Here is a 115,343-nt window from a genome sequence, read left to right as displayed (position 1 = left end):
AAAATCACCATCAATCGTCCGGAAGTGCGCAATGCTTTCCGTCCGCAAACCGTTAAAGAAATGATCACCGCTTTTGCCGATGCTCGTTTTGACGAAAAAATTGGTGTTATCGTGTTGACCGGTGAAGGTGAAAAAGCCTTCTGTTCCGGCGGTGACCAGAAAGTACGTGGCGATTACGGCGGCTATAAAGACGACAGCGGTGTGCATCATCTCAATGTTTTGGATTTCCAACGTGATATTCGTACTTGCCCAAAACCGGTGGTGGCGATGGTAGCAGGTTATGCCATTGGTGGTGGCCACGTGTTACACATGATGTGTGATCTTACCATCTCCGCAGACAACGCCATTTACGGCCAAACCGGCCCGAAAGTAGGTTCTTTTGATGGCGGTTGGGGCGCAAGCTACATGGCGCGTATCGTTGGTCAGAAAAAAGCGCGCGAAATTTGGTTCTTATGCCGTCAATATAATGCACAAGAAGCATTAGATATGGGCTTAGTGAACACAGTAGTGCCTTACGCTGAGTTAGAAAAAGAAACCGTACGTTGGTGCCGTGAAATGCTACGCAACAGCCCGATTGCCTTGCGTTGCTTGAAAGCCGCATTAAATGCAGACTGCGACGGTCAATCTGGTCTTCAAGAACTTGCCGGCAACGCTACCATGTTGTTCTACATGACGGAAGAAGGGCAAGAAGGTCGCAACGCCTTCAATGAAAAACGCGCGCCAGACTTCGGTAAGTTTAAGCGCAATCCTTAAAATAAAAAGTGCGGTCGTTTTTTAAAATGTTTTTTAAATCGACCGCACTTTTGTTATTTCGCACACAGCAATTTCTTCTCTGTAATTGATATAGGTAAAGACAATGGATTTCGGTTTAACAGAAACAATGATTAAAAAAATCGGTTGGCATTTGCGCCATTTCCCTCATGTTGAAATGGCGATTTTGTTTGGCTCGCGCGGGAAGGGAAATTTTCGTGAAGACTCGGACATTGATTTAGCCTTAAAAGGCGATGGCATTACTGATGAAATGTTACACGACATTCAGCAAACCCTGTCGCAAACTACCATTCCGTGTAAATTCGATTTAGTCATTCATGACAAGATTACCGATCCGGCTTTACTGGAACATATTCAGCGGGTTGGCAAAATTTTCTATGAAAAGAAAAATTGCGCTATTCAACATCGTCGCTATCAACTTTTCCGTTATTCCATTCCGGTGGATTCGCAACTGATTTTGCGTAATCGCTTTTTGAAAAAGCGCGAAGGTCTTTTGGTGAAAGTGTGCTGTGGGCAAAATGAAGGTTGGGGCGAAATTGCGCCGTTGCCGGGATTTAGCCATGAAACCTTAGACGAAGCTCAAGCCCAAGCCATCGAATGGCTGGAAAAATGGGATCAATCCCGCAGTTGCAACGTGAAATTGGATTTAACGGCAGATTTATATCCTTCTGTGGCGTTCGGGCTCAGTTGCGCATTGATGGAAATGAAAGGTCGCTTGGACGATGAAGGCAATTATCGGACCGCGCCTTTATGTTATGGCGACCCGGATGAGCTTTATGAACCGCTGGATCAAATGCAGGGTGAAAAAGTAGCGAAGGTGAAAGTAGGCATGTATGAAGCCAATCGTGATGGTCTCATTGCCGATATGCTGTTAGAAGCCATTCCGGATTTGCAATTACGGCTAGATGCTAATCGCAGTTGGACGCCTGCTAAAGCGCAAATGTTCGCCAAATATGTGAAACCTGAGCATCGTGCGCGCATTCAATTTATTGAAGAACCTTGCAAAACCCGTGAGGAAAGCCGCCAATTTGCGGCAGAAACCGGCATTAACATTGCCTGGGATGAAAGTGTACGTGAACCTTATTTTCGTGTGGAAAAAGAACCGCACTTAGCGGCGATTGTGATTAAACCGACCTTGGTGGGATCTATTGAACGTTGTGCTGAGTTGATTGCACAGGCGCATGCATTAGGTATTAAAGCGGTTATTAGTTCCAGTATTGAAAGCAGTTTCGGTTTAACCCAACTGGCACGCATGGCGCAACAATATACGCCAAATGTCACACCGGGATTAGACACTCTCGATTTAATGGATTATCAAGTCGTCAGAACCTGGCCGGGGTCTGAGTTACCTGTCGTTGGCTTGGATTCGGAATTCGTGACCGAAGTCATTTTAGATTAAAAGTGCGGTCGTTTTTTCTGATGTTTTTTATAGCGGCGTTTTTACAGATTAGACCAGCCGAAAGCGAAAAAACATTATAATGCGCGCAATAAAAAGGAATGTGATATGTCATCAAAATACAACATTTTGCTGTTAAATGGCCCGAACTTGAATATGTTGGGGATGCGTGAACCAACCCACTACGGACATTTATCCTTGGGCATGATAGAGGCCAAAATGCATCAATTGGCCGGGCCGCAAGGCGTTGAATTAACGTGTTTTCAGTCCAATAGCGAAGAAAAGCTTATTGAACGAATTCATCAGAGTTTTGAAAAAGTCGATTTTATCATTATTAATCCCGCCGCTTATACCCACACCAGTGTGGCGTTGCGTGATGCCTTATTAGCCGTAGCAATTCCGTTTGTGGAAGTGCATTTATCCAATATTCACAAACGTGAACCGTTTCGTCATCATTCCTATTTTAGCGATGTGGCGGAAGGGGTGATTTGTGGTTGTGGCGCGCAAGGTTACGAGTTTGCTTTGCAATTCGCTCTGAATTATCTGGCAGAGAAGCGAAATTTAGTGAAAATTGACGAAAAATAGCAGAATTTTATCGCCAAAATGATTATTTTCAGGTAATCTCTCGGGCGAAATTTTGAACTTAATCCGTACCGCACTTTTAGTAGAGAAAAAGTGCGGTTAAAATTTGAATCTTTTAGGAAACAATTATGGACATTCGTAAAATTAAAAAATTGATCGAACTTGTAGAAGAATCCGGCATTATGGAACTTGAAATTTCCGAAGGGGAAGAATCTGTTCGCATTAACCGCGGTTCTCCGGCGTCTGTTCAATACACCGTACCAATGGCAGCACCCGCACCGGTTGCCAGTGCTTCTGCACCAGCAGCTGTTCCAACTGCAGCCCCAGCAGCAACTGTTGCCGCACCGGTGGCTGAAGATGTCTCCGGTCATAAAATCCGTTCTCCGATGGTAGGTACGTTCTACCGTAGCCCAAGTCCAGAAGCTAAAGCTTTCGTTGAAGTAGGACAAAGCGTAAAAGTGGGTGATGCACTTTGTATCGTTGAAGCGATGAAAATGATGAACCGCATTGAAGCGGACAAAGCAGGTGTGGTTAAAGCTATTCTGGTAAATGATGGTGATCCTGTTGAATTCGACGAGCCGTTAATTGTTATCGAATAATTAACATCTAAACCATAATTTAAGCAAAGAATGGATTTATTATGTTAGAAAAAGTTGTTATTGCCAATCGCGGTGAAATTGCACTGCGAATTTTGCGCGCCTGCAAAGAATTGGGCATTAAAACCGTTGCGGTGCATTCTACCGCCGACCGTGAATTGAAACACGTTTTGCTTGCCGATGAAACTGTGTGTATCGGCCCTGCTCAATCTGCTAAAAGTTACTTAAATATTCCTGCCATTATTGCTGCTGCGGAAGTGACTGGTGCCGATGCGATTCACCCCGGATATGGCTTTCTTTCCGAAAACGCTGATTTTGCCGAGCAAGTTGAAAGCTCAGGTTTTATCTTTATCGGTCCTACCGCGGATGTGATTCGTTTGATGGGTGACAAAGTGTCTGCCATTAACGCCATGAAAAAAGCCGGTGTGCCTTGTGTACCAGGTTCTGATGGTCCTTTAACATCCGACATTACTAGAAACAAAGAAATTGCTAAACGTATCGGCTATCCGATCATTATCAAAGCCTCCGGTGGCGGTGGCGGTCGTGGTATGCGCGTAGTACGTAGCGAAGACGCTTTGGAAGAATCCATCGCAATGACAAAAGCAGAAGCCAAAGCTGCGTTTAATAACGACATGGTTTACATGGAAAAATATTTAGAAAATCCACGCCATGTAGAAATCCAAGTATTAGCCGACACTCATGGTAATGCCGTTTATCTTGCTGAACGCGATTGCTCCATGCAACGCCGCCACCAAAAAGTAGTGGAAGAGGCACCAGCGCCGGGTATTACCGAAGAAGTTCGTCGAGACATCGGTTCCCGTTGTGCCAAGGCTTGCGTGGAAATCGGTTATCGTGGTGCGGGTACATTTGAATTTTTATATGAAAATGGCGAGTTCTATTTCATTGAAATGAATACCCGTATTCAAGTGGAACATCCTGTGACTGAAATGATTACCGGTGTGGATTTGGTTAAGGAGCAACTACGCATTGCCGCAGGCTTACCGATTTCTTTCAAACAGGAAGATATTAAAGTAAAAGGTCATGCGATTGAATGTCGTATCAATGCGGAAGATCCAAAAACCTTCTTGCCTTCACCGGGCAAAGTTGATCATTTGCATTCTCCGGGCGGCTTAGGTGTGCGCTGGGATTCACATATTTATGCAGGCTATAGCGTTCCGCCACATTATGATTCCATGATTGCTAAGCTCATTACTTACGGTGACACACGTGACGTAGCGATTCGTCGTATGCAAAATGCGCTGGCCGAAACGATTATTGACGGCATTAAAACCAATATTCCATTACACGAGTTGATCCTTGAAGATGAGAATTTCCAAAAAGGTGGCACAAATATTCACTATTTGGAGAAAAAATTAGGTATGCATGAATAGGTTACAGGTTTATCCCCTAACTTAAAGTTTAATAAAGTGCGGTCAAAATTCTAGCTGTTTTTTACTGCACTTTATTGATTTTAATAAATGTGTTTTGTTTATTGTGCTAATCTGTTAGAATTAGCAGTTCAACTTAAAAAGTTTAAGTAGTTATAAATAAAAATTTAGTGGATTATGAATTAAATATTAGACTATAACTTTAATTTCTAAGGAGTTTCTTATGGGTAATTTTAAATATTCAATCTCAAAATTAAGTCTTATTGTATTAACCTCATTGACCGTTGCGGCTTGTGGTAGTGGTGGAAATGGAGGAAATCCTTCTCCAGGCCAACCACAGCAGCCGCAACCACAGCAGCCGCAACCACAGCAGCCGCAACCACAGCAGCCGCAACCACAGCAGCCGCAACCACAGCAGCCACAACCACCAGAATTAAATAATCCGTCTGATGGACGTTTGTCTGGAAATGGGTATAAAGTTCCTAAAAATAATTCTTTAGATACTCCGTTTCCTATTCAACCTGATGGTGATATAAATCACTTAAAGGTAGACAATAAGTCTATAGAAATTATTCCAACTAGTAAGAATATCGGTGAGTTTATTAGTGATCAGGAAAGAATTGTCGGTAGTAGTGAAAATACTCGTTGGGGTTTTATTTATGGAGATAATGGAACAGAAAATAACTACTTATTTGCTATTGGCAAAAATGCAACAGCAGTAATGCCAAGTGGAACAGCTCATTATGTTGGTCGAGCAGCACATCTTTCTGCTAAGAATAGTTATCATAATACGAGTGGGAAAGTGGATATTAACGTTAATTTTGATTCTAAAACTTTAGAGGGAAAAATAACACCTGATTCAGGTAAGGCTAATCTTGGTGCAGAAGCTGAAATAAAATTATCTGCGAATATTGTAGGTAATACTTTTGAAGGCGAGGCTAATGGTACGCAGGTTAATGGTGGTTTTTATGGTAGTAGTGCATCTGAATTAATTGGTACTTACAAAAATGTTGAAGAGAAGTATATGGGTTCATTTGGTGCCCAGAAACAAAATTAATGATGTCTATTGATATTTTGTGTAGTAAAAAAGTGAGCATTAAGCTCACTTTTTTTATCCGTTTGGTTAATCTTCCATATATCCTAAACTGCGTAAGGCGCGCTCATCATCTGCCCAACCGGATTTTACTTTCACCCAAAGCTCTAGATGGACTTTGTTATCAAATAAGCGTTCCATGTCTAGGCGGGCTTCGGTGCCGATTTTTTTCAGTTTTTCACCTTTGCGCCCAATCACAATTTTTTTCTGGCCATCACGTTCTACTAAAATTAAGCCGTTAATTTCGTAAGTACCACGTTCGTTGACTTTAAATTGTTCAATTTCAACAGTAACAGAATAAGGCAATTCTTCGCCCATAAAACGCATGAGCTTTTCACGGATAATTTCCGAGGCGATAAAACGTTGTGAACGATCGGTGACATAATCTTCCGGAAAATGGTGAACACCGGGACGCAAAGATTTTCGTACGATTTTTTCAATAGCGTCTAAATTATTCCCTTTCTCGGCAGAAATCGGCACAATGTCGGCAAAATTGAATTTTTGGGTAATTTCGGTGATGAATGGTAGCAAGTCATCTTTGTTTTTGATGTTATCGATTTTATTGATGACAAGCACCACCGGTACTTTAGTTTTGCGAAGTTTGTTTAACACCATTTCATCGTCATCGTTCCAATGTGTACCATCCACCACGAAAATCACTAAATCTACATCAGTAATCGCACTGCTGGCGGCTCGGTTCATTAGACGGTTGATGGCACGTTTTTCTTCAATATGAAGCCCCGGTGTGTCTACATAAATCTCTTGGTATGCCCCTTCCGTTTTTATACCGACAATACGGTGACGGGTAGTTTGTGCTTTGCGCGATGTGATGGAGATTTTTTGTCCGAGGATTTTATTGAGTAACGTTGATTTCCCTACATTCGGGCGACCTACGATAGCAATAAAGCCGCAATAGGTTTCGGTTTGCTGTTCTGTCATTTGATTTTCAACTCTTGAAGAATTTGTTCTGCCGCAGCCTGTTCCGCTTTACGTCGGCTGGAGCCTTTCCCGATAAAAGTGCGGTCATTATTTTGAATGGAACATTCCACAGTAAATAATTGGTTATGAGCTTCCCCTTGAATATTCACAATATTATAGGTTGGCACCGGCAGGCGATTGCCTTGTAAATATTCTTGCAAACGGGTTTTGGCATCTTTTTGATTATCACCCGGTTGGATATCTTTTAATAATGGTTGATACCAACGGGTGACGATTTCAGTGGCATTGATAAGGCTACTATCTAAAGAAATAGCGCCAATAATGGCCTCTACACAATCTGCTAAAATGGATTCACGACGAAAACCACCGCTTTTTAATTCGCCCTGGCCAAGGGAAAGATAATCGCCCAGTTGAAAATCACGCGCTAAAATTGCCAATGTCGGCTCACGGACCAAGGTTGCCCGCATTCGACTGAGCTCGCCTTCATTACACTTTGGGAATTGATGAAATAAGGCTTCGGCAATCGTTAAATTTAAAATTGCGTCGCCTAAAAATTCTAAACGTTCGTTATGTTTATGTCCCGCACTGCGGTGGGTAAGAGCTTGTTTAAGAAGCCCTGTATCTTGAAATTGGTAGTCAATTTTTCGTTGTAAACGATCTAAATTATCTGTTCGCATATCATTGAATCTTTTGGAACAAACGTTCGGTACGAACACCTGTTGGCCATTCGTCCTGTTCTTTCTTTAAGCTAAGCCAAATGTAAGAGGCTTTGCCTACAATATTTTGTTCTGGGACGAAACCCCAGAAACGGCTGTCCTCACTGTTGTTGCGGTTGTCACCCATAACAAAATAGTGTTTTTCCGGTACAACCCATTCGGTGACATAATTGTCTTGTTTATCATAGGCTTTGTAACGGAAGCCTTCGTATCGACTTTCCGGTGCCCAATGGATGTGGTGCGTTACATCACCGCTTTCAATTGTTTCTAATGGCGACGGACCATAGACTATTTTACCGCTGTAATCACGCCCTAAAATAAAGCGAAAGTTTTCATTCGGTTGTGGTTGGGTGTAGCTAAATTCTTTGGTCTCACAGCCAGTTAAGCATTCTTTTCCGTCTTTCCCATAAACAAGGGTTAAGTGGCGATTCACATCATTATAGATCACACGATCGCCGGGTAGCCCGATAACCCGTTTAATATAATCTTTGCTCGGCTCTTCCGGTGCTTTGAAAACGATAATATCGCCCCGTTTCGGTTGATTAACCTTGATGAGGGTATTTTGAAAGACAGGATCTTTAATGCCGTAATCGAATTTATTTACCAAAATAAAATCGCCGATGCGCAAGGTAGGCTCCATGGATGAAGATGGAATCTGGAATGGCTCAAAAACAAAAGAGCGAATCACTAAGACGAATGCCAACACCGGAAATAAAGAGGAAATAAATTCGGAACTTTCGGAAATCGGTTCGATTTTGTTTTTTTCTTCATCTGTTAATGTCTTGCCACTACGTTGTTCCAAACGGGCAATTTGTCTGGCGCGTTTCGGTAACACCCCAAAGCGCAAATAACACCAAACGGCACCGGAAAGTGCGGTGAAAATAATGAGCAAAATTGAAAAGGTATTAGGCAGTTGAAAATGATCCAATACTTTCCACAAACCATATCCGACAGCGATTAAAATAATCGTAAATAAGTTCGACATGAATACTTTCCTTACTTGTCTTTTCCTACGTGTAAGATGGCTAAGAACGCTTCCTGCGGCACTTCAACATTGCCGAGTTGTTTCATTCGTTTTTTACCTTCTTTTTGTTTTTGTAACAATTTCTTCTTACGGCTTACGTCACCGCCATAGCATTTTGCTAACACGTTTTTACGCAATTGTTTCACGGTAGAACGGGCGATAATGTGGTTGCCGATCGCGGCTTGAATAGCAATATCAAATTGTTGGCGAGGAATCAGCTCGCGCATTTTTTCCACCAATTCACGGCCACGATACGGTGCGTTGTCTTTGTGTACAATTAACGCAAGGGCATCCACACGTTCGCCGTTAATCATAATATCCACGCGTACCATATCCGCTGCTTGGAAACGTTTGAAACCGTAATCTAAAGAAGCATAACCGCGAGAAGTGGATTTGAGGCGATCGAAGAAGTCCAACACCACTTCGCCCATTGGAATTTCATAGGTCAACGCCACCTGGTTGCCGTGATACACCATGTGGGTTTGTACCCCGCGCTTTTCTACACAAAGAGTGATCACGTTGCCCAAATAGGGTTGCGGTAACAACATGTTACATTCCGCAATTGGCTCACGAATTTCTGCGATATTGTTTAACGGTGGTAGTTTCGATGGGCTATCTACATAGACAACCTCACCATTGGTCAGTTCGACTTCATAAACTACCGTCGGTGCAGTAGTAATTAAATCTAAATCATATTCACGTTCTAACCGTTCCTGAATAATTTCCATGTGCAACAACCCAAGGAAACCACAGCGGAAACCAAAACCAAGCGCGGTGGAATTTTCCGGTTCATAGAACAAGGAGGCGTCATTTAGACTTAATTTACCGAGCGCGTCACGGAAGGCTTCGTAATCATCGGAGCTAATTGGAAAAAGTCCCGCATAAACTTGCGGTTTAACTTTTTTAAAGCCCGGTAATACAGAGCTTGCCGGATTATTGTGCTGAGTTAAGGTATCCCCCACAGGTGCACCCAAAATATCTTTAATGGCACAGACAACCCAACCTACTTCGCCACAGTTTAATACCGTAGTATCCACTTGTTTCGGGGTAAAAATCCCCAAACGATCCACGTTATAAGATTGACCGGTGGACATCACTTTAATTTTGTCGCCTTTGCGCAATGTACCGTTTTTAATACGCACCAAAGATACCACGCCCAAATAGTTATCGAACCAGGAATCGATGATTAAGGCTTGTAACGGTGCATTCGGATCACCTTCCGGTGCTGGGATTTTTGCCACGATTTCTTCTAGCACATCGTCAATGCCCAAGCCGGTTTTAGCAGAGCAGCGTACAGCATCAATAGCGTCGATACCCACGATATCTTCAATTTCTTCTGCCACGCGTTCAGGTTCGGCTGCGGGTAAGTCGATTTTGTTTAAAATTGGCACGACTTCCAAGTTCATTTCAATAGCGGTATAACAGTTCGCCAAGGTTTGCGCTTCTACACCTTGTCCGGCATCCACCACTAATAACGCACCTTCACAAGCAGCAAGGGAACGAGACACTTCATAGGAAAAGTCAACATGTCCCGGTGTATCGATAAAGTTAAGTTGATAGGTTTCGCCATCTTTGGCTCTATAATTCAGGGTTACGCTTTGCGCTTTAATGGTAATTCCACGCTCACGTTCCAGATCCATGGAATCTAACACTTGTTCTGCCATTTCACGGTCGGATAAGCCTCCACAAGTTTGAATTAAACGATCCGATAAGGTGGATTTACCATGGTCAATATGGGCAATAATAGAAAAATTGCGAATATTCTTCATAAATAGATAGTTTTTGCTCATTAAAAATCATTAAATTTAACTGGTGGATTGTACCTGAAAAGCACGGGAATCGCTAGAAAAGAAAAGGAAAAGTGCGGTCGTTTTTTCCAACGTTTTATAAAAAAACAAAACCCCGAATTACTTCGGGGTTTCTTTTTTTATTCAACTTGAAATTATAGGCTTTCAGTGAAAGTACGGGTAATAACGTCGCGTTGTTGTTCCGGTGTTAAAGAGTTGAAACGCACAGCGTAACCGGAAACACGGATAGTTAATTGCGGATATTTTTCCGGATGTAACACAGCATCTTCCAATGTTTCACGACGTAATACGTTCACGTTTAAATGTTGACCGCCTTCAACTTTAACAGTCGGTGCAACATCAACAGGCAATTCGCGATATTCGATTTGACCTAATTCGCTTACTGCTACGATTTGATCTTCCGCATAATCACCTTTTGCACATAAACAACGTGCTTCACCTTTTTCGCTGTCCAACAACCAGAAAGAGTTAAGTAGATTGTCGTTAGCTGCTTGGGTAATTTGAATACCTTTAATCATAAATGCCTCCTAAATTTGGCGCTTTTGTATATTAATTAAACTGCGAGGATTTTATCAAAAATTTTGAAGTTTTCAAATAAATTTGACATAGAACCAAACTCTTTTTTTAATTAATTTGAGGTATTTGATTTTAATCAATGATATTCTGAAGTTTAGTTTGTTAATTTAATAATATAGATACATTTTCGTTACCATTGAGAAATAAATGGGGGTAACTTATGACTATGAATTTTGCCCTAGGTTCTTTATAATTTCCTCAATTCAAAATTGATTGGGATCCCATGATGAAAACTTGGACAGATGTTATCGGACAAGAAAAACAGCAACCTTATTTTCAGCAGGTTTTGCAGCGTGTACACGCGGAACGGGATGCGGGCAAAGTCATTTATCCGCCGGCTCATGATGTGTTTAATGCCTTTAAATTGACGGAATTTGATCAAGTAAAAGTGGTGATTTTAGGACAAGATCCTTACCACGGGCCGAATCAGGCGCATGGTTTGTCCTTTTCCGTCAAACCGGGCGTGAAGCCACCACCATCGTTGCTTAATATGTATAAAGAACTTTCCACTGATATCGCCGATTTTCAAATTCCAAATCACGGTTACTTAGTGGAATGGGCGCAGCAAGGCGTGTTATTGCTCAATGCAGTGTTAACCGTACAGCAAGGTTTGGCTCATTCTCACGCCGGTTGGGGCTGGGAAATTTTCACCGACAAAGTCATTGAAGCATTGAATCAACATCGGGAAAATTTGGTGTTTTTATTGTGGGGTAGTCCGGCACAAAAGAAAGGACAATTTATTGATCGTCAGAAGCACTGTGTTTTAACATCGGTGCATCCATCGCCTTTATCGGCACATCGAGGCTTCTTCGGTTGTCGTCATTTTTCTAAAGCAAATGCGTACTTACAACAACATCATATTGAGCCGATTGATTGGCAATTAAGCGCAATTTAGCTTTATTTTACTGATTAGGAAATTTTTATGTTAGCTATTATTTCTCCTGCGAAGACATTGGATTTTGAAAACGCAGCACCTAAAAAACTCCCGAATTTTCAACCGCACTTTTTGAAGCAGAGCCAACAGCTTATTGACATTTGCCGCGAACTTACTCCGGTAGAAATTGCATCGTTAATGTCTATCAGCGACAAACTTGCAGGCTTGAACGCGGCGCGCTTTGCCCAATGGCAACACACACATAATGAACAAAATGCCAAAGCTGCCGTTTATGCGTTTAAAGGGGATGTTTACACAGGCTTGGACATTGAATCGCTAAGTGATGATGACGTGTTATTTGCTCACCAACATTTACGCATTTTGTCCGGGTTATATGGATTGTTGACGCCTCTTGATCTTATTCAGCCTTACCGTTTGGAAATGGGCACAAAATTGGCTAATCCTAAAGGTAAAGACTTGTATGCTTTCTGGCAGGGTGTGATTACCCCTGTTTTGCAACAAGCGATTGATGAACAAAATGGCGTTTTAATTAATTTAGCCTCTGATGAATATTACAAATCGGTGCAAGAGCAAAAGTTAAAGGCGCAGATCATCAAACCGATCTTCTTAGATAATAAAAACGGACACTATAAAGTGATTAGTTTTTATGCCAAAAAAGCCCGTGGATTAATGTGTCGCTACTTAATTCAAAATCGGGTTAGCGAAGTGGAGCAGTTGAAAGCATTTGATTTCGGCGGCTATTGGTTTGATAGCGCCTCTTCTACAAAAACGGAATTTGTCTTTAAACGGGGTTTGGTGGACGCATGAAAAAAACACTCGTCATTTTGACCGCACTTTTTTTGTCGGCTTGCGTCAGTCAGCCACAGCTTAATGCACCGACAAGCGTAACACATAATAAGAAAACCTATCATTTGGCAACAGAGCAGGATCTTGGCTCGGTCGTGCGTTATTTTTACGTGTTACCGGGCGAAAATACACAGAATTGGCAAAGTGCGGTGGAAATTTTGTTAGATCGTAATAAACAAAATCGCACCTTGCAGGAACGCATGGATTGGCGTAAACAAGTTTATACCAATAGTGGTGTGAAAAATTTCAAGTTATATGACAAGAAAGACACCTTGTATTCCTACGTGATTTATGAACCCACCGCGGGAAATAAAAATTGGCAGGTGGATGTCGCAAAGGGCATGAATGTGCCGTATTGCGGATTTGTGCAATATCAATATTCTGTAAAGATCCCGAAAAAGCATAAATTCACTAACATGAGCAATAAGAAAGTGCTTAGCCATTTGAAAAAATATCTGATTGATAAAGAAATCAACAAGCTCGGCAAGGCAGATTGGGCGTTAGGATGTAAACATTAATGGTAGAATCTGTCGCTTATTCCGTACAGGTAAAAAAAGCCTCTCATTTCGCCATTATTACCGCGTTTAGCTTAATCATTGTGAAAGGCGTTGCGTGGTGGCAAACCGGTTCGGTGAGTATGTTGGCCTCTATCACCGATTCCATGTTGGACTTATTGGCTTCTTTTATGAGTATGTTGATTTTGCGGTTTGCATTGATGCCTGCCGATCACAACCACTCTTTTGGTCATGGCAAGGCGGAATCGCTCGCCTCATTAGTGCAGAGTGCGTTTATTTCTGGATCGGCCATTTTCCTGCTACTTCAGGGTATTCATCGTTTTAATTCTCCGCAAGTACTAAGCAATACCGCACTTGGCATGGCGGTAACGGTGTTTTCAATTTTTGCTACCTTATTATTGGTGTGGTATCAGGGGCGCGTGATCAAAGCAACGGACAGCCCGGCGATTAAAGCGGATCGGCTGCACTATCAAACCGACTTGTTGATGAATGTAGCCATTTTGATTTCGTTAGGTTTGAGTGCCAACGGCATTTTATTAGCGGACGCCATTTTTGCGATTTTAATTTCCCTTTATATTTTATTGAATGCCGCTAAAATGCTGTTTGAATCCGTGCAATTGTTACTTGATCAAATGTTGCCGGAAGATGAGATCGCCTTGCTCAGTACTGTGTTAAATAACGAAATTGCCAAAGATCCACGGATTGTCAGTTTTCACGCCTTACGAACTCGTCGTTCCGGTGCTATTCGTTTTATTCAATTCCATTTGGAATTAGCCAATGAGCTTTCTTTTGTTGAAGCTCATGACATCACTGAACATTTGGAAGATTGCCTGCGCAAGACTTTTCCTCGTAGTGATATTGTGATTCACCCCGAACCTACATTTGTTGTGCAACAAGAAATGCAGTCAGGCAAAAAAGTGATATAATTCGCTCATTTTCTAAAATCAATCGTCTTAAATTTTAAACTTTATAGGGATAACTCATGATTAAAAAAATTGCAGTGCTAACCAGTGGCGGTGACGCCCCGGGAATGAATGCGGCAATCCGTGCAGTAGTGCGTGCGGGCTTGTCGGAAGGATTGGAAGTTTATGGTATCTATGATGGCTATCATGGCTTGTATCACAATAAAATCAAACAATTAACCCGCTATAGTGTGTCCGATATTATTAACCGTGGCGGTACATTCTTAGGTTCTGCACGTTTCCCGGAATTTAAAAATCCTGAGGTACGTGCCAAATGTGCCGATATTTTACGTTCTTACGGCATTGACGCTTTAGTGGTTATCGGCGGGGACGGTTCTTACATGGGGGCAAAATTGCTTACCGAAGAGCACGGTTTCCCTTGCGTGGGGATTCCCGGCACTATTGATAATGACGTTGCAGGCACCGATTACACCATCGGCTACCAAACCGCCTTGCAAACTGCCGTGGAAGCCATTGACCGCTTACGCGATACCTCAAGCTCCCACCAACGTATTTCTATCGTTGAAATCATGGGGCGGCATTGTAGCGACCTCACCATTTCTTCCGGCATTGCCGGCGGTTGTGAATACATCGTGGCCTCGGAAGTGGAATTCAACCGTGAAGAACTTATTCGTCAAATCGAACGTAGTATCATCAAAGGCAAACGTCATGCCATCATTGCCATCACCGAATTAATTTGTGATGTTAATGAGTTAGCAAAAGAAATTGAAGCACGTGTTCATCATGAAACTCGTGCAACCATCTTAGGTCACATTCAACGTGGCGGCTCACCTTGTGCCTTCGACCGAATTCTAGGTTCCCGCATGGGTGTATATGCTATCGACTTGTTACTTCAAGGCAAAGGTGGATACTGTGTAGGTATCCAAAACGAACAATTGGTTCACCACGATATCATCGATGCCATCAATAATATGCATCGCGAATTTAAGGCAGATTGGTTAAAAATGTTCAAACGTTTAGACTAAGTCATCCTTTCTCAAAGTAAAAAGTGCGGTCAAAATTCATTGTGTTTTTTGACCGCACTTTTTTATTGTTCCAAGTAGGCTTTTAAACCCTAAACGTCATTTAGTCTCTCCGTTTCAATAATATCAACACTTCATAATGTGAGGTATGCGGGAACATATCGAACAATTGGATTTTTTCCAGTTGATAATGGGTCAGAGATTGCAAGTCTTTGCCCATGGTTTCAGCGTTACAGCTGGAATACAGGATAAAGTGCGGTTGCATTTCATTGAGATATTCGGCGAGTGATTTGCCTATGCCACGACGGGGTGGGTTAACAATAACCAAATCCGGCTTGTCCGCTTGGTTTAAGGCAAAGTTGGCGACATCTAGGGATTGAAAATTCATCTGTTCGTGTAAACCTAATTCTTCGGCGGATTGCGTAGCGGCCGCAATCGCGGAAGCGGAGATTTCAATGCCGGTGAGATGAATTTTTTGGTTTGAATTCTTAGTTTGCAACACCTTCAAACAATGTAAACCAAAACCACCGACACCACAGAATAAATCCCAAAGCCGACGGATAGGCAAGTCTTTAATCCATTGTTGCGCTGTGCCGTATAAGCCTTTAGCAACCGATGGATTCGTTTGAAAGAAGCCTTGTGGGCGAATAAAAAGCGGAATGTTATTAAACCTTTCGAGTAAGGTGTGTTGTTCCGTCAGGAAAATTTCTTTTGAACCTTCCAAAATCGCGGCATTTTGCGGTTGAATATTGACGCTGATGACGGCAAGTTGCGGTAATTTTTTGCGCAATTCGGACAATTCCCGTTGAATCAACGGCAGTTTGTTTTCCGAACGTAACACAAAGCGTAGCATGAGTTGGTGACTGTGTTGACTTTCCGTGAGCAGAATATGTTTTAATTCGCCTTTTTGTTTTGCCACGTTGTACGGTACAAGACCGGCACGGGCAATGAAATCTTTGAGAATGGGAAAGAGGGCTTGGAAACGTTGCGGATAGAGTGGACAATCACACAAATCCACCGCACTTTTCGGATCTAGTGGATTCGGCAAGATGCCGAGAATCGGGCGTTCTACTGCGCCACTTACCACCATTTTCGCTTTGTTGCGAAATTGGTCGATAGGAGATTGGAAGGGGGCAAACCAAGTTAAATAGGATTCATCCAAACCGCGCAGTTGCTGTTGCAAGTGCGCGGTTTTTTGTTCTAGTTGAGTGGCGTAAGGCGTTTCGAACCACTGACAGGAGCGGCAGTCACCCCGTTGGTAATGTTCGCAATGAATCATGCTAGCGCATATCCTAATCTTTGGTCGCCAACCATTGCTGTTGAAGTGCGGTCAGTTTTTTACGATTTTCTAACCAACGTGGAGCACATTCCAGTTCCGACCAAGTAAGGTTTTTGTGTTTGAATAGGCTTTGTAGGCGCTGTTGGCGTAATAAAAAGTACGGTTGTTTTTCCAAGAGTTTTAAGTTATCCAATACCTGAATCACACCGTCCCGTTCGTTACAAAGCAACAATAAATCACAGCCGGCATTTAAGGCTTGTTCGCAGCGTGCCACAAAATCCCCCATGAATCCCGCTCCTTTCATGCCGAGATCGTCAGAGAAAATGGCGCCGCTGAAATTTAGTTGATGGCGTAAGACGTTCTGTAACCAATATTTGGAGCCGCTCGCCGGTTGGCTGTCGCATTGCGAATAAATCACATGTGCCGGCATAATGGCTTGCAACAGATTTTGTTCGATAAGTTGTTGGAACGGCCGAATATCCTGATTGAAAATGTCTTCTTGGCTTCGTTCGTCATAGGGCGTTTCCAAATGAGAATCAGCAATCACATGCCCATGCCCCGGAAAGTGTTTTCCTGTTGCCGCCATGCCGGCTTGGTGCATACCGCGAATGAAATTAGCCGCCAAATCCACCGCACTTTTTACTTCGCAACCAAAACTGCGATCGCCGATGGCTTTGCATTGGTGTCCTAGATCCAACACGGGGGCAAAGCTCAAATCAATATCAAGTGCGGTCATTTCTGCCGCCATTTGCCAGCCGGCTTCAAATGCCATTTCTTGTTGTTGAATAGAGTCTTTAATCAGCGCAGAAAATGCCTGCATGGCAGGTAATTGGGTGAACCCTTCGCGGAAACGCTGTACCCGACCGCCTTCTTGATCCACGGTAATCAGCAACGGTTTTTTGACTTTTTGTCGCACGGATTGAATTAACGCTTGCAATTGAGCGCGATCATGAAAGTTTCGGCTGAATAAAATTAACCCCGCAACCAAGGGGTGTTCAAGCAGTTCAATTTCTTCCTGCTCAAGGGTTAAACCGGCTAAATCAATGAGTAAGGTGGACATAGGGTGTTAGTTCAAACGTAAATATAAACGGTAGTTCACGCTATCGGCACTTGGGCGAGTTAGCGTTAATGTTTGTTTTTGTTTCGGTTGCAATGATAAAGTGTGCCAAGTCGGTTGTTCTTGTAAAAGCGTGGTAACCCCGTTTTTATCATACCAAAACAGGCTATAAGCCAAATTTAAAGGTTGCTCGGTTTTATTTTTTACCCACGCGCTATCGGTATCTACTCCCGCATCGGCAACTGCTGTTACAGGCGCTTCAATATTTAGGATCGGGCTTTGCGTCCCTAATAAATTCGGCACTTTCGCGCTGCATGCGGTTAAAAGTGCGGTCACAAAAAAGATAGAAATAGACTTTTTCATTATTTATCCAACATCTTGCCGAGAGGTTCGCCACCTACAAGGTGCATATGTAAATGGAACACTTCTTGTCCGCCGTGTTTGTTGCAGTTGACAATCAAACGATAACCGTCTTGCGCAATGCCTTCTTGTGCGGCGAGTTTGGCGGCAACGGTAAACAGGCGACCTAATGTTACTTCATCTTGTTCGGTCACATCATTTACGGTTGGAATGAGCTTGTTCGGGATGATTAAAATATGGGTTTTCGCTTGTGGTGAAATATCACGAAAGGCGGTAACAAGTTCATCTTGATAGACGATGTTGGCGGGAATTTCTTTACGAATGATTTTGCTGAAAATGGTTTCTTCTGTCATGGGGTTCTCCTTAAAAAACATTGTATTTTGTGACCGCACTTTTTAGCAGAAAACAGTTTAAATAGCAATTTATGCATGAATGTTTGGGATATTTCTCCCTTAAAGGTGTTACTCCTATCTAATTATTGACAAAGAACAAAGTTCTTTCCTGAAAACCAAGAAATATTTTTACTTTGCTATGGAAAGAAAATATAATTAACAAAAATTATAAATTTTCAAATTTTTTTAAGGTTTTTGCTGCTATGCAGTGTAGTACCTGTTGTAAGTTAACGTATTTACGAGTCAAAAGTTATAAAAAGGGGGATTTTGAAATGGATACCGAAACTTCCAAAACAACTTGTATGGTCTCTCCAGCAGAAATGAGCCAAATCGGTGAAGATGTAGGGGTATATAAAGCATCTAAAAGACAGATTTTATCATTTTTCTCGGCGATTCCGGCGGGCGCGTTTATTGCTTTAGCGTTTGTTTTTTATACCACGACACAAACGGGGAATGTAGGTGCTTCGTGGGGCTTAACCAAGTTGGTCGGCGGGATTGTGTTCTCGCTGGGTGTGATTATGGTTGTTGTCTGTGGTTCTGAGTTATTTACATCTTCCACGATGACAACGGTAGCACGGGCCAGTGGCCGAATTAGTACTTTTCAAATGCTGCGAAATTGGGTAGTGGTTTACTGTGGTAATTTCGTCGGCGCGATTTTTATTGTTCTCGTTATTTGGTTTTCAGGTCAGACAATGACTGCCAATGGGCAGTGGGGTCTTACCATATTAAATACTGCGCAACATAAGATTCACCATATGTGGTTTGAAGCTTTTTGTTTGGGTATCTTGTGTAACATTATGGTGTGTATTGCCATTTGGATGACTTACGCAGGAAAAACATTGACAGATAAAGCATTCATTATGATTTTGCCGATTGCTTTGTTTGTTGCATCAGGGTTTGAGCACAGTGTGGCGAATATGTTTATGATCCCAATGGGTATCGTTACTGCACACTTTAGCTCACCGGAATTTTGGCAAGCAATTAATATCGATCCTCAACAATTCGCGGATTTAGATCTTTATCATTTTGTGGTGAAAAATTTAATCCCAGTGACGTTGGGGAACATTGTTGGTGGTGGTTGTTGTATTGCATTGATCCTGTGGTCAATTAACCGACCTCATTAATCGGTTTGTCTTAGGGAAGGAAACTAGAGTCGTTCGTTTCCTTCCTAAAAAAGGTTTATTCTATCAATAATCTAAAAGAGGAATGTTATGACTCAATTAACAGAAGCTCAACAAAAGGCTTGGGAAGGTTTTGTCGGTGGAGATTGGCAAAATGAAGTTAACGTACGCGACTTTATCCAAAAAAACTATACGCCGTATGAAGGAGATGAATCTTTCTTAGCTGATGCAACGCCAGCAACAACAGCGTTGTGGGATAAAGTAATGGAAGGCATCAAAATCGAAAATAAAACGCATGAGCCGTTAGATTTTGATACTGATAACCCGTCAACCATCACTTCTCACAAACCAGGCTATATTAACAAAGAATTAGAAAAAATCGTTGGTCTTCAAACCGATGCTCCATTAAAACGTGCCATTATGCCATTCGGCGGTATCAAAATGGTTAAAGGCTCTTGCGAAGTTTACGGTCGTCAATTAGATCCAGAAGTAGAACATATTTTCACCGAATATCGTAAAACCCATAACCAAGGTGTGTTTGATGTTTATACACCGGATATCCTTCGTTGCCGTAAATCAGGCGTGTTAACCGGTTTACCGGATGCTTACGGTCGTGGTCGTATTATCGGTGATTATCGTCGTTTAGCCGTTTATGGTATCGACTATTTAATGGCTGATAAGAAAAAACAATTCAATTCATTACAAGCAAAATTAGAACGTGGTGAAGACATTCAAGCGACTATTCAATTACGTGAAGAAATTGCCGAACAACATCGTGCATTAGGCAAAATTAAAGAAATGGCGGCTTCTTACGGTTACGATGTATCCAACCCGGCTACTAATGCACACGAAGCCGTTCAATGGACTTATTTCGCTTATTTAGCGGCTGTGAAATCACAAAACGGTGCGGCGATGTCCTTCGGTCGTATTTCTTCCTTCTTAGATATTTATATTGAACGTGATTTGAAAAACGGCAAAATTACCGAACAAGAAGCACAAGAATTAATCGACCACTTAGTGATGAAACTTCGTATGGTACGTTTCTTACGTACACCTGAATACGATCAATTGTTCTCCGGTGACCCAATGTGGGCAACCGAAACTCTAGGTGGTATGGGATTAGATGGACGTACATTAGTCACCAAAAACAGCTTCCGTATTTTACACACCCTATATACCATGGGGCCATCTCCGGAACCAAACTTAACCATTCTTTGGTCTGAAAAATTACCTGAAGCATTCAAACGTTTCTGTGCTAAAGTGTCTATTGATACTTCTTCCGTACAATACGAAAACGATGATTTAATGCGTCCGGATTTCAACAGCGATGACTATGCGATTGCTTGTTGTGTATCCCCAATGGTGGTGGGTAAACAAATGCAATTCTTTGGTGCGCGTGCGAACTTGGCGAAAACCTTGTTATACGCAATCAACGGCGGTATCGATGAGAAAAACGGTATGCAAGTAGGTCCGAAAACCGAGCCAATCAAAGATGAAGTACTTGATTTCGATACTGTGATGACCCGCATGGACAGCTTCATGGATTGGTTAGCAACACAATATGTGACCGCATTGAATATCATCCACTTCATGCATGATAAATATGCTTATGAAGCAGCATTGATGGCATTCCATGATCGTGATGTTTATCGCACTATGGCTTGCGGTATCGCAGGGCTTTCTGTTGCTGCCGACTCTTTAGCTGCAATCAAATATGCGAAAGTGAAACCAATTCGTGGCGACATCAAAGATAAAGATGGTAATGTTGTGGCCTCTAACGTGGCAACTGACTTCGAAATCGAAGGCGAATATCCGCAATTTGGTAACAACGACCCTCGCGTAGATGACATCGCTTGTGACCTAGTTGAACGTTTCATGAAGAAAATTCAAACTCACAAAACTTATCGCAACGCGACTCCGACACAATCTGTGCTTACTATTACTTCTAACGTGGTATATGGTAAGAAAACAGGTAATACACCGGACGGTCGTCGTGCAGGAGCGCCATTTGGACCAGGTGCAAACCCAATGCACGGTCGTGACCAAAAAGGTGCGGTAGCCTCCTTAACGTCTGTGGCTAAATTACCATTTGCTTACGCGAAGGACGGTATTTCTTATACCTTCTCTATCGTGCCAAATGCGTTAGGTAAAGAGTACGAAGCACAAAAACGTAACTTGGCAGGTTTAATGGATGGTTACTTCCACCATGAAGCGGAAGTAGAAGGCGGTCAACACTTGAACGTCAACGTCATGAACCGTGAAATGTTGTTAGACGCTATGGAAAATCCGGAAAAATATCCACAATTAACCATTCGTGTCTCCGGTTATGCCGTACGTTTTAACTCATTAACCAAAGAGCAACAACAAGACGTTATCACCCGTACATTTACTCAAACTATGTAATTGAGCGATATAAAATGTGTTAATATTCAGCCGCTTACCGAAAGGTGAGCGGTCTGATTTTTTTTCTAATATTCAGGAAAGTAAAATGATTAACGTAATTGCCCAATTTTCAGTGAAAAGCGAGAAGATTCCCCAATTTTTAGCAAAATGCCAAGAATTAATTAAACATACCCGCCAAGAAGCCGGTTGTGTTTCCTATGAATTACAAAAAAACACCGAACAGGCAAACCATTATGTTTTTCTTGAACAATGGAAAAGCAAGGCGGATTTAGAACAACATTTTACCACTCCGCATTTTACCTCCATCGTTCCCGCATTAATTGAATATTGCGAACAGTCTTCTGTGGTGCAAATGTTCCAAAAAGCGGAATAAAACGTTGAGAAAAATAACCGCACTTTTTTAGCTATTCATGACGAATTATTGAGGAATACATGTCAGTTGTAGGAAGAATCCACTCTTATGAATCTTGCGGCACCGTTGATGGGCCGGGCATTCGTTTTATTCTGTTTTTGCAAGGCTGTTTAATGCGTTGCAAGTATTGCCATAACCGCGATACTTGGGATGTACACGGTGGCAAAGAAGTCACTGTGGAAGAATTAATGAAAGAAGTGGTGAGTTATCGTCATTTTATGAATGCCTCCGGCGGTGGCGTGACGGCTTCCGGCGGTGAGGCAATTTTGCAGGCGGAATTTGTGCGCGATTGGTTCCGTGCCTGTAAAAAAGAAGGCATCAGCACCTGTTTGGATACCAACGGTTTTGTACGTCATTATGATCATGTTATTGATGAACTCATAGATGTTACTGACCTAGTGTTGTTAGATTTAAAAGAACTCAACGACCAAGTACATCAAATTCTTATTGGCGTTCCTAATAAGCGTCCCCTTGAATTTGCCAAATACCTACAAAAACGCAACCAACGTGTATGGGTTCGCTATGTAGTGGTGCCAGGTTATACAGATTCTGATAATGACATACATTTATTGGGTAAATTTATTGAAGGTATGACCAATATTGAAAGAGTAGATCTGTTGCCATATCACCGCTTAGGTGTGCATAAATGGACGGCCATGGGCGAGAAATACGAGTTGGAAGACGTAAAACCACCGACAAAAGAATCCTTAGAGCACATTAAGACTATTCTTGAAAGTTACGGTCACATTGTGAAATATTAATCTGAACAACGATTGTCTAAGCTAAAAAACTCTGATGGCGCGCGTTTCCTAACGCGTGCCTTTTTATTTTTTATATCAATGTATTACAAGCATTGTCTAGAAAGTATGCGTTATTAAGTGAAATCTCATAAAGTGTAGTTAAAAAAACACTTAAAAAATGACTGCACTTTCCTCAAAAAATAAACCTTTTTCTTTCGTTTACGCTACCTTAAAAGCGCACTACAATAGCCACTTAGCCCCTCTGTTTTATAAGGAATCCCATGCGCTACATTCTCATCGCATTATTTTTATGGAGCAGTTCTTTCGTCGCCGGTAAATACACTTACAGCATGTTGGATCCGGTGTTGATGGTGCAATTGCGCTTATTAATTGCAACTTTGATTGTATTGCCAATGTTTATGCGCGTTTGGAAACGTGTGCCAAAAGAAGTACGTCCGCAAGTGTGGTGGCTGGGATTTTTGAATTACCCTGCGATTTTTTTGTTGCAATTTATTGGCTTAAGTCATACTTCCGCATCCAGCGCGTCAACCATGCTGGGGTTGGAGCCTTTCTTGGTGGTACTTATTGGGCATTTTTTTTGGGGCGACAAAGCCCAAACCCATCACTGGATTTTTGGTTTGATCGCATTTCTCGGAGTGGTCATGTTGATTTATGGCGGCGAGGAAACGGGTAATATCAGCCTGCTCGGGTGTGGCTTAGTACTGCTTGCCGGCGTGGTATTTGCTTCGTGCTTGCGTTGGACGCAAAAAGTTATCGTACAATTAACCGCCCAAGTTTATACCACAAGTAGCATTGTGTTTGGCACGATAACCTGCATTCCTTTCACCCTTTGGCTTACCGAAAGCTGGCCAATTCATTGGAATTGGCAAGGTGTTGCAGGTTTGCTTTATATTGGTATCGGTTGCAGTTGGTTGGCGTATTATTTGTGGAACAAGGGGATTAATAGTGTGGATTCCAACCTAGCGGGGATTTTGGTTTCTCTAGAACCGGTATTCGCTATTATTTTGGCAGTATTATTATTGGGCGAAAACATTAGCCCATTGTCTTGGCTGGGAATTTTAGCGGTAATCGCCACCACATTAATTTCGAGTGTTTATCCGCGTTTGATTCGACGTGCAAGCTAACAAAAAACACAAGAAAAACCGACCGCACTTAATGCTTGAATATCAAAGTGCGGTCGGTTTTTTTGTTATTTTTATTGTACCAACATCAATCCTATGCAACCTTTATCGGCTAACATTAAGTCGGAAGCGCCGAAAGTGAACGGGTAATTGTTGGATGAGGTGTTTTCAAATTTTACTAAAATGGACACTTTGCCGTTGATTAACACACTGTCCTTCCAACCGATTTCACTTGCTTCTAAGGCCTTGCCATTGACAGATTCAACAATAAATTTAGCCCCCCGAATGGCAAAACCTACAGGTGAGGATGCGCTTAATGTCCAACGTTCCACACTGCCTAATTTTGCGGAAACATCCAAACGGCGCGGGTCTAAACGGTTTTTGTTGATGGTGGCGTTGCCGACATCAATATGAAAAGCACGTTCTTGTTGAACTTTGGTCGATAATAGGCTCGGTGCGTCGGTATTAAATTGCCACGTTTGTTCTTTTTTCTCAAAAGCACCAGCGAGACCTTCCGGGCGTAATTCCAAAATGGTGTTATCAATTAATTCACCATCAGAACCAAAGAAGTGACTGATGTTATCTAAAATGCCCCGTTTTGTGCCGGTGATTAGGCTGACGTTTTCGCCATCGTTTAAGTCCACCAAAATTTCTACACGCTCACTTGGGGCAAGCATGACCACATTGCGTTTTTGGCCTTGCGGCAAGAAACCAAGATCTTGTGCGATAAGGGTAAATTCCCGCTCATCATCGAAACGCAATTCATAGGTGCGGGAAAGAGAAGCATTGAGTACGCGCAATCGTACTAACCCGCGAGGCACAGTGAGATAAGGCGCTTCTTGGCCATTCACGAACAAGCGTTCACCAATAAAACGGCCTTGATGTTGTTGGAACAGTTGTGTGCCTTCGGTGTTCAACTGCATGTCTTGGAGAATCAAGGGAATGTCGTCTACGCCGTATTTTTGCGGTAGACCGAGTTTAGTGCTTTCTTTGTCTTCAATCATCCATAATCCGAGCAATCCGCGATAGGTTTGATAGGCAGAATTGGCAAGGGTACAAGCGTGATACCAACAGGTGGATGGCGCTTGGGTGATGGGAATGATTGGTGCCCAAGTTTCGTCTTTTTGCAAATTTTTGGCGATGCCACCTATGAGTTCGCCGGAGGCCTGTAACCCTTGAATGTTCATAGCAACAAATTGTGGCAAGTTATTTTTCCAGTTAAGTTTGGCAAAATCATCTTTTTTAATTTTAATGGTCGGGCCTAAATATACCCCATTAAACCCCCAAACCTCAGTACGTTTGCCCGGCAATAGCGATGCTTGCGTATTTTGTAAATTGAGGAAAATCGGTTTCCCCCGTCGCGTTTCAAACAACGGCGGAATCGTCAACGTGGGACGAGTTGCTGCTAACAAGGGGGCCGGCACACTGAAAAGTGCGGTAGAAAATAAAGTTGTTTTTAACAGCTGACGACGGGAACAGTTTTTCATTTAAGCCTGCTTATTCTCTGAGCATTGCGTTTGAGCGATTTCTTGATCTAACTCGTTAATGCGTTTTTGCATCAGATCGTGGCAATATTCCGCCAGTTCGCGCACATTGTCACGGGTATAGCCTGATACATCAATCGGTTCCAACATTTCACAAATAACTTTACCGTTATCCCAACGATTTAAATCGATTTTATTGTGTGTTGTGGAGCAAACCACAGGTACAATCGGCACGCCTGCGGCAATGGCAGCATGAAAGGCACCAGTTTTAAACGGTAACAAACCACGTCCGCGGCTACGGGTACCTTCAGGGAACATCCAAATGGACAAGTTATCTTCATTAATGCGACGAGCGAGTTCGGTCATGGTGTTATGCGCTTTGGAACGATTATCGCGATCTAAGAAAATGTTACCGGTTGCCCAATATAAAATGCCGAAAAATGGCACCCAAATCAGGCTTTTTTTGCCTACGCTGACGGTGCGTGGCATAACCATGTAGGAAATAGTGACCATGTCGTAGTTGTTTTGATGGTTACCGATATAAATACAACGTCCAATCTGATTGACGTTAGCAGGGTAGCGGTGTTCGACTTTTAAACCGAATAATGGATGCAGGCGTCCGAACCAACGGGCAAAAATGCCTACGTTACTTGGGTTGCGGAAACGGATGAAAGAATAGACTGTGCCTAAAACACAAATCAGAATACAGCAAATAGTAACAATAAAAATTCTGGCAATTTTTAACATGATAAAGCCTCTTGAAAATTTGCCTAAGTATAGCTAAATTAATGGAATATGTGTATTAATAACTAGTAAATATGATAGTCTAGTTAAAAATTTTTAATGATATTCTTATGCAAAAAACGTATTTTATTGCGGATTTACATCTCACCGAAAATCGACTGCACTTAACGCAACTTTTCCGTCAATTTATGTTGGAACAAGCACCGCAAGCAGAAAAACTCTATATTTTGGGCGATTTATTTGATTTTTGGATTGGTGATGATGAGAAATCCGAACTTATCAGTGAAGTACAAGAACTGATAAAAAATCTGACAGAACAAGGCGTGCAATGTTATTTCCAACATGGAAACCGTGATTTCTTAATTGGTCAGACATTCGCCCAGGCTTGCGGTTTGACGATTTTACCGACATATCAAGTGATTGATTTATACGGGGAGCCAACGTTGTTGTGTCATGGTGATACTTTGTGTGTGGACGATGTAAAATATCAACAGTATCGCAAAAAAGTCCATCAAAAATGGCGGCAGTGGTTATTTTTACATTTGCCGTTAAAAGTGCGGTTAAAAATCGCCGAGAAAATTCGGACGAAAAGCCGACAGGATAAACAATATAAACCGACAGAAATTATGGATGTTAATGCAGATTTTGTATTGCAAACCTTCCATAAATTTAATGTCACGCAAATGATTCACGGACATACCCATCGACAAAAACGCCACGAAATTCCACCGCACTTTACCCGCATTGTGTTAGGCGATTGGGGTGAGACATCTTCTATTTTGGAAGTGAGCCCGAATGCGATTCAATTTATTAATGATAATTTAAGGAGAGAAAATGGCTGATCCACATATTAAATCCCCTATGGATGTTTGGGATTATGCAACGGTGATTCTATATCGTTCAGGTTTCTGTTTGGCGGCACCGATGTTGTTTATATTACCCTGGTATCCGGAAACGGCGCAAATCGGGCTATTAATTGCGGCGACATTGTGTGCTTCCTGCGTGCATTTATATATGAAAAATTTCCGTTTTATTTTTCAATTCGCGATGTGGCTTGGTCTATTGTGTCAAATTTTGGGCTTTCCTCTGTTGGCGTTGGGCGCGGCATTTTTAGTGTTGGGCGGATTGAGTTACAAGGAATATTTTTGTTTCCGTGTATTTGCATTGAATTTGCAACCGATTTTTTTCGTACTATTGTGGTTTAGTTGGGTTTTTCATATCGTTTGGCTTAGTACATTATTATCTTTTATTACAGGTATTCTTATTTTAGTTTTAAGCATCCAAAAATGGCGTATGCCGTTACACTTTGATATTGGCGATAAAACGAAATATCAAGTTTGATGAAAACTGGTAATTTATTCATCATTTGATATTTAATAGGATGGGTATAGAATAAATTATCGGTGATTATTAGGGTGTGTGTTATGAATAATGTTCAAAAGAAATATTTTATTGGTCTAACGCATTTTTTAGGTAATGTGTTGGGGCCTAAATATGAAGTCGTTTTTCATTCCATTGACAAGAATAAGGCCTCAATGGAGGCTATCGCTAATAGTCATGTGAGTGGTCGGACATTATCTTCTCCGCTCAGCTCTTTTGCATCTAGTATGCTGCAGGAAAAAGTGTATTTAGATAAGGATTTTATCTTTAATTATAAGGCGGTGGCCGATTCCGATAAGATGATTCGCGGTTCTACATTTTTTATTAAAAACGGCGATAAGTTAGAAGGTATTTTGTGTATTAACCACGATACTTCCGAGCTGGTAGAGACAATGTCAAAATTAATTTCGCTGGAGAATCTAGGTAGTTTTGTGAATGTGTTAGGTATCGATCCTGCATTAAATAATAGTGAAGAATCAGAAATTACCAGTAAAGAAAAATTAGAACATTCTATTGAGGAAATTTTATCGGAATATATTGATTTAATGTCATTAGATACCGATAAGAATTTAACCTTAAGACAAAAAGAATATTCAATTAAGGTGTTATTTGATAAAGGTATTTTTAATATAAAGGGGGCTATTCCTATAGTAGCGAAATTTTTAAAAATGTCTGTGCCAAGTGTTTATCGGCATTTGAAATTAATTAAAAATAAAGAATAGAAAAATTGACATCCTAAAGTGCGGTTAGAATGTCAATTTTTTTTAACCTACCACAACCGGCAAATAACCCAGCTTAATTAAAAATGGGATGCTGACGATAATGATTCCGAAAATAGAAACCAAAAGAAGTAGGCCTGAACCACCAGGTACCCGATATGATAAATTCGGATGTTGTTGTCGTGTTTTCCATACCAGTGCAGCCGGTAAAACCACTGCATAGAATGCAAACATTTGCCCTGCATAACCTAATGCTAGAATGAATCCCTCTGGGTAGAAAAAGGCGAAAAGCAATGGTGGAAGGAAGGTTAAGAAACCCAAAAATAGTCTATTGGCATTGATGTTGAAGGCGCGTTTTAATAAATCCTCAATACATTCAAGCAAACCAAGCGCTACACCTAAGAATGAGGTGATTAAGGCTAAAGCCGAAAATATTTTTACAACAGTGGCTATCATACTACTTCCGGTGATGACTCGTACCGCCTCAACCAATCCATTTAATGTTGGGTCGTTATTTAAAATTTCTAGGAAACGAGTTTGGCTAAGTACGCCATGGGTAGAAAATTGCCAAAGAAGATAGCCAATTAAGGTGATGGCCGATCCTACTATAATGGATATTCTTAACGCTTTTACGTCGCCTTCCAAATACTTATTTAAACAAGGTATGGAGCCGTGGAAACCAAATGCGGTGAAAAACACCGGGCTGGCAGAAATGAGTAGGGTGTTGTTAATTGGCATTGCCATTAAATTATCTACTTTAATTTCCGGAATCATTAGCCCTAATACAATGAGCAATGCAGCAATCATGGTGAAGAATAAAATGCGATTAAAACCATCAACAATTTTTGTTCCGATAACCACAAATATGCCAAAGAAAAGAGTAAACGCTAAAATAGAACCTTTCATTTTGAGTTCCGGCGTAGCGAAATCCGGTAAGGTTGAGGCGAGGATGCCACCACCTCCGGTGACATAAGCAGAGAGCAAGGCAAATAGGAAAACCATCAATACGGTTGTTGCCACAATACGTCCCGTTTTGCCAAAGTACTGGGCCGCGAGAGTTCCTATTCCGGCATCGTATTCTGCCGTTTGATATACCTCAACGAAAAGTAGCGCGCTGTAAGTCAGTAATACCCATAAAGCACAAAGTAAGATCACTGTAAATGTGAAACCAATACCCGCCGAAGTCAGTGGCATGGCAAGCATCCCTGCGCCGATCATCGTGCCTGAAGTAATCAGCGTACTGCCTAATGTTTTGTTCATGAGTTTTCTCCTTTCTTATTCAGGTAGAAAGGCTAGTCACTTCCTTATTTGACAATACATCGAACAACAATGTCTCATTAGAATGTTTTCGCATTTTCCTCATTAAATATTATCCGAGTACAAAAAGCCCTTACTCTGTTTTCGAAGTAAGGGCCTTTATGATTATTTCTGTTCAAAGCGTGCAGTGAAGAAACGAAGCTGTTTCGGTTCATACACGAAACGAAGACCTTTAATGTCTTGTTTATGTTTGAATAGATGGATAATACCGTCTGCCACTAAATCCATGTGGGTATAAGTATAAACACGACGAGGAATAGTGATACGCACGGTTTCCAATTTTGGATGGTGGTTTTCGCCAGTTTTGATATCACGACCAGCTGAAATAATACCCCGTTCCATTGTGCGTACACCGCATTCAACATAGATTGCTGCAGCTAATGCTTGTGCAGGGAAGTCTTCTTCTTGTTTCAAATGTGGACAGAAACGACGAGCATCTAAGAACACTGCATGACCACCGACTGGTTCAACAATCGGTACACCGGCGGCTTTTAATTTTTCACCGAGGTAACGGACTTGTTTAACTCGATGTTCAATGTACTCTTCCTGTGTAGCTTCTTTCAAACCAATGGCCATCGCTTCCATATCACGACCAGCCATACCACCGTAAGACGGCATACCTTCAAATACCACGACTAACTCTTTGGCTTTCATGAATAATTCTTCATCATTCATACACAAGAAACCACCGATATTGGTTAAGCAGTCTTTTTTACCACTCATGGTACAGCCATCAGCGTAGCTGAACATTTCGTGTACGATGGATTTAATGGAACGATCTTTATAGCCTTCTTCTTGCTCTTTAATGAAGTAAGCATTTTCTATACAACGGGTGGCATCATAGAACACTTTGATGCCATGTTTGGCAGTGAGTTCGCGCACGGCTTTCATGTTGGCGATGGAAACAGGTTGACCTCCGGCGAGGTTTACTGTGACAGCCAAACACACATAAGCAATGTTTTCAGCCCCTTTTTCATTAATAAGATTTTCTAATTTTTTAACATCGATATCACCTTTAAATGGAATATCTAATGACGCATCGTGCGCCTCATCACGAATAATGTCATAGAAAATACCGCCATTGGCTTCTTGGTGATAACGGGTGGTGGTGAAGTACATATTACCCGGTACATATTGCCCCGGTTTAATTGCAATGCGGGAAAGAATGTTCTCCGCACCACGGCCTTGGTGGGTCGGTACAATATGTTTGAATCCGAATAATTCTTGAACGGTTTCTTGTAGATGATAGAAGTTTCGACTACCTGCATATGCCTCGTCACCTAACATCATACCTGCCCATTGACGGTCACTCATCGCATTGGTACCACTGTCAGTTAAGAGATCGATATACACGTCTTTTGAGTCAAGTAAGAAGGTATTATAACCTGCTTCTTTCATGGCTTTTTCACGTTCTGCTTTCGGTAAAATGGAAACCGGTTCAACACTTTTGATTCGGAACGGCTCAGCTGGATAGTATGTCATAATGTGTCTCCTATATTATGATGAGTTTTAAAGTCCATGTTTTTTCATAACTCGTTTCTCAAACATCTATCATCGAGTTGTAGCTATACTAATAGAAATTTTTCTCAATAACTGTGAACACTGTCACAAATAATAAAAAATTATTAAAATTTATTTATTTTTTGTTAAATAATAAATTTTTATCCGGTTATGTGTGATTTATGAACAAAATTGCTATTTAATGAAGAGGAAGTAATGAAAAGAGACAAAAAATAGACCCGCTCAAGTGGCGGGCCTAATATAATGTGTTGTGAAATATGAACGCGTTTTTATTTCACGCGAGAAACGTATTCGCCGGAACGGGTATCCACGCGAATCATTTCACCGATTTGTACGAATAATGGCACTTTCACCACTGCACCAGTGCTTAACGTTGCCGGTTTACCACCGGTACCAGCGGTATCACCTTTAAGACCCGGATCGGTATCAACGATTTCTAACTCAACGAAGTTTGGTGGTGTCACAGTAATTGGCGCTCCATTCCATAAGGTAACGATACAATCTGCTTGGTCTAATAACCATTTTTCCGCATCGCCTACGGCTTTAGCGTCAGCAGAATATTGTTCAAATGTTTCCGGATGCATGAAATACCAGAAGGCATCGTCTTTGTATGAATAAGTTAAGTTAAGATCCATAACATCAGCGGCTTCAACAGAAGTACCGGATTTGAAGTTTACATCCAATACTTTGCCGGAAATTAATTTACGAATACGGGTGCGGGTGAACGCTTGACCTTTGCCGGGTTTAACGAACTCATTTTCAACGATCACGCAAGGCTCGCCGTCTTGCATAAATTTTAGACCTGGTTTGAAATCACTGGTAGTATATGTAGCCATATTATCCTCAAGAAAAAAGATTGTTTTTTTAAAAGTGGCTATTCTACATCAAAACATCCCGATTAGAGAAGAACAAAGTTGGTTAGAACATCTCGCAAACGGAATTTCAGACCCGAAAATTTTATTGCAACACCTCGAACTCCCTTTCGAACCATTCAAACAAGACATTGAAGCGCGAAAATTATTTGCTATGCGAGTGCCCATGCCTTTCGTAGAAAAAATGGAAAAGGGCAATCCGCGTGATCCCTTATTTTTACAAGTCATGTCTTCCGCCGATGAATTTTTGCAGGCTGAAGGGTTCTCAAAAGATCCTTTGGAAGAGCAAGATGACAAAAATGTGGTGTCTAACATTTTGCATAAATACCATAACCGTTTGTTATTTATGGTAAAAGGTGGGTGTGCAGTGAATTGCCGTTATTGTTTTCGTCGCCATTTTCCTTATGAAGAAAATAAGGGGACGAAGCAAAATTGGCAAACGGCATTGCAATATATCGCCCAACATCCTGAAATTGAAGAAGTGATTTTTTCCGGTGGCGATCCGTTGATGGCAAAAGATCATGAGCTTGACTGGCTGATAAAACACTTGGAAAACATACCGCACTTAAAACGACTACGCATTCATTCCCGTCTGCCGGTGGTCATTCCGCAGCGGATTACCGATGCTCTTTGTGCGATATTGGCTGAAACGCGTCTGCAAAAAATCTTAGTGACCCATGTCAATCATGCCAATGAAATTGATGAGGATTTTTCTCATGCCATGGATAGATTAAAGAATTGCGGTGTCGTATTATTAAACCAATCGGTTTTACTGAAAGATGTGAATGACGATGCCTACATTCTGAAAGCATTGAGTGACCGTTTATTTTCAGTGGGAATTTTGCCTTATTATTTGCATTTGCTGGATAAGGTGGAAGGTGCGGCGCATTTTTATCTTGATGATGCGCAAGCTCTAAGTATCTACAAACAACTACAACGTATTACCTCCGGTTATTTGGTGCCGAAATTAGCCCGTGAAATTGGTGGGGAACCGAATAAAACCCTCTATACAGCATGATTCCGATACCAAAAAAGTAAAAGATGCTTTAGAATAAGCAGGATTTTTTACTTATAAAATTGTGGCGTAACGGATTCGGTCGGTGTGGTTTTCATAACATGAAAAAACACTTGCAAAAGTGACCGCACTTTACGTCGCATTATGTTATTTAATTAGAGGTATATCGTGGATTCTGAACAAAGAAACCCTGAAAAAGAACATAATCCGGCACAAAATGAATTGGATTTAGGCTTTAGTCAAATGGAACCTATCACCCCGAAAAAAGTGATTAAACCGGAACCTTCTTTATTTGAAAAAGCCAAAGGGCTGTTTGCCAAGAAAGAACAAAAGAATATAGAAACTCAGTTTGCGACTCGCAAAGAACCTGTATTCGGTAGTTCCGGTGCTGTTGGAGACACCACCATGACAAGCGAAAACCAAACTGAAAATACCACGATCGATAATAACTTCAGCACCACGCATAGCGAAGTACACGAAGTTGAGACGTCAGCTGTGGAAAACTCGTCTGAAACTCTCACAGAGGAAACAACGAAAGCTGTTGAACCATCACAGTCTGATATCTCAGACTTTAAAGAAAAACCAAAAGCCGGTTTAAAAAATCCGGAAAACTGGGCAATTTTAAGTATCTTGCAACAAAAACACCGTCGTCTTTTTGTTGCAATTTTTGCTGTGGTTATTTTGTTGATTTTTATCCTATGGATGAAACCAAGTTCTGACACTGTGCAATCTTATGAGCGACAAAGCAATAACGATGTACCAATTCAATTCCAACAGTTAGATCAATCTCAAAACGTTGAGTCAACCGTGTTGGATAATCCTACACCGCCAGCACAACCGGAAGAAACGGCGACACAACCGGCTGAAGGAAATACCGGTGTGGAAACTCAAAATACAACCAATACGGCACAACAAGCCGAACCGCAAACGCCTCCAGCAATGGAACAACCTACCGCAGCAGAAAATAAACCGACTGAAGTTAAACCAACAACAGAAGGAACAGCATCTGTTGAGCCTAGTAAACCGCAAGAAGTTGTTAAACCGCAGGAGACCGTCAAAAAATCTGAACCGGTAAAAGCTGAAAAAGCTAAGACAGAGAAAACGTTAAAAACTGAGAATGCAGCCAAAGCGCAACAAGGTAAAAAACAACAAAGTAAGGAGCAACAGGCAAAAACTGAGAAACAGGTAGTCGATATCTTAGAGGGACGTTCTTCCGGCAGCAAACCTGCACCTACTGGTAGTAAAACCTTAACTGTGCCGCAAGGTGTCACGTTGATGCAAGTATTCCGTGATAATAAGCTGCCGATTGCCGATGTCAATGCTATGACTAAAGCCCATGGCGCGGGTAATGCATTAAGCCGTTTTAAACCGGGGGATAAAGTTCAGGTATCGCTGAATTCTCAAGGTCGGGTAAGCGAAATGCGTTTATCTAACGGTAGTCGTTTTGTTCGCCAGTCTGATGGTAGTTATCAATTTAAAAAATAATCCATAAAATTCAATAAGCGTAGCATCAAACTACGCTTATTCCGTTTAGAAGAGTAATTATTATGTTAAGAGCGAGCTTTGTAGTATTAGCCCTAGTTGGGCTAGCTGCTTGTACCGGCAAATCGGCAATGCAGGAAAAAACGGTAAAACCGCAACCACAAGTTTTACAAAAAGCCACTCAGAAAGGTTCTGCGAAGGAATATGTTTGCAAAGGCGATAATGTCATTCGTATTGTTCGTCACACCACAAGAAATAAAAAAGGTAGGCTAAATTCGATTAGCTTAACGTTTAACAATGTTACCCACAAACTCTCACCGACTATCGCCGAGAACGGACGCAATTATTCTAATATTCATTGGGTTTGGTTAGAGCGTAAAGAGTTTTCTACATTAAAAACCAGCGTTGGAGAAGTGTTGGCGGAACAATGTGTTCCTCGCTAATACAACGCGCTAAAAACACATAATTTTTTCACCGCACTTTTCATTGTTATCATTGAAAGTGCGGTGATTTTTTTTCGGTGTTTTTATTAATAAAAAAGCGTTTGGTTTGGTCCAAACGCTCCCTATAAAAACGCTAAAAATTATAACCGCTCTTTTTCTCCACTGAAGTCGTGCAGCAGATTTTCGGTGAGTTTGCTTAAAATCCCTGTCATTAATACAAAATCCGCATCGAAACGTTGCGCATAATCTTCTTTCAGTATATCGTCATTTTTTTCTCGAATTTGATCGGCAAATTTCAGACGTTTTAAACTGCAATCTTCGTTCAACACAAAACTCAAATGCTCTTCCCATTCCAGCGCTAGTTTAGTGACATATTTGGAATTGACTAAAGAGAGAATTTCATCGCTGTCGAGGGCTTGTTGTTTGCAACGAATCACGCCGTTATTGACATCACGCAATTCAGCTTCTTCTAAAGAAACCAACCATTGCGGAATACTTTCTTTGGCCACCCATTCTTGCATCACTAAACTTGGCTCGTTGGCGAAGGTGAGGGGGACCACCGGCAGTGATCCGAGTGATTTACGAAGCAATGCCAACGCCTCTTCTGCCCGTTTGGCCGAAGTGGCATCTACATAAATCAGATTGTTTTCCGCGTCAATCCAAAGGGCGGTTTGTTGATATTTGCTGAAGGCACGAGGCAATAGTGTGGCAACCACATCATCTTTTAGGGTTTGTTTTTCCACCTTTTTCAGTTTGCGATTTTCCGCTTGTTCCAGTTTTTCTACGCGGGCATCCAATTCTCGTTTAATCACATGCGCCGGTAGGATTTTTTCTTCTTTTTGGGTCAGCAGTAAAACCTGTTTGCCAACAGTGAAGTAAAGCAATTCGCTGCCTTTTAACGGTGTTGACCAACCGAATTTACTCATCTCCGATTGATTGCAAGGATGGTATTGATTATTTTCTAGTGCATCAGAAAGGGTTTTCTCCGACCAATCCAAGGACTTCGTGAGACGGTAAATCATGGCGTTTTTAAACCAAAACATAGTAGATCCTTATTCTTCGATTCAGGTAAAATGTGCGCTATTGTAACTTATCTCAAGGTGAAATATGCAACATAAATTTATAACCTTTGTCGGTGGTGGCAACATGGCACAAGCCATTGTGTTTGGTTTGCTGAAACGTGGTTATCCGGCGGAAAACATCACAGTTTGCGATCCGAATGAAGAAAAACAGCGTTTATTTGCCTCAAAAGGCGTGCGGGTTGCTACGGATAATGTCGCGGCAGTGAGTTCGGCGGAGGTGGTGTTGTTGGCGGTGAAGCCGCAAGTATTGGCAGAGGTTTGCGTGCCTTTAAGTGCGGTGGATTTTTCCGATAAATTTGTGATTTCTATTGCCGCAGGGGTTTCACTGGCTCGATTGACCGCACTTTTACCGACAGCAACGTCTATTGTACGTGTGATGCCGAATACGCCGGCCTTAGTAGGTGAGGGCATGGCCGGTTTGTTTGCTGCAAAAAACACCTCGGAAAACGACCGCACTTTTGCGCAGGATCTATTGTCCGCGGTGGGCAAAACCCTTTGGGTTGATTCGGAAGAGAAAATGCACGCGGTCACTGCGGCTTCCGGGAGTAGCCCGGCCTATTTTTTCCAATTTTCAGAAGCCATGCAACAAGGCTTGATTGAAATGGGGTTATCCACTGAAAACGCGCGAGAATTGGTGCAGCAGGCAATGTTAGGCTCGGCCAAAATGGTAGTGGAAAATCCGCAGGTGGATTTAGCAACATTGCGCCAAAATGTAACGTCCAAAGGCGGAACGACGGCGGCGGCACTGAATGTATTTAATCAACGTCAATTTAATGACATCGTGCAACAGGCAATGCAGGCTTGCGTAGCACGCTCTAAAGAAATGGAAACCTTATTCTAATGTCTGTTCGTCCTTTTACTTGGCTTGCCTTAAGCTTTTTCGGTTATTACTGCGCGTATGGCGTATTCATGCCATTTTTCCCTGTTTGGTTGAAATCTCAACACTACGGCGAGGAGTTGATTGGCATGGTGTTGGCAAGTGCTTATGTGTTCCGTTTTGTAGGCGGTTTGTTTTTCTCCGGTTTGATTAAACGGGCATCGCAATTGATCAACTCGCTACGCTTATTAGCCTTGGCCAGTGCGTTGATTATGGCAGGATTAAGTTTTGCCGCTGGGAGTTTTTGGCTGTTATTCAGTGCGATCGGTTTATTTGCCATGGTAAACTCCGCCGGTATGCCGATTACGGATTCTTTGGCGAGCACTTGGCAACGCCAGATTCAGTTGGATTACGGCAAGGCGCGCTTAATCGGCTCCATGGCTTTTGTCGTCGGCGTGACGTTATTCGGTAATGTGATCGGCTTTTTCGGCGAGCAAAATATAGTCTGGATTTTGACCGCACTTTTATTGGTGTATTCAATGATGCAGTGCGTGACGCCCACTATTCTGCCGCAAGATGAGCGATCGGAACAGGCAACAGCTGAAGTGCGTTATTGGGATTTATTGAAAAATAACACCACGTTGCGCGTGCTGATCGCTTCTTCATTAATTCAAGGTTCTCATGCCGCGTATTATGTATATAGCGTGTTGTATTGGACAAGCCTTGGCATTCCTGTGTCGCAAACCAGTTTGCTATGGGGCGTGGCAGTGGTCGCCGAAATTTTATTATTCTTCTTTTCCCGTCGTTTATTACAAAATTGGAAAGTCACCACCATTTTCTATTTGGCGACGTTCGCCTGCATTGTGCGTTGGCTTGGATTGGCTACCGCTAATACGATTTGGTTGATTGCAATTTTACAATTTCTGCATAGCTTAACTTATGCTGTGGCGCACTATGGCATGGTGCGTTACATCACCACACAGCCACAAGCGCATATTTCCAAGTTACAGGCTTTATATAATGGTTTTTCCAACAGTGCTATGGTGGCGATTTTGACTGCACTTTCCGGCGTGATTTATCCGTATTCTCCTGCGTTTACCTTTATTCTTATGGCGATGGTTGTCGCACCGGCATTTGTGGTTACGCCGCGTAAAGTGGACGCTTTTTTGCTTAAACAGGGGTAAATATGAATAATTTGGCGCTGATGGACTTGTTCATTAATGAATATTGGATAGAAAAAGGTTTGTCACCCAACACTGTGCAATCTTATCGCTTAGATTTGACCGCACTTTGCGATTGGCTGGAGGCACATAAGTTATCCTTGTTGACACTGGATGCGGTAGATTTACAAACCTTTCTTGGTGAGCGTTTGCAACAAGGATACAAAGCCACCAGCACAGCCCGTTTGCTGAGTGCTATGCGGAAATTATTTCAGTATTTGTATAAGGAAAAATATCGCACTGACGACCCCAGTGCGGTGCTGAGTTCGCCTAAATTGCCAAGCCGTTTGCCGAAATATTTAACCGAACAACAGGTAACAGACTTGTTGAATGTACAAAGTTTGGAGCAACCTGTGGAACTGCGTGATAAGGCGATGTTAGAGCTGTTGTATGCCACAGGGTTGCGGGTAACGGAGTTGGTGACACTGGGAACCGATAGTATTAATTTGAATCAATGTGTGGTGCGGGTGATTGGCAAAGGCAACAAAGAGCGCATTGTGCCAATGGGTGAAGAAGCTACCCACTGGATTAAACAATATATTTTATTTGCCCGCCCGATTTTATTGGACGGACAAAGTTCCGACGTGCTATTTCCGAGCCGTCGCGGTACGCAAATGACACGGCAGACTTTTTGGCATCGGATTAAACATTATGCGGTGCTGGCGGAAATTGACAGCGATATGTTGTCGCCACACGTTTTGCGTCATGCTTTTGCTACGCATTTGGTGAATCACGGCGCGGATTTGCGTGTGGTTCAAATGCTACTGGGGCATAGCGATTTATCCACTACGCAAATTTATACTCATGTAGCGAAAGAACGCCTGAAACGTTTGCATGAACGCTATCATCCGCGCGGCTAATTTTATGTGAATGAATCGAGTGTTTTTTAATCAATTATGCGCTTTTATCGTGCATTTCCTCGACGGAAAGCCTTTGTCCCGTTATAATTCATCGTCTTATTTTCCATTAATAACGTGTTCGGTGTGAGCATTCGCCGAGTGCATCAATTTGAGGTAACATCATAATGTCATTAAATATTGAAACGACTCAAGGTTTAGAGCGTCGTGTATCCATCACCGTTCCGGCTGAAACTGTTGAACAAGCTGTGCGCGAAGAATTAAAACGTGTAGCAAAAAACGCACGTGTTGACGGTTTCCGTAAAGGTAAAGTCCCTCCGCAAATTATTGAAAAACGCTTCGGCGCTTCCGTTCGTCAAGATATTTTAGGCGATTTATTACAAAAACATTTCTTCCAAGCGGTTATCGAAAACAAAGTTAACCTAGCAGGTCGCCCAAGTTTTACCGTTGAACAATTTGAAGACGGCAAAGAATTAAAATTCAGCGCAACTTTTGAAGTTTATCCTGAAGTTGAATTAAAAGGTTTAGAAAATATCAAAGTTGAAAAACCGGTTGTTGAAATCTCCGAAGCAGATGTTGACAAGATGGTTGAAGTGCTACGCAAACAACAAGCAACTTGGTCTGAAGTTCAAGAAGCCGCAAAAGCGGAAGATCGCGTTACCATCGATTTCGTGGGTTCTGTTGACGGCGAAGAATTTGAAGGCGGCAAAGCAGAAGATTTCGTTTTATTCATGGGCCAAGGCCGCATGATTCCGGGCTTTGAAGATGGTATCGTTGGTCACAAAGCCGGTGACAAATTCACTATTGATGTGACTTTCCCTGAAGAATATCATTCTGAAAAATTGAAAGGTAAAGCGGCTAAATTTGATATCACCTTGAAAAAAGTAGAAGTGATGGTATTACCGGAATTAACCGATGAATTTGTTGCTAAATTTGGTCCTAACACCAAATCTGTAGCGGATTTACGTGCTGAAATTCGTAAAAATATGCAACGTGAATTGAAAAATGCGTTGACTACCCGCGTGAAAACTCAAGTTATCGACGGTTTAGTAGAACAAAACCCAATTGATGTACCAAGCGCAGCGGTTGAACAAGAAATTGAAGTATTGCGTCAACAAGCGGCACAACGTTTTGGCGGCAATGCACAACAAGCTGCACAATTACCACGTGAATTGTTTGAAGACCAAGCAAAACGTCGCGTATTGGTTGGTTTATTATTAGCGCAAGTTATCGCTTCTAACGAATTAAAAGCCGATGAAGAACGTGCGAAAGCCATGATCGAAGATATCGCTTCTGCTTACGAACAACCGGCTGAAGTGGTTGAATACTACAGCAAAAATAAAGAATTAATGAATAACATTCGTAACGTTGTATTGGAAGAGCAAGCAGTTGATGCAGTATTGGCGAAAGCACAAGTTACCGAAAAAGCGGCAACTTTCGATGAGATCATGAATCCACAAGCTTAATCATTCTCCGCTAAGTGCGGTTAATATTTTAAGTGTTTTTTAGTTGAATACCTCGATGAAAGTCGGGGTATTTTTTTGTCTTGTGCATTTTTTCATTAGCTTTTTGATAGGCAATAAAAAAGGATATCTGCAGATACCCTTTTTCGTATTAGAGATTTACTTACTTGGTGATTGCATAAAACGGAAGAAATCACTATCCGGTTTAAGAATTAACAAGTTATCAGAATTGGCGAAGCTACTTTCATAGGCTTTAAGACTACGAATAAAGCTATAAAATTCCGGTTCTTTACCAAAGGCATCTGCAAAGATTTTTGCTGCAGTGGCATCACCATTACCACGCAATTCCTGTGCCGTTTTTTCTGCGTTGGCGATAATTAAGGTGACTTTACGATCCACATCGGCTTGAATAAACGCCGCTTTTTCTTTGCCTTGTGAACGGTGTTCACGGGCAACAGCATCACGTTCTGCGCGCATACGTTGATAAATGGAAGAAGATACTTCATCCGGTAAGTTAATTTGTTTAATACGCACATCAATTACTTCAATTCCCAGCTCTGCCGTACTGTCTTGTCCGGTATTTAACGCTTTTTTTGCGCCTGCCATTAATTCGCCACGTGTGCCGGATACAATATCTTTAATTGTGCGTGAACCGATTTCAGAACGTAAACGGTCATTGACTTTACGACGAAGTAAGTTAGAGGCTTGTGCATAGTCGCCACCGCCGGTAGTCGTGAAAAAACGACCGAAATCGTTAATACGCCATTTTACATAAGAATCCACTAATAGGTCTTTTTTCTCCACAGTGACGAAACGATCTGCTTGTCCGTCTAAGGTTTGAAGACGCGCATCAAGCACTTTAATGTTGTCAATAAATGGAATTTTAAAATGTAGCCCCGGGGTATAAATAGCCACTTTGTTGTCAGCGTCACGTTGCACTTTACCGAAACGCAACATAATGCCACGTGAGCCTTCAGTCACCACCACAATACTGGAGTAGACAATAGCGACAATAACTAAAATCACAGGTAATAACAGTTTACGCATTAGTTAAATCTCCCTTGGCGACTACTTTCGTTTTTGGTTTCCGGCTGGCGACTTGGCATGTTTGTTTGATTTTCAGTTCGGGAAACAGGTACAGGATTGACCGTACTTTGTTGTGCTTCCGAGTCGGTATTATTATTTTCTGTGGAGAAGGATTGTTTTCCTTTGAGTAATTGTTCTAACGGTAATACGGTTAAGTTATTGCCGTTAGATGAATCCAACATCACTTTTGGCGTATTTGCCATGACCTTTTCCATAGATTGAATATACAAACGCTCACGGAATACATCCGGTGCCGCTTTGAATTCAGGTAAGAGCGGTTGGAAACGTTCTACTTCTCCTTTGGCATCTAATACCACGCGATCTTTGTAGGCCGTTGCTTCTTCCAAAATACGTTGTGCGTTACCACGTGCAATCGGCTCTTTCTCACGGGCATAGGCTTCCGCTTCACGAATATAACGTTGTTCGTCTTCTTGCGCTTTAATCGCGTCATCGAAAGCGTCTTTTACTTCTTCTGGTGGGCGGGCAGATTGGAAGTTCACATCAATCACTTCTAAGCCCATGTCATACGGTTCAATAATTTGATTTAATGCTTTCCATGTGTTTTCACGCACCACGGAACGTCCGGTAGTCAAAATATCATTCATAGTCATATGACCAATCACATAACGTAATGCACTGTCTGTGGCTTGATTTAAACTGTCATTGGCATTTAATACACTAAATAAATATTTTTCCGGATTTTGTACGCGATATTGCACGGTCATTTCCACTTTCACCATGTTTTCATCTTGGGTGAGCATAGAACCTTGTGTTTTTAATTCTTGCACGCGTTCAACGTTTACCGGAATAACGCGATCAATAAAGGTCGGTTTCCAGTTTAAACCCGGTTGTTCAATAGAATGGAATTGTCCTAAACGTAACACCACGCCGCGTTCGGCTTCTTTAATGGTATAGAAACCGCTAGCGCCCCATAAAATTACGCCCGCTGCAATGGCAATAGGCAAAAGTTTACCTAAGCCGCCGGGGAATTGGTTTGATGAGGATGGATTATTTTTGGATCCTTTTCCACCGAGTTTTTTCAATAAATTATTGAAAACCTCTTCCAAATCCGGTGGAGATTGTTGATTATCTTTTGGTGAGTTGGAAGAACGATCCCAGTTGGACTGACCTTCGTTATTATCGGAAGAATTATTCTCCGGTGGTTGTCCGTTTTGTTTTGGTTTGCCCCAAGGATCTTGATCTGAACCGTTTAACGACATTGCTTTCTCCGTTTGTGAAAAAATAGTTACAAGTCTAAACAAAATCGAGTGTTAAGTCTAATCATTAATGGGGGTAATTGACGGATTTTAAAGGGTTAAATATTCACATCGTAGTGAATTTTATGCAAAAGTGTTTGGGGCTTAAGGCGATCATTATGCCAAGTGAAATATTGAATATTTGTCAGCGTATTTTGATTCACGAAAAATGCCAAATAAAAAGGCAAATTATCGCTGAAAATAAGCTGTCCGCGTGGGCAATAAGCTGAATGAAGTTGTAAGGTTTCTGGGTGATGTATGACTTCTGATAATTTCACAATCCCAATACCTTGAGATTTTAAAATCGCTTCGCGTAAACACCAAATACGATAAAATTCCGATTGCGCGTCAAGTTGTTGTTGAAACCAACAAATTTCTTCTTGGTGGGCAAAGTGCGCTAAAAGTGCTGAATAAGGGCGAGTTTTATATGGAAACTCGATGTCGATTCCCACCGCACTTTTTTCGCCGTTTTCATTAATGTGCAAGATGACGGCCACCCAATCGCCGGAATGGCTAATATTGAAATCTATGTCTAAAAGTGGAAATTGCGGACGTCCGCTCTCTGTACGGGAAATTCGCCCTAAAAGTGCGGTCGGTTTTTGCGACGTTTTTAATAGTTGCCACAACAGAAAATGTGCCAAGCGACGACATTGCCAACGTTGTTGTACGCGCGGATTGTCGTTATTGGTTGCTATTAAATTTGCCGGAACAAGTTCCGTAGGTATTTCGTGAAAAGGGAAATAGGTGTTAATGTTTCCCCAAGCGATTAGCGTTGTCATAGTGATAAGAAAAGTGCGGTCAAAATCCATTGAATTTTGTCACCGCACTTTTTCGTATTATTTCAATAAATAGGCTTTTAACTGCGCAAAATCATTTTCCATTTCATCAGATAATAATGGCAGTTTATTGTGTTTATCCAAGGCTTCCGGCAATGGCAGAGTTAAATCCAGAATACGTTCGACGGACTCTTTAAATTTTGCCGGATGCGCGGTGCACAGGAATAAGCCGGTTTCGTCTGTTTGTAAATCTTGTTTTAACACGTCATAGGCCACAGCGCCGTGCGGTTCGCATAAATAACCAAGTTGGTTCATGGCGCGTAAGGTGTCTTCTGTTTGTGTATCAGAAATTGCTGCGGAGTGTAACTCATTTAGCGCCCAACCATTGCGTTTGAACAATTCTTCTACGCGAGGCCAGTTGTTTGGACGAGAAACGTCCATGGCGTTGGAAAGAGTGGCCACAGTCGCATTTGGCGACCAGTTTCCGCTGTGCAAATAACGCGGCACGGTGTCGTTAGCGTTGGTGGCGGCGATAAAGCGTTTAATCGGCAACCCGAGGGTTTTGGCTATTAACCCTGCAGTGAGGTTGCCGAAGTTGCCGCTTGGCACGGAAACCACCAAGTTTTCACGTTGTTCTTTTGATAATTGTGCCACCGCTTCAAAGTAATAGCATACCTGCGCCAATAAACGGCTGATATTGATGGAGTTTGCCGAGTTTAAGCCGATAGCTTGACGTAGTTCTGCGTCGTCAAAGGCTTGTTTTACCAAGGCTTGGCAGGCATCGAAATCGGCATTGATTGCGATGGTGCGAATATTGCCGCCAAGAGTGCAGAAGAGTTTTTCCTGTAACGGGCTGATTTTACCTTTCGGGTATAAAATCACCACATCGATATTTTCTAAGCCGTAAAAGGCGTGTGCAACCGCTGCACCGGTGTCACCGGATGTTGCCGTTAAAATAGTGATTTTGCCATCACCACGTACGGTGGCTAAGGCTTGGGCCATGAAGCGTCCGCCGAAGTCTTTAAAGGCGAGTGTTGGGCCATGGAACAATTCCAGTGCATAAATATTGTCTTCAACCTGTACAATCGGCGCAGGGAAGGTAAAGGCGTTACGAACCATTTGTTCAAGTTGTGCCTGAGGAATTTCCTCACCGATTAATGCGCCGAGAATTTTTTGGCTGCGCTCAACCAGCGGCAATGCCAATAGCTCATCGATATTGCTTAAGTGCGGTATGTTTTCAGGAAAAAACAAGCCTTGATCTTTGCCTAACCCTTGGCGTACGGCTTGGGCAAAATTGACCTGTTCTTCGGGATGTTTAATATTGTACAAATTCATATTTAATTCCGTTACAGTGAAATTATCGGTAGATTTCCGGTTAGAGGATTATTTGATCCGATTATATGGCATAACTTGTGGTGGATTAGTCACCAATGTGACCATCACATAATCTGTTTTTTTATCTAAGGTTAAACCGCAGAAGGCGAATGCCATATTGTGAATGCAGCTGACATCAGTGCGATTTAACACATGCGGATATTGTTCAAAAAAGCTTTCAATATCTGATTTGCTTGAGGTGACCAGTTTGCATTCGCCGGTGGCCTCACACACTGGCGACCAGCTAACTCCAGCATTTTGTGAGCCGTCGGCAATCCATTGTTTGTCCTTAAGTTTTAAACGGAATTGCACATCGGTGTTTTTTTGATGTGCATCCAATAATACATAGTCTCCTGCAGCTTGTGGAGCTAATCCATTAGAGAGAGCTTCGGCATTGGCTAATGGAGAAATAAAAGCACTACAAAAAAGTGCGGTAAGAATTTTTTTCATTTTTAAACCTGTTGATTTGCGCGGTTAGTCCAACTCTCTGGCGCCGGCATTATCGACTTTGCAGATGTGTACAAAGCCCTCGTTGTTTTGTAAATAATGGTTCTCTAAATAAGTTGCTAATTTGGTGGCATGCATTAAATCCGGCGCGATAGCAAAAATTGTTGGGCCGGAACCGGAAATACCGGTGGCTAATGCACCTAAATCACGGGTTGCTTGTTTTACTTCTGCATAATTTGGTAGTAAAGCTTCGCGGTAAGGTTCGGCAATCACGTCTTTCATCATCATTGCCGCCAAATTTTCCTGCTGGGTATGGCAAGCATGTACAAAACCACCTAGGTGGCGACCGTGAGCAATAACATCTTGTCTGGTATAACTTTTTGGTAAAATTGCGCGGGCTTCGGCAGTGGATACTTCAATGCCTGGGTACGCCAACACCCAATACCAATGATCAAAAAACGGTAATTTTTGACAAATATTGCCAAGAGATTGCACCATGAATTGTACACCGCCTAAGTAGCAAGGCGCCACATTATCATAGTGAATTGAGCCGGAAATTCGACCTTCCAATTCTCCCATCATGCTCAACAGTTCCATTTTGGAGAACGGTTCGTTGTGGTATTTGTTTAACGCCACTAGCGCCGCCACGATAGAGCAGGCGCTAGAACCTAGACCGGAGCCGATAGGCATATTTTTTTCTAGGGTTAAACGCAAAGGCTTAACTTTTATGTTGCGTAATTTGAGCTGTTCGCTAAATAAGACATAGGCTTGGTAAACGATATTTTTTTGTGGTTCTTTTGGTAATTTACGCACAAAATAACCCGCACTTTCCAACTCAAAGCCGCTGGCGATGGGCTCAACTTGAACCACATCACCTAACAATGAACCGTTAATTGGCGAAATTGCCGCGCCTAACGTATCAAAACCAACGCTGATATTGGCGCTAGATGCCGGCGCATAAATTCTAAGCATGAGATTCTCCGTTTAGTGCTTTAAGGTTCTTAAAATATCGGCAAAGATACCGGCAGCAGTCACAGCGTTGCCGGCGCCATAGCCGCGTAATAATAACGGAATTGGCTGATAATAACGAGTATAAAATGCAAGTGCATTTTCGCCATTTTTCACTTTATATAATGGTTCGTCTTTATCTACGGCAACAATGGATACTTTGCATTTGCCATTTTCAATTTGTCCCACATAACGTAATACCTTGCCTTCCGCTTTGGCTTTTTCTACTCGCGCACCAAAGTCATTATCGAGTTGTGGCAACATGGCCATAAATTCATCGGTGGATTTTCCTTCGGCAAAACCTTTTGGCAACACGCCTTCCACATCCACATCTTCCAACTCTAATTCTAAGCCGCTTTCACGGGCGAGAATTAACAGTTTACGGGCAACATCTTGGCCGGAGAGATCATCACGCGGATCCGGTTCGGTAAAGCCTTTTTCACGAGCAAGTGCGGTCGCTTGGGAAAGTGTTAAGTCTTCTTCTAATTTACCAAAAATAAAGGAGAGAGAGCCGGAGAGAATGCCATCAAAACGTTCCACTTCATCACCGGCTGCGAGAAGATTTTGTAAATTTTCAATTACTGGCAAACCTGCGCCTACATTGGTTTCATATAAGAATTTACGCTGATTTTTATGTGCTAGTTCACGTAGCTTGTGATAGTACTCCAATGCGCGAGTGTTAGCTTTTTTGTTTGGTGTGACGACATGGAAACCTTCCGCCAAGGCGCGTTCGTATAAACTGGCCAAGGATTCGGCAGAAGTACAATCAACAAAGACCGGATTAACCACATGATGTAATTTGATGAAAGAAAGGAGTACATAAAAATCGGAAGGTTGTGTGGCATTTTCCAAATCTTTTTGCCAATTGTCTAAGTTTAAGCCATTTTCGTTTAATAACATTTTATTGGAATTTGCTAATGCACAGACGCGAATTTCAATGCCCTTCTTTGCTAAATAGTCTTTTTGATGTTTGATTTGCTCGATTAATTCACCGCCTACGCCACCAACGCCGACAAGAAACACTTCCACGATTTTTTTGTTGTTAAATAACGCTTGGTGTGTTGCTTTTACTGCTTCAATGGCTTTATTTTGAGCAACTACGGCAGAAATTGAGCGCTCGGAGGAACCCTGTGCAATAGCGTTAATGCTGATATTGGCTTGAGCTAGGGCTGAGAAGAAGCGAGCGGCGATGCCTTTGGCTTGACGCATTCCATCACCAACCACTGAAATAATGGATAGATCTTTAATGGTTTCGATTGGATCTAATTGGTGAGCTTTTAATTCTTGCTCAAATTCTGTCTCTAATGCTTTAAGTGCAATCTCTACGGATTTTACCGGCACGCAGAAGCTAATGCTGTATTCGGAAGAGGATTGAGTGATTAAAATGACCGACACGTTGGCGTTAGACATGGCGGAGAATACGCGTGATGCCATACCAACCATGCCTTGCATGCCCGGGCCGGATACGTTGAACATTGCCACATTGTCTAAGTTCGTAATGCCTTTTACCTGCAAGCCTTCGGATTTAATATCGCCGGCGATAATGGAGCCCGGTGCGCTTGGGTTACCGGTGTTTTTAATTAAACAAGGAATATTCGGACGAACCAACGGGCCGATAGTACGAGGATGAATGACTTTGGCACCAAAGTAGGAAAGCTCCATGGCTTCACGATAAGAAAGGCTTGGTAACAAACGTGCATCCGGTACTAAACGTGGGTCGCAAGTATAAACACCATCTACGTCGGTCCAGATTTCACATACGCTAGCGTTCAAGCAGGCTGCTAAGCAAGCAGCAGAGTAGTCAGAACCGTTACGTCCTAATAAGACCAGTTCACCTTTTTCATTACAGGCAGTAAAACCGGCCATTAACACGACCTTATCTTTAGCAATGGCACCGGCATTTACGCGCTTGGTGGATTCATCAATATCTACGGAAGATTCTAAATAGCTGCCTTGCGCTAATAATTGTTTCACAGGATCTACAATGTGTACGCTATATCCATTGGCTTCAAACCAGGCTTTCATCATCGCAATAGATAGTTTTTCGCCACGACAGTCGATGGTGGCTTTCACTGAATCTTCCAGTTTACCGGCTTGGCGAATCTGTTCTAATAATGAAGCGATTTGTTGAAATTCTTGATCAATAATTTGTTTGGTGCCTGCAAGGTCAAAATTATTATTTTGGGTGTGTAATCCGTTGATGATGTTGTAGAAAATATCTAATGCTTCGTTGAAGTGGGGGTCTGTCGGTTGATTTAAGCTGGCTTTTTCTGAAAGGGCAACAAGATGATTGGTGATTTTGGCTGGTGCTGATAGCACACCTGCTGCTTGTTCTTCCAAATGAGCTTGCTCGATAAGCTTCGCCGCCTGTGAAAACCGTTCCGGATTGGCTAAGGATGTGCCCCCAAATTTTAATACGCGCATGATATTCTCCTGATGATAGTTGTATTTGAAAATTTTTGCATAAAAAAACCCGCTTCTACTGCTAAGAGGCGGGTTCATGAATTCTGTTCTTTAACGCACTAGCCCGCACCATTAATCATAGTAATGGTAATCATGGTGGTCAGCATAATGAAAGTGCGGTTGTTTTTCATGGCGTTTTTACTTGAAAAAAAAGAATGTGCTTAGAAATACAGAAATTTGTTTTTCTTGTCAAGCGCCTTCTAAATAAAATTAAATGGTTAGACATGTTGTATAAATAATAAGCAGAAACAAAAAATTCATTTTATGAGTAAAGTATATGCTACAATGCCTGTAGTTTTATTTTGTATAAATGAGGTTAATGTAAAATGTACACTTTGAGTTTTGCTAATTTAATTCTAAATACTGACAGTTATAAAGCCTCTCATTGGTTGCAATACCCGCCTAACACCGAATATGTGTCTTTTTACGTTGAAGCGCGAAAAAGTGAGTTGGACATCGTGTTCTTTGGTTTGCAGGCATTTCTTAAAGAGTATTTAAGCAAGCCCATTTCTTTACAAGATATTAATGAAGCGGAAACTTTATTGACGGCGCATGGTTTGCCGTTTAATCGCCAAGGCTGGTTACGGGTTTTAGATAAACATGCCGGTTTTTTACCACTGAGTATTCAGGCGGTTGCTGAGGGCAGTGTGCTGCCGTCGCGCAATGTGGTTTGTCAAATTGTTAATACGGATCCTGAGTTCTTTTGGTTGCCTAGCTATATTGAAACTGCCATTTTGCGTAGCATTTGGTATCCGTCTACAGTGGCCGGTTTGTCATATTATTGTAAACAGCTTATCAAAAAAGCATTAGAAAAATCCGCTGATGATCTTTCCGGATTACCTTTTAAATTACATGATTTTGGTGCAAGAGGCGCTTCCAGTTTAGAAACTGTTGCGTTAGGCGGTTTGGCCCATTTAGTGAATTTTCACGGGACGGATAGCTTGAGTGCGATTATTGCTGCCTCTCGTTGGTATGATGCAGAAAGTATGCCGGCTTTTTCCATTCCTGCGGCGGAACATAGTACCATCACCGGTTGGGGCAGAGAAAATGAACGTGCCACCTATGAAAATATGCTTAATTGCTTTGCCAACAAGTATCCTGCTTTTTCTGTGGTATCCGACAGTTATGATTTATGGCGGGCGGTGAGTGAGATATGGGGTGGGGAGCTTAAACGGCAGATTATGAATATGCAAGGCACTTTGGTGGTTCGCCCCGATAGTGGTGATCCTGTTCAGGTTGTTTGTCGGGTATTGGAGCTATTGGCTCAAAAATTTGGCACGATAACGAATAGCAAAGGCTACAAATTGTTACCAAATTGCATTCGTTTGATTCAAGGTGATGGCATTAATCGTCATTCATTAGCAAAAATTTTAGATGCCATTTTAGAACGAGGGTTTAGTGCCGATAATATTGCATTTGGTATGGGCAGCGGGTTATTGCAACAAGTGGATCGGGATATGATGGGGTGGTCAATGAAGGCGAGTGCAATCTGTATTGCGGGTAAATGGCGGGATGTTTATAAAGATCCTATTACCTCCGATGATAAACGTTCCAAAAAAGGGCGTTTGGCATTAGTTAAGCAAAATGATGAATATATTACCCTGCGGGAAGACGCATTGGGCGAGCAAGAAAATTTGTTGCGCACCGTTTATTTAAATGGAAAACTATTACACACAGAAACCCTTGAACAAATTAGGCAACGCAGCAATGAATAATATTCCGCAACAGTTACAGCAAATTCATCAACAAATTAAGCAAGCCAGTCACGCCGTTGGACGTGAGCAAAGTGCGGTCAAATTATTGGCTGTTTCTAAAACCAAGCCTGTTGAGGATATTCTTATAGCCTACGCTGCGGGGCAGGTGGCATTCGGCGAAAATTATGTGCAGGAAGGCGTTGAAAAAATTCAGTACTGTCAACAGTATGATATTTCATTGGAATGGCATTTTATTGGCCCGTTACAATCTAATAAAACCCGTTTGGTCGCGGAGTATTTCGATTGGATGCAAACCCTTGAGCGTGCCAAAATTGCTGATCGTCTAAATGAACAACGTCCGCCATATAAAGCGCTGTTAAATGTGCTTATTCAAATTAATATTAGCCAAGAAGCCACTAAATCCGGAATCCAGCCCAGTGATATGTTGACTCTTGCAAAACACATTGAAAACTTACCGCACTTACGCTTGCGTGGCTTGATGGCGATTCCTGAGCCGACGGATGATGTGGCTCAGCAGGAACAGACGTTTTGCCAAATGAAAACGTTGTTTGAACAATTGCAACAGGCATTACCGAATGCCCAAATTGATACGTTGTCTATGGGGATGACTGATGATATGCAGAGTGCAATAAAATGCGGGTCAACCATGGTGCGCATCGGCACAGCAATTTTCGGTAAACGGGATTATGCCAAATAATAAATAGGTTTTATGCTGAACAAAAAAGCCATTTTCGATAGAAAATGGCTTTTGTTTTTTTGAGAACAATTAGCGAGCTAATACATTTTGTAAAGCTTGATAAATTATCTGAGCCTGTTCTCCAGAAAGTGCGGTCTTATTTTCATCTGAAATGACTACCGCACTTTGTTTTCCGACGGCGGCTAACTGCATTTGGTAAGTTCCACCTTCTAAGTTTGGTATTGGCATTCCGATGCGTTGCCATTCTTCTTGTGACAATGGCTTGTATTCTAATTCACGAATACCACGGCTACCGGTTTCTTCTTTAATTTCAAAGCCTAGTTTCGGCAGTGCAGAGGCTAATTTTGACCATGCACTATCAAATGATGCGCCTAATACTAACGCGGTTCTACCATTTGAATCGGTAGCTATAGTGGATTGTATCGGGGTTGAACCTGCGCCGTTTAGTTCCTGTTGCTGTTTGGTGTATGCAGTATTTAATTCACCCACCAATTGATTTAAACGATCGGAAGCATAACGTTGTTTATCGGTAAAATTAGGGGTGTAAATCGTATCATCCCGTTTCATTTGCAACACGGAGACGACTAATGCGTTGGCTTGTTGTGCGCTGACCTCTTCAATTTGATAGCGAATTTTGGTGTTTTCCAAATCGTCAGAGCGACCAGTGTCTGCCCAGTTCGTTAATAATTTATTACCTTCAACGGTATAGCCAATGTCTTGTTCTTTGAGTAAACGTTCTACTTGTTTTAAGTTATAAACCCCCTGTTTATCTGGTGTGTAAGCGATTAATGCGCGTTCACCATCAAATTGTGTGACAGAATTACTGATAATGGCTAATGGAATGGATGGCGGACGAATATCTACTGTCTCGCTTTTGTTGATTTTGACTTGCGGTAATTGATATTCTGGACTTTGTGCAGGTAGGTTGACACCGCCACTGGCTAAAGGGGTAAAGGATGGTAATTCGGCATTGGATTTTTGATAAGTATCTCCGGCTTGTTGTTTGCTTTCATTACTAGTAGAACAAGCGCTAAGAACGGCGATCATTGCAGCGGTTAACAACCATTTTTTCATAAATTACCCTTTTGGTTCATAATTAGGATTTTGTTTAAAAATTGTGTGTTTTCGACACAACATAGCGTGAAAAGTTCAGGGTCTATAAGCATAGACCCTGATGACTTCGGCATTAAATTAAGTTTGCCGATTTTAATGCGTCTAATACTTTCGGTTGAGCTTGTTCACTTAATGTGGTGAGCGGAAGACGTAAAACCGGTTCCGGAATTAAACCTAATTTGTAACATGCCCATTTCACCGGAATCGGGTTGGATTCTACAAAGAGGTTTTTGTGTAACGGCATTAAGCGTTGATTGATTTGTTCCGCTTCATCGAATTTACCGGCGCGGGCTAGATGGCACATTTTCGCCATATCCGCTGCCGCTACGTTATTGGTCACGGAAATGACCCCTTCTGCCCCTAATTTCATTGCTTCTAAACCAGTGGCATCGTCACCGCTTAGAATAATGAAATCTTCACCGGCGAGTTGTTTGATTTTTTGTACGCGACTGACATCACCGGTAGCTTCTTTAATTCCCACGATATTGCTGATTTTTGCCAAGCGACCTATAGTTTCCGGTAATAAATCACTACCTGTACGTCCTGGTACGTTATAAAGAATTTGCGGAATATCGGTGCATTCGGCAATCGCTTTAAAGTGTTGGTACATACCTTCTTGGGTTGGTTTGTTGTAGTAAGGCACAACAGATAAACAACCGGCAATGCCACTGTTGTTTAATAATTTGGTCATTGTGATAGCTTCGCTGGTGGCATTTGCGCCGGTGCCTGCAATAACCGGAATACGACCTGCGGCAAATTCAACAGTTTTAAGAATGGCTTTTACATTTTCATCAATGCTTAAAGTGGCTGATTCACCAGTTGTCCCGACAGAAACGATAGCGTCGGTGCCGCTCTTAATGTGAAACTCTACTAATTTTTTTAAGGTTTCAAAATCCACTTCACCATGGCTATCCATTGGTGTAACGAGTGCGACGATACTTCCTTGAAATAAAGGATGGTTTGACATAAAAGGCCTCCGTTTTATTGTTATTTCCCTTTTTGCCCGCAATGAAAAAGCGATTGAAAAGGCTGTGTTTGCTTGCTAATAGTTATTTAAGATCGCTAAAATGGATTTAATTTGCAAGTATTTTTTTCTATTTTCAGAGGATTTCAGATGAGAACATTAAAAGTAGGCGAAAACGCACCGCACTTTACTTTACTAAATCAAAATAATGAAGCAGTTTCTTTGACGCAATTTCAAGGAAAGAAAGTCTTGGTGTACTTTTACCCGAAAGCGCTCACGCCGGGTTGTACTACTCAAGCCAGTGGCTTACGAGATAGCAAAGCAGAATTGGAAAACCTGGGCGTGGTGATTTTAGGAATTAGTCCTGATAGCCCGAAAAAATTGGCACAATTTATTGAGAAAAAAGAATTAAATTTTACATTGTTATCAGATGAAGAACATTTGGTAGCAGAACAATTTGGTGTATGGGGTGAAAAGAAATTTATGGGGCGTACTTTTGATGGTATTCATCGCATTAGTTTTTTGATTGATGAACAAGGCAAAATAGCTCAAGTATTTGATAAATTTAAAACGACAGATCATCATCAAGTGGTATTGGATTATTTAAAAAATAATTAAAAAAATGACTGCACTTTAATTTTTTAAGATCAAAGTACGGTCATTTCTCTCGATATTTTTACCGGTGTTTTTTACCAGTAGTAGTTGAGTTTTACACCCAATTGATTTTGTTTTTCACCATGCTTACCACGATTAAATCCGGCATAGGCTGATACTTTCCAATCTTGAATACCAACGCCTAAGCTGACATCATTATAGAAATAGGTCCCTACTTTTTGTTGGAATTCTTGTCCGTTAATATTTTGTCCGTAAGATTTACCTAAAGTTGTCACATAGTAAGAGGAGAAGGCTGGTGTGACTTCTACGCCATCTACATTAAAGGTGTTACTTACTTTTACACCTGCGTGATAAGCCACTAAACTCAAACTTGGACTTCTTACTACAAGGCCATTGACTTCACCGCTGGTTGCACTTATCTGATGATAACGAAGTCCCCAAATTGGTGTGACTTTGAAATCTTCAAATTCAAAGTCATAAGCAAAATTCATTCCTACACTGATGATCTTGCGTTTAAATTTGCTTTCTGCAATTTTACTGCTTGACCAACCATAACTAATATCAATTGCTTTGCTATACTCTTCAAAGTTTTGTTTAGCGTAGGCTGTTAACATGGTGAGATGGCCGGAACCATTCAGTGAACCATATTTATTGTTATTTTTCGCATGAGTTAATGTACCGCCCAAAATAACACCGTTATCTAATTCGGCTTCATCATTACCTAACGTAATTTGGTTACTTTGGCTTCTATAATTGCGGTAGTCGCCATTATTAGCATGCACATCATTATTAGCGTATTCAACCCATACACCACCTAACGGACGATAGAAATTGGTTCTGTCTAAACGTCTGTCCATACGACCTGCAAGATCTAAGTTTAATGCGGTAATGATGGACACATCGGAAACCATAGCATTTGCTGCCGCCATCTCTTTTTGTCTGTCGGCTAATGCTTGAGTTTTTTGAGCTTCGTTATATTGTGGCGTTTCTTCTGGTGATAATTGTACAGCTGATGTTTCAACAGCACCTAATAATTCTAGTGATGGTTGTGTTTCAATAGCAACTTCTTTAGTAACATCTGCCTCCGCTTGTGTATTTTCCGGTGAATTATTCGTTGGAGCTACCGACTCTTCTACGGTTGGGATTGGCTGTTTATCACTAGCTAGTGTATTGGCAATTTCGCTCTCACCTTCAGGGTTAACAGAGATATTCTGTGTTTCTTTCACTGTTTCTTGTATTTCAGGATGCTGTTCGACATTAGCTACTTCACCATCGTTAGCTGTTTCTGGAACGACTTCTTGCTCTTTTACAATCTGATTTATTTCTTCCGCTTGATTATGTTCTGCTTCGGCTTGTTTGTGTTCTTTCTCGGCTTTTTGATGGGCAATTTCTTGTTCGCGAGCGACACGTTCCGCGTCTACACGTTGTTGTTCAATCCGCGCAGCTTCTTCGGCTTGCTTACGCTCTTCTTCAGCTTTTTGACGAGCAATTTCTTGTTCGCGAGCGATACGTTCCGCTTCTACACGCTGCTGTTCAATCCGCGCAGCTTCTTCGGCTTGCTTACGCTCTTCTTCAGCTTTTTGACGAGCAATTTCTTGTTCGCGAGCGACACGTTCCGCGTCTACACGTTGTTGTTCAATCCGCGCAGTTTCTTCGGCTTGCTTACGCTCTTCTTCGGCTTTTTGACGAGCAATTTCTTGTTCGCGAGCAATACGTTCTGCTTCTATACGCTGCTGTTCAATCCGCGCAGCTTCTTCCGCTTGCTTACGCTCTTCTTCGGCTTTTTGACGGGCGATTTCTTGTTCGCGAGCGACACGTTCTGCTTCTATACGTTGTTGTTCAATACGCGCAGCTTCTTCCGCTTGCTTGCGTTCTTCTTCGGCTTTTTGTTTAGCCAGTTTTTCTTCACGGGCAACACGTTCAGCTTCTTGATGTTCGCGTTCAATGCGAGCGGCTTCTTCTTTTCTACGTTGTTCCTCAAGCGCGCGTTGACGATCTTCTTCCTCTGCTTTTTGACGGGCGATTTCCTGTTCGCGTGCTAGACGTTCACGTTCACGACGAGCTATTTCTTCTGACTTTTTGCGGGTCTCTTCGGCTTTTTGGCGGGCAATTTCCTGTTCACGTGCAACACGTTCTGCCTCTAATCGCTCTTGTTCAATACGAGCTTGTTCTTCTTTCTGACGTTGTTCTTCAATCGGTTGTTGGCGCAGTTTATCGTCAGTTTTTTGTTGGACTAAATCTTGTTCACGGATAATCAGTTCCCGTTTAATGCGGGCAACTTCTGCTTTTTTGCGCTGTTCGTAGATCGCTTTTTGTAAAGCGGCAGCTTCAATTTTTTGACGTGCAACTTCTTGCTCTCGGACAATCATTTCATTCTTAAGTCGAGCCAATTCTGCTTGTCTTTGTTGTTCTTCTGCTGCGTGTCGACGGGCAGTTTCTTCTGCTTTTTTATGGGCAAGCTGTTGCGCTAATACCATTTGTTCGTGTTCAAGACGAGCAGTATCTTGTTTTTTACGTTGCTCGGTGAGCGCCTGTTGACGGGTTTCTTCTATCTGTTGACGTGTAATTTCCTGTTGTTGTGCTATGCGTTTTGCTTCTTGATATTCGCGTGCAATAAGTGGGGCATCTTCTTGTGCTTTTTTTTGCTCTTCAATTAAGCGACGTTGCTGTTCTTGTTTTATTTGGGCAGTAGCAATTGCTTCAGCTTGCTTACGTTCATCTTCAGCTTTTTGACGGGCAATTTTCTGTTCATAGGTAATTCGTTCAATTTCTGAACGTTCATTTTGAACACTGGTTGTACTTACCTTGGTATTCTTGGTATTAGGTTTTTTACTTTGCTGCTGAACATTGGTGACTGGTTTCCCTTTATTCTTATTCAGATCACGGGGCTGCTGTTGATTAGTATTGCTCTGAATATTGGATGCCAAAACAGGTTGACTGAAAGCCATTGCGATTGCAGAGGCTACGAGCGTGTGGCTAAAAGGTTTGAGTAGGTTTTTCATAAAGATCTTAGGTTATCAAGTTGTTATTGAAAATAATTTTACTGACCATTATACACAAAAATGCGGCAAATTTCTCAGAAATATCTGAAAAATTCACCGCACTTTTTTATGCGAAATCAATTAATGCATGCTTGTGCTAGTTGTTGTCCGATTGGCTCGCTTGCGATCCATTTCAGTTAATAATTTTTTACGGATACGAATAGATTGTGGGGTTATTTCTACTAATTCATCGTCATCAATAAATTCAATAGCTTGTTCAAGGCTAAGTTTGATTGGTGTGGTGAGTGCAATTGCATCATCCTTACCGGAGGCGCGCATGTTGGTGAGTTTTTTCCCTTGCAAGCAGTTCACGGTTAAGTCGTTGGAACGGCTGTGAATACCGATGATTTGACCTTCGTACACTTCGGTACCGTGATCGATCATCAATTTACCGCGCTCTTGTAATCCCCATAAGGCATAAGCCAAGGCTTTGCCAGTGGCGTTAGAAATTAATACACCATTTTTACGCTGACCGATTTCACCTGGTTTCACGTCGTCGTAATGACTGAAGCTGGAGTAGAGTAGACCTGTTCCTGAAGTCATCGTCATGAATTCGTTACGGAAGCCGATTAAGCCACGGCTTGGGATCACATATTCTAAACGAGTACGACCTTTGCCATCCGGCACCATGTCTTTTACTTCGCCTTTACGAATGCCAAGGGCTTCCATTACTGCACCTTGATGTTGTTCTTCAATGTCGATAGTCACTTGTTCAAACGGCTCTTGTTTGTGTCCGTCAACTTGTTTGAAGATAACTTTCGGGCGCGATACGGCTAATTCATAGCCTTCGCGACGCATATTTTCGATTAATACGGATAAATGCAATTCGCCACGACCGGAAACACGGAATTCATCCGGGTTTGGAGTTTCTTCCACACGTAATGCCACATTGTGTACTAGTTCTTTGTTTAAGCGTTCCAAAATTTGACGGGATGTCACATATTTACCTTCTTTACCACAGAACGGAGAAGTGTTTACACAGAAGAACATGGTTACAGTTGGTTCATCAACGCTTAATGCCGGCAAGGCTTCTACGTTGTTAATGTCGCAAATTGTGTCTGAAATATTGAGTTCACCAAGCCCTGTAATGGCAACAATGTCACCTGCGCTAGCGATATCTTCTTCGTAGCGTTGTAACCCAAGGTGTCCCAATACCTGACCGATTTTACCGTTGCGGGCTTTACCAAAGCTGTCAATGATTGTTACGCTTTGGTTAGGTTTTACCGTGCCACGTTTAATACGGCCGACACCGATAACACCAACATAGTTGTTGTAGTCTAATTGGGAAATTTGCATTTGGAACGGTGCATTAAGCTCCACTTTTGGTGGCTCAACGTGTTCGATGATTGCTTCAAATAAAGGGATCATGTCGGTAGCTAAATCATCGTGATCTAAGCCAGCAACGCCGTTTAAGGCAGAAGCGTAAATAATCGGGAAGTCTAATTGTTCATCAGTGGCACCAAGGTTTACGAATAAATCGAACACTTGATCCACTACCCAGTCAGGGCGTGCGCCGGGGCGGTCAACTTTGTTGATGACCACGATTGGTTTTAAACCGTGGGCAAACGCTTTTTGGGTCACGAAGCGGGTTTGTGGCATTGGGCCGTCAAATGCATCTACTACCAATAATACGCAGTCCACCATGGATAATACGCGTTCTACTTCACCGCCGAAGTCCGCGTGTCCCGGGGTGTCTACAATGTTAATACGGTAGCCGTTCCAATTGATGGCAGTATTTTTGGCTAAAATGGTAATGCCGCGTTCTTTTTCGATATCGTTAGAGTCCATAACGCGCTCATCCGCATCACCGCGGGTGGCATCGAAGGTACCGGATTGTTGTAATAATTTATCGACTAATGTGGTTTTGCCGTGGTCAACGTGGGCAATAATTGCGATATTACGCAGTTTGTTAATGTCTATTTGATCTGTCATTGAGAATTCTTAAGCCTAAGCTAATGATAAAATATTTGATTTTCTGACCGCACTTTTGTCGCCAAAAATGCGAAGGGCGCAGATTATACAACTTTTTACTGGGGGCTGCCATGAATAAATGGAGAAAATTTGAACAATAAAAAGTCCTGTTTTATGAAGGGATTAAAAATTTGTTGCATTAAATAAACCAAATTTAATAAATGAAATTATTTTTTGATATTAATATTTTTATTTTATTAAACATTTAAATTTTATTTAATTATTTATTTATCCTATTTGTTTTTATTTAAAATTCATTGAGTTTTCATGGATGATATGTTACTTTATATGCGTTTTTTTCATTATTAACTCACGTCTATTTAGAGGATTTACTTATATGTCCAATGCGATTGCGAATGTATTTAAGCTCATTGAAGAAAATGACATCAAGTTTGTGTTACTCCGTTTTACCGATATTCAGGGTAAAGAACACGGTGTTTCCTTGCCGGTAAATCTAATTGATGAAGATTTGTTTGAAGATGGCAAAATGTTTGATGGTTCATCTGTTGAGGGCTGGAAGGCGATTAATAAGGCGGATATGTTATTAATGCCGATTGCCGAAACTGCCGTAGTAGATCCTTTTGCACAAATCCCAACCCTTTCTTTGCGTTGTAGTATTTTTGAACCGACCACCATGCAAAGCTATGATCGTGACCCGCGTTCTATCGCACTTCGTGCAGAAAATTATATGCGCTCTATCGGCGTGGCGGATCAAGCCTTCTTCGGACCGGAACCGGAGTTTTTCCTCTTTGATGACGTGCGTTTTGATGTGTCAATGAACGGCAATTCTTACCAAGTGGATGACATTGAAGCGGCGTGGAACACCAACAAACGTTATGAGAACGGTAACAATGCGTATCGTCCGCTGAAAAAAGGTGGCTATTGTGCGGTGGCGCCAAATGATACGGCACATGATATTCGTTCCGAAATGTGTTTGTTAATGGAAGAAATGGGCTTGGTAATTGAAGCGCACCATCACGAAGTGGCAACTGCCGGTCAAAATGAAATTGCGACCAAGTTCAACACCTTAACGTTGAAAGCGGATGAAACACAAATTTATAAATACATCGTACATAATGTGGCGTATGAGCACGGCAAAACGGCCTGTTTCATGCCGAAACCGATTACCGGTGATAACGGTTCGGGTATGCACTGTAATATGTCCTTGAACAAAGACGGCAAAAATATTTTCCAAGGGGATAAATATGCGGGCCTTTCCGAAACTGCACTTTATTACATCGGCGGCATCATCAAACATGCGAAAGCCTTAAATGCATTCACTAACCCAAGCACCAACTCTTACAAACGTTTGGTGCCGGGATTTGAAGCACCGGTGTTATTGGCGTATTCCGCAAGCAACCGTTCGGCGTCGATTCGTATTCCTGCCGTGACCAGTCCGAAAGCCATTCGTGTGGAAGCTCGCTTCCCGGATCCGTTGGCTAACCCGTATTTGGCTTTTGCTGCGCTGTTAATGGCGGGCTTGGATGGCGTGGTGAATAGAATTCATCCGGGTGATGCCATGGATAAAAATCTTTATGATTTGCCACCAGAAGAATTAAAAGATATTCCTGCTGTCGCAAGTTCATTAGAAGAAGCATTGAACGCACTGGAAAACGATTTTGAATTCTTAACCCAAGGTAATGTTTTCACGAAAGATTTCATTCACGCCTTTATCGGCATTAAACGTAAAGAAGTTGAACGTTTGAATATGACACCACATCCGGTAGAATTTGAAATGTATTACTAATTAAATGAAAAAAGAAAAGGCGGTTTGATACCGCCTTTATTTTTTGCTTAGAAAGTGCGGTCAAAAAAAATGAATGAATTTTTGACCGCACTTTTACATGATTAATTTAGTGTTGTTTAGCTAAATTTTTTCGCATTTTTGTATTGAGTGCTTCCACAAATACGGAGAAACCCATTGCGAAATAAATGTAGGCTTTCGGCACATGGATACCGAGACTTTCGACGATTAATGCCACACCGATTAAAATTAAGAACGCCAGTGCTAATACTTTAAAAGTTGGGTAATTTTCCACAAAATCGCCAATGGGCTTGGCGGCAAACATCATCATACCAACGGCAATAACGATTGCGGCAACCATTACCGGGACTTGGTTTACCATACCTACGGCAGTAATAACGGAGTCAAGGGAAAACACAATATCCAGCAAGGCTATTTGAATTAATACAGCAAAGAAACTGACGTTTTTCTTGGTGTTGTGTTCTTCGTGTTCTTCATGGCGGGCTTGAATTGCCTCACGTAGTTCGCCGGTGCTTTTAATAATAAGGAATAATCCTCCGAAAAATAAGATTAAATCACGCCCTGAGAAACCTTTGTCAAAAAGCGAGAATAATGGCTCGGTAAGACGCATCATCCAGGATAGAGTAAGAAGGAGTAAAATTCGGGTTCCCATTGCAAGGGATAAACCGATAATTCGCCCCGGTTGGCGTTGTTTTTCCGGTAAACGGGCAACTAAAATGCTGATTAAAATAATGTTATCAATGCCCAGAACAATTTCCAGTGCAGTTAGGGTTAAAAGTGCAACCAATGATTCTGGGTTGCTCAGCCATTCCAACATATACTTTCCTTAAGAGAATAATAGGGGCGCGATCATATAGCTTTGTGAAGAAAATGAAAAGTGCTAAATCGTTTGTTGAATAAATTGCTGTAAAATTTCGTGGGTGAATGCTTTGCGCAAGTAAAACCCAAGTGGGAGTGTATCGATAATCTCCCCGTTTTTGCCAATGCCTTTAGTTAAGGCTTTACTATTAGCGCCTTTGGGACGGAGTTGCAATACATCACCTAAACGAGCAGTGATCTGATCTAATTTGCCTAACACGATGTAATCCATTAATTCTTCCCAATCTTGCCGTAAACGTGCTTCTTGATGGGGACTAGGTTGCCATAAAATCGGTGCGCCTATGTGTCGTTCGGCCAAAGGAATGTGTCGCTCTCCTTCAATCGGGATCCATAACACTTTAGATAATTTGTGTCTTACATGTGAGTTTTGCCAATTCACACCACTATTTTGGATTAACGGTGCGAGGCTGACGAACGTGGTCTCTAATGGAAAACCTTGTGCATTAATCGGGATGGTTTTTAATTCAATGCCTAAATGCTCAAAATCCTGTTCGGCTTTGCTGCCGGCAGTCGCACCAAGAGCCATTTCAATGAGAATCCCTACCCAGCCTTTATCTCGCTTTAAATTTGGTGGAACGGGGATCTGTAATTGTTGCGCTAATTCGCCAAAGGTCATACCGGCAATAGATTGTGCACGGGCTAATAACTGTTGTTCGGTTTGGATCATTTAAGTGCGGTATTTTTTCAGTAATTTTTGTTTAACGTATTCCACGCCTTTATCAACAAAAGGAATTCCTTCCAAATTGAGTAAATAACGCTTGGCTGGTAGACCGCCACCAAAACCTGTAATGGCACAACTTTTGCCTAAGACACGATGACAAGGGATAATGATACTAATCGGATTACTTCCCACAGCACCACCTACGGCACGTACTGCTTTCGGGTTGTTAATTAACTCTGCTAAGCCGCTATAACTGGCCGTTTGTCCGTAAGTAATTTTACATAAGGCCTGCCAAATACGTTGTTGAAAATCAGTGCCTTTAGGCGCTAATGGGATAGTAGAAAAGGTTTCTTTTTCACCGTTAAAATAACGATCTAAGGCTTGTTTTACTTGGATGAATAACGGTAACGCATTATTTTCAATCCATTTCGGATTCGGTGCGGTTTGTTCTAATTCTAAGTCTAAATTGGTGAGCGTATCATTTTCCGCCAGCATTAATAGCTTGCCGATGGGGGATTGATAGTATGAGTAAAAAATATCAGTCATTACACTGCCTCATTTTATTACAAAAAAAGCGCGTTCGATTTTATCCGACGCGCTTATGATGTTCAATTTTCGTTTAAATTAGAAACGATAATTTAGGTTTAAACCATAGAGATTTGCGGAGGCTTTTGTAGCGTAATCCGCTTCTACAACAAGCAAACCTTTAATGCGTTGCGTTTCAACAAAGTGTTTTTTCTTGCCACGTAGATGGGAGAAACCAACATCAACAGATAAATCCGGTGTAAATTTATAGGTTGCACCTAAGCTATACCACATACGGTCGGTATCCGGGATTGATGCAGATAAATATGCTTTGCTTGCAGCTTTATCGTAAGCCAAACCTGCACGTAAAGTTAATGCATCATTGATATTGTAGGTTGTACCGATAGCAAAGCGAGAATTGTTTTTGTATTCTTCTTTTTTCACAAAAGCTTCATAACCTGAACCATCTTGGTATGTGCCACGTAATTCTTTGAAGCGGCTCCATTCCGTATATTTATAGCTATAATGAACAGCCCAAAGATCAGTTAATTGATGGAAACCGGAGAACTCCCAGTAAGCTGGTAATTTTAAGGTTAGGCTACCTTCGCTGATATAAGGGGTTAATACACCCTGATGTTGTTGTAAGCTAAGTGCATTGCGGTCGGTGAAGTCAATATCGATTTTGGAATGATAGGCCAAACCAAAACGATTATCTTGGTTAAATTCATATACAAAACCGGCATTCCAACCAAATCCCCAAGCATTATCTTTTAAATGAACAAGGGAATCATTTTTATCTAAATTTTTTAAATTATTAATCGTTTTTTGTGCTAAAGCATCGGCTACTGCTTGTGGAACATTTGGGTTTTGCGCTCTGATTCTCGCGCTTAATAGACTTTTTACATTGTTTTCGCCCATTTTCGCAAGCATATTTTTTACACCGGTAATCGCAATCCCTGGAGTACGATCAAGTTCTGCCTTTGCGTATACACTATTAATTCCTAAACCGGCAGTTAAGTTGTCGGTAATTTTGTATGAACCACTTAGGTTTAAATTGATTGTCGTTAAATCGGTTATACCACCGAAAATACCAGCATCATAGTCACGTGAGTATTCACTTTTTAAACCAAAGTTAACATTCATTCCCGCACCTAAAGCAAATTTGTCATTGATAGGAGAGACAAAATACATGTTTGGAATAAATGCACCAGGAACAACGCTAGGCGCATTTGCGTTTCCGGTTGCGAGGGTTAGCCCGCTTGCCGTAGAGGCCTTTACTGGGCCACTCATATGAATTCTAGAATCTACATAAATGCCACCGGCAGAGAATTCGTTTTGCTTAAAGAGGCTCATTAATGCCGGGTTAGTCGCGACAACAGAAGCGTTGCCTGCCATAGCAGCTTCACCGGCATAGGCACGGCCTAAGCCTGAAGTGGACACTTCTGCCAATTGGAATGCTGCAGCGGATGCACCGCTAGCTGCACCAAGGAGAAGAGTAGAAATAAATGTATTTGTAAATTTGTTAGTTTTCATTCTATTACCTTTAATTGGTTGCTGTTTCTTAGGAAAGCGAACCATTCTAAAAAACAGACTACCAAGGAGCAATGTTCTTTTTGTTTTTACTAAAGTGTTCAGACCAGTAACACAAGAAAAGTGCGGTCAAATTTTGTATTAAATTTTAATAATGTTAAAATAGTTGAAAGCTTCAACTGATTTTATAAAGGAGAAAATATGAGTAGCTTAAAATGCCAAGCAGAAGAAGCCAAAGTGTGTTGCTGTGTAGATGTGGGAACCGTGATTGATGGTTCTGATTGCACCATTGATTTTGAACAAGTTTACGCTACGGAAGAATTAGCCAAAGAGGCGCTAAACTATTTAACAGAGAAAGCCAAAGCGGCAGAAAGTGATCCTTGCCATATTACCAGTGACATAAGTGCGGTAGAAAATGGCTATAAATTGAAAGCACAATTTGAGTTTAGTTGCCAAGCAGAATCCATGATTTTCCAACTTTCCACTCGTTAATTAATAAAGGCACAGATTAGAAATCTGTGCCTTTATTACATTATTTGTCCTATATTGAGTCGATGCTGCTAGTTCAACCAGAAAAAATAACCAATGGTTGCAATAACGAGAACGCAGATGATATTCAATATAAATCCAACGCGTACCATTTCGCTTTGTTTCACTTCACCGGTGCCGAAAACAATAGCATTCGGCGGGGTGGCGACCGGTAACATGAAGGCACAAGAGGCGCCTAAGCCGATGATCAAGGCGAGACCGATTTCCGGCATACCTAAAGATTGTGCGATGGAAATAAAGATAGGCACTAATAAGGCTGCACTGGCGATATTGGATGTAAATTCTGTTAAGAAAATTATGAAAGCGGCAACCAATAAGCCAATGAGATAGAAGTGGCCTCCTTCAATTAAAAATACGATGCCGTCGGCTAAGATTTTGCTGGCACCGGAATTTTTTAATACCGCACTTAAGGTTAAACCACCACCGAACAGCATTAATACGCCCCAGTCTGTGTTGTCTTGAATTTGTTTCCAGTTGGCTACACCGGTGATACAAATAATGACCGCTGCCGCTAATGCGATAACGCTATCGAAACTACCGATTTTACCGGTGAGACCGAGTAGACCGGAAAGTATCGGATTCATTTGGCTACTAAATACCCAGCTTAAGGCGATGAATACGAAGATACCTAATGTGATCCAGCGGGATTTGTTCATTTCCACTTTTTCAAATTCTTGTTCAAAACGCATGTTTAACTTCGGTTTGAACACAATGTAAAGTGTACCGATCATTAATGGCATAAGGATTAACATAATCGGCAAGCCATACCATAACCAGTCGGCAAAGGTAAGGTGTAATTGTGTTGCAACGATGTTATTTGGTGGGCTACCGACCAAGGTTCCCATACCGCCGATGCTGGCGCTGTAGGCAATCCCTAAGAGTACAAAAACATAGGTGTTATGTTCTGTGTTGCGATCTAGACTTAATACACCCATAGCGAGAGGCAACATCATGGCTGCAGTGGCGGTGTTGCTGACCCACATGGATAAAAACGCCGTGACCGAGAATAAATACATGATGGCAACAGATAACTTTCCTTTTGCTAATGCCATGATTTTATTCGCAATCATTTTATCTAATTGCTGAATATGTAAGGCAGTGGCAAGTGCGAAACCGCCGAAGAAAAGGAAAATGTTCGGGTCGGCAAAGGTGGCGAGCGCTGTGCTGGTGTTTACCAAACCTAGGAAAATCGCCAATAACGGCACCATTAAGGCAGTGATGGTAACGTGTAATGCTTCAGTTAGCCATAATACAGCAATTAACGCTAATAATGCCAAGCCGCTATTGGCATTCCGATCGAAAGGCAATGTATAAAGTAAAACAAAAAATAGAATAACCGCAGAAATTAAGATAATCACGCTTTTATTGATCCCATTTTTATTTAGGGTTGTGTTGCTCATGATTTTGTCCTTTTAAATAAAATAGAAGATCGACATATTGTCTAATTATGTAAACAATATGTTAGAAAATTATCATTGCATTGATAAAAAGCAATGCTTTTTTTACGGATTTGTGAAGTCGCGCAAAAAAAGTGCGGTTGAAATGATAAAAATTTCGACCGCACTTTGTTGGAATCTCTTTTTACAGGCGTTTATTCTTGTTCCGGTTCATCTAAATCTAACGGCTCTTGCGAGAGAATAATGCCGGTTAAATCCGCATAAACATAATCTTCAGGGAAGAACGTTACGCCACCAAAATTCACCGGGACGTCCGTTTCACCGTGGTTGCCTTCGTCTGCGCCTACCGGAATCGGTGCGAGGGCTTGAATGCCGATATCGATATTTTCCAATTGCTGAATTTGACGCACTGCACCATAAACGATAATCCCTTCCCAGTTATTATCGGCGGCCAATTGTGCCAATTCCGCATCAATCAATGCACGGCGTACAGCACCACCGCCATCAACCAATAACACTCGACCTTCACCGTTTTCTTCCAACAGATCGGCGATTAATCCGTTATTCTCAAAGCATTTCACAGTAGTGATTTTGCCGTGGAACGAACTTAGTCCGCCAAAACTGGAGAAAATGGGTTCAACAACATCCACTTGATCAAGGTAAATATCGCAAAGTTCTGAAGTATCAATGTACATAAAAGACCCTATTTTTTAAGATGAATACTGCGGGCTAGTATAGTCCGATCGTTAACCGATAAGCAAGCCTAAACTAAATAACGCATTGGTAAATAACGCAATCAACGACATTTGCGCTAACATTGGGCGTAGCGCAGTTGGCTCTTTGTGAGAATACACAAACAGGGCATGTTTAAGCAGAAGCGGATAAGTTAACAGAAAAATAAAGCCAGGCAGATGGTGTAAGTTGAACAAGGCAAAGAGCAAATAAAACAATGCTGCAACAGCAAGTAAAATACAATGATAAATCCGCCCGTTATGCGGGCCTAGGCGCACTGTAAGGGTGTTTTTGCCTGCTTTGCGATCTTGTTCAATATCACGCAAGTTATTGATATTTAATACGGCTGTAGCGAGTAAACCGCTCGCAATGGCAGGAAGTAAAATGACAGCGGAGAAATCATGCACTTGCAGATAATAGGTTCCGCCGATGCCCAATAACCCGAAGAAAATCAACACGGAAATATCGCCTAAACCTAAATAACCATAAGGTTTGTTGCCCACGGTATAGGTGATGGCGGCAACAATAGCTAACACGCCGAGAAGCGAGAAGGCGATTAAGTCACTCACATTTTGGTAGGCAATGCCGATCAATAATGCGCCGCAAAGGAAACTCAAGGCAATCATGACATAAAGCCCTTTTTTCAACTGTGTAGCAGAAATAGCACCTTGTTGAATGCCGCGTAGCGGTCCGATACGTTCTGCCGTGTCGGAGCCTTTTTGATGATCACCGTAATCATTGGCGAAGTTGGAGAGGACTTGCAGAAATAACGTGGTTAATAAACACAATATTGTGATGCCCCAATGGAAATGTCCCGTCCGGTAAGCCAACGCCGATCCTGTTAGAATCGTCGCCAACGCCAAAGGCAAGGTTTTCGGCCGTGCCGTCTCAATCCACATTTTTATTGTATTTTTGGTCATAATTTCCACGCGAATAACGAAAAAAAAGCGATTTTTCACCGCACTTTTAGCTAAAATAGGCGCTATTCTACAAGGTTATTCTGCAGATTTTAACTGTTTTAAGGAAAATATGTCCGGTTCTCTCACATTGCAGCCCGTTGCTGTGATTCACACGCCTTACAAAGAAAAATTTTCGATACCGCGTCAACCCAATTTGGTCCAGGATGGCACCGGCATTGTTGAATTGTTGCCGCCCTATAACCAAGCCGAGGCCGTCCGTGGTTTAGAGCAATTCAGCCACCTTTGGCTGATTTTTCAATTTGACCAAATCCCGCAAGGCAAATGGCATCCTACCGTGCGCCCGCCACGCTTAGGCGGCAATCAACGGGTTGGGGTGTTTGCCTCGCGCTCTACACATCGCCCCAATCCTATTGGTTTATCCAAAGTGGAATTGCGCCACGTGGAATGTAAAAACGGCAAGGTGTTGTTACATCTCGGCGCCGTAGATTTAGTGGACGGCACACCGATTCTTGATATTAAACCTTATCTTGCCTACGCGGACAGTGAACCTAACGCAATTTCCGGTTTCGCCCAAAGCGAGCCGAAACCGTTGCTACGCGTAGAATTTACTGCAGAAGCAGAAAGTACGGTCAAAAAACACAGCAAAAATCGACCGCACTTACAACGTTTTATTATTGAAGTTATCCAACAAGATCCCCGCCCAGCCTACCAACAAGGCAAAATCACCGACCGCCTTTACGGTATTTCGTTGTATGACTTGAATGTGAAATGGCGGATTAAAGCGGAGAGTGTGGATGTGGCGGAAATCGTGCAAATTGAAACCTTAGTAAATCATCAGGAAGATTAATCTGCGAACTTTTTGAAGTGTATTTCTGATGAGAAAATATTTTAAATTTTCACCGCACTTTTCCGCTTTCTCATTCACTCAACCCCGCTAAAATCGAACATTCCGGGCAGTCGTTGCCTTGGCAGCTGTCGTGCCAGCGTTGGAGTTCAGCCACCATTTTTTGTAGTGCATGAATTTGTGCATTGAGGGTTTCGATATGTTGTGCCGTAAGTTGTTTCACTTCACGGCAGTTGCGATTCGGGTTGTCTTGTAATTGAAGTAATTGGGCGATTTGTTGCAGGGAGAAACCCACGCCTCGCGAGTGGCGGATAAAACGCAAACGGGCGAGATCGTTTTCTTCATAATAGCGGTAACCTGAAAGTGTACGTGTGCCGGCTTTGAGTAAGCCCCGTTTTTCGTAATCACGGATTTGTTTGGCAGATAAGCCGGAGAGTTTGGCTGCTTGACTGATGTTCATAAAAAGTGTTTGACCTTAACCTAACGTTAAGGTTTATATTAATCTCGCCGACCAAGGTCGGCAAGGTTTAACTTAACAAAGGAGCAAATAATGCAAAACGTAACCCTAAAAATTGATGGCATGACCTGTGGTTGTTGTGTGAAAAACGTGACTCGCGTATTGAGTGAATTAGATGGTGTCGCGCACGCAGAGGTAAGTTTGGAAAAAGCGCAAGCGGTCGTGAGTTTTGATGAAAATAAAGTGCAACCTGCCACGTTGGTGGAAGCGCTGGAAGATGCCGGGTTTGATGCCGAAGTGGTGTAATTTTTCTGCTTGTTAACGCGGCATTAAAACACTGTCTTATTTGACAGCGTAAAAACGAGTTGAAAACTCACCGCACTTTTCTGTGAAAGGAAATAAAAAGAGGATGTTATGCAAAAAGTCTCCCTTCAAATTGGTGGCATGACGTGCCAGTCGTGCGCCAGTCGGATTGAAAAGGTGTTGAATAAAAAGGATTTCGTGCAGCAGGCGGGCGTGAATTTTGCCAGTGAAGAAGCGCAGATCACTTTTGATGAAAAGCAAACTTCCGTTGAACAGCTGATCCAAATTATTCAAAAGACCGGTTTCACGGCACAGCTCAAGCAAGAACAGGCAGAGTTGCCGCAAGAACGAAACATTTCGTGGCGGTTGATTTTATTGTGGCTGATTAACGTGCCGTTTTTCATCGGTATGCTTGGCATGATGCTGGGGCGGCATGATTGGATGTTGCCGCCGATGTGGCAAATGGTATTAGCCACGATTGTGCAATTCGGCTTGGCGATTCCCTTCTACAAAAGCGCTTGGGGCAGTATTAAAGGTGGCTTGGCAAATATGGATGTATTGGTCAGCCTTGGCACCTTAACCATTTATTTTTATTCTGTCTTTATGCTGTTTTATCTGCCGCATATGAGCCACGAACACGGTTCGGCAAATATTTATTTTGAAGCCTCCGTCATGGTGTTGGGTTTTGTGAGTTTGGGAAAATTCTTAGAAGATCGTACTAAAAAGCACAGCCTAAATAGCCTTAGTTTATTGTTACAGCTGACACCCAAACAAGTACGCGTGCAACGCCACGGCGAATGGCAAACTGTGCCGTTAAATCAAATCCAAGTGGGCGAGCTGTTGCGTGCTAACCAAGGCGAACGCATTGCGGCGGATGGCATGGTGGAAGAGGGTTCGGGTTGGTGTGATGAAAGCCATTTAACCGGCGAATCGCTGCCTGAAATGAAGAAATTGGGAAGCCAAGTGTTGGCAGGGGCGATGGTGACGGACGGCAGTTTGGTTTATCGCTCGCAACAGCTTGGCAGCCAAACGTTGCTCGGCGATATGATGAACGCCCTTTCTGAAGCGCAAGGCAGCAAAGCGCCCATTGCCCGTTTTGCCGACAAAGTGGCGGCAGTGTTTGTGCCAACGGTGATCGGCATTTCCTTGGTGACGTTTTTACTTACTTGGTGGCTTCAACAAGATGTGGTCACGGCGTTGATTCATGGGGTTGCTGTGTTGGTGATTGCCTGCCCTTGTGCGTTGGGCTTGGCGACGCCTGCGGCGATCATGGTAGGCATGGGCAAAGCAGTGAAACAGGGCATTTGGTTTAAAGATGCCGCTGCCATGGAAGAATCCGCCCATGTGAATGCTGTGGTGTTGGATAAAACCGGCACGCTTACAGAAGGTAAACCGCAAGTGCTCGCTTTTTGGCAGGCGCAAAGTGCGGTCTATTCTGAAGATGAAATTTATGCGTTGGCTGCCGCCATTGAACAAAGCGCGACGCATCCGCTGGCAAAAGCCCTTGTGCAAGCCGCGATGGCAAAAAATGCGGCGTTGCCTGCGGTGCAACATATTCAGGCAGATGTGGGGCAGGGGATTCAAGGCGAGATTGAACATCTCGGCACGGTAAAAGTGGGGAAACCTGTCTATTGCGGTTTGACGTTACCGACTGATCTTGATCCGGTGTGGCAGATCGCCAGCATTGTGGCAGTCGCTGTAAACAAGCAGCCCGTTGCTGCCTTTGCTCTAGCGGATACCTTAAAAGCGGATAGTCAAAAGGCGATTCAGCGCTTGCAAGAGCACAATATCGATGTGTATATCATGAGCGGCGATAATCCGAACGTGGTGCAATACATTGCTAATCAGCTTGGGATTCAACATGCGCAGGGCAATATGTCGCCACGCGATAAAGCAAGTGCGGTCAAAATTCTACACGAAAATGGCAACGTGGTCGCCATGGTGGGGGATGGGGTGAATGACGCGCCGGCATTGGCTGCGGCGAATGTGAGTTTCGCCATGCACGATGGCGCGGATGTGGCGCAACACAGTGCGTCGGCAACCCTGATGCAGCATTCGGTCAATCAGTTGGTGGATGCCTTACTGATTTCCCGTGCGACGCTAAAAAACATTAAACAAAACCTGTTCTTTGCCTTTATTTATAACGTGTTAGGTATTCCGTTAGCCGCCTTTGGGTTGCTCAGCCCGGTGGTTGCCGGCGCGGCCATGGCGATGAGTTCTATTTCTGTGTTAAGCAATGCGTTACGCTTGAAAAAGACGAAAATTACATAGGCAAGTCATATTCAACTTGAGGAACTTCGGGCATAATAAGCGGCATTTTGTGATGCAATAAGAAGAATAACATGTTGAATAAAATCGATTTATGGCTGATGAATCATCAGCCGAATCCTCAATTGAAAGGAACCAAACGTTTTTGGGTCGAGTTCTGGTTTTTCGGTTTGAAAGAAGCTCGAGCCTGCCTATTTGCCGGTGTGTTTTTTATTGCCATGTTCCTCATGCCGAAAAACGGTATTGCCGGCATTCCCCGTTACGATTTATTGTTAATTTTTGTGTTAGCGGTGCAATATCTGATGTTTCATTTCAAGCTGGAAACATTAGATGAAATCAAATCCATCACCCTGTTTCACCTCGTGGGTTTTGCTTTGGAATTGTTCAAAACCTCATCTTCCATTCAATCTTGGGCGTATCCTGATTTTGCTTACACTAAAATCTTCGGCGTGCCTTTGTTCACAGGATTTATGTATGCCGCGGTAGGCAGTTATATTATTCAGGCGTGGCGTTTATTTGGTTTGCAAATTCGCAGTCATCCGCCCTATGTTTTGTCGACACTGACCGCGGTTCTCATTTATCTAAATTTTTTCACCCATCATTACATTGGCGATTATCGGTGGTATTTGGCGGCGTTCGCATTGGGGCTTTACGCCCGCACTGCGGTATATTTTACACCTTATGATAAACCTCGCCGCATGCCGTTGTTACTGTCTTTTATGTTGATTGGCTTCTTTATTTGGTTAGCGGAAAATCTCGGTACGCTGATTGGCATTTGGCGCTATCCAAATCAAATCGGTGCCTGGTCTTTGGTGCACGTGAGTAAGTGGAGCGCTTGGGCGTTATTGGTCGTCATGACATTTACCATCGTGGCAAATCTCAAACATATTAAGCAGACGATTCGGGTATCGCGGGATTAGGAAAGAAAAAAGTGCGGTCAAAAAATACAATGAATTTTGACCGCACTTTTTTATTCGTTGGAATAAATCAATTCCGGAGATTGGTTGTCGTTGATGACACTTTCGTTGACCACCACTTTTTCTAATCCTTCTAAAGAAGGCAAGTCGTACATGGTGTCGAGCAAGATGCCTTCGATGATGGAGCGTAAGCCACGGGCGCCTGTTTTACGGGCGAGGGCTTTTTTCGCCATGGCGATTAAGGCTTCTTTGGTGAATTCCAGTTTCACGTCTTCTAACCCAAATAACGCTTGATATTGTTTACACAAGGCATTTTTCGGTTCGGTCAGAATACGCACAAGGGCTTCTTCATCTAATTCGCTTAACGGCGCAACCACCGGTAAACGTCCGATAAATTCCGGGATTAAGCCGTATTTCATTAGATCGTCCGGCTCCACCTGTTTGAACAAGTCCGTCAACGTGGCTTTGTCTTTTTCACTTTTGATTTCGGCGCCGAAACCAATGGCAGTGGCGACGCTGGTGCGTTTTTCAATGACTTTATCCAAGCCGGCAAAAGCACCGCCGCAAATAAACAGAATTTTGGAGGTATCGATGCGCAACATTTCCTGTTGCGGGTGTTTGCGTCCACCTTGTGGCGGAATAGACGCGATAGTGCCTTCAATCAGTTTTAACAAGGCTTGTTGTACGCCTTCACCGGAAACATCACGGGTAATGGACGGATTTTCTGATTTGCGGGTGATTTTATCGATTTCGTCGATATAAATAATGCCTTGTTCCGCACGTTCGATATCGTAATCACAGTTTTGCAGTAATTTTTGTAACACGTTTTCCACGTCTTCGCCCACGTAACCGGCTTCCGTCAAGGTGGTGGCATCTGCCATGGCGAAAGGCACGTTTAACATACGCGCCATGGTTTCCGCTAATAGGGTTTTGCCGCTACCGGTCGGGCCGATAAGTAAAATATTACTTTTACCCAATTCCACATCATCGGTTTGGTGTTTGGTGCGCAGACGTTTGTAGTGGTTATACACCGCCACTGCCAAGACTTTTTTGGCGTAATCTTGGCCGATAACATAATCGTCTAAATGGGCGCGGATTTTGTGTGGTGTCGGTAACTCCTGGTCTTTTGGCGTTTCCGCTTCAGCTTCTGTTTCTTCGCTATACTCTTCATTAAGCAACATATCGTGACATAATTCGATACATTCATTACAAATGTAACCGGACGTGCCGGCGATTAATTTATTGACTTCCTCTTGTTCTTTGCCACAGAAAGAACAATGCAATTCTTTATCTTTTGCCATTTTTATCTCTTAACGTTTAGTGAACACTTCATCGACCAAGCCGTAATTTTTGGCTTCTTCGGCAGACATGAAGTTGTCGCGGTCGGTGTCTTTTTCAATGGTTTCAATGGGTTGTCCGGTGTGGAAAGCCAAGCGTTCATTTAAGGTGCTTTTGATTTTCAAGATTTCTTGGGCATGAATCTGAATATCCGATGCTTGTCCGCGGAAACCACCTAAAGGTTGATGGATCATCACGCGAGCGTGAGGTAATGCGCCGCGTTTACCCGGTGTGCCGCCGGCTAATAAAAAGGCACCCATGGAACAGGCTTGTCCAACACAAAGGGTTCGTACATCCGGTTTGATGAATTGCATGGTGTCGTAAATTGCCATACCGGCAGTAACGGAGCCGCCCGGTGAGTTAATATATAAATTGATGTCTTTATCGGGATCTTCCGATTCAAGGAAAAGTAGCTGTGCCACAATCAGGTTGGCCATATTGTCTTCCACTTCACCGCTTAGAAAAATGACGCGATCTTTTAATAGACGGGAATAAATATCATAAGCGCGTTCGCCGCGGGAAGTTTGGTCAACGACCATAGGAATTACACTCATATGTTCCTCAATTTTAGCTGATAGGTGAAAAAAGTGCGGTTAAAAAAAGCAACGTTTTTTGCGCGTTGATTTTATGAATAGTACCGCGGAAACCACGAGGTTTCGTCGAGAATGGGGGGTATTCTACCTGAAAATTTACCTTTGCTGAATTGCATTCGGACAAAAATAACAGGGCGGCCATGCTTTGCAAAAAATTCGTTTGAAAAAATGACCGCACTTTAGACGTAAAAATGTTCTGGCCGATGTTATTGCACGCTACTTTTTAGCCGGATCATCTTTTAATGTGTTGTAGTCAACCAGCCCGCGCCAGTTAAACACTTTAATCGGTTGTTTTTTCGGGTTGAAAAAATCCTCTTGGCTTAAATGACTTTCTTTAATGCCTAACCATTGTGCAAAACCGTGCATGAAGTTAAAAGCGCTTTGTGGATTTTTAATCATCGTTCTTTTCTTATCATCGCTGGAAAAACGAACAAACGGCACTTCGTAACTTTGTTTGTATTCTTTATTATTTAACATGGAAAGATTTTTTCCTTCGCCTAAATGGGCTAAACCATGATCCGAAAAATAAATGACGGAATAGCTTTGGTTTTGTTCTTTCAGAATCGTATTAATCTCCGATAATAATGTGTCCGTTTGTTTTAAGGTGTCTAAATAACATGACATTTCTTGGCTGACTAAATGGAATTTCGGCGCTTCGCCATTTAAATGCGCACAAAATGTCGGATGGGAACCGATTAAATGTAAAACAATCAATTTGGTTTGATCTTTATCTTTCGCCAATAACTGTTTTAACGGTTCCAATAATACGGTGTCTGGTGTGTTGCCCGAATCATAGCCGCCTTTTTTAGTAAAGAAATATTCATCTGCCTGAATGCCGATACGCGAGGCCATAGTGTCCCATTCACCGACTTTGCCTTGGTTGGATAACCAATAGGTTTTGTAATGGGCAAGCTTGGCGAGAGAAATAATATTATCCGTGTAAACCGTCTCTTCATTATCATTGATAGAACGGTAGAGCGTGCGTTGTAAAGACGGTTGCGTGTTCGGGCCTGCGGCGACGTAAAGGTTAAAAATTAAACCGTTAACGTTTTCTAAAAATGGCGTGGTTTTTTGCGGATAACCATATAATGACGTGTAATCACGACGCATACTTTCGCCGATAATTAACACATAATTTTGATATTTGGGCTCAACAGAAAGGATATTCCATTCCGGTGTTTTGGTTAATGCGTCGTTTAATAAATCCCGTTGGGTTAAATAGGTATGATTAACTTTAAGTGTGTTCGCAATAAAACTGACAGGATAAAAATGAGAGGCTTTAAAAAAGTCCGCTATGCTAAATTCTTTTTCTTTGTTCGTATTGGTGATTTCTTTTGAAACAGGTTGATATAAAGCAAATGCAAGAAGAATAAAATAAATAAGATAATATGCCGATTTATTATTTTTACTTGGTGTGATATGGCGGTTGATAAATAATAAAACAATAAATAAAAGAAGATAAAAGAAAGTGAAAATATAAATGGATAACGGCATTGCGCGAAAGAAGCCTAAGGTTTCGCTAAAGTTGGTTTCATAGACGGAGGCAATGACGCCAATAGATGCCGGGCCATATAATATGCCTGAAGGGATGTAGCCGAAGGCGATAAAAAAAATAAAAATCAACGCAATCAGAAAGAATTTATTGCTGTGTTTTTTTAAAGTGAAAAGCAATAATCCCAATGCCAAAATGCTTAACGCGTTGGTGAGATAATTATCCAAAATTCCCAATGCAATGTGAGAAAGGAAAGCAAAGCTCAATAACAGTAAAACAAAAGTGAAATTGTGATAGAGAATGTGAGATTTTTTTAGCTGAGACATCTAGTTTACCGGTTATGTTTTTTTATAAGGCAAAATTTTAGTCTCTTTGTTCCCTAAAATGAAGTATTTCATTGCAATACATTAGGTTATAACCGTTCATTATGAGAGATGCGATTTTTTTATTTGCATTTAAGCCCATTAATTTTGATAATGTGGCTATTTTTGAGAAATGGATGCAAGTAGGAATGATTAAAATGGCGTAATTTCTCATTTGGTTAAAAGGAAATATTATGAATATTCAGCAGGTTATAAAAGAAAATCGCTTGGAGCTTTTGTTCCAACAAGGCTCATTCGGTATTGAAAAAGAAAGTCAGCGCGTGCACGCAGACGGGTCTATTGTGGTTACCGAGCACCCAAAATGTTTTGGCAGCCGTTCTTATCATCCTTACATTCAAACAGATTTTGCTGAAAGCCAACTTGAGTTAATCACACCGCCAAATAAAAAGATTGAAGATAGCCTGCGTTGGTTATCCGCTATTCATGAAGTGGTGTTACGCTCCTTGCCGGAAGACGAGTTTATTTTCCCGTTGAGTATGCCGGCTGGGTTGCCACCGGAAGATCAAATCAAAGTGGCACAACTGGAAAATCCGGCAGATGTGGCTTATCGCGAGCATTTAGTGGCATCTTATGGCAAAAACAAACAAATGGTCAGCGGCATTCACTATAATTTCCAACTCGAACCAACCTTCATTCAACAGCTTTTTGCAGGGCAAAATACATATCAAAGTGCGGTCGATTTTCAAAACGATTTATATTTAAAGGTTGCCCGCAATTTCTTACGTTACCAATGGATTCTCGTCTATTTATTAGCTGCCACGCCAACGGTTGATGCCAATTATTTCCGTCACGGCACACCACTAAAAGCGGGGCAGTATGTACGTAGTTTGCGATCCAGTCAATATGGTTACGTGAATGACCCGAGTGTCAAAGTGTCTTATGACAGCCTGAACGATTATGTGAAAACCTTAGAACACGCGGTCAGTAGCGGACAACTTATTGCCGAAAAAGAATTTTATTCCAACGTGCGTTTACGTGGTGCAAAACATGCCCGTGAATTGCTACAAAACGGCATTCAATATTTGGAATTCCGTCTGTTCGACCTAAACCCCTTTGAGGCTTATGGTATCGCATTAAATGACGCCAAATTCGTGCATTATTTTATTTTATTAATGGCGTGGTTGGACGAAGAATCTCTGGCAAGTGCGGTGGATTTAGGCAAAGAAAAATTAGCCCAAGTGGCGTGGGAAAACCCGTTGTCGGCGACGGTTTTCCAAGCAGAAGGAGAGCGCATTTTACAGCAATCGCTGGCGATGTTGGCGGAAATTCATGCTGACGCGGAAATTGAAGCGATCGTCAAGGATAAACTGGCTCAGTTTGCTGATCCAAGCCAAACTCTCGCTGCGCGTTTGGTCAATGCTATCGAAGCACATAGTGGTTACCAAAAACTGGGCGCTGAACTGGCGATTCGTTACAAGCAACAGGCGTTCGAACGTTTTTATGCTTTGTCTGCTTTCGACAACATGGAGCTTTCCACCCAAGCCCTGATGTTTGATGCCATTCAAAAAGGCCTAAAAATGGAGATTTTAGACGAGCGCGATCAGTTCTTAAGTCTGCAATTCGGCGAGCACTTAGAATATGTGAAAAACGGCAATATGACTTCCCACGACAGCTACATTTCGCCACTCATTATGGAAAATAAAGTGGTGACCAAAAAAGTCTTGGCGAAAGCCGGCTTTAACGTGCCGCAAAGTGTGGAATTTACTGGCGTAGAACAAGCGGTGGCCAATTACGCTTTATTTGCAGGGCGTGCCGTAGTGATTAAACCTAAATCCACTAATTATGGTTTGGGCATCAGTATTTTCCAACAGGGCGTGCACGATCGTGAGGATTTTGCAAAGGCCATTGAAATTGCTTTCCGTGAAGACAAAGAAGTGATGGTAGAAGATTACCTCACTGGCACGGAATATCGTTTCTTCGTGCTAGGTGATGAAACGCTTGCTGTGTTGTTACGCGTGCCGGCGAATGTGATTGGCGACGGCGTGCATACGGTAGCTGAATTGGTGGCGCAGAAAAACGATCATCCGTTGCGTGGCGATGGAAGCCGTACGCCATTGAAGAAAATTGCGTTGGGTGATATCGAACAGTTACAGTTAAAAGAGCAGGGCTTAACCGTTGATAGCGTACCGGCGAAAGATCAGTTGGTGCAGTTACGTGCCAATTCTAATATCAGCACAGGTGGCGATTCTATTGACATGACTGACCAAATGCACCCAAGCTACAAAGCTTTGGCGGTTGGTATCACCAAAGCCATGGGTGCCGCTGTGTGTGGCGTGGATTTAATCATTCCCGATTTAACCAAACCCGCCGAGCCGAGCCTGCAATCTTGGGGCGTGATTGAAGCCAATTTCAACCCGATGATGATGATGCACATCTTCCCGTACGCAGGCCAATCCCGTCGGGTGACGCAGAATTTGTTGAAGATGTTGCTTCCTGAATTGAAATAAGTTTCTTCCAAGCTAAAAATACAAGACGAATCCTCGGATTTGCTTTTTGCTATTCTAAAGTGCGGTCATTTTCCATGGTGTTTTTCAAGTTAAAAAACGTCTCCCCAAGCGACTGCACTTTTATAAGTTCCTACAAAAAACCGCCGTTGAATGGCTCAAGGCGGTTTGTTTAAGTTAGCAAGATTAGTTATCATTTAAATAACTTGGGAGTCACAGAAGAAGAACGTCCGACTTCTTCCTCAAAACCAATGATTTGCTTAAACGCTTTTAATAGTTGTTCTTCATTATCTGCTATAAAGTAGTTTCCCTTCCCTACACAACGTTCCCAAGATGCTTTTTGTGCAGCTGATTGTCTATAACCAAAAATGACAAAAGCAATCTTTGTGGGGAGTTGACGGTAGTTTTTATCCTGTAAACTATCTAATTTTTCCCGAATTTTAGGACACATTCCTGCATCAAGTAACTCACCAGTTAAAGTAGGTAATGCAGTATCCACTCCATCAGATAATACTAAAATGATACGTTGAGTATTTGTGCGTATTTTACTCGGGAGTGCATCTTTATTTGTATTGACCATTAAATTAGCCCCCACCAGCAATCCAGAACTTGATAAAGTCCAGCCGCCTGGTTGGGTTTTTTCCATAACAGATGTTAGTTTGCCGGCATCCTTTTGATTAAACCAAATATCTGTTACTGTAGAATCTCGGTTATTACTGAAACAAAATTCGCTCTTGTCAAAATTAATATCGTAATTTATATCCTCTCCTTTAAAATCTTTAATTTTATTTAGTGTGGAATTAATATTAAAATATTTATAGAAAACTTCCACAAATGGGTCATTACCACGGGTTTTCGACTTATCAAGAAATATAGTGTTATCAATATACTCTGTTAGGAACAGGTTCGCTAGCTTTACAGCTGAATCCTTGATATACATATACTTATTTTTTTCATAGGAAGTCAAAAGGTCAGAATAATCATTACTTTTATAAAGTTTAACTTTATTTTTTAATTTATCATATGTAGTTTTATTTTCGCCGCTCCAAACTTTAATTTTAACTTCTGTATCAGTGCCATAAAAAGGCAGTACACACTTCTTAATTTGAGAAATATCCTTCTTGCCTGCCTGTTGTGCTCCTAACCCGAAAGGCGCCAAACCAATGCGGTTATAAGGACTTATATTTTTTGCTGGGGTCTCAGGAATTAAAGTGTTAGCTATTTGGGCAACCACCCTTCTTAAACTCTTAATTTTGGAAGTACCTTTGAATTCTCCATTAGGATCTTTATTCATTGAATAAGAAAGATCATTCACTAACATTAAATCAATTGGGGTAAGGATATCTTTCTCTTTAACAGCATAGGATTTTCCAGAATTAATATCTACAGTATTTCTATTATTGCTGGTCAGCGTATAGCTCCACGGTAGCCAAAATCTACGTTCAACATTGCCTTCAACTAAACAAGCAACAGAACTACTCTCACCATTTGTTCTCGTGTCAGTTTGACTTTTACACTCAGCAGTAAAATTTTTAGGAATTGTAATTGGAGAACTATTTTTTTGTTCTTTATCATAAGAACGGAGGTACAGCTTAACCATTCCTTGCACTAACTCTTGATTACGTTTTAGTGCTTGAGCGTTTTCTTTCTGCTCCTGTGCTGTTCTAAAAGAACCTTTTGCGTTTTTGATTTCCTCATCTGTTACTTGTACATTGGAAAGATTACTTTTATCTGCTCGGTATTGGTTGTTTTCCGTAGTTAACAAGAGAGCTGCTTGCTCTGTCGCTTGCGCAAGGCGGGCTCGATCCAGCAAAATACCTGAACCATCAACGGCAAACGCAATGAGAAAGAGTAAAGGAAATGCCAGCAGTGCAGTCATTACTGCATATACACCCTTTTTATCATGATAGAACCGTTTTAGCATATAGAACAAATTCATTGTCATATTAAATTTTTTCATACATACACCTTGAGTTACTGTGATTGTGATTTTGCACGTGCAACAGCAATTGAAGAAGAACTAAGAGAACCAAAAGATAAGTTTTCTTTTTTTACGATTAAACTTTGAAAGAAGCTATTTATATCAACACAGAGAGTAACTTGATACAGTGGTACCTTTCTTTTGTTAACGGCTTCAGACAAAGGAGATAAATGAGCCAGCTGGTTATCTAGTTTTTTATATGGCTGACAATTCTGCGTATTGGATTTTTCATCCATAACGCCTTGCCCGTCTTTTTGCCACCAGTGCTCTAATCTGATACCGACTTTTTTATCACTTTTTTTATCACCAAATAATATTAATTTGGCAAGCTCCTCATATTCTGTTAAGTCACTCTGTTTAATTTCCTTCGTACCATCATCGTCGTACAATTGTGCTCGTTCGCGTAATATATTTACAAGAGAGTAGGAGGCGTTGTCTAACTTCCCTTGTGTAATTCTAATAATGGCAAAGTCAGCTAAAAATGCAAAGATAAACGTTAATAACATAAGCATAAAGAGAAATTCAATCGTAACCGAACCTCTCTTATTAGTTCGAAAATTCTTAGAGTGTGATGAAAAAAAATCTGTTATATTCATATCAATATAAACCTTAAATAAAACTTATAAAGCAACCAACTACTAGAAGCAGGAGTTATTATTACCGCTTTTATGATTAGCCACCTGTCGCATTAGGTAAAAACTGGGAACGACCGAACTCTTGTACAGCAATAATTTTGCGTTCCAATGCGTGCTCGACTATATCTGCCGGCAAAAATGGTAAGGTTAAAAATTTGTATTTATACTTGACGGTATAAACAGCTAAAGTCGCTAATGCCCCATTCGGGTCAACCAATTTACCGTTAACTACTTTAGGTGTTCTAAAGTCATTATTTAGTAATGCCTTGATACACGTTTCTCTAGAACAATTGACATATTTTACATCAATTTCTATACCACCATTATTTAACTGAACCAAATAACCAATAGTTGACTTTTCTTGTGCAACAGCCTGCTGTCGTAGCGCAGTTTCAAAAGCTTTTTTATAGTCATCCCCTGGAGCTGACTGGTTTTTTGCAATTCTTGTGCTTTCGGTGATAGCTAGATCCCAATAAGACGAGGTTATAGCAACACGGCAAAATTCTAAAATTAAGCATACAACAAAGAAATAAAATGCAACCGTCAAGGCAAACTCGACGGTTGATACTCCTTTCTTATTTGATAGGAATTTTTTCATCACAAAACCTTATATTATCTAGCGATATTGCTAGGCACACGTTCAGTCTTTTTCAAAGCATTAATTAAATCGTCAGGTGAACTATTAATGTTTTCTTTTACAATAATATCTTTTGCATAGTCAATATCATTGTTTTTCACTAAAGCAAAAATTAAGTTATGTACCAATCGTTGTTCTCTAATACCATTTAAATATTGAGGCAAAAGTAATGAAACAGCATTGCGATAATCTCCATTAACAATGTTTAACATCGCAAGGTTATTTACTGCGACTGCGTCATTTAAGAAATATTCACGTGCTTTGTTAATATCTTCATTAGCTTTATTTGGATTTCCCATTAAAGCATAAGTTACACCACGAAGATTATAAACCTCACCATTTTTAGGTGTGGATGTCAGTAAACCATTCTCAACCTCTAAAGCTTCTTGATAACGTTTAAGCTGGTTTAAATTTCTTGCTTGCAAGATTTTTGCTTTTTCTGTTAACTGCCCACCATTTGTTAATAATGGCTTTAAGTAGAGTAGGGAAGAATTACTGTCACCTTTCTTATAATAAATTTCAGATAGTTTGTAACGAGTAACTGGATCTTCTTTATTTTTTAGTACATCACGATACATTGCAATTAATGCGTCGTTGTTATTGGTACTTTGATAAAGTGTTTCTTTTGCAGTTATCTTATCTGTGCTTAATGGTCTTTTGTTAAGTACAGCAGAACACGCAGTAACAGATAAAATTATGCTACACAATAAAACGTTTTTAAGAGATTTAGAATACATGTGGAAATACCCTCATTACACCTGGAGCTAAGATTAAGATGATAATTGGAAACATAATAAATAGAATCAAAGGAATACTCATTTTAGCTGCAAGAGTACCGAGCTTTTCCTCTATTGTTAATAATTGCAGTTCTCTAATGTCAGATGATAGCTGGATCAACTGATGGTAAATAGAAGAACCAAAGTTCAAACTTTGTTGCATTACGGTACAAAACATTCTGATTTCAGTTGTTGGCAGCGAAATAGAAAGATCTTGTAACGCTTGTGACATCCCCGTAATTTCTGATTTACGAATAATGCGCAACATAACATAAGTTAAATCAGGATTTAGGGTTTTGAAATCTGTAGCAACCTGTTTGAGTGCAGCTTCAATGCTAATACCGGTTTGTACATTAACAGCTACTAAATCAATAAAACCGGCCAAATCATTCATGATTTTTTTGATTTTACTTTTTAAAATAGAGTTTATTAAAAACCCCGGAATAATAATCGTTACAACTAATATTGTCAGAAAACTAATCAATAACGAAGAACTGTCAGGATTACTATCATTTAACGAGTATAAATAATAGGCTCCACATAGTACTACCATAATGAGTAGTTTTACCTTAATATTTTTATCAATAATACCCAAGGCTTTTAAAATAGGGTTATTATTAATTAATAAAAGTTCTAACTCAATTTGTTGTTTGGTCTTACCTTTGTTGTCTTCATCTTCATCTGTGTCTTTAGGTCTTTCTCCTAAGATCACTTCTCGACTATGCAGGAATTTTTTTCTAGCAGAAAGAGCTGTAAACAAGATGATAATGCCAAAGATTGCTAATAGTGTATAAGATAATAATAGCTTAAGTGTCATGTTGACTTCCTCATTAGCCACCAAATGATTCCCATGCCAAAGAGTTCGCTACCAAAGACATAGTATAATACATATCTACCACTAGGATCATTTATTAAGAATTCGAAATTTTCAGGCATAGCAAACTGCATAAAGAAAAAGAAACTAACGGGTAAACAAGCTACAATCATCGCTGACATACGAGCTTCCGACGTCATTGCTTTCTTTTTCTTTTCCATTTTATTACTATCGGCAATTACTCGACCCAGACGGGAGATTACTTCTCTAATTTGTCCCCCTTTACTTAGGTTGGTGCGAACAATGGTTATAAAAAAGTAAAACTCCTTATAGGGATAACGACTATAACTATCTTCAAAAACAGCCATAGGATCCTCACCGATAGCGAGACGCTTGTGAATACTTTTAAATTCTTCTCCTAGCTGACCTGTCAAATCTTTACCACAACGTTCTAATGCCTGTAATAAACCGGCCCCAGAAGTTGCAGCTGCATTCATAATTTGAATCACTTCAGGAAACATTGCATTAAATGTTTTTTTATTACGATGTTGGCCAAGTTTCCAGACAAATAGAATAAAGGCAACACCAAAAAGTAAACAGAAAACTAATCTATCTACATGAACATAAGCAACATTAACTATAAACAGAGCAAAAAATGCAAGGCAGCTTATAACAATATTACGAATTAAATTTTTCTTATTTCCACCAATGAAATAGTAGTACCACAGAGTAACTCTATTTTTAATCCCTTTAATAAAACTTTCTGTTCTACTCACAGAGGCATCATACTGGTTAATCTTTCTTTTGGTTGAAAACCAACTACTTAAGGTGACTATTAATAAAAGTGCTCCCATAAATAGTACGGCATAAAATAAATAATTCATTATTCAACCTCTCCGAAAATACTTTGTAATTCGGCACTTAGATTAAATACTTGTGCATTTTGATAAACTATTGAACGGGTTAACAAACCATGATTAACAAACTCTCCAAGAATTTTGCCATTTTTGTCACGATATTTACTGGCTTTGTAAGAGAAAATATCCTGTAAAACGATTTGTCCGTTTTCCATTCCCATAATTTCTGTAATGTTCACTATTTTTCTTGAACCATCATTTAAACGGGAGGCTTGCACAATAATATTCACTGCGGATGCAATATTTCGACGAATCGCTTCAAGTGGTAATGTTGCGTTAGACATCATTACCATACTTTCCAAACGGGAAGTCGCATCTCGAGGGCTATTGGCGTGCAAAGTTGACATAGAACCATCGTGGCCGGTATTCATGGCTTGTAACATTTGAAAAGCTTCACCACCCCGGCACTCACCGACGATAATTCGCTCTGGACGCATACGTAACGCATTGATTACTAGGTCTTTCATAGTGACTTCACCAGTGTGTTCTACTCCGGCTAAACGGGTCTCCAAGCGTACGACATGAGGCTGTTCTAAGCGTAACTCTGCCGTATCTTCTAAAGTAATAACTCGCTCACTGTGTGAAATATAGTTGGAAAGCGCATTAAGTAAAGTTGTTTTACCGGAACCTGTACCGCCTGATACAATAATATTTACTCGTGATCTTGCGGCTATTATCAAGAAATTAGCCATTTCACGGGTCATTGACCCGAAGTTTACAAGCTCTTGTAAGGTTTTTTTATTCTTACTGAATTTACGAATTGAAACAGATGTTCCATCTAGTGCAATTGGTGCGATAACCACATTTAGGCGACTACCATCAGGCAAGCGGGAGTCCACTAAAGGACTTCCGTCATCAATACGACGGCCAACACGTGCAACTAAGCGTTTTGCAATATCTGTCAATTGTTCATTGCTTACAAATTCTTTACTGGTTTTTTCCAAGATACCGGCGCGTTCAATCCAAACATCATCTGGACCATTTACCAAAATATCATTGATGGTATCATCTGCCATAAGATCACGCAATGGACCGTAACCTTCAATTTCATCAGCAACAATTTCTGCCATCACTAATGTGTCGGCAGAAGTCAAATAAGTACCGCTTTTACTTGCAACACGATTAACAATCTGAACCAGTTCATTTACTAGTAAGTTTCTTTCGCTTTGAAGTGCATCAATCTTTTCAATATCAAGGTTGCTTAATACTTCACTTCTAAGGAAAATTTGTTGTTCTTTGGTTAGCATTTTTAGTCACTACTTATTTAATGAGTTTTGCAAATAACGAAGAAATCAAACTTTGTTTTTCTTTAGGTTTGCTATTACGGGATACTGCACCGATAACTTTTAACATTAACGAGTTAATTTCTTTTTTACCATTACGACCAAAATTAATACCTAATACCGTTTTTTTATTTGTATCTTTTACAAATGGAATAACAGCATCTACTTGAGAACCTACTAATGTTTCAATATCCTTTTTGGCCATTAACTTAGATGTTTCCATTCTGCTATCAGAAATACAAATAAAGGTACGGATCGGTTTTCCTGTTGTACTGCGAATTCGTTCACATTCATCTAGAAATTGTTTAGCTAAACGCAATGAACCAATTTTTCTTTCTACAACTAAAACAAAACTATTATAACTTTCTAAGAATTTCACAAAGTTATCTTTTTTAACGTTATAGATTGGCTGATCATAGATAATGAAATTATATTTTTCAGTACTTTCTGTGGGTAATTCAAATAAATTACCGTTATACAAATCAAAATTTAGAGCATATTCAACAATACTTCCTGAAATTTTCTTATCAAATAATAAATCAAGGTCTTGGGAACCATTTGGACCTTGTGCCAATAATACAGGGATTTTCTTATTAACCACAATTTCATTGGCAATATGCGAACTAACTAAACTTGCACCAATACCTCCTTTACAGCTTAATACTGCAATTTTTACGGTATCTCTTACATGTGGAACATTCGCACCGGAAATGATTTTTTCAACCATTTGGCTTAATTGGGAGTGTGAGTTAAAGTAAAGAATACCTTCTTCTAACAGTTTTTGTGATAAGGAAATCGAATCACTATCACCAATCACACAACACCATACATTCTGTGGAACAGCACTAAAAACACGCTCAACAATAGTTTTTACACTGGTTTCATGAGTAATATCAATAACTACACCAACTGTGTCTTCTGCAGAAAACGAAATTTCATCGGAAGATTCAAAAAAATCTTTCTTTATAATTTCAATATGTTCAAGACCTCGCGTACGCAAGATCTGTGCGACTTCCCCTTGGATGTCGTCACGGTTCGAAACAACCGTGATGGTACGTGCACTATCAATTGTAATTGTTTCTTGATCCAGTAATAACATACAAATACCTTATTATTAATATTTCAATTGAACACGTTGATTACTTTTTATTGCACAGGAGGCTTCATTGGAATTCCAGAATACGACTTCTCCTGTGCGTAACGGGCAACGTGTTGTCTTTGCAGCAACTTGTGCCACTTCAACATAAATTGGGTAAGTTGTTGCTTTGTGTGCCTTTTTCTCAATAAAAATGGATTTTCTATTAACTCCACTTTTGATGAGCTTTGCACGAATTTTTAAGGCTGCTTTTTTTGCTGTTGCATCCCGCCAAACAATATTGACTTGCTTTTGCTTGTCACTACCAATATCACGAATTATAGCTTGATACATATTGCTATAACTCACATTAGAATAATCTGGTAATGTATAGCGGTTAACCAATTGTGTGCGATTAAACATACTGTTTTGTGTCGGTTGTGCCACACTTGTATCATTAACTAACTCATTTATCGCAAATGTGGTTACTGGAGCACCAAGGGAGGCCAAAGCAATGATGGCCGAAATAACTAATTTTCTCATTGAATAAACCCACTATTTTTTAAGAAGTTAGACGTTAATGTTTTGTGATAAACATTTTTTAACGGAGTTGTGTGGAAAAATCTCTCCATTGTTCCGGTTTGTTCAAAGTCAGGATAAACAATGTTTTTTTCCTCTACCGGTTTGACAACATTTACCGTAGCTACGATAACCAATTCTTTTTTCTCACGATTGGTAGATGCATTACGGAAGAAAGAACCTAAAATAGGAACATCCCCAAGTAGTGGAACTTTATTGATGCCTTCAACATCATTTGAGCTAAATAGACCTCCGATAATAAAGCTTTCACCGTTAGCTACTTCAAACAGAGATTTAGCTCGACGAGTATCAAAGTAAGGAATATTACCAATGCCTTCAAAATTATAGTTACCGGCAAGGGTGCTTACGGATTGATCTAAAACTAAACGAATACGGTTGTTTTTTTGCAATTTCGCAGCAACAGCCAGTTTTACCCCAAACTCTTTATAAATAATGCTTGGAGAGCCTTCTTTATCTCGTTGTGCAAAGGGAATTTCACCACCAACTAAGATGTCGGCAGTTTCTCCAGATAACATGGAAATATTTGGTTCTGCTAAAATTTTTCCATTACTTTGGTTATCTAGTGCATTTATAAAGGCAGAAATACCTTTTGCATCTAAACGTAATACGCCTTGAGTTCCGTTAAAGCCGCCAGCAGCACTGAAATTACCACCAAGTAGCGGGCCGCTTCCAGCAATATGGCTCCAGTTGATACCCATAGCTTCTGAAAGTTTTTTGTTTACTTCCACAACGGTAAGTTTTACGTTGATTTGTGTTGTATCATTAATATTTGAGTGATCAACAACTCCTTCATAGCTATACTTATCCAAGAAAGGAACGCTTTCATTACCTAGTTTAGTTTCAGTAACTTTTCTACCGGTACCTAAAGCTTCGCCTACGATACGGCGTACTTCATCACTTTCTTCTTGTGTACGGGCCTTTCCTTCGATCACATAGGCCTTACCTACCTTCTTCACAGAAAGGTTAGTATTTGGAAAATGAGTTTTAAGCTGTTTGTTAGTATCTGCAATATTAGTCACTACAGAATCTACGTTTACTGTATCTGACGTTAAAGGGCGGCCATCGGCACCAAATGCGGTAACTTCCGCTTTACCTTCATCTTTCGCATAAATAATAAAGGTGTTGTCGTCTAAAATTTCATAGTCGGCAACACTTGGAGAAGATACGAAAATAGTATCAATTTTTTCCTTAGTTTGAACTAGTTGTGTTGCACCTTTCTCTAAAGAGAAGTTTTGAGCATACGCATTTAGCGAGAACATCGCCCCGAGAACTGCATAGCATACTAATTGTTTTTTGCTAAAAGCATGGTTCCAATTCAGCATTTTATTGACCTCTTAATTTTCTGATAAACACACCGCGTGAATCGATATCTTGAGTATTACTCTCGGCAGGTAGTATGACTAATTTTGATTCTCTATCTAAAGAATAGAATTTCTTCGCTTGTTCAGCAGTTACTTTTAATGCCACATAACCGGCATATTCTTGATTATTTGGAATACCGTCAGCTGCTTTTTCAGTCTCTGGAGCATTTTCATCTGTTGAAGCTGAAAAGGCTTTAGCTTGCAAGACCAATACCTTACCTGAGACCTTCACTAAATCTTTACGATCGTAAGTGTTTCGAGAATCTCCTGCGATTTGTTGGTTGTAAACTGCGATATAATCACCACCGGAAATTGTATATAAAATATAGCTATCTTCCGGTTTAATATAAACACGATAAGCAACTTCCTGATTTGGATCTAAACTAGATGTAAAGAATCTCGGGTCGTTTGGGGAAATAATAGATTTACCGGAAAGAAACGAACCAGCTCTCATATTTTCTGCCATTAAATAACCTTGTAACCCTTGAATACCGTTTTTAACCACAGCATCTCTCAAGTCATTAGCAATTAGCGGGCTATCTTCTACGACAGAGATCTCATTGAGTACATAATCATCTGCTTGTAATAAATGACCTTTATCTACGTCATTTTTTAATTCTGCAGTTAAGATCAGTTTCTCCGGTTTTTTCTCCGTTTGTGGTTCTAGTTGGTTTATTATGGTGGTTTGTTGATTTTCAGTATTTTCTCCACCGGTTGGCATGAACATGATCCCGCCAATACCAACAGCTAATGTAAGCACTGAAATAATCAAGAGCGTTCTATAATTCATTTTTTACCCTTATTGTTTTAATAAAGTAAAGTGATTGCTTACCAAATTAATTTGATAAGACTAGGTTTGTCATAAAGCCGAGGCTTATTGCTACGCCATAAGGCAAGCCATTTTCTTTAACTGATTTACGGAAAAATAACCAACTGATAATAATTAGCCCTAATCCTGCAAATGTTGTAAAAAAGAAAAAAGGAAAGATTTCGTCATTGGGAATCATCAACATCAATACAGCAATAAGTTTTACATCTCCAGCACCAACTAAGTTTAGCGTGAAGAGCAAAAAGCCAATTGCAAGGGCACATAGGGAAGGAAGAATAAATAGTGTCTGATACTTTAATAAACTGAGAGGGATAATAGTAATTAACAAAAGCAAAATAATCCGATTACCAATAGTTCGAGAACGGACATCGGTAATAGACAAAATAATCAATAATAAAAGGCTAACAATTACTAATGTATTAATAAACCAGTGCATTTCTATTTGTCATTAGCTACTTTTACTCACCATGGCACCCGAGACAATAGTAGTTAAATCTGAAAACTTACTAGACATTGCTTTAACAAAACTATGATCTCCAGACAGTACAGCAACTACAAAAACAGCAACAGCCACAGCAATCAAACCATACTCAACAGAAGTGATCCCTCGTTGATCTTGATAGAACATACGAAAAGAGAAGATCACTTTGAAATAAAGATAACCTAATAAAGTGCTCATTGTTTAATGCTGACTAAGCCAAGGCTGGCTCTTTTATAGAACCAGCCTTGGCTATAATTTAACTATTAACTTATGCTTGCACTTGTAACTTTGCTAGTTAATACACTAAATTTAGATTTTAGCGCGGCAATGAAACCATCTTGGTTATAGAATACAGCAACAATTAACACGGCCACTGCCACAGCGATTAAACCGTATTCAATTGCAGTTACACCTTGTTGGTTGTTTTTGAAAGAACGGAATGCTTCAGTTGCTTTGATATATGCTTTAGTAGTTAATGTGTTTAACATTTTAAATGCTCCTAGTTTTTAGTTTGTTTGTAGAAAATAAAATTTAAGAATTCTTTTGCAAGAATTAATGTCATTTATTTAATAAGTTGTGGAATTAAATAAACGAGGTGCATTATAGCCCTGAAAAATAAAAAAGCAAATTTTTAAAAACAATAAATTCGATATATATGAAAATTTATTGTGCGTTATAAAAGTTGTTTTATATCAATGTGTTGAATTGTTTTATTGGCGATTTCTTGTTTGGTTTTGAATTGGTTTTACAGTAAATTTACAAATTTTAATCTTTATTACACAAAAACAAATTTAAACATTATATCGATTTGAACAGGGTGCCTTTAGTATTGAAAGGCTTTGGCAAATCTTAGGAAAAAATAACCTTATTTAGATCAGGTTTGTTATCAGGGACGAAAGAGAGTTATTTGTAATAAATCAATTTTGACTCTTTTTAATGTTTTCGTCTGTTTTGATGTGCGTGTGCATATGACCTTCCCATAAGTTATGCTATATTGTGCCCACTTTATCCCTCCTACTTATTGAGGCCATATTTTGCAACCTTTTCGTCAAACCTTTACGCTTGAGCCGCAAGACAATGAACGTTTGCGTTCCTTATGTGGTGCCGCAGATGCTCACTTGGCGCTTATTGAAAAAACATTCAACCTGTCGATTTCCCGTCGTGGCTTTGATTTCACTATTCAACCTAAAGACACCAATCCTGCATCACATTATGTCGGTGTGGTGCAAAGTGCGGTGGATTTAATTCGCGATTTATATGTTCAAACAGCGCCTGTGCGGGGGCATTCTAAAGAGTTGGATTTAGAAGACGTTCATATTGCATTAATGGAAAGTCGGGCGTTGGCGCAGGGCGATGCGGAATCTGTCGCAGATCATCGCGATGAAAATAAAGTGTATAGCACGACCATTAAAACCAAACGAAGCTTAATTAAACCACGCGGGCCAAACCAAATTCAGTATTTGCACAATATTCTGCGTTATGACATCAGTTTCGGCATTGGGCCTGCCGGGACGGGGAAAACCTTTTTAGCGGTCGCTGCTGCGGTAGAAGCTTTAGAACGGCAAGAAATTCGTCGTATTTTATTGACCCGCCCGGCGGTAGAAGCTGGTGAAAAACTGGGTTTCCTGCCGGGCGATTTAGGGCAAAAAATCGAACCGTATTTGCGCCCGTTATATGATGCGCTGTTTGAAATGTTAGGTTTTGAGCGCGTGCAAAAACTCATGGAGCGCAATGTGATTGAAATTGCGCCGTTGGCATATATGCGCGGCCGTACCTTAAATGACAGCTTTATTATTTTGGACGAAAGTCAAAACACCACCGTGGAACAAATGAAAATGTTTTTGACCCGTATCGGCTTTAATTCGAAAGCGGTGATTACGGGCGACATTACGCAAATTGACTTGCCTCGCTCGCAAAAATCCGGTTTGCGTCATGCCATTGAAGTGTTGTCCGGCCTGGAAGAATTAAGTTTTAATTACTTCGACAGCAAAGACATTGTGCGCCATCCGGTAGTGGCGAAAGTGGTGCAAGCGTATGACGCTTGGGATGCGCAGGAAGAAATCCGCCGCCGTGAATTGGCGGAGCAACGTCAAGCAGAGCGCCAAGAAAAAGCAGAGCGCGAAGAATAAACTGAGAGAGAAGAAAAAGTGCGGTCAGAAATTACAATGAATTTAGGAGAGCAACATGGGTAAGATGATCATTGATTTACAAATTGCTTGCGAACAAGAAACCGGCTTGCCAACAGCAGAACAAATCGAACAATGGGCGACAGCCGCGGTACAACCGCAGACCGATGAAGTGGAAATGACCGTGCGTATTGTGGATGAAGCGGAAAGCCACGCGTTGAATTTGAATTATCGCGGCAAAGATCGTCCGACCAATGTGTTGTCTTTCCCTTTTGAATGCCCTGATGAAGTGGAGCTGCCGTTACTCGGCGATTTGGTGATTTGTCGTCAAGTGGTGGAGCGTGAAGCGCAAGAGCAAGGCAAACCGCTCATGGCACATTGGGCGCATATGGTAGTGCACGGCAGTTTGCATTTACTTGGCTATGATCACATTGAAGATGACGAAGCAGAGGAAATGGAAAGCTTGGAGACACAAATTATGATAGGGCTTGGCTTTGTCGATCCGTACCTGAGCGAGAAGTAAGAAAAAGTCGGAAAGCGTAAAACTATTTCGGAAAAACAGGGTCAAACGGGCATTCTTGCTTCAGTCATCATTATATTAAAGCTACATATGGTTACACGTAATTCAGACTTTTAAGGTTGCTGCAGCGAGACAATGATTAATCTATTTTCAACCTGAAGGAATATCATGTTAAAAAAATACTTACTTGTTTTACCGATTTCTATTTTAACCGCCTGTGTGGGTTATTATCCTTATCCGCAATTTGAACCCGGTTATCCGGCGCCTTCCGTGCAGTATAATGACGATGAGGAAAAAGCTATTTTCAGTACCCGCCGTACGTATGAACCGAAATATCAGAATCCAAGATACAAAATTTCCACGGAAGACATGGAAAAATTCATTTTAGCCAAAAATAATCTGGAATATTGTTTGTTACCGGAACTGGGCAAGCAATCGGACAAACGTATTACCGCCCTTGAAAAACGTTTATTAAAAGATATGATCAACGACGAGTTGGCGAAGATTGTAGGCAAACCGTCGGCGTGTACGATTTTTGACGATCAGTCTTCTTACGATTATTTTCAATTTAAGTATCAACAACTTAATCACGATGTGAATAACATTCGTGAATTTGAATGCCGTGATTTAAAACGGCATTTTCGTGATCGTCTCAACGAACGCAAGCGTAAACAAGGCTTGGCGGGCGACAGTCGTTCTGTTGAAAGCCAAATGCAAAAGCAACGACAAACGATAGATGACGCGTTTCGCCGTTTTCACACGCAACAAGAATCTATTGAGCGTCAAATCCGGGGCGAAAGCGAACCGCTCTATAAAAGCAATAAAAATATCAATGTAGATTGGACGGATCCGTATTCACGGGGTTGGTAAAATATGGCGCGGCAGCTAATTCTTCTTGTTGGCGATAATGCTACGTTAGCGCGCCAATGGGAACATTTTTCGGCCCTGAAAAGTGTGGTCTGGATTGGCGATGTTTCGCCGCACTTTGTTTCCCAATCCTATTTTCCTTTTAGCAAAACGAAAAATCTGCTCGGCGGTGAATTTCCTGTCATCATTTATGACGCGCGACAAGGCATTCACTTGGATGCCCTTGCCATTGCAGCGGGGACATTGCAGGACGGCGGTCTGCTGTTATTGTTATTCAATCATTGGTCGGATTTAGACAACCAACCTGACAGCGACAGCCTGCGTTGGTCGGGCGAAAAACACGCCATAAACACACCGCACTTTATCACTTTTTTACAGGAAAAAATCGCCAAATACAGTTTTCCTGTTTATCAACGTGCGTCGTTAAATCTTGCTGCACCAACACCTCAAAAAGGCCGTTCAACCCATTGCCAGCCCACCTTAGAACAAGCCCGTTTATTGCAACAAATGGCGGAAGCGGATGAGGATATTCTGATCGTCACGGCAAAACGTGGACGTGGAAAATCAGCGTTGGCAGGACTCTTTGCCAAACAGCAACGGGCACAAAACCAGTCGGTGATTCTCACTGCGCCGAATAAAAGTTCGGTCAATATTTTTAATGAATTTGCCGGGGCGGAAATCACCTTTATGCCACCTGATGAACTCAGTCAACACGTCAGCGAAACGCCACAGCAATTTGCCGATCATTGGTTGTTTGTGGACGAAGCGGCGATGATTCCGCTGGACATCTTATTTCGTCTAACTAAGGCTTTTAAACGGGTTGTGTTGACGACCACCATTCACAGCTATGAAGGCACGGGCAGAGGTTTCTTATTAAAATTTATGGCGAAAACCGACCGCACTTTGCGTCATTTTGAACTGTTTACGCCGTTACGTTGGCAAGCGGATGACAAACTGGAATCCTTTATTGACGACCTGTTGCTGTGCGATTGCGAAGATCGTCTGCCACAGTCGCCTTATGATGGGGCGCTTACTGAGCAGATCCAAATTTCTCATTGTGAACGGATTCCTCATGATCAAATTGAATCCGTTTACGGCTTGCTGACCTTGGCGCATTATCGAACCTCGCCTTTGGATTTACGCCGTTTATTGGATGCACCACAGCAGCAATTTTACCTCGCTCAAGCACAGGATTCCTTGCTTGGTTGCGTATGGGCGGTGCCGGAAGGCGGGTTAGCGGACAAAACGTTAATTCGCCAAATTCGACATGGCGAACGTCGCCCGCGTGGCAATTTGGTAGCGCAAATGCTGTGTTTCCAAGCCGGGTTGGAAGAGGCCTGTGTATTGCGCTCTTTGCGGATTTCTCGTATTGCCGTGCAACCCAACTGGCAACAACAGGGGCTTGGACAACGTTTGATTGCGCAGATGAAACAACAGATAAAACAACAGGGCGCAGTGGATTTTCTTTCCGTCAGTTTTGGTTACACGCCGGAACTGCTCGCGTTCTGGCAAAAGTGCGGTTTCATTTTGGTGCATTTTAGCGAAAGCAAAGAAGCCAGCAGCGGTTGTTATTCTGTGGTGGCGTTGTGTCCCTTGCGTGAGAAAGGGCAAGTATTCGTGCAACAGGCAGAAAAACAATTTCAGCGCAATTTGCCCCTTTCTTTCCATCCGCTCGCGACACAGTTTGCTCGAACAGAAATAGATTGGACGCTTGATAGCTCGGATTGGCAATCGTTAAAGGATTTTGCCGATTTTTTCCTGGCGTTATCTTCTGCTTTGCCGTCGATTCGGCGTTTAATCAAATCGGCAGGCGAATTGCCTTTCCCCTTGTTGGCAGATTATTGTAAACAGCCGGAAAAAAGGCCAAATAAAAAAACGTGGTTAGAAAATTGTCGCTTGGAAGTGAAGAAGTGGTTGCAAAAAAATGCCGTCCTTTTATGATAACAATCTCTTAACAATTTAAAATAAAGCTAGAAAAATAAGGAAACAAAGATGAGCGAAGAAGGCAAAAAAAGTTGGGTGAAACGCGCGTGGGAAGCCTATTCTGATTTCTGTAAAGAAGCCGGTATCGATCAAGGCACTTGCCGTGGCTGTGTGCCGGTGGTCAAGTTTGACGAAGATCCAGAACCAAAAGAGAAAAAAGAACAGAAAGAGGAAAGCGCTCACTAAGATTAGCATGCCTGGGGGATGAATTCCCCTAAGTATGACACTGTTTTTTTATACAGACTTTTATTGGAAATCCCCCTTGTTTGAGCTAAACTAGCGACAATTTTTTTTAATACATTGTCGTTTTATGCAAATTCCATTTTTTCACATCGAAATTCCAACCCAAGCACAAGATCATAAAATTTTAGCCAATATTCTGCCCGGCGCGGATAGCCTTGCCGTGAGTGAAATTGCGGCGCAGTTTAACGGGCTAACCGTCGTGGTGACGAACGACACCCGAAGTGCGGTGCGTTTAGACAAAGAATTAGCGCAATTGAGCCCACTTAATGTTACCTTTTTCCCTGATTGGGAAACCTTGCCTTACGACAGTTTTTCGCCTCATCAAGATATTATTTCTGCGCGCTTGAGTGCCTTATTTCACTTACAGCAACGCAAGCAAGGCATTTTCATTTTGCCGATTGCCACGTTAATGCAACGCGTTTGCCCGCCCTCTTATTTACAACATCGGGTGTTACTGATTAATAAAGGCGATCGTTTTGTCATTGAAACGCTTCGTTTGCAATTGGAAAAATCAGGTTATCGCGCGGTGGAGCAAGTATTGGAACATGGCGAATATGCCGTACGCGGTGCCTTGTTGGATCTTTTCCCGATGGGAAGTGCGGTGCCTTTTCGCTTAGATTTTTTTGATGATGAAATTGATTCCATTCGCACTTTTGATGTAGATACACAACGCACGTTGCAGGAAATCGATCAAATCAATTTATTACCGGCGCACGAATTTCCAACGGATAATCAAGGCATTGAATTTTTCCGTAGCCAATTCCGCGCGGCGTTTGGTGAAATTCGACGGGATCCGGAACATATTTATCAACAAATCAGCAAAGGCACGTTGGCGGCAGGGATTGAATATTGGCAGCCCTTGTTCTTTGAAGAAATGGCGACTTTATTTGATTATTTCCCGGCGAATACGTTGTTTATTACCGGCGAGCAAAATCAAATGCAGGGTGAGCGTTTTTACGCGGATGCGGAACAACGTTTTGAGAGTCGCCGTGTCGATCCGATGCGTCCGTTATTGTCACCCGATAAACTTTGGTTGCGCATTGATGACGTAAATCGTCAGTTAAAAAATTATCCTGCGATTGCCTTAAAAACGGAAAAAGTGCGGTCGTCTGCACGGCAGAAAAATTTGGCCATTACGCCCTTACCGCCACTGACCATTCAATCTCAACAAAAAGAACCATTACAACAGTTACGCCAATTTATTGAGCATTTTAAAGGCAATATTTTATTTATCGTGGAAACGGAAGGGCGTCGTGAAACCTTGTTAAGCCTACTTGCTCCGCTAAAACTGAAACCAAAACAGATTCATACCTTGGCGCAAGCGACGGAAGAAAAATTGGCTTTAATGGTTAGCCCGTTGGAGCATGGTTTTATTATTGAACAGGATGTGCCCCTTGCCATTATTTGTGAATCGGAATTGCTTGGCGAACGCGTGCAACAACGGCAGCGGGATAAATCCCGCACGGTGAACCCTGATACCTTGATTCGTAACCTTGCCGAATTGCAAATCGGTCAGCCGGTCGTGCATTTGGATCATGGTGTGGGGCGCTACGGCGGTTTAGTGAGTTTAGAAAACGGTGGCATTAAAGCGGAATATTTGTTGCTCAATTATGCCAACGACTCGAAATTGTATGTGCCGGTGGCATCGTTACATTTAATCAGCCGTTATGTGGGTGGTTCCGATGAAACCGCGCCGTTGCACAAGTTAGGCTCCGAAGCCTGGGGCAAAGCACGCAGCAAAGCGGCGGAGAAAATTCGTGATGTGGCAGCAGAGTTATTGGATGTGTACGCGCAACGTGAAGCGCAAAAAGGCTTTGCGTTCCAATATGATCGTGAGGAATTCCAACAATTCACTGCTACGTTCCCATTTGAAGAAACCCATGACCAACTCATGGCAATTAATGCCGTGATTTCCGACATGACTCAACCGAAAGCCATGGATCGCCTTGTGTGTGGCGATGTGGGCTTTGGTAAAACGGAAGTGGCCATGCGTGCCGCATTTTTGGCAGTGATGAACCATAAACAGGTTGCCGTGTTGGTGCCGACCACGTTATTGGCGCAGCAACATTTCGATAATTTCAAAGACCGCTTTGCTAACTTGCCGGTGAACGTGGAAATGTTGTCCCGCTTTAAAACCGCGAAAGAGCAGAAACAGGTGATTCAGGATTTAGCCGACGGCAAAGTGGATATTCTGATTGGTACTCATAAAATCATTCAAGGCGATGTGCAATTCCATGATCTGGGTTTGCTGATTATTGACGAAGAGCACCGTTTTGGCGTGCGCCAAAAAGAAAAAATGAAACAGCTGCGCGCGAACATAGATATTCTCACCCTGACCGCAACGCCGATTCCGCGTACATTAAACATGGCGATGAATGGCATTCGCGATCTTTCCATTATTTCTACACCACCGGCACGCCGTTTAACCATTAAAACGTTTGTGCGTCAAACGGATGAGTTGGTGATTCGTGAAGCCATTTTGCGTGAAATTTTGCGTGGTGGGCAGGTGTATTATTTGCATAACGATGTGGCGAGCATTGAAAATACGGCAGAAAAACTGACCGCACTTGTGCCGGAAGCGCGCGTGATTGTGGGACACGGACAAATGCGCGAACGTGAGTTGGAACGCGTGATGTCGGATTTTTATCATCAACGTTATAACGTGCTGGTGTGTTCTACAATTATTGAAACCGGTATCGATGTGCCGACGGCTAATACGATTATTATCGAGCGTGCCGACAATTTTGGTTTGGCACAGTTGCATCAGTTGCGCGGACGGGTTGGGCGTTCTCACCATCAAGCCTATGCTTATTTGCTCACACCGCCACCGAAACTGATGACGAAGGATGCGCAAAAACGCTTGGAAGCCTTGGAAAGCCTAGACAACCTCGGTGCCGGCTTTATTTTGGCCACACATGATTTGGAAATTCGCGGCGCAGGGGAATTGCTGGGTAACGAGCAAAGCGGACAAATTGAAAGTATCGGTTTTTCTCTTTACATGGAATTGTTGGAGCGTGCGGTGAAAGCCTTAAAAGAAGGGCGCGAGCCGTCATTGGACGAACTGACGCAACAACAAACTGAGATTGATTTACGGATGCCATCGCTGTTGCCGGAAGATTATTTGGGCGATGTGAATATGCGTTTGTCTTTCTATAAACGCATTGCCGGTGCGGAACATACCGAAGCGTTGGATGAGTTAAAAGTGGAGCTTATTGACCGTTTCGGAACCTTGCCACAAGCCACGCGGAATCTGTTGCAAATTGCGCAATTACGGCTGGATTTGAAACCGCTCAATGTCATTCGCTTGGATGCCAATGCGCAAGGCGGATTCATCGAATTTGCGCCGAACGCCGAGTTAGACCCGATGATCTTTTTACAGTTAATCCAACTCAATCCGGCGGTTTATCGTTTTGACGGCCCACATAAATTCCGCTTTACCAAAGATTTAACAGACTATAAAGTGCGGTTAGAATTTGTGACGGATTTAGTAAAAAGGTTATTAGATAAGTCTCAAGTCAATTAATTCTATTTTCAGCTATGTAAGGAGTATTAACATGAAAGGTCAATGCTTATGCGGAGCGGTTTCCATCTCCGTACCACAAAATGAAAACGTTCACGCCTGCCATTGTAATATGTGTCAGCGCTGGAATGGCGGTCCTTTATTTGCTTTTCACTGTGATGAAATAGAGATTGAAGGCAGTGAACATATTACCCATTATCAATCTTCCGAATGGGCTGAGCGGGCATTTTGCAAGCACTGCGGTTCGCATCTTTATTATCATCTGCTTGGCACGCAAAGTTATGAAGTCTCTAGCGGCCTATTCTCTGCGCAAACCGATTTCACATTGGAAGATGAAATCTTTATTGACAAAAAACCGTCATTTTACGAATTGAAAAACGATGTACCGAAACTTACAGAAAAAGAAGTGATGGAAAAATTCGGATTTTAATGGCTGTTGACAGCAAGTATTAAAAATACTCGAAAAACCAACCGCACTTTTTTATAATAATTGTTATTATCCTTTCGCCCAAGTTACTTTAACGCAAGGATGATTTTAGAAAATACTGCTAAATAAGGTATGGCAGAGATTAGGCTTTTTTCGTAAAAAAATCTTCTTGGAAAGAGAAGGTAACAACGTCAGAAAGGCCTTTCTGTACTGACTTTTTATGTCAGACAAGAAACTAACTCGTTATCGGTGAAAGTAATTTTAAAATATCCAAAAAGGAGAAAAAATGTATCTAGATCAAATTAAAGCCGAGCTCACTGAAGCGGCAGATGTATTAAACAAATTCTTATCTGATGACAACAATATTAAATTGATTCAACAAGCGGCATTATTGATTTCCGACAGTTTCAAACAAGGCGGAAAGGTGTTGTCTTGCGGAAACGGCGGGTCCCATTGTGATGCCATGCATTTTGCGGAAGAATTAACCGGTCGTTATCGTGAAAATCGCCCGGGTTATCCGGCAATCGCCATTTCCGATGTGAGCCACTTAAGCTGTGTAAGTAACGATTTCGGTTACGAGTATGTCTTTTCCCGTTATGTGGAAGCCGTGGGGCAAAAGGGCGATGTATTGTTTGGGTTATCCACTTCCGGTAATTCTAAAAACGTGTTGAATGCTATCGAAGCGGCAAAAGCGAAAGGCATGAAAGTCATTGCTATGACCGGTAAAGATGGCGGCAAAATGGCGGGACTTGCCGATGTGGAAATTCGCGTGCCACATTTCGGTTATGCCGATCGCATTCAGGAAATTCACATTAAAGTTATTCATATTTTGATGATGTTAATTGAATTTGAAATGACAAAAGTGGAATAAGGTATTTACATATAAAGTGCGGTCAAAAAACAAGAAGGTTTTTTGACCGCACTTTTTTCTTAAAGGAGTGTTATGCGTAGATTATTGTTAGTTGTCTTGTTATCTTCTTTTGCCGGTTCGACATTAGCATTGTTTCCGGTGCGGACAGATTGGGAGCAAAATCATTTACAGGGTAAGGTAAAATCGGTGGAGTCTTATTCAAAAGATAATCCCGAAGCCATAGAAGAAGGTGATCCGATCACGAATTATAAAAAGTCTTTTTATAATGCGCAGGGCTTTTTAGTCAAAGAGGAAGAGCGGGATACTGAAGAGAGTTATAATCAAAGTACGCGGTTTCATACGTATCAATATGACGATAAAAATCGTTTGATAGAGCGGAATAGCGAAGAGGTAGTGCTCTTTACCGAGAACAAAGATGATACTGCTCCATCTTATTTTGGAGCGCTCTATCAATATCAGGAAAATGATGATGGGACGGGGATACAGAAAGAGTTGGTTTATGTTTATAAAAAACCGACGTCACCGGATTGGGAAGATGGACATCATCAAATCATTTATGATGCGAAAGGCAATTTGTTGAAAGATCAAATGTATTATCCTAAAACCCATAGTGCCAATCAGATTTTGACCTATTTTTATGATGATGCGCGATTAAGCAAAGTTTGCGATATAAGTGAGAAAGAGAAAATTGAAGATTGCGAGACGTATCGTTATTTTGATGATGGTTCTTTTGTTAAAAATGGTTCATTTAATGATGTTAGGGTAGAAATCACCTATGATAAAAATCATCATGAAATCAAGCGTCAGTTTATTGATAAGGATGGTCGTGTGTCTAATGAGAGCTACACGACTAAACACCGATTCGATGAACAGGGTAATGTGATTGAAAGTGTTATGTATAATGAGAAAGGTGAATGGGTAACCAAGACGACCTATAAATATGAGTATTATTAACTTAACGCGCGGTCATTTTTTATATGTTTTTTAAAATCCCAATGTTATTTGGGATTTTTTAATACTTCGAGTTGCATAATTATTCATAAAAGTGTAATATGTTTTCAGTTTAACCGTAGTTTGATGTAAGAGCATAAGTGACAATGACAATTAGTGTTAAAAACCTGAATTTTTTTTATGGCGCCAATCAAGCCTTATTTAATATTAACTTAACCGCTAATGATGGCGATGTCGTGGTGTTATTGGGGCCAAGTGGTGCCGGTAAAAGTACCTTAATTCGTACTCTGAATTTGCTGGAAGTACCACAATCGGGCGAATTGAGTATTGCCAATAATCAATTTGATTTGTCTGCCAATACTGATCCGAAACAAATTCGCCAATTGCGTCGTGATGTGGGAATGGTGTTTCAACAGTATCATTTATGGCCACACATGACGGTGTTGGAAAACCTCATTGAAGCGCCGATTAAAATTCTCAGTGTGGGCGAGACGGAAGCCAAACAACAGGCGATGGAATTATTGCAACGTTTGCGTTTGGAAGGCCACGCGGAGCGTTTCCCGTTACATTTATCCGGCGGTCAACAACAGCGTGTGGCTATTGCTCGCGCGTTAATGATGAAACCACAAGTGTTGTTATTTGATGAACCGACGGCAGCGCTGGATCCGGAAATTACCGCGCAGATCGTTTCCATTATTGAGGAATTACGAGAAACGGGCATTACCCAAGTGATTGTGACTCATGAAGTGAATATGGCGAAAAAGGTGGCGACCAAAGTGGTGTATATGGAACAGGGGCATATTATCGAAACCGGCGACAGCACCTGCTTTGAGCAACCACAAACAGAACGCTTTAAACAATATCTCTCACACAACATTTAATCTGAAAGGAGAAAATAGAATGAAAAAATTACTTTTAAGCGCAATTTTATTAGGCTCCGCTATGGCAGTTAATGCACAAGACCTAACTTTTGCTATGGAGCCAAGTTATCCGCCTTTTGAATCCACTAATGAAAAAGGCGAAATCATCGGTTTTGATGTGGACATTGCCAATGCTATCTGTAAAGAAATTCAAGCCACTTGCCATTTTAAAGGCGAAGCGTTTGACGCACTGATTACCAATTTAAGATCAAAACGTTTTGATGCGGCGATTTCCGCTATCGATATCACCGACGCACGAGCCAAACAAGTGTTGTTCTCCGAACCTTATTATGACAGCACGGCAAGCTATGTGGCGTTAAAAGGTAAAGCAAACCTAGAAAGTGCAAAAAACGTTGGCGTGCAAAACGGTACGACTTATCAACAATACACGGTGGCGGAAACCAAACAATACAGTCCGAAATCTTACGCGAGCTTGCAAGATGCAGTGTTGGACTTAAAAAATGGCCGTATTGACATTATCTTTGGTGACACTGCCGTGCTTGCAGATATGATTTCCAAAGAACCGAACATTGAGTTTGTGGGTGATAAAGTCAATAACAAAAAATATTTCGGTAATGGTTTTGGTATTGCGATGAACAAATCCAACAAAGAATTAGCAGAAAGCTTAAATAAAGGTTTAGCGGCCATTAAAGCCAATGGTGAATATCAAAAAATCTATGATAAATGGATGACGAAGTAATTTATGTTTTTTGATTTTCTTTCTTTAATGTTTACCGCAGCCCTCATGACGTTAGGGCTTGCGGTTTGTTCGTTAGTGGCAGGCCTGTTGTTAAGCATGTTATTTGCCGTGTTGGAAGCCAATCGAGTGGTGGGTAAACCCATGGCGGTATTGGTGGCCTTATTACGTGGTTTGCCGGAAATTTTAGTGGTGCTTTTGGTGTATTTCGGCTCCAGCGAAGTGGTGGAAATGATCACCGGAGAATACATTGAATTTGGTGCTTTCGGTTGTGGTGTGTTTGCGTTATCGCTTATTTTCGCCGCCTATACTTCACAAACCTTGCGTGGTGCCATTCAGGCCATTCCTAAAGGGCAATGGGAATCCGGCGCGACATTGGGACTAAGCAAAGGTTACACTTTTCTTCACATTATCATGCCGCAGGTATGGCGTCATGCATTGCCGGGATTGAGCAACCAATGGTTAGTTTTATTAAAAGATACCGCACTGATTTCTTTGATTGGCGTGGATGATTTAATGCGTCAAGCGCAACTCGTCAACACGAATACGCATCAACCTTTTACTTGGTATGGCATCGCAGCGTTGATTTATTTAGCAGTGACGATGGTGAGCCAAGTAGGAATTCGTAAATTAGAACTGCGTTTCACCCGTTTTGAAAGAGAGGTGAAATAATGTTTTGGGAATATTTAAATGTGATTGTACAAGGTATTCCAACCAGTTTGCTGCTGACTGTCGTTTCTTTAAGTATTGCGTTTGTATTGGCGTTATTGTTCACTTTCCTGCTTTCCATGGAAAATAAAGCGGCGAAAAGTGCGGTCAATTTATATCTTACTTTATTCACCGGCACACCGTTGTTAGTGCAGTTTTTTTTAATTTATGCGGGGCCGGGGCAATTCCAATGGGTGGTGGATAGCCCATTATGGTCGCTGTTTTCTAATGCGTGGTTTTGCGCGGCATTGGCATTAGCTTTAAATAGTGCGGCTTATTCCACACAGTTATTTCATGGCGCGGTAAAAGCCATTCCAAAAGGGCAGTGGGAAAGTTGTGCAGCATTGGGTTTAAGCCGTTTGCAAACCCTGAAAATTCTGATTCCTTATGCTTTAAAACGCGCATTACCGTCTTATTCCAATGAAATTATTTTGGTGTTCAAAGGTACGGCCTTGGCGTCCACGATCACGATTATGGACATTATGGGCTACGCCCGCCAGCTTTATGGCACGGAATACGATGCACTGACCATTTACGGCATTGCCGGCGGAATTTATTTAATCATCACCGGTATCGCCACGTTATTGTTACGCAAACTAGAAAGCCATGTGCTTGCCTTTGAACGTTTGGAGACAAGAGGCGCATAAAGTGCGGTCGTTTTTTGCAGTATTTTTAAAATCCCCAAATTTGGGGATTTTTTATGAATATTCATTGCATAAATATTCATTAAATAATGATATGTTTTCATGTTGAGCAAAATGTAAACAAGGTTGTGGATTTAATAGTAACCACAACATCATATTCACAGCAAAGGAGGGGGTATTATGAAAACAGTACTTATTAGCAGTTTTTTAATGGGGGGCAGTCACTGCTAGGGCTCAAACCCTAACTTTCGGCACGGAACCAAGCTACCCGCCTTTTGAGTTAACCACCGAAAAATGGGAGTTGGTGGGGTTGATATTGATATCGCCAATGCCATCTGCAAAGAAATTCAAGTAGTCTGCACATTTTAAATACCGCCTTTTGACGCATTGATTCCCAGTGTTAAAACAAAACATTTTGATGCGGCCATCTCTTCGATTGATATTACCGAAGCACGTGCCAAACAAGTGTTGTTTAGCGATTCTTATTACTACGATAGTTCGGCAAGTTATGTGGCGTTAAAAGGTGGCATGGATTTGGCAAAAGCAAAAAATATTGAGGTTCAGAATGGTTCTACATTCCAACAATATACCTTGGCGGAAACCAAACAATATACGCCAAAGGCTTATGTGAATTTGCAAGACGCTATTTTAGATTTAAAAAATGGGCGAATTGACATTGTGTTAAGTGACACGGCGTTGTTGGCGGACATGATGAAAAAAGAACCTGAACTGCAATTTGTCGGCGGAAAAGTGGTCAACCCTAAATATTTTGGTCATGGCGTGGGCATCGTGGTGAATAAATACAATAAGGCCTTGTAGGAAAGACTCAATAAAGGTTTGGCCACCATTAAAGCCAGTGGTGAATATCATAAGATTTATGCCAAGTGGATGGCGGAATAGAGATTGAAAAATGGGCAGAAAACTGCCCATTTTTTTATGGATTATTAGTAAGCCGACCTGCCACAATTAGCACTAAGGCAAAAATTGTTCCCCAAATTTAACGCTCTTACGGTTAATTTCTTCATTGTGCAATCGACGCTCTTTCAGTTTTTGTTTATAAATTTCGAGATTTTTCGGCTTAAATGAAAAAACACAATTGGGGCAAAACTCTGCACTTTCACTGATTTTTTACGGCATTCAGGGCAACAATGTAACATGATTTTCTCTGATAGCATTAATGTTGATGAAGCTCTCACAATGTAGCGATTTTAACTAAAAACATAAGATATTTTCACCACACTTTTTGTTCACTTTGAAAGTGTGATTAATATCACATTTTGTGAAGATATTTTAAACCGATGGATCATAGTTTGTTTACTTAATTGTAACCGCAGCCTAAAATACCGTCGCTTACTCCATTATGAGTAAAATAATTTAAACATTAACTTGAACCTGTTTCTTTCGTTTTTGGAATAAAATAGGTTCTTTACATAGGATTCTCATATGTTGTGGTTTTTCTTCTGTGTTTTAGTGCTGTTTTTAGGCTACCTTGTTTATGGCAAAATCATTGAGAAGATTTTTGTCATCAATCCTAAGCGTCAAACACCGGCTTACCAAGTCAACGATGGCGTGGATTACATGCCAATGTCCAAAACCAAAATTTGGTTAATTCAGGTATTGAATATTGCTGGTACCGGCCCGATTTTTGGTCCGATTCTCGGTGCGTTATACGGACCTGTAGCGATGTTGTGGATCGTCATCGGTTGTATTTTCGCCGGTGCAGTGCATGACTATTTCTGCGGTATGTTAAGTATTCGCCACGGTGGCGCAACTATGCCTTATTTGGCCGGTAAATTCTTGGGTCGCCCGGTCAAAGTATTTATTAACGTTTTAGCTCTTGTTCTTCTCTTATTGGTTGGTGTGGTATTTGTTGCAAGCCCGGCCCAGTTAATGGGTACTATTACGATGGATGTCATGGGCGCTTCCCAAGGGGCATTGCAATTAGGCGATGCCGAGGCGGTTCACCATGCTGTTGAAGCTGGTGGTTTGACTGTTTGGGGTATGGATAAAACAACAATCGTTTCTGTGTGGACACTCACTATCTTCGCTTACTATATTCTTGCAACCTTGTTACCAATTGACAAAATTATTGGTCGCATTTACCCGCTCTTTGGCGCGTTGTTGCTCTTTATGTCTGTGGGTATGGTGTACGGTTTGGTGTCTGCACACTTCAGTGCAACGGATCCAATTGAGTTTTTCCGTACGATTAATGCCGATGGTCAAGGTTTAACCTTGGATAAATTCACACAAAACTTCCAAGTGAAAGGTGATGTGCCAATTTGGCCATTATTGTTCTTAACCATTTCCTGTGGTGCGTTATCCGGTTTCCATGCGACACAAACCCCATTAATGGCGCGTTGTGCGGAAAATGAAAAAGAAGGTCGTTTCATTTTCTACGGTGCGATGATTACTGAAGGTGTTATTGCATTAGTATGGTGTATGGTGGGGCTTGCATTCTATGAGAATCCACAAGCCTTACAAGACGCTATCGCAGCAGGTTCACCATCTAAAGTGGTATATGACAGTTCACTACACTTCTTAGGTTTCATCGGTGGTATCTTTGCGGTGTTGGGGGTCGTGGTATTGCCAATTACTTCCGGCGATACAGCATTCCGTGCAGCACGTTTACAATTAGCTGAGATCTTCAATATTGATCAACGTTCACTTACTAAACGTTTATTCATTGCTGTTCCGTTGTTCGTATTAGGTTATTTTGTATCTACCATTGACTTCAGCGTGTTATGGCGCTACTTCACTTGGGCGAACCAAATGACCGCAATGGTGATGTTATGGACAGCCGCAGCTTATTTGTATCGCTATCATAAATTCCACTGGGTGGCGTCTATTCCGGCATGGTTTATTACTACAGTTTGTGCGACTTACTTGTACTACAATAAAATCGGGTTTGGATTAGACTATCAGTTATCCGTGTATTTAGGCTTTGCGACAACCATCGTATGCGTTGTATTATTCTTCGCTTTGGTTAAACGCTCTGGCGAACCTGATCCGGAATCGTTAGTTACTGATCTAGCAAAACAATAAAATAGTGACCGCACTTTTTGCGGATCCTTCACTACTTACCAAACATCCTGCTAATGAATATTGGCAGGATGTTTTTTTATGTGGAGAAAATCATCGGCAACATATTGTGACTATTAAAAAATATACAAAACTTTACATGATCCTTTTATGAAAGCGCTTGCAACTTGAGCAAACAAATAATAAACTTAGCCCAAAGTGGTAAAAAGTGGTTTTTTGTGGTGAAATTTGGATCGAAATCCCAAATTCAGAGCGAGTAAACAGAATAAAAGGTGAATTTCATGTTTCGTGGAGCTTCGGCAGTCCATTTAGATGCGAAGGGTAGGCTTGCTATCCCAACCCGCTATCGCGCCGAGCTTTTGGAACAAAATCAAGGGCAAATGGTTTGTACCGTAGATATTCGTCAACCTTGTTTATTGCTTTACCCTCTCAAAGAGTGGGAGGTCATTGAACAAAAGCTGCTTGAGCTCTCCAACTTCGATCCCGTACAACGCAGCCTACAACGGGTAATGTTGGGATACGCAACTGAGTGTGAATTAGATAATGCCGGTCGAATTTTAATTAGTGGTCCGCTACGCCAACATGCCAAATTGGAAAAATCCATTATGTTGGTTGGGCAACTTAATAAGTTTGAAATTTGGAGTGATGCTGAATGGCAAGCCCAAGTGGAACAAGATATGGCACTGGGCGCAACAGATACATTTGCGCTATCGGAAAAATTAAAAACGCTGTCACTATAAGAGTAAAACTCACCGAACAGCAGCACTAGCAAAAGATAAGCGGCGGTTACGCCGCTCTATCTTCTCTTTATTTTACATTGCAATTTTTGTGTACCATTGGTAATGATTTATGACTCATTTAAATGCCTTTTCGTCAGTTGAGCATTCAACGGTTTTGTTACATGAAACCGTTGACGGTTTGGCATTGAAAGAAAATGGTATTTACATTGATGGTACATTCGGTCGTGGCGGACATTCCCGCTTGATCCTCTCCAAATTATCCGCTAATGGCAAATTAATTGCTATCGATCGTGATCCTAAGGCTGTAGCGGAAGCCCAAAAAATTCAAGACCCACGTTTTCAGATTGAACACAACACATTTTCGGAAATCTTATCAATTTGTGAAAAACGGGGGTTAGTTGGCAAAATTGACGGTATTTTGCTTGATCTCGGCGTATCTTCTCCGCAATTAGATGATGCAGCGCGCGGTTTCAGTTTCATGAAAGACGGCCCATTGGATATGCGAATGGATGACAGTAAAGGCATATCTGCTGCTGAATGGTTGCAACAAGTTTCCGAACAAGATTTAGCATGGGTGTTAAAAACCTTTGGGGAAGAGCGTTTTGCCAAAAAAATTGCCAAAGCTATCGTCGATTACAATAAAAGTGCGGTGCAAAATGGCAATGAATTTTTAACCCGTACCTTGCAACTTGCCGAATTAATTGCACATACCGTGCCGTTCAAAGATAAACACAAACACCCGGCGACCCGCAGTTTTCAAGCTATTCGTATTTTTATTAATGCCGAATTGGATGAATTGGAAAAAGTGTTGCAATCCGCATTAACTGTGTTGGCTCCGGCAGGACGTTTGTCTGTGATTAGCTTTCATTCATTGGAAGATCGCATGGTAAAGCATTTCATGCGCAAGCAAAGTCAAGGTAGGGAGATTCCAAAAGGGTTGCCTTTGCGTGAAGACCAAATTCAACGTAATCAAACTTTAAAAGTTATTGGTAAGGCAATTATGCCTACGGATGCGGAAATTGCCCAAAATCCGCGTGCTAGAAGTGCCGTATTACGTGTTGCGGAGAGATTGAACTGATGTTGGAAAATAACGACAGATTCCCGTTACAAGAGATCATTATGGAAGATTTATTTACTTCCAATAAGTTAGTGTTGCTCTTGCTATTGGCCATTACCATCAGTGCTCTCGGCACGGTTTGGATTACACACCAAACCCGTGGCTTGGTGGCGGAAAAAGGGGATTTGGTCTTGCAGCACCAAGCGCTTGAAAATGAATTTTTAAATTTAAAATTAGAAGAAGCGACATTAAGTGATAATACGAGAATTGAAGCAATTGCCAAACAATTAGGCATGCAACGTGCAACACCCGAACAAGAAGTTGTTATTCTTGAGTAGCATGGAAGGTGATTAATATGGTCAAGTTTAATAAATCAGTCAAACCGATTAAACCGAAAAAAACAACAAAAAGCTTATCTCATAGCGGTTCTGCGGTAAAACCAAATAAACCGAAGATTGTCTATGAAAAGAGTTTTTTGAAAGCCCGTTATATTTCAGCCTTAAGCTTGATTTTTATGGGATTAATCGCTCTTGTTACCCAAGCTGCATATGTGCAAATCGTGAATGCTGATTCATTAATAGATGAAGCGGATAAACGTTCTTTACGCAAACAAGAAATTCAGTTCGTGCGCGGTTCTATTTTGGATCGTAACGGTCAACTTTTGTCCGTCAGCGTACCAATGTATTCTGTGGTGGCAGATCCGAAATTTATCTTTGATGAAAACTCCTTAAAAGACAAAGAGCGCTGGCAAAAACTGGCGGAAGCTTTGGGAATTTCTTACGGCAATTTAGTTAAGCGAGTGGAAAAAGACCCAAAATCACGTTTTGTGTATTTATCTCGCCAAATTTCACCAACACTCGCACAGTATGTTAAAGATTTAAAAATTACCGGTATCGTTTTAAAATCGGAGGCTCGTCGTTTTTACCCGCGCGTAGAGGAGACCGCTCATTTAATCGGTTATACCAATATTGATGGTTCTGGTATCGAAGGCATCGAAAAGAGTTTTGATTCCATGTTAGTCGGTAAATCCGGTTCATTAACTTATCGTAAGGATAAATTCGGCAACATCGTGGAGAATATTTCGGATGTGAAAAAATACGATGCGCAAGATGTCACCTTGAGTATCGACGAAAAATTACAGTCCATGATGTATCGTGAAATTAAGAAAGCTGTGGCGGAAAACAAAGCCGAATCCGGCACTGCCGTATTGGTGGATGTGCGTACCGGTGAAGTGTTGGCTATGGCGAATGCGCCTTCTTATAACCCGAATAACCGTACTGGCGTGAAGTCTGAATTAACGCGTAACCGCGCCATTACGGATACTTTCGAGCCAGGTTCTACGGTAAAACCGTTTGTCGTTTTAACCGCACTTGAACGCGGTGCTGTACGCCGTGATGAAATTATTAACACCGGACCGTTAATTTTAAATGGCCATGAAGTTAAAGACGTGGCGCCACGTGACAGATTAAGTTTGGACGGTATTTTAGAAAACTCCAGTAACCGTGGTGTAAGCCGCTTGGCCTTGCGTATGCCACCAAGTGCTTTGATGGATACTTATCAAAGTGCCGGATTAGGCAAGCCGACCGATTTAGGATTAATTGGCGAACAGTCCGGTTTGTTAAATGCACATCGTGCCCGTTGGTCAGACATTGAGCGTGCTAACGTTGCCTATGGTTATGGTTTGAATGCAACTCCGTTACAAATTGCCCGCGCTTATGTGACACTCGGTAGCTTTGGAATTTATCGTCCGCTTTCCATCACTAAAGTGGATCCACCAGTGATTGGTAATCGTGTCTTCTCCGAAAAAATGACACGTGAAGTTGTGAATATGATGGAAAAAGTGGCGATTAAAAATGGCCGTGCATTGGTGGAAGGATATCGTGTTGGTATTAAAACCGGTACAGCGAAAAAATTGGAAAACGGTCGTTACGTCGATAAATATGTGGCTTATACTGCCGGTATTGCACCAGTTAGCGATCCTCGTTATGCCTTAGTGGTTTTAATTAACGATCCGAAAGCTGGCCAATATTATGGTGGTGCGATTTCTGCACCGGTCTTCTCCAGCATTATGAGTTATGCCTTGCGAACCAATAATGTTGCGCCTGATGGTGTTGAGCAAGACAAGACTGCAAGACGTACGGTTCGTCTGAGTGATAAGAAACCTAGCGGCGTAAACTAATTTGATGAGATTAAATCATGCACCGATTAACCCACCTTTTAGGGATTGATATTGAAGGAGACGTCAATCTTATCCACATGACACTAGACAGCCGAACTGCAAAGGCCGGCTGTCTTTTTATTGCGATTAAAGGTCATCAAACCGATGGTCGCCAATATATCCCGCAAGCCTTACAGAACGGCGCAAGTGCGGTCATTTTTGAAGCCGATTCTGCCCAACAGCATTTGCAAATTCATTACGAACAAAATGTTCCTTTGGTTGCTTTTTATCAATTAAGTGAAAATCTCTCGCGTTTGGCGGATGTATTTTACCAATCGCCCTCCAAACGCCTTACCTTAGTCGGTGTTACCGGCACCAACGGTAAAACCACAACAGCACAATTATTAGCCCAATGGACTCAGTTATTAGGCCATAACTCTGCCGTAATGGGGACGATTGGGAATGGCTTATTCGGTCAAATAAAAGAGGCTACCAATACCACAGGTTCTGCGGTAGAGATCCAAGCCTCGCTTGCCGACTTTGTCGCTCAAGGAGCTGATTTTGCCGCCATTGAAGTATCATCTCATGGTTTGGTGCAACATCGTGTAGAAGCATTACACTTCAGTGCGGTAGTATTTACTAATTTAAGTCGAGATCATCTTGATTATCATCACTACATGGAAAATTATGCGGCAGCCAAAAAACGGTTATTCACCGAATTAGATAGTCGCCACCAAATTATTGATGCTGATGACCCGACAGGTGTAGCGTGGTTGAGGGAATTACCGAATGCTGTTGCCGTGAGTACCAATCCTGACTTTTCACCTCAGCAAACACAGTGGTTAAAAGCGGTTGATGTGCGTTTTCATCATAAAGGTGCGGTGATCAAGTTTGCATCTTCATGGGGGGATGGCGAATTACACAGTGCTTTAATCGGCGCGTTTAATGTCAGCAATCTATTATTGGTGACAGCTACGTTGTTAACCTTGGGTTATTCTTTAAGTGAATTGGTGAACAGCGTAAATAAACTCAACGGTGTATGCGGTCGTATGGAAATGTTGACGGCAACTCATAAACCCACTGTCATCGTAGATTATGCTCACACACCGGATGCTTTAGAAAAAGCCTTACAGGCAGCACGGTTGCATTGCCATGGCAAACTTTGGTGTATTTTTGGTTGTGGAGGTGATCGTGATCGCGGTAAACGTCCGTTAATGGCAGGTATTGCGGAAAAATTATCTGATCACGTGATTGCGACGGATGACAATCCGCGTACGGAAGATCATACCCAAATCATGGCGGATATTTTGAAAGGTTTCATTAATCCGCAAGCGGTGCAAGTGATACATCAACGTGAAGAAGCCATTGCTACGGCGATTAAAAGTGCGGTGGAAAATGACGTTATTTTAATTGCCGGTAAAGGTCATGAAGATTATCAAATTATCGGCAAAACCAAGCACCATTTTTCCGACCAAGAAGTAGCCCGACACTATTTATCTCACTAAAAATAACATGATTACATTATCTCTTTCTCAACTTGCTTCTATTTTAGATGCTCAATTACTTGGCGACGGCGCACTTACGGTAGAAAACGTCAGCACTGACAGCCGCCAATCCATCTCGAAAGGTTTGTTCTTTGCCTTAAAAGGCGAACATTTTGATGCCCATCATTATTTAGATAAAGCTGCTGAACAAGGTTGTATTGCCGCCGTAGTGGAACGCCAAACAAACGCTTCGATCGCGCAGTTAGTGGTAAAAGACACCCGTTTAGCGCTCGGACAACTGGCTAAATGGTTACGCAAAAAGATTAATCCGAAAACCGTTGCTATGACAGGCTCTTCCGGCAAGACCACTGTAAAAGAAATGACGGCTGCCATTTTGCAGCAAAGTGCGGTGGATTTTGACGATGTTTTATTTACCCACGGCAACTTCAACAATGACATCGGCGTGCCGCTCACATTATTACGCTTAACGGAACAACATAAATTTGCCGTCATTGAACTTGGAGCGAATCATATCGGTGAAATTGCTTATACCACCGCCTTGGCGCAACCTGATGTCGCGTTGGTGAATAACGTGGCGGCGGCACATTTGGAAGGATTTGGTTCTCTTGACGGCGTAGCAACCGCCAAAGGCGAAATTTACCGTGGACTAACCTCAAACGGCACTGCAATTATTAATCTCACCCATAATTATCAACAAAAATGGCAGGCAGAAATCGGTGACCATTCGGTGCAATATTTTGCTTACGATAATCCGCAAGCCGATTATTATGCTGAAAACATTGTATTTTCCGAGCAGGGTGCTTCTTTTCTTTTACATACGCCAAAAGGCAGTATTCAAATTCATTCTTCTTATTTGGGTGAACATAATGTCAGCAATGCCTTGGCGGCAACTGCATTGGCAATGAATGTCGGTGCGAGTTTGCAGGATGTACAAAACGGCTTGGCGATGAAATCCCAAGTGAAAGGGCGCTTGTTCCCAATTGAGCCTTGTGAAAATCTCTTACTCTTAGATGATACCTACAACGCTAACGTAGGCTCTATGAAATCCGCTATTTCTGAGTTGCAAAAATATCCGGCATTTCGCGTCTTTGTTGTTGGTGATATGGCGGAATTGGGCGATAATACGCAGCTTTGTCACCAAGAGGTGGCCGATTTTGCGCACGCCGCCAAATTAGATTTGGTGCTTTCTTGTGGCCATGCGTCGGAAGTGATAAGTGCGGTCAATTCGGGCAAACATTTTACGGATAAAACTGAGTTGGCAAATTATTTAATCTCCGTAATTAAACAACAAGTAACAGAACAAAAAGTCGTTGTTTTGGTGAAAGGATCACGCAGTATGAAAATGGAAAACGTGATCGATTTATTGAAGGATAGTTTCCTATGTTAGTTTGGATCGCAGAGTTTTTAACCAAATATTATTCTAATTTTCACGTTATTTCTTACATCACCGTGCGCGCTATTTTGGCGCTATTAACCGCACTTTTGCTTTCTTTGTGGATTGGTCCCAAGGTGATTCGTCGCCTACAAATGTTGAAGTTTGGTCAGGTTGTACGAAATGACGGGCCGGAAAGCCATTTCGCGAAAACAGGTACGCCAACCATGGGCGGTATGATGATTTTATTCGCCATCGGCGTCAGCACGTTGTTATGGGCGGATTTGGCAAATCCATACGTTTGGTTTAGTTTATTCGTATTATTCGGTTACGGCACCGTGGGTTTTGTAGATGATTACCGCAAAATTACCCGTAAAAACACGGATGGCTTAGTGGCTCGTTGGAAATATTTTTGGTTGTCCGTAGTGGCGTTAGTGGCGATTTTCGGGATGTATGCCATGGGCAAAGATACGGACGCGACCCGTTTAGTGGTGCCATTCTTTAAAGAATTTATGCCGCAACTTGGTGTCTTTTATATTGTGCTGTCATATTTCGTGATCGTGGGATCCAGTAATGCGGTGAATTTCACCGATGGTTTAGATGGTCTGGCTATTATGCCGACAGTGTTGGTTGCCGGCGCATTTGCTTTGGTGGCATGGGCAACCGGTAAC

At 41.6% G+C, this 115,343-nt stretch carries 108 protein-coding genes and 3 pseudogenes (2 of these 111 running past the window's edge); 59 read left to right on the top strand and 52 right to left on the bottom strand.

Annotation, left to right across the window (positions count from 1 at the left end; translation table 11 throughout):
• The 7 genes and pseudogenes from menB to EL144_RS04435 all read left to right on the top strand — a co-directional run.
• Positions 1-753 carry the 3' portion of a 1,4-dihydroxy-2-naphthoyl-CoA synthase gene (gene menB / locus EL144_RS04460; RefSeq protein ID WP_005701557.1) on the top strand. It extends 105 nt beyond the left edge of the window, so 753 of the gene's 858 nt are visible here — the last part of the coding sequence; its start codon lies beyond the left edge, outside the window; the stop codon is at positions 751-753.
• 103 nt (positions 754-856) lie between these two features.
• Positions 857-1,147, top strand: a pseudogene (locus EL144_RS11525) (nucleotidyltransferase domain-containing protein); the annotation flags it as partial.
• 21 nt (positions 1,148-1,168) lie between these two features.
• On the top strand, positions 1,169-2,170 hold the full coding sequence (gene menC, locus EL144_RS04455) for an o-succinylbenzoate synthase (protein ID WP_032995287.1): 1,002 nt from the start codon (positions 1,169-1,171) through the stop codon (positions 2,168-2,170).
• A 105-nt stretch (positions 2,171-2,275) separates the two neighbouring features.
• The gene (gene aroQ, locus EL144_RS04450) at positions 2,276-2,752 is read left to right on the top strand and encodes a type II 3-dehydroquinate dehydratase (RefSeq protein ID WP_032995281.1); all 477 of its coding nucleotides are present in this window, start codon (positions 2,276-2,278) and stop codon (positions 2,750-2,752) included.
• A 125-nt stretch (positions 2,753-2,877) separates the two neighbouring features.
• Positions 2,878-3,348 (top strand): acetyl-CoA carboxylase biotin carboxyl carrier protein, encoded by a 471-nt coding sequence (accB, locus tag EL144_RS04445; protein WP_005704358.1) that lies wholly within the window; start codon positions 2,878-2,880, stop codon positions 3,346-3,348.
• Positions 3,349-3,389: 41 nt separating this feature from the next.
• Entirely contained in the window at positions 3,390-4,736 is a 1,347-nt protein-coding gene (accC, locus tag EL144_RS04440; RefSeq protein WP_005704357.1) for an acetyl-CoA carboxylase biotin carboxylase subunit, read from the top strand.
• A gap of 220 nt (positions 4,737-4,956) precedes the next feature.
• On the top strand, positions 4,957-5,790 hold the full coding sequence (locus EL144_RS04435) for a transferrin-binding protein-like solute binding protein (protein ID WP_005704356.1): 834 nt from the start codon (positions 4,957-4,959) through the stop codon (positions 5,788-5,790).
• A 66-nt stretch (positions 5,791-5,856) separates the two neighbouring features.
• Here the strand turns inward: EL144_RS04435 and era are convergent, their stop codons facing one another.
• The 5 genes from era to grcA form a co-directional block, all read right to left on the bottom strand.
• A complete protein-coding gene (era, locus tag EL144_RS04430) occupies positions 5,857-6,765 on the bottom strand; it encodes a GTPase Era (protein ID WP_005704355.1) in 909 nt (302 codons plus the stop codon).
• Positions 6,762-7,442 (bottom strand): ribonuclease III, encoded by a 681-nt coding sequence (rnc, locus tag EL144_RS04425; RefSeq protein WP_005704354.1) that lies wholly within the window; start codon positions 7,440-7,442, stop codon positions 6,762-6,764. Before rnc ends, era begins: the two co-directional genes overlap by 4 nt.
• A gap of 1 nt (position 7,443) precedes the next feature.
• Complete coding sequence (gene lepB / locus EL144_RS04420) at positions 7,444-8,466, bottom strand: signal peptidase I (RefSeq protein WP_005704353.1); 1,023 nt, start codon at positions 8,464-8,466, stop codon at positions 7,444-7,446.
• A gap of 11 nt (positions 8,467-8,477) precedes the next feature.
• Positions 8,478-10,274 carry a translation elongation factor 4 gene (gene lepA / locus EL144_RS04415; RefSeq protein WP_032995286.1) on the bottom strand — a complete coding sequence of 599 codons (1,797 nt, stop codon included), beginning with the start codon at positions 10,272-10,274 and terminating at the stop codon, positions 8,478-8,480.
• A gap of 173 nt (positions 10,275-10,447) precedes the next feature.
• Entirely contained in the window at positions 10,448-10,831 is a 384-nt protein-coding gene (grcA, locus tag EL144_RS04410; RefSeq protein WP_005701542.1) for an autonomous glycyl radical cofactor GrcA, read from the bottom strand.
• A 284-nt stretch (positions 10,832-11,115) separates the two neighbouring features.
• Between grcA and ung the strand changes: the two genes are divergently transcribed.
• The 5 genes from ung to pfkA are packed head-to-tail and all read left to right on the top strand — an operon-like array spanning position 11,116 to position 15,093.
• Positions 11,116-11,784: a uracil-DNA glycosylase gene (ung, locus tag EL144_RS04405; protein WP_005701541.1), complete on the top strand. Its 669-nt coding sequence runs from the start codon at positions 11,116-11,118 to the stop codon at positions 11,782-11,784.
• Positions 11,785-11,811: 27 nt separating this feature from the next.
• On the top strand, positions 11,812-12,591 hold the full coding sequence (yaaA, locus tag EL144_RS04400) for a peroxide stress protein YaaA (protein WP_005704350.1): 780 nt from the start codon (positions 11,812-11,814) through the stop codon (positions 12,589-12,591).
• On the top strand, positions 12,588-13,148 hold the full coding sequence (locus tag EL144_RS04395; RefSeq protein WP_005704349.1) for a hypothetical protein: 561 nt from the start codon (positions 12,588-12,590) through the stop codon (positions 13,146-13,148). Before yaaA ends, EL144_RS04395 begins: the two co-directional genes overlap by 4 nt.
• The gene (locus EL144_RS04390; RefSeq protein ID WP_005704348.1) at positions 13,148-14,071 is read left to right on the top strand and encodes a cation diffusion facilitator family transporter; all 924 of its coding nucleotides are present in this window, start codon (positions 13,148-13,150) and stop codon (positions 14,069-14,071) included. Before EL144_RS04395 ends, EL144_RS04390 begins: the two co-directional genes overlap by 1 nt.
• Positions 14,072-14,127: 56 nt before the next feature.
• Positions 14,128-15,093, top strand: coding sequence for a 6-phosphofructokinase (gene pfkA / locus EL144_RS04385; protein WP_005704347.1), 966 nt, complete (start codon positions 14,128-14,130; stop codon positions 15,091-15,093).
• Positions 15,094-15,193: 100 nt separating this feature from the next.
• Here pfkA and rlmC read toward each other — a convergent pair whose 3' ends face one another.
• From rlmC to hinT, 4 genes are read right to left on the bottom strand one after another with little or no spacing between them, the layout of a single operon-like run.
• Positions 15,194-16,369: a 23S rRNA (uracil(747)-C(5))-methyltransferase RlmC gene (gene rlmC / locus EL144_RS04380; RefSeq protein ID WP_005704346.1), complete on the bottom strand. Its 1,176-nt coding sequence runs from the start codon at positions 16,367-16,369 to the stop codon at positions 15,194-15,196.
• Positions 16,370-16,382: 13 nt separating this feature from the next.
• Positions 16,383-17,429, bottom strand: a complete 1,047-nt coding sequence (gene nagZ / locus EL144_RS04375) for a beta-N-acetylhexosaminidase (RefSeq protein ID WP_005704345.1) — start codon at positions 17,427-17,429, stop codon at positions 16,383-16,385.
• Between the two features lie 6 nt (positions 17,430-17,435).
• Positions 17,436-17,789 carry a YcfL family protein gene (locus tag EL144_RS04370; RefSeq protein WP_005701533.1) on the bottom strand — a complete coding sequence of 118 codons (354 nt, stop codon included), beginning with the start codon at positions 17,787-17,789 and terminating at the stop codon, positions 17,436-17,438.
• Entirely contained in the window at positions 17,789-18,139 is a 351-nt protein-coding gene (hinT, locus tag EL144_RS04365; protein ID WP_005701532.1) for a purine nucleoside phosphoramidase, read from the bottom strand. Before hinT ends, EL144_RS04370 begins: the two co-directional genes overlap by 1 nt.
• A gap of 311 nt (positions 18,140-18,450) precedes the next feature.
• On the opposite strand from hinT, the gene focA reads away from it, so the two are divergent.
• The 5 genes from focA to EL144_RS04340 all read left to right on the top strand — a co-directional run bounded on the left by focA (position 18,451) and on the right by EL144_RS04340 (position 23,999).
• Entirely contained in the window at positions 18,451-19,302 is an 852-nt protein-coding gene (gene focA / locus EL144_RS04360) for a formate transporter FocA (RefSeq protein ID WP_005704343.1), read from the top strand.
• An 87-nt stretch (positions 19,303-19,389) separates the two neighbouring features.
• Positions 19,390-21,702 carry a formate C-acetyltransferase gene (pflB, locus tag EL144_RS04355; RefSeq protein WP_005701530.1) on the top strand — a complete coding sequence of 771 codons (2,313 nt, stop codon included), beginning with the start codon at positions 19,390-19,392 and terminating at the stop codon, positions 21,700-21,702.
• Positions 21,703-21,787: 85 nt separating this feature from the next.
• A complete protein-coding gene (locus EL144_RS04350; RefSeq protein ID WP_032995280.1) occupies positions 21,788-22,075 on the top strand; it encodes a putative quinol monooxygenase in 288 nt (95 codons plus the stop codon).
• 59 nt (positions 22,076-22,134) lie between these two features.
• Positions 22,135-22,875 carry a pyruvate formate lyase 1-activating protein gene (gene pflA, locus EL144_RS04345; RefSeq protein ID WP_005704341.1) on the top strand — a complete coding sequence of 247 codons (741 nt, stop codon included), beginning with the start codon at positions 22,135-22,137 and terminating at the stop codon, positions 22,873-22,875.
• 260 nt (positions 22,876-23,135) lie between these two features.
• The gene (locus EL144_RS04340; protein ID WP_005704340.1) at positions 23,136-23,999 is read left to right on the top strand and encodes a DMT family transporter; all 864 of its coding nucleotides are present in this window, start codon (positions 23,136-23,138) and stop codon (positions 23,997-23,999) included.
• Between the two features lie 71 nt (positions 24,000-24,070).
• Here EL144_RS04340 and EL144_RS04335 read toward each other — a convergent pair whose 3' ends face one another.
• Both EL144_RS04335 and EL144_RS04330 read right to left on the bottom strand, forming a co-directional pair.
• A complete protein-coding gene (locus EL144_RS04335; protein ID WP_005704339.1) occupies positions 24,071-25,483 on the bottom strand; it encodes a multicopper oxidase domain-containing protein in 1,413 nt (470 codons plus the stop codon).
• Positions 25,484-26,227, bottom strand: a complete 744-nt coding sequence (locus EL144_RS04330) for a 1-acylglycerol-3-phosphate O-acyltransferase (protein ID WP_005704338.1) — start codon at positions 26,225-26,227, stop codon at positions 25,484-25,486.
• 107 nt (positions 26,228-26,334) lie between these two features.
• Between EL144_RS04330 and lpxH the strand changes: the two genes are divergently transcribed.
• From lpxH to EL144_RS04315, 3 genes are all read left to right on the top strand, one after another.
• Positions 26,335-27,066 carry a UDP-2,3-diacylglucosamine diphosphatase gene (gene lpxH, locus EL144_RS04325; protein WP_005701523.1) on the top strand — a complete coding sequence of 244 codons (732 nt, stop codon included), beginning with the start codon at positions 26,335-26,337 and terminating at the stop codon, positions 27,064-27,066.
• On the top strand, positions 27,059-27,565 hold the full coding sequence (locus tag EL144_RS04320; RefSeq protein WP_005701522.1) for a DUF2301 domain-containing membrane protein: 507 nt from the start codon (positions 27,059-27,061) through the stop codon (positions 27,563-27,565). The genes lpxH and EL144_RS04320 overlap by 8 nt, the downstream gene beginning before the upstream one ends.
• 83 nt (positions 27,566-27,648) lie before the next feature.
• Positions 27,649-28,326, top strand: a complete 678-nt coding sequence (locus EL144_RS04315; RefSeq protein WP_005704336.1) for a helix-turn-helix transcriptional regulator — start codon at positions 27,649-27,651, stop codon at positions 28,324-28,326.
• A 42-nt stretch (positions 28,327-28,368) separates the two neighbouring features.
• Here the strand turns inward: EL144_RS04315 and EL144_RS04310 are convergent, their stop codons facing one another.
• The 3 genes from EL144_RS04310 to efp form a co-directional block, all read right to left on the bottom strand.
• A complete protein-coding gene (locus tag EL144_RS04310) occupies positions 28,369-29,583 on the bottom strand; it encodes an aromatic amino acid transporter (RefSeq protein ID WP_005704335.1) in 1,215 nt (404 codons plus the stop codon).
• 162 nt (positions 29,584-29,745) lie between these two features.
• Positions 29,746-31,122, bottom strand: coding sequence for a tyrosine phenol-lyase (locus EL144_RS04305; protein ID WP_005701517.1), 1,377 nt, complete (start codon positions 31,120-31,122; stop codon positions 29,746-29,748).
• A 308-nt stretch (positions 31,123-31,430) separates the two neighbouring features.
• Positions 31,431-31,997 (bottom strand): elongation factor P, encoded by a 567-nt coding sequence (efp, locus tag EL144_RS04300; protein WP_032995279.1) that lies wholly within the window; start codon positions 31,995-31,997, stop codon positions 31,431-31,433.
• A 34-nt stretch (positions 31,998-32,031) separates the two neighbouring features.
• Between efp and epmB the strand changes: the two genes are divergently transcribed.
• From epmB to EL144_RS04285, 3 genes are all read left to right on the top strand, one after another.
• Positions 32,032-33,051: an EF-P beta-lysylation protein EpmB gene (epmB, locus tag EL144_RS04295; protein ID WP_005704333.1), complete on the top strand. Its 1,020-nt coding sequence runs from the start codon at positions 32,032-32,034 to the stop codon at positions 33,049-33,051.
• 165 nt (positions 33,052-33,216) lie between these two features.
• On the top strand, positions 33,217-34,533 hold the full coding sequence (gene oapA / locus EL144_RS04290) for an opacity-associated protein OapA (protein WP_005704332.1): 1,317 nt from the start codon (positions 33,217-33,219) through the stop codon (positions 34,531-34,533).
• A gap of 62 nt (positions 34,534-34,595) precedes the next feature.
• Positions 34,596-34,973, top strand: coding sequence for an MliC family protein (locus EL144_RS04285; RefSeq protein WP_005704331.1), 378 nt, complete (start codon positions 34,596-34,598; stop codon positions 34,971-34,973).
• Between the two features lie 140 nt (positions 34,974-35,113).
• On the opposite strand, the gene rdgC is transcribed toward EL144_RS04285, so the two are convergent.
• The gene (gene rdgC, locus EL144_RS04280; protein WP_005704330.1) at positions 35,114-36,016 is read right to left on the bottom strand and encodes a recombination-associated protein RdgC; all 903 of its coding nucleotides are present in this window, start codon (positions 36,014-36,016) and stop codon (positions 35,114-35,116) included.
• A 64-nt stretch (positions 36,017-36,080) separates the two neighbouring features.
• Between rdgC and proC the strand changes: the two genes are divergently transcribed.
• From proC to tig, 4 genes are all read left to right on the top strand, one after another.
• Positions 36,081-36,896, top strand: a complete 816-nt coding sequence (proC, locus tag EL144_RS04275; protein ID WP_005704329.1) for a pyrroline-5-carboxylate reductase — start codon at positions 36,081-36,083, stop codon at positions 36,894-36,896.
• Positions 36,896-38,056 carry a 3-phenylpropionate MFS transporter gene (locus EL144_RS04270; protein WP_005704328.1) on the top strand — a complete coding sequence of 387 codons (1,161 nt, stop codon included), beginning with the start codon at positions 36,896-36,898 and terminating at the stop codon, positions 38,054-38,056. Before proC ends, EL144_RS04270 begins: the two co-directional genes overlap by 1 nt.
• A 2-nt stretch (positions 38,057-38,058) precedes the next feature.
• Entirely contained in the window at positions 38,059-38,952 is an 894-nt protein-coding gene (xerD, locus tag EL144_RS04265; RefSeq protein WP_005704327.1) for a site-specific tyrosine recombinase XerD, read from the top strand.
• Between the two features lie 164 nt (positions 38,953-39,116).
• Entirely contained in the window at positions 39,117-40,415 is a 1,299-nt protein-coding gene (gene tig, locus EL144_RS04260) for a trigger factor (RefSeq protein WP_005704326.1), read from the top strand.
• 156 nt (positions 40,416-40,571) lie between these two features.
• Here tig and hflC read toward each other — a convergent pair whose 3' ends face one another.
• The 7 genes from hflC to thrA form a co-directional block, all read right to left on the bottom strand.
• Complete coding sequence (gene hflC, locus EL144_RS04255) at positions 40,572-41,459, bottom strand: protease modulator HflC (RefSeq protein ID WP_005701507.1); 888 nt, start codon at positions 41,457-41,459, stop codon at positions 40,572-40,574.
• The gene (gene hflK, locus EL144_RS04250) at positions 41,459-42,718 is read right to left on the bottom strand and encodes an FtsH protease activity modulator HflK (protein ID WP_005704325.1); all 1,260 of its coding nucleotides are present in this window, start codon (positions 42,716-42,718) and stop codon (positions 41,459-41,461) included. The genes hflC and hflK overlap by 1 nt, the downstream gene beginning before the upstream one ends.
• 95 nt (positions 42,719-42,813) lie before the next feature.
• Complete coding sequence (locus EL144_RS04245) at positions 42,814-43,533, bottom strand: 4'-phosphopantetheinyl transferase family protein (protein ID WP_032995285.1); 720 nt, start codon at positions 43,531-43,533, stop codon at positions 42,814-42,816.
• Between the two features lie 57 nt (positions 43,534-43,590).
• A complete protein-coding gene (gene thrC / locus EL144_RS04240) occupies positions 43,591-44,865 on the bottom strand; it encodes a threonine synthase (RefSeq protein WP_005704322.1) in 1,275 nt (424 codons plus the stop codon).
• A gap of 48 nt (positions 44,866-44,913) precedes the next feature.
• Complete coding sequence (locus EL144_RS04235; RefSeq protein ID WP_005704321.1) at positions 44,914-45,354, bottom strand: hypothetical protein; 441 nt, start codon at positions 45,352-45,354, stop codon at positions 44,914-44,916.
• A 24-nt stretch (positions 45,355-45,378) separates the two neighbouring features.
• On the bottom strand, positions 45,379-46,323 hold the full coding sequence (gene thrB, locus EL144_RS04230) for a homoserine kinase (RefSeq protein WP_005704320.1): 945 nt from the start codon (positions 46,321-46,323) through the stop codon (positions 45,379-45,381).
• Positions 46,324-46,335: 12 nt separating this feature from the next.
• Positions 46,336-48,783: a bifunctional aspartate kinase/homoserine dehydrogenase I gene (gene thrA / locus EL144_RS04225; protein ID WP_005704319.1), complete on the bottom strand. Its 2,448-nt coding sequence runs from the start codon at positions 48,781-48,783 to the stop codon at positions 46,336-46,338.
• Positions 48,784-49,148: 365 nt separating this feature from the next.
• Here thrA and EL144_RS04220 point away from each other — a divergent pair, with 365 nt between their 5' ends.
• Both EL144_RS04220 and EL144_RS04215 read left to right on the top strand, forming a co-directional pair.
• The gene (locus EL144_RS04220; RefSeq protein ID WP_050332869.1) at positions 49,149-50,537 is read left to right on the top strand and encodes a nicotinate phosphoribosyltransferase; all 1,389 of its coding nucleotides are present in this window, start codon (positions 49,149-49,151) and stop codon (positions 50,535-50,537) included.
• Positions 50,530-51,234 carry a YggS family pyridoxal phosphate-dependent enzyme gene (locus tag EL144_RS04215; protein ID WP_005704314.1) on the top strand — a complete coding sequence of 235 codons (705 nt, stop codon included), beginning with the start codon at positions 50,530-50,532 and terminating at the stop codon, positions 51,232-51,234. Before EL144_RS04220 ends, EL144_RS04215 begins: the two co-directional genes overlap by 8 nt.
• Before the next feature lie 69 nt (positions 51,235-51,303).
• Here EL144_RS04215 and bamC read toward each other — a convergent pair whose 3' ends face one another.
• Both bamC and dapA read right to left on the bottom strand, forming a co-directional pair.
• Positions 51,304-52,308 (bottom strand): outer membrane protein assembly factor BamC, encoded by a 1,005-nt coding sequence (gene bamC / locus EL144_RS04210; RefSeq protein ID WP_005704312.1) that lies wholly within the window; start codon positions 52,306-52,308, stop codon positions 51,304-51,306.
• 112 nt (positions 52,309-52,420) lie between these two features.
• Positions 52,421-53,314, bottom strand: coding sequence for a 4-hydroxy-tetrahydrodipicolinate synthase (gene dapA, locus EL144_RS04205; RefSeq protein WP_005701491.1), 894 nt, complete (start codon positions 53,312-53,314; stop codon positions 52,421-52,423).
• Between the two features lie 147 nt (positions 53,315-53,461).
• Here dapA and bcp point away from each other — a divergent pair, with 147 nt between their 5' ends.
• Positions 53,462-53,929 (top strand): thioredoxin-dependent thiol peroxidase, encoded by a 468-nt coding sequence (gene bcp, locus EL144_RS04200; protein WP_005704310.1) that lies wholly within the window; start codon positions 53,462-53,464, stop codon positions 53,927-53,929.
• 71 nt (positions 53,930-54,000) lie between these two features.
• Here bcp and EL144_RS04195 read toward each other — a convergent pair whose 3' ends face one another.
• Both EL144_RS04195 and typA read right to left on the bottom strand, forming a co-directional pair.
• Positions 54,001-56,928 carry an autotransporter domain-containing protein gene (locus tag EL144_RS04195; protein WP_032995278.1) on the bottom strand — a complete coding sequence of 976 codons (2,928 nt, stop codon included), beginning with the start codon at positions 56,926-56,928 and terminating at the stop codon, positions 54,001-54,003.
• Positions 56,929-57,048: 120 nt separating this feature from the next.
• A complete protein-coding gene (gene typA, locus EL144_RS04190) occupies positions 57,049-58,899 on the bottom strand; it encodes a translational GTPase TypA (RefSeq protein WP_005704308.1) in 1,851 nt (616 codons plus the stop codon).
• Between the two features lie 376 nt (positions 58,900-59,275).
• Here typA and glnA point away from each other — a divergent pair, with 376 nt between their 5' ends.
• The gene (gene glnA / locus EL144_RS04185; protein WP_005704307.1) at positions 59,276-60,685 is read left to right on the top strand and encodes a type I glutamate--ammonia ligase; all 1,410 of its coding nucleotides are present in this window, start codon (positions 59,276-59,278) and stop codon (positions 60,683-60,685) included.
• 106 nt (positions 60,686-60,791) lie between these two features.
• Here the strand turns inward: glnA and EL144_RS04180 are convergent, their stop codons facing one another.
• The 4 genes from EL144_RS04180 to EL144_RS04165 form a co-directional block, all read right to left on the bottom strand.
• Positions 60,792-61,520, bottom strand: coding sequence for a TerC family protein (locus EL144_RS04180; RefSeq protein WP_005704305.1), 729 nt, complete (start codon positions 61,518-61,520; stop codon positions 60,792-60,794).
• A gap of 63 nt (positions 61,521-61,583) precedes the next feature.
• Complete coding sequence (gene mutH / locus EL144_RS04175; protein ID WP_005704304.1) at positions 61,584-62,249, bottom strand: DNA mismatch repair endonuclease MutH; 666 nt, start codon at positions 62,247-62,249, stop codon at positions 61,584-61,586.
• Positions 62,250-62,789 (bottom strand): methylated-DNA--[protein]-cysteine S-methyltransferase, encoded by a 540-nt coding sequence (locus EL144_RS04170; RefSeq protein ID WP_005704303.1) that lies wholly within the window; start codon positions 62,787-62,789, stop codon positions 62,250-62,252.
• A 78-nt stretch (positions 62,790-62,867) separates the two neighbouring features.
• Positions 62,868-64,301 carry an outer membrane protein transport protein gene (locus tag EL144_RS04165; RefSeq protein ID WP_050332865.1) on the bottom strand — a complete coding sequence of 478 codons (1,434 nt, stop codon included), beginning with the start codon at positions 64,299-64,301 and terminating at the stop codon, positions 62,868-62,870.
• Positions 64,302-64,499: 198 nt separating this feature from the next.
• Here EL144_RS04165 and EL144_RS04160 point away from each other — a divergent pair, with 198 nt between their 5' ends.
• The gene (locus tag EL144_RS04160) at positions 64,500-64,790 is read left to right on the top strand and encodes a YfcZ/YiiS family protein (protein WP_005701481.1); all 291 of its coding nucleotides are present in this window, start codon (positions 64,500-64,502) and stop codon (positions 64,788-64,790) included.
• Between the two features lie 68 nt (positions 64,791-64,858).
• Here the strand turns inward: EL144_RS04160 and EL144_RS04155 are convergent, their stop codons facing one another.
• The 3 genes from EL144_RS04155 to EL144_RS04145 all read right to left on the bottom strand — a co-directional run bounded on the left by EL144_RS04155 (position 64,859) and on the right by EL144_RS04145 (position 67,896).
• On the bottom strand, positions 64,859-66,247 hold the full coding sequence (locus tag EL144_RS04155; RefSeq protein WP_126379400.1) for a DASS family sodium-coupled anion symporter: 1,389 nt from the start codon (positions 66,245-66,247) through the stop codon (positions 64,859-64,861).
• 191 nt (positions 66,248-66,438) lie between these two features.
• The gene (gene rraA / locus EL144_RS04150; RefSeq protein ID WP_005704300.1) at positions 66,439-66,939 is read right to left on the bottom strand and encodes a ribonuclease E activity regulator RraA; all 501 of its coding nucleotides are present in this window, start codon (positions 66,937-66,939) and stop codon (positions 66,439-66,441) included.
• 51 nt (positions 66,940-66,990) lie between these two features.
• Positions 66,991-67,896 (bottom strand): 1,4-dihydroxy-2-naphthoate polyprenyltransferase, encoded by a 906-nt coding sequence (locus EL144_RS04145; RefSeq protein ID WP_032995277.1) that lies wholly within the window; start codon positions 67,894-67,896, stop codon positions 66,991-66,993.
• 109 nt (positions 67,897-68,005) lie between these two features.
• Between EL144_RS04145 and tsaA the strand changes: the two genes are divergently transcribed.
• Positions 68,006-68,743, top strand: coding sequence for a tRNA (N6-threonylcarbamoyladenosine(37)-N6)-methyltransferase TrmO (tsaA, locus tag EL144_RS04140; RefSeq protein WP_005704298.1), 738 nt, complete (start codon positions 68,006-68,008; stop codon positions 68,741-68,743).
• A 70-nt stretch (positions 68,744-68,813) separates the two neighbouring features.
• On the opposite strand, the gene EL144_RS04135 is transcribed toward tsaA, so the two are convergent.
• On the bottom strand, positions 68,814-69,200 hold the full coding sequence (locus EL144_RS04135) for a MerR family DNA-binding protein (protein WP_005704297.1): 387 nt from the start codon (positions 69,198-69,200) through the stop codon (positions 68,814-68,816).
• 90 nt (positions 69,201-69,290) lie between these two features.
• Here EL144_RS04135 and EL144_RS04130 point away from each other — a divergent pair, with 90 nt between their 5' ends.
• The 3 genes from EL144_RS04130 (at position 69,291) to EL144_RS04120 (ending at position 72,688) form a co-directional block, all read left to right on the top strand.
• A complete protein-coding gene (locus EL144_RS04130) occupies positions 69,291-69,503 on the top strand; it encodes a heavy-metal-associated domain-containing protein (protein WP_005701472.1) in 213 nt (70 codons plus the stop codon).
• Between the two features lie 108 nt (positions 69,504-69,611).
• Positions 69,612-71,771: a heavy metal translocating P-type ATPase gene (locus tag EL144_RS04125; RefSeq protein WP_005704296.1), complete on the top strand. Its 2,160-nt coding sequence runs from the start codon at positions 69,612-69,614 to the stop codon at positions 71,769-71,771.
• A 71-nt stretch (positions 71,772-71,842) separates the two neighbouring features.
• Entirely contained in the window at positions 71,843-72,688 is an 846-nt protein-coding gene (locus EL144_RS04120; RefSeq protein WP_005704295.1) for a DUF817 domain-containing protein, read from the top strand.
• A 50-nt stretch (positions 72,689-72,738) separates the two neighbouring features.
• Here EL144_RS04120 and clpX read toward each other — a convergent pair whose 3' ends face one another.
• The 3 genes from clpX to EL144_RS04105 all read right to left on the bottom strand — a co-directional run bounded on the left by clpX (position 72,739) and on the right by EL144_RS04105 (position 76,434).
• Positions 72,739-73,986: an ATP-dependent protease ATP-binding subunit ClpX gene (clpX, locus tag EL144_RS04115; protein ID WP_005704294.1), complete on the bottom strand. Its 1,248-nt coding sequence runs from the start codon at positions 73,984-73,986 to the stop codon at positions 72,739-72,741.
• Between the two features lie 9 nt (positions 73,987-73,995).
• Positions 73,996-74,577, bottom strand: coding sequence for an ATP-dependent Clp endopeptidase proteolytic subunit ClpP (clpP, locus tag EL144_RS04110; protein WP_032995276.1), 582 nt, complete (start codon positions 74,575-74,577; stop codon positions 73,996-73,998).
• A 255-nt stretch (positions 74,578-74,832) separates the two neighbouring features.
• The gene (locus EL144_RS04105) at positions 74,833-76,434 is read right to left on the bottom strand and encodes a phosphoethanolamine transferase (RefSeq protein WP_050332863.1); all 1,602 of its coding nucleotides are present in this window, start codon (positions 76,432-76,434) and stop codon (positions 74,833-74,835) included.
• A 230-nt stretch (positions 76,435-76,664) separates the two neighbouring features.
• Here EL144_RS04105 and gshAB point away from each other — a divergent pair, with 230 nt between their 5' ends.
• Entirely contained in the window at positions 76,665-78,938 is a 2,274-nt protein-coding gene (gshAB, locus tag EL144_RS04100; RefSeq protein ID WP_050332861.1) for a bifunctional glutamate--cysteine ligase GshA/glutathione synthetase GshB, read from the top strand.
• A gap of 190 nt (positions 78,939-79,128) precedes the next feature.
• Here the strand turns inward: gshAB and EL144_RS04095 are convergent, their stop codons facing one another.
• The 14 genes from EL144_RS04095 to EL144_RS04030 all read right to left on the bottom strand — a co-directional run bounded on the left by EL144_RS04095 (position 79,129) and on the right by EL144_RS04030 (position 90,812).
• The gene (locus tag EL144_RS04095) at positions 79,129-80,895 is read right to left on the bottom strand and encodes a pilus assembly protein TadG-related protein (RefSeq protein WP_032995275.1); all 1,767 of its coding nucleotides are present in this window, start codon (positions 80,893-80,895) and stop codon (positions 79,129-79,131) included.
• 14 nt (positions 80,896-80,909) lie between these two features.
• Positions 80,910-81,512, bottom strand: coding sequence for a tight adherence pilus pseudopilin TadF (tadF, locus tag EL144_RS04090; protein WP_050332859.1), 603 nt, complete (start codon positions 81,510-81,512; stop codon positions 80,910-80,912).
• A 76-nt stretch (positions 81,513-81,588) separates the two neighbouring features.
• Complete coding sequence (locus EL144_RS04085; protein ID WP_032995274.1) at positions 81,589-82,149, bottom strand: TadE/TadG family type IV pilus assembly protein; 561 nt, start codon at positions 82,147-82,149, stop codon at positions 81,589-81,591.
• 14 nt (positions 82,150-82,163) lie between these two features.
• A complete protein-coding gene (locus EL144_RS04080; RefSeq protein WP_005704284.1) occupies positions 82,164-82,925 on the bottom strand; it encodes a tetratricopeptide repeat protein in 762 nt (253 codons plus the stop codon).
• The gene (locus EL144_RS04075; protein ID WP_032995273.1) at positions 82,915-83,781 is read right to left on the bottom strand and encodes a type II secretion system F family protein; all 867 of its coding nucleotides are present in this window, start codon (positions 83,779-83,781) and stop codon (positions 82,915-82,917) included. Before EL144_RS04075 ends, EL144_RS04080 begins: the two co-directional genes overlap by 11 nt.
• Entirely contained in the window at positions 83,778-84,662 is an 885-nt protein-coding gene (locus tag EL144_RS04070; protein WP_005704282.1) for a type II secretion system F family protein, read from the bottom strand. Before EL144_RS04070 ends, EL144_RS04075 begins: the two co-directional genes overlap by 4 nt.
• The gene (locus tag EL144_RS04065) at positions 84,662-85,942 is read right to left on the bottom strand and encodes a CpaF family protein (RefSeq protein WP_005701458.1); all 1,281 of its coding nucleotides are present in this window, start codon (positions 85,940-85,942) and stop codon (positions 84,662-84,664) included. The genes EL144_RS04070 and EL144_RS04065 overlap by 1 nt, the downstream gene beginning before the upstream one ends.
• Positions 85,943-85,955: 13 nt before the next feature.
• Positions 85,956-87,077, bottom strand: coding sequence for a hypothetical protein (locus tag EL144_RS04060; RefSeq protein WP_005701456.1), 1,122 nt, complete (start codon positions 87,075-87,077; stop codon positions 85,956-85,958).
• Positions 87,078-87,092: 15 nt separating this feature from the next.
• Complete coding sequence (locus tag EL144_RS04055) at positions 87,093-87,596, bottom strand: hypothetical protein (protein WP_050332855.1); 504 nt, start codon at positions 87,594-87,596, stop codon at positions 87,093-87,095.
• Entirely contained in the window at positions 87,593-88,975 is a 1,383-nt protein-coding gene (locus EL144_RS04050) for a type II and III secretion system protein family protein (protein ID WP_005701454.1), read from the bottom strand. Before EL144_RS04050 ends, EL144_RS04055 begins: the two co-directional genes overlap by 4 nt.
• Before the next feature lies 1 nt (position 88,976).
• Positions 88,977-89,804, bottom strand: coding sequence for a hypothetical protein (locus EL144_RS04045; protein ID WP_032995272.1), 828 nt, complete (start codon positions 89,802-89,804; stop codon positions 88,977-88,979).
• Between the two features lie 46 nt (positions 89,805-89,850).
• Positions 89,851-90,279: a prepilin peptidase gene (locus EL144_RS04040; protein WP_005701452.1), complete on the bottom strand. Its 429-nt coding sequence runs from the start codon at positions 90,277-90,279 to the stop codon at positions 89,851-89,853.
• Between the two features lie 12 nt (positions 90,280-90,291).
• On the bottom strand, positions 90,292-90,522 hold the full coding sequence (locus EL144_RS04035; protein WP_032995271.1) for a Flp family type IVb pilin: 231 nt from the start codon (positions 90,520-90,522) through the stop codon (positions 90,292-90,294).
• A 65-nt stretch (positions 90,523-90,587) separates the two neighbouring features.
• On the bottom strand, positions 90,588-90,812 hold the full coding sequence (locus EL144_RS04030; RefSeq protein ID WP_005704275.1) for a Flp family type IVb pilin: 225 nt from the start codon (positions 90,810-90,812) through the stop codon (positions 90,588-90,590).
• A gap of 546 nt (positions 90,813-91,358) precedes the next feature.
• Here EL144_RS04030 and EL144_RS04025 point away from each other — a divergent pair.
• From EL144_RS04025 to EL144_RS03965, 14 genes and pseudogenes are all read left to right on the top strand, one after another.
• Complete coding sequence (locus EL144_RS04025) at positions 91,359-92,453, top strand: PhoH family protein (protein ID WP_005704274.1); 1,095 nt, start codon at positions 91,359-91,361, stop codon at positions 92,451-92,453.
• A gap of 55 nt (positions 92,454-92,508) precedes the next feature.
• The gene (ybeY, locus tag EL144_RS04020) at positions 92,509-92,973 is read left to right on the top strand and encodes an rRNA maturation RNase YbeY (RefSeq protein WP_005704273.1); all 465 of its coding nucleotides are present in this window, start codon (positions 92,509-92,511) and stop codon (positions 92,971-92,973) included.
• A gap of 165 nt (positions 92,974-93,138) precedes the next feature.
• Complete coding sequence (locus EL144_RS04015) at positions 93,139-93,840, top strand: DUF5358 family protein (protein WP_005704272.1); 702 nt, start codon at positions 93,139-93,141, stop codon at positions 93,838-93,840.
• 3 nt (positions 93,841-93,843) lie between these two features.
• Positions 93,844-95,778 carry a tRNA(Met) cytidine acetyltransferase TmcA gene (locus tag EL144_RS04010; RefSeq protein ID WP_005704270.1) on the top strand — a complete coding sequence of 645 codons (1,935 nt, stop codon included), beginning with the start codon at positions 93,844-93,846 and terminating at the stop codon, positions 95,776-95,778.
• A gap of 51 nt (positions 95,779-95,829) precedes the next feature.
• Positions 95,830-96,006: a DUF5363 domain-containing protein gene (locus EL144_RS11255; protein ID WP_005704269.1), complete on the top strand. Its 177-nt coding sequence runs from the start codon at positions 95,830-95,832 to the stop codon at positions 96,004-96,006.
• 124 nt (positions 96,007-96,130) lie between these two features.
• Entirely contained in the window at positions 96,131-99,586 is a 3,456-nt protein-coding gene (mfd, locus tag EL144_RS04005) for a transcription-repair coupling factor (RefSeq protein WP_005704268.1), read from the top strand.
• Positions 99,587-99,617: 31 nt separating this feature from the next.
• Positions 99,618-100,013, top strand: coding sequence for a GFA family protein (locus EL144_RS04000; RefSeq protein ID WP_005704267.1), 396 nt, complete (start codon positions 99,618-99,620; stop codon positions 100,011-100,013).
• Between the two features lie 283 nt (positions 100,014-100,296).
• Positions 100,297-100,881, top strand: a complete 585-nt coding sequence (gene lpcA / locus EL144_RS03995; RefSeq protein ID WP_005704266.1) for a D-sedoheptulose 7-phosphate isomerase — start codon at positions 100,297-100,299, stop codon at positions 100,879-100,881.
• Between the two features lie 72 nt (positions 100,882-100,953).
• A complete protein-coding gene (locus EL144_RS03990; protein ID WP_005704265.1) occupies positions 100,954-101,835 on the top strand; it encodes a hypothetical protein in 882 nt (293 codons plus the stop codon).
• A 143-nt stretch (positions 101,836-101,978) separates the two neighbouring features.
• On the top strand, positions 101,979-102,713 hold the full coding sequence (artP, locus tag EL144_RS03985; protein WP_005704264.1) for an arginine ABC transporter ATP-binding protein ArtP: 735 nt from the start codon (positions 101,979-101,981) through the stop codon (positions 102,711-102,713).
• A gap of 19 nt (positions 102,714-102,732) precedes the next feature.
• Entirely contained in the window at positions 102,733-103,452 is a 720-nt protein-coding gene (locus EL144_RS03980; protein ID WP_005704263.1) for a lysine/arginine/ornithine ABC transporter substrate-binding protein, read from the top strand.
• Positions 103,453-103,455: 3 nt separating this feature from the next.
• On the top strand, positions 103,456-104,121 hold the full coding sequence (gene artQ, locus EL144_RS03975) for an arginine ABC transporter permease ArtQ (RefSeq protein WP_005704262.1): 666 nt from the start codon (positions 103,456-103,458) through the stop codon (positions 104,119-104,121).
• On the top strand, positions 104,121-104,804 hold the full coding sequence (artM, locus tag EL144_RS03970) for an arginine ABC transporter permease ArtM (RefSeq protein WP_005704261.1): 684 nt from the start codon (positions 104,121-104,123) through the stop codon (positions 104,802-104,804). Before artQ ends, artM begins: the two co-directional genes overlap by 1 nt.
• Before the next feature lie 177 nt (positions 104,805-104,981).
• Positions 104,982-105,701, top strand: a pseudogene (locus tag EL144_RS03965) (transporter substrate-binding domain-containing protein).
• Positions 105,702-105,735: 34 nt separating this feature from the next.
• Here EL144_RS03965 and EL144_RS11520 read toward each other — a convergent pair.
• Positions 105,736-105,961 (bottom strand): annotated as a pseudogene (locus tag EL144_RS11520) (hypothetical protein).
• Between the two features lie 283 nt (positions 105,962-106,244).
• Here EL144_RS11520 and EL144_RS03955 point away from each other — a divergent pair.
• The 8 genes from EL144_RS03955 to mraY all read left to right on the top strand — a co-directional run.
• Positions 106,245-107,843 (top strand): carbon starvation CstA family protein, encoded by a 1,599-nt coding sequence (locus tag EL144_RS03955; RefSeq protein WP_005704258.1) that lies wholly within the window; start codon positions 106,245-106,247, stop codon positions 107,841-107,843.
• Between the two features lie 278 nt (positions 107,844-108,121).
• A complete protein-coding gene (mraZ, locus tag EL144_RS03950) occupies positions 108,122-108,580 on the top strand; it encodes a division/cell wall cluster transcriptional repressor MraZ (RefSeq protein ID WP_050332852.1) in 459 nt (152 codons plus the stop codon).
• A 109-nt stretch (positions 108,581-108,689) separates the two neighbouring features.
• Entirely contained in the window at positions 108,690-109,658 is a 969-nt protein-coding gene (rsmH, locus tag EL144_RS03945) for a 16S rRNA (cytosine(1402)-N(4))-methyltransferase RsmH (protein WP_050332851.1), read from the top strand.
• Complete coding sequence (gene ftsL, locus EL144_RS03940) at positions 109,658-109,975, top strand: cell division protein FtsL (RefSeq protein WP_005704251.1); 318 nt, start codon at positions 109,658-109,660, stop codon at positions 109,973-109,975. The genes rsmH and ftsL overlap by 1 nt, the downstream gene beginning before the upstream one ends.
• Before the next feature lie 17 nt (positions 109,976-109,992).
• Positions 109,993-111,816: a peptidoglycan glycosyltransferase FtsI gene (ftsI, locus tag EL144_RS03935; RefSeq protein ID WP_050332849.1), complete on the top strand. Its 1,824-nt coding sequence runs from the start codon at positions 109,993-109,995 to the stop codon at positions 111,814-111,816.
• Positions 111,817-111,833: 17 nt separating this feature from the next.
• Positions 111,834-113,300: a UDP-N-acetylmuramoyl-L-alanyl-D-glutamate--2,6-diaminopimelate ligase gene (gene murE, locus EL144_RS03930; protein ID WP_005704249.1), complete on the top strand. Its 1,467-nt coding sequence runs from the start codon at positions 111,834-111,836 to the stop codon at positions 113,298-113,300.
• Positions 113,301-113,307: 7 nt separating this feature from the next.
• A complete protein-coding gene (gene murF / locus EL144_RS03925) occupies positions 113,308-114,687 on the top strand; it encodes a UDP-N-acetylmuramoyl-tripeptide--D-alanyl-D-alanine ligase (protein ID WP_005704248.1) in 1,380 nt (459 codons plus the stop codon).
• Positions 114,681-115,343, top strand: partial view of a phospho-N-acetylmuramoyl-pentapeptide-transferase gene (gene mraY / locus EL144_RS03920; protein ID WP_005704247.1) — the 5' portion only. Its footprint extends 423 nt past the window's final position; the window shows 663 of its 1,086 coding nt (coding positions 1-663); its start codon is at positions 114,681-114,683; its stop codon lies beyond the right edge, outside the window. Before murF ends, mraY begins: the two co-directional genes overlap by 7 nt.

It is taken from the genome of Aggregatibacter aphrophilus ATCC 33389 (genome assembly GCF_900636915.1).
GTDB classification, from domain to species: Bacteria; Pseudomonadota; Gammaproteobacteria; order Enterobacterales; family Pasteurellaceae; genus Aggregatibacter; species Aggregatibacter aphrophilus.
Note: the sequence above shows the minus strand (reverse complement) of the source record. Positions and strands in the feature narration are given on the sequence as shown.

Coding starts and splice junctions, on each gene's coding strand:
- aroQ (WP_032995281.1), top strand. CDS start 2,276: ATGTCATCAAAATACAACATTTTGCTGTTAAATGGCCCGAACTTGAAT.
- accB (WP_005704358.1), top strand. CDS start 2,878: ATGGACATTCGTAAAATTAAAAAATTGATCGAACTTGTAGAAGAATCC.
- accC (WP_005704357.1), top strand. CDS start 3,390: ATGTTAGAAAAAGTTGTTATTGCCAATCGCGGTGAAATTGCACTGCGA.
- EL144_RS04435 (WP_005704356.1), top strand. CDS start 4,957: ATGGGTAATTTTAAATATTCAATCTCAAAATTAAGTCTTATTGTATTA.
- era (WP_005704355.1), bottom strand. CDS start 6,765: ATGACAGAACAGCAAACCGAAACCTATTGCGGCTTTATTGCTATCGTA.
- rnc (WP_005704354.1), bottom strand. CDS start 7,442: ATGCGAACAGATAATTTAGATCGTTTACAACGAAAAATTGACTACCAA.
- lepB (WP_005704353.1), bottom strand. CDS start 8,466: ATGTCGAACTTATTTACGATTATTTTAATCGCTGTCGGATATGGTTTG.
- lepA (WP_032995286.1), bottom strand. CDS start 10,274: ATGAAGAATATTCGCAATTTTTCTATTATTGCCCATATTGACCATGGT.
- grcA (WP_005701542.1), bottom strand. CDS start 10,831: ATGATTAAAGGTATTCAAATTACCCAAGCAGCTAACGACAATCTACTT.
- ung (WP_005701541.1), top strand. CDS start 11,116: ATGAAAACTTGGACAGATGTTATCGGACAAGAAAAACAGCAACCTTAT.
- yaaA (WP_005704350.1), top strand. CDS start 11,812: ATGTTAGCTATTATTTCTCCTGCGAAGACATTGGATTTTGAAAACGCA.
- EL144_RS04395 (WP_005704349.1), top strand. CDS start 12,588: ATGAAAAAAACACTCGTCATTTTGACCGCACTTTTTTTGTCGGCTTGC.
- EL144_RS04390 (WP_005704348.1), top strand. CDS start 13,148: ATGGTAGAATCTGTCGCTTATTCCGTACAGGTAAAAAAAGCCTCTCAT.
- pfkA (WP_005704347.1), top strand. CDS start 14,128: ATGATTAAAAAAATTGCAGTGCTAACCAGTGGCGGTGACGCCCCGGGA.
- rlmC (WP_005704346.1), bottom strand. CDS start 16,369: ATGATTCATTGCGAACATTACCAACGGGGTGACTGCCGCTCCTGTCAG.
- nagZ (WP_005704345.1), bottom strand. CDS start 17,429: ATGTCCACCTTACTCATTGATTTAGCCGGTTTAACCCTTGAGCAGGAA.
- EL144_RS04370 (WP_005701533.1), bottom strand. CDS start 17,789: ATGAAAAAGTCTATTTCTATCTTTTTTGTGACCGCACTTTTAACCGCA.
- hinT (WP_005701532.1), bottom strand. CDS start 18,139: ATGACAGAAGAAACCATTTTCAGCAAAATCATTCGTAAAGAAATTCCC.
- focA (WP_005704343.1), top strand. CDS start 18,451: ATGGATACCGAAACTTCCAAAACAACTTGTATGGTCTCTCCAGCAGAA.
- pflB (WP_005701530.1), top strand. CDS start 19,390: ATGACTCAATTAACAGAAGCTCAACAAAAGGCTTGGGAAGGTTTTGTC.
- EL144_RS04350 (WP_032995280.1), top strand. CDS start 21,788: ATGATTAACGTAATTGCCCAATTTTCAGTGAAAAGCGAGAAGATTCCC.
- pflA (WP_005704341.1), top strand. CDS start 22,135: ATGTCAGTTGTAGGAAGAATCCACTCTTATGAATCTTGCGGCACCGTT.
- EL144_RS04340 (WP_005704340.1), top strand. CDS start 23,136: ATGCGCTACATTCTCATCGCATTATTTTTATGGAGCAGTTCTTTCGTC.
- EL144_RS04335 (WP_005704339.1), bottom strand. CDS start 25,483: ATGAAAAACTGTTCCCGTCGTCAGCTGTTAAAAACAACTTTATTTTCT.
- EL144_RS04330 (WP_005704338.1), bottom strand. CDS start 26,227: ATGTTAAAAATTGCCAGAATTTTTATTGTTACTATTTGCTGTATTCTG.
- lpxH (WP_005701523.1), top strand. CDS start 26,335: ATGCAAAAAACGTATTTTATTGCGGATTTACATCTCACCGAAAATCGA.
- EL144_RS04320 (WP_005701522.1), top strand. CDS start 27,059: ATGGCTGATCCACATATTAAATCCCCTATGGATGTTTGGGATTATGCA.
- EL144_RS04315 (WP_005704336.1), top strand. CDS start 27,649: ATGAATAATGTTCAAAAGAAATATTTTATTGGTCTAACGCATTTTTTA.
- EL144_RS04310 (WP_005704335.1), bottom strand. CDS start 29,583: ATGAACAAAACATTAGGCAGTACGCTGATTACTTCAGGCACGATGATC.
- EL144_RS04305 (WP_005701517.1), bottom strand. CDS start 31,122: ATGACATACTATCCAGCTGAGCCGTTCCGAATCAAAAGTGTTGAACCG.
- efp (WP_032995279.1), bottom strand. CDS start 31,997: ATGGCTACATATACTACCAGTGATTTCAAACCAGGTCTAAAATTTATG.
- EL144_RS04285 (WP_005704331.1), top strand. CDS start 34,596: ATGTTAAGAGCGAGCTTTGTAGTATTAGCCCTAGTTGGGCTAGCTGCT.
- rdgC (WP_005704330.1), bottom strand. CDS start 36,016: ATGTTTTGGTTTAAAAACGCCATGATTTACCGTCTCACGAAGTCCTTG.
- proC (WP_005704329.1), top strand. CDS start 36,081: ATGCAACATAAATTTATAACCTTTGTCGGTGGTGGCAACATGGCACAA.
- EL144_RS04270 (WP_005704328.1), top strand. CDS start 36,896: ATGTCTGTTCGTCCTTTTACTTGGCTTGCCTTAAGCTTTTTCGGTTAT.
- xerD (WP_005704327.1), top strand. CDS start 38,059: ATGAATAATTTGGCGCTGATGGACTTGTTCATTAATGAATATTGGATA.
- tig (WP_005704326.1), top strand. CDS start 39,117: ATGTCATTAAATATTGAAACGACTCAAGGTTTAGAGCGTCGTGTATCC.
- hflC (WP_005701507.1), bottom strand. CDS start 41,459: ATGCGTAAACTGTTATTACCTGTGATTTTAGTTATTGTCGCTATTGTC.
- hflK (WP_005704325.1), bottom strand. CDS start 42,718: ATGTCGTTAAACGGTTCAGATCAAGATCCTTGGGGCAAACCAAAACAA.
- EL144_RS04245 (WP_032995285.1), bottom strand. CDS start 43,533: ATGACAACGCTAATCGCTTGGGGAAACATTAACACCTATTTCCCTTTT.
- thrC (WP_005704322.1), bottom strand. CDS start 44,865: ATGAATTTGTACAATATTAAACATCCCGAAGAACAGGTCAATTTTGCC.
- EL144_RS04235 (WP_005704321.1), bottom strand. CDS start 45,354: ATGAAAAAAATTCTTACCGCACTTTTTTGTAGTGCTTTTATTTCTCCA.
- thrB (WP_005704320.1), bottom strand. CDS start 46,323: ATGCTTAGAATTTATGCGCCGGCATCTAGCGCCAATATCAGCGTTGGT.
- thrA (WP_005704319.1), bottom strand. CDS start 48,783: ATGCGCGTATTAAAATTTGGGGGCACATCCTTAGCCAATCCGGAACGG.
- EL144_RS04220 (WP_050332869.1), top strand. CDS start 49,149: ATGTACACTTTGAGTTTTGCTAATTTAATTCTAAATACTGACAGTTAT.
- EL144_RS04215 (WP_005704314.1), top strand. CDS start 50,530: ATGAATAATATTCCGCAACAGTTACAGCAAATTCATCAACAAATTAAG.
- bamC (WP_005704312.1), bottom strand. CDS start 52,308: ATGAAAAAATGGTTGTTAACCGCTGCAATGATCGCCGTTCTTAGCGCT.
- dapA (WP_005701491.1), bottom strand. CDS start 53,314: ATGTCAAACCATCCTTTATTTCAAGGAAGTATCGTCGCACTCGTTACA.
- bcp (WP_005704310.1), top strand. CDS start 53,462: ATGAGAACATTAAAAGTAGGCGAAAACGCACCGCACTTTACTTTACTA.
- EL144_RS04195 (WP_032995278.1), bottom strand. CDS start 56,928: ATGAAAAACCTACTCAAACCTTTTAGCCACACGCTCGTAGCCTCTGCA.
- typA (WP_005704308.1), bottom strand. CDS start 58,899: ATGACAGATCAAATAGACATTAACAAACTGCGTAATATCGCAATTATT.
- glnA (WP_005704307.1), top strand. CDS start 59,276: ATGTCCAATGCGATTGCGAATGTATTTAAGCTCATTGAAGAAAATGAC.
- EL144_RS04180 (WP_005704305.1), bottom strand. CDS start 61,520: ATGTTGGAATGGCTGAGCAACCCAGAATCATTGGTTGCACTTTTAACC.
- mutH (WP_005704304.1), bottom strand. CDS start 62,249: ATGATCCAAACCGAACAACAGTTATTAGCCCGTGCACAATCTATTGCC.
- EL144_RS04170 (WP_005704303.1), bottom strand. CDS start 62,789: ATGACTGATATTTTTTACTCATACTATCAATCCCCCATCGGCAAGCTA.
- EL144_RS04165 (WP_050332865.1), bottom strand. CDS start 64,301: ATGAAAACTAACAAATTTACAAATACATTTATTTCTACTCTTCTCCTT.
- EL144_RS04160 (WP_005701481.1), top strand. CDS start 64,500: ATGAGTAGCTTAAAATGCCAAGCAGAAGAAGCCAAAGTGTGTTGCTGT.
- EL144_RS04155 (WP_126379400.1), bottom strand. CDS start 66,247: ATGAGCAACACAACCCTAAATAAAAATGGGATCAATAAAAGCGTGATT.
- rraA (WP_005704300.1), bottom strand. CDS start 66,939: ATGTACATTGATACTTCAGAACTTTGCGATATTTACCTTGATCAAGTG.
- EL144_RS04145 (WP_032995277.1), bottom strand. CDS start 67,896: ATGACCAAAAATACAATAAAAATGTGGATTGAGACGGCACGGCCGAAA.
- tsaA (WP_005704298.1), top strand. CDS start 68,006: ATGTCCGGTTCTCTCACATTGCAGCCCGTTGCTGTGATTCACACGCCT.
- EL144_RS04135 (WP_005704297.1), bottom strand. CDS start 69,200: ATGAACATCAGTCAAGCAGCCAAACTCTCCGGCTTATCTGCCAAACAA.
- EL144_RS04130 (WP_005701472.1), top strand. CDS start 69,291: ATGCAAAACGTAACCCTAAAAATTGATGGCATGACCTGTGGTTGTTGT.
- EL144_RS04125 (WP_005704296.1), top strand. CDS start 69,612: ATGCAAAAAGTCTCCCTTCAAATTGGTGGCATGACGTGCCAGTCGTGC.
- EL144_RS04120 (WP_005704295.1), top strand. CDS start 71,843: ATGTTGAATAAAATCGATTTATGGCTGATGAATCATCAGCCGAATCCT.
- clpX (WP_005704294.1), bottom strand. CDS start 73,986: ATGGCAAAAGATAAAGAATTGCATTGTTCTTTCTGTGGCAAAGAACAA.
- clpP (WP_032995276.1), bottom strand. CDS start 74,577: ATGAGTGTAATTCCTATGGTCGTTGACCAAACTTCCCGCGGCGAACGC.
- EL144_RS04105 (WP_050332863.1), bottom strand. CDS start 76,434: ATGTCTCAGCTAAAAAAATCTCACATTCTCTATCACAATTTCACTTTT.
- gshAB (WP_050332861.1), top strand. CDS start 76,665: ATGAATATTCAGCAGGTTATAAAAGAAAATCGCTTGGAGCTTTTGTTC.
- EL144_RS04095 (WP_032995275.1), bottom strand. CDS start 80,895: ATGAAAAAATTTAATATGACAATGAATTTGTTCTATATGCTAAAACGG.
- tadF (WP_050332859.1), bottom strand. CDS start 81,512: ATGAATATAACAGATTTTTTTTCATCACACTCTAAGAATTTTCGAACT.
- EL144_RS04085 (WP_032995274.1), bottom strand. CDS start 82,149: ATGAAAAAATTCCTATCAAATAAGAAAGGAGTATCAACCGTCGAGTTT.
- EL144_RS04080 (WP_005704284.1), bottom strand. CDS start 82,925: ATGTATTCTAAATCTCTTAAAAACGTTTTATTGTGTAGCATAATTTTA.
- EL144_RS04075 (WP_032995273.1), bottom strand. CDS start 83,781: ATGACACTTAAGCTATTATTATCTTATACACTATTAGCAATCTTTGGC.
- EL144_RS04070 (WP_005704282.1), bottom strand. CDS start 84,662: ATGAATTATTTATTTTATGCCGTACTATTTATGGGAGCACTTTTATTA.
- EL144_RS04065 (WP_005701458.1), bottom strand. CDS start 85,942: ATGCTAACCAAAGAACAACAAATTTTCCTTAGAAGTGAAGTATTAAGC.
- EL144_RS04060 (WP_005701456.1), bottom strand. CDS start 87,077: ATGTTATTACTGGATCAAGAAACAATTACAATTGATAGTGCACGTACC.
- EL144_RS04055 (WP_050332855.1), bottom strand. CDS start 87,596: ATGAGAAAATTAGTTATTTCGGCCATCATTGCTTTGGCCTCCCTTGGT.
- EL144_RS04050 (WP_005701454.1), bottom strand. CDS start 88,975: ATGCTGAATTGGAACCATGCTTTTAGCAAAAAACAATTAGTATGCTAT.
- EL144_RS04045 (WP_032995272.1), bottom strand. CDS start 89,804: ATGAATTATAGAACGCTCTTGATTATTTCAGTGCTTACATTAGCTGTT.
- EL144_RS04040 (WP_005701452.1), bottom strand. CDS start 90,279: ATGCACTGGTTTATTAATACATTAGTAATTGTTAGCCTTTTATTATTG.
- EL144_RS04035 (WP_032995271.1), bottom strand. CDS start 90,522: ATGAGCACTTTATTAGGTTATCTTTATTTCAAAGTGATCTTCTCTTTT.
- EL144_RS04030 (WP_005704275.1), bottom strand. CDS start 90,812: ATGTTAAACACATTAACTACTAAAGCATATATCAAAGCAACTGAAGCA.
- ybeY (WP_005704273.1), top strand. CDS start 92,509: ATGGGTAAGATGATCATTGATTTACAAATTGCTTGCGAACAAGAAACC.
- EL144_RS04015 (WP_005704272.1), top strand. CDS start 93,139: ATGTTAAAAAAATACTTACTTGTTTTACCGATTTCTATTTTAACCGCC.
- EL144_RS04010 (WP_005704270.1), top strand. CDS start 93,844: ATGGCGCGGCAGCTAATTCTTCTTGTTGGCGATAATGCTACGTTAGCG.
- EL144_RS11255 (WP_005704269.1), top strand. CDS start 95,830: ATGAGCGAAGAAGGCAAAAAAAGTTGGGTGAAACGCGCGTGGGAAGCC.
- mfd (WP_005704268.1), top strand. CDS start 96,131: ATGCAAATTCCATTTTTTCACATCGAAATTCCAACCCAAGCACAAGAT.
- EL144_RS04000 (WP_005704267.1), top strand. CDS start 99,618: ATGAAAGGTCAATGCTTATGCGGAGCGGTTTCCATCTCCGTACCACAA.
- lpcA (WP_005704266.1), top strand. CDS start 100,297: ATGTATCTAGATCAAATTAAAGCCGAGCTCACTGAAGCGGCAGATGTA.
- EL144_RS03990 (WP_005704265.1), top strand. CDS start 100,954: ATGCGTAGATTATTGTTAGTTGTCTTGTTATCTTCTTTTGCCGGTTCG.
- artP (WP_005704264.1), top strand. CDS start 101,979: ATGACAATTAGTGTTAAAAACCTGAATTTTTTTTATGGCGCCAATCAA.
- EL144_RS03980 (WP_005704263.1), top strand. CDS start 102,733: ATGAAAAAATTACTTTTAAGCGCAATTTTATTAGGCTCCGCTATGGCA.
- artQ (WP_005704262.1), top strand. CDS start 103,456: ATGTTTTTTGATTTTCTTTCTTTAATGTTTACCGCAGCCCTCATGACG.
- artM (WP_005704261.1), top strand. CDS start 104,121: ATGTTTTGGGAATATTTAAATGTGATTGTACAAGGTATTCCAACCAGT.
- EL144_RS03955 (WP_005704258.1), top strand. CDS start 106,245: ATGTTGTGGTTTTTCTTCTGTGTTTTAGTGCTGTTTTTAGGCTACCTT.
- mraZ (WP_050332852.1), top strand. CDS start 108,122: ATGTTTCGTGGAGCTTCGGCAGTCCATTTAGATGCGAAGGGTAGGCTT.
- rsmH (WP_050332851.1), top strand. CDS start 108,690: ATGACTCATTTAAATGCCTTTTCGTCAGTTGAGCATTCAACGGTTTTG.
- ftsL (WP_005704251.1), top strand. CDS start 109,658: ATGTTGGAAAATAACGACAGATTCCCGTTACAAGAGATCATTATGGAA.
- ftsI (WP_050332849.1), top strand. CDS start 109,993: ATGGTCAAGTTTAATAAATCAGTCAAACCGATTAAACCGAAAAAAACA.
- murE (WP_005704249.1), top strand. CDS start 111,834: ATGCACCGATTAACCCACCTTTTAGGGATTGATATTGAAGGAGACGTC.
- murF (WP_005704248.1), top strand. CDS start 113,308: ATGATTACATTATCTCTTTCTCAACTTGCTTCTATTTTAGATGCTCAA.